The sequence below is a fragment of the Buchnera aphidicola (Rhopalosiphum padi) genome, from assembly GCF_005080845.1.
In the GTDB taxonomy this organism is placed as follows: domain Bacteria; phylum Pseudomonadota; class Gammaproteobacteria; order Enterobacterales; family Enterobacteriaceae; genus Buchnera; species Buchnera aphidicola_AO.
The window spans coordinates 1-115343 of record NZ_CP034858.1 but is presented as its reverse complement, the minus strand read 5'-3'; the positions used below and the strand labels follow the sequence as shown (position 1 = coordinate 115343).

General features: G+C 25.9%; 104 protein-coding genes, 8 tRNA genes and 1 other RNA gene (1 of these 113 running past the window's edge). 48 read left to right on the top strand and 65 right to left on the bottom strand.

The genetic code is table 11. From position 1 onward, the window contains the following. The 12 genes from metG to smrB all read right to left on the bottom strand — a co-directional run. Positions 1 to 617, bottom strand: the 5' end (the start) of a protein-coding gene (metG, locus tag D9V76_RS00570; protein WP_158336909.1) for a methionine--tRNA ligase. It extends 1021 nt beyond the left edge of the window; only the first 617 of its 1638 coding nucleotides appear in the window; its start codon is at positions 615 to 617; its stop codon lies off the left edge, out of view. A 94-nt stretch (positions 618 to 711) separates the two neighbouring features. Continuing rightward, complete coding sequence (gene dcd / locus D9V76_RS00565) at positions 712 to 1293, bottom strand: dCTP deaminase (RefSeq protein WP_158336908.1); 582 nt, start codon at positions 1291 to 1293, stop codon at positions 712 to 714. 161 nt (positions 1294 to 1454) lie between these two features. After that, a complete protein-coding gene (gndA, locus tag D9V76_RS00560; RefSeq protein WP_158336907.1) occupies positions 1455 to 2876 on the bottom strand; it encodes an NADP-dependent phosphogluconate dehydrogenase in 1422 nt (473 codons plus the stop codon). A 392-nt stretch (positions 2877 to 3268) separates the two neighbouring features. Beyond that, positions 3269 to 3895, bottom strand: coding sequence for a bifunctional phosphoribosyl-AMP cyclohydrolase/phosphoribosyl-ATP diphosphatase HisIE (gene hisIE, locus D9V76_RS00555; RefSeq protein WP_158336906.1), 627 nt, complete (start codon positions 3893 to 3895; stop codon positions 3269 to 3271). Then, positions 3889 to 4665, bottom strand: coding sequence for an imidazole glycerol phosphate synthase subunit HisF (gene hisF, locus D9V76_RS00550; RefSeq protein ID WP_158336905.1), 777 nt, complete (start codon positions 4663 to 4665; stop codon positions 3889 to 3891). Before hisF ends, hisIE begins: the two co-directional genes overlap by 7 nt. Continuing rightward, entirely contained in the window at positions 4647 to 5381 is a 735-nt protein-coding gene (gene hisA / locus D9V76_RS00545; protein ID WP_158336904.1) for a 1-(5-phosphoribosyl)-5-[(5-phosphoribosylamino)methylideneamino]imidazole-4-carboxamide isomerase, read from the bottom strand. The genes hisF and hisA overlap by 19 nt, the downstream gene beginning before the upstream one ends. Positions 5382 to 5387: 6 nt before the next feature. Next, positions 5388 to 5981, bottom strand: a complete 594-nt coding sequence (hisH, locus tag D9V76_RS00540; protein WP_158336903.1) for an imidazole glycerol phosphate synthase subunit HisH — start codon at positions 5979 to 5981, stop codon at positions 5388 to 5390. Next, complete coding sequence (hisB, locus tag D9V76_RS00535) at positions 5982 to 7049, bottom strand: bifunctional histidinol-phosphatase/imidazoleglycerol-phosphate dehydratase HisB (protein WP_158336902.1); 1068 nt, start codon at positions 7047 to 7049, stop codon at positions 5982 to 5984. Between the two features lie 19 nt (positions 7050 to 7068). Further along, on the bottom strand, positions 7069 to 8142 hold the full coding sequence (hisC, locus tag D9V76_RS00530; protein ID WP_158336901.1) for a histidinol-phosphate transaminase: 1074 nt from the start codon (positions 8140 to 8142) through the stop codon (positions 7069 to 7071). Beyond that, on the bottom strand, positions 8139 to 9446 hold the full coding sequence (hisD, locus tag D9V76_RS00525) for a histidinol dehydrogenase (protein WP_158336900.1): 1308 nt from the start codon (positions 9444 to 9446) through the stop codon (positions 8139 to 8141). Before hisD ends, hisC begins: the two co-directional genes overlap by 4 nt. Before the next feature lie 7 nt (positions 9447 to 9453). After that, complete coding sequence (gene hisG / locus D9V76_RS00520; RefSeq protein WP_158336899.1) at positions 9454 to 10353, bottom strand: ATP phosphoribosyltransferase; 900 nt, start codon at positions 10351 to 10353, stop codon at positions 9454 to 9456. A 323-nt stretch (positions 10354 to 10676) separates the two neighbouring features. Then, on the bottom strand, positions 10677 to 11207 hold the full coding sequence (gene smrB, locus D9V76_RS00515) for an endonuclease SmrB (RefSeq protein WP_158336898.1): 531 nt from the start codon (positions 11205 to 11207) through the stop codon (positions 10677 to 10679). 201 nt (positions 11208 to 11408) lie between these two features. On the opposite strand from smrB, the gene aroC reads away from it, so the two are divergent. Beyond that, positions 11409 to 12479: a chorismate synthase gene (gene aroC / locus D9V76_RS00510; RefSeq protein ID WP_158336897.1), complete on the top strand. Its 1071-nt coding sequence runs from the start codon at positions 11409 to 11411 to the stop codon at positions 12477 to 12479. A 111-nt stretch (positions 12480 to 12590) separates the two neighbouring features. On the opposite strand, the gene bcp is transcribed toward aroC, so the two are convergent. Next, the gene (gene bcp / locus D9V76_RS00505) at positions 12591 to 13058 is read right to left on the bottom strand and encodes a thioredoxin-dependent thiol peroxidase (protein ID WP_158336896.1); all 468 of its coding nucleotides are present in this window, start codon (positions 13056 to 13058) and stop codon (positions 12591 to 12593) included. A 339-nt stretch (positions 13059 to 13397) separates the two neighbouring features. On the opposite strand from bcp, the gene dapA reads away from it, so the two are divergent. Together dapA and D9V76_RS00495 are read left to right on the top strand one after the other, a co-directional pair. Beyond that, complete coding sequence (gene dapA, locus D9V76_RS00500) at positions 13398 to 14282, top strand: 4-hydroxy-tetrahydrodipicolinate synthase (RefSeq protein WP_158336895.1); 885 nt, start codon at positions 13398 to 13400, stop codon at positions 14280 to 14282. Continuing rightward, positions 14260 to 14517 carry a hypothetical protein gene (locus D9V76_RS00495; protein WP_158336894.1) on the top strand — a complete coding sequence of 86 codons (258 nt, stop codon included), beginning with the start codon at positions 14260 to 14262 and terminating at the stop codon, positions 14515 to 14517. The genes dapA and D9V76_RS00495 overlap by 23 nt, the downstream gene beginning before the upstream one ends. 138 nt (positions 14518 to 14655) lie before the next feature. Here D9V76_RS00495 and dapE read toward each other — a convergent pair whose 3' ends face one another. The 4 genes from dapE to D9V76_RS00475 form a co-directional block, all read right to left on the bottom strand. Then, positions 14656 to 15783 carry a succinyl-diaminopimelate desuccinylase gene (gene dapE / locus D9V76_RS00490; protein WP_158336893.1) on the bottom strand — a complete coding sequence of 376 codons (1128 nt, stop codon included), beginning with the start codon at positions 15781 to 15783 and terminating at the stop codon, positions 14656 to 14658. An 89-nt stretch (positions 15784 to 15872) separates the two neighbouring features. Further along, complete coding sequence (gene tkt, locus D9V76_RS00485; RefSeq protein WP_158336892.1) at positions 15873 to 17870, bottom strand: transketolase; 1998 nt, start codon at positions 17868 to 17870, stop codon at positions 15873 to 15875. 52 nt (positions 17871 to 17922) lie between these two features. After that, positions 17923 to 18873: a transaldolase gene (gene tal / locus D9V76_RS00480; protein WP_158336891.1), complete on the bottom strand. Its 951-nt coding sequence runs from the start codon at positions 18871 to 18873 to the stop codon at positions 17923 to 17925. Positions 18874 to 19016: 143 nt separating this feature from the next. Further along, entirely contained in the window at positions 19017 to 20240 is a 1224-nt protein-coding gene (locus D9V76_RS00475) for a beta-ketoacyl synthase N-terminal-like domain-containing protein (RefSeq protein WP_158336890.1), read from the bottom strand. 122 nt (positions 20241 to 20362) lie between these two features. Between D9V76_RS00475 and rsmI the strand changes: the two genes are divergently transcribed. After that, positions 20363 to 21220 (top strand): 16S rRNA (cytidine(1402)-2'-O)-methyltransferase, encoded by an 858-nt coding sequence (rsmI, locus tag D9V76_RS00470; RefSeq protein ID WP_158336889.1) that lies wholly within the window; start codon positions 20363 to 20365, stop codon positions 21218 to 21220. Positions 21221 to 21255: 35 nt separating this feature from the next. Next, positions 21256 to 21620: RNase P RNA component class A (gene rnpB, locus D9V76_RS00465), an RNA gene on the top strand. 68 nt (positions 21621 to 21688) lie between these two features. Here the strand turns inward: rnpB and pmbA are convergent. Then, on the bottom strand, positions 21689 to 23032 hold the full coding sequence (gene pmbA, locus D9V76_RS00460) for a metalloprotease PmbA (RefSeq protein ID WP_158336888.1): 1344 nt from the start codon (positions 23030 to 23032) through the stop codon (positions 21689 to 21691). A gap of 176 nt (positions 23033 to 23208) precedes the next feature. Here pmbA and ppa point away from each other — a divergent pair, with 176 nt between their 5' ends. Further along, positions 23209 to 23748, top strand: a complete 540-nt coding sequence (gene ppa, locus D9V76_RS00455) for an inorganic diphosphatase (protein ID WP_158336887.1) — start codon at positions 23209 to 23211, stop codon at positions 23746 to 23748. Between the two features lie 46 nt (positions 23749 to 23794). On the opposite strand, the gene D9V76_RS00450 is transcribed toward ppa, so the two are convergent. Next, positions 23795 to 26698, bottom strand: a complete 2904-nt coding sequence (locus D9V76_RS00450) for a translocation/assembly module TamB (RefSeq protein ID WP_158336886.1) — start codon at positions 26696 to 26698, stop codon at positions 23795 to 23797. A 209-nt stretch (positions 26699 to 26907) separates the two neighbouring features. Between D9V76_RS00450 and rpmB the strand changes: the two genes are divergently transcribed. Then, positions 26908 to 27138, top strand: coding sequence for a 50S ribosomal protein L28 (gene rpmB / locus D9V76_RS00445; RefSeq protein WP_158336885.1), 231 nt, complete (start codon positions 26908 to 26910; stop codon positions 27136 to 27138). Positions 27139 to 27150: 12 nt separating this feature from the next. Continuing rightward, the gene (rpmG, locus tag D9V76_RS00440) at positions 27151 to 27318 is read left to right on the top strand and encodes a 50S ribosomal protein L33 (RefSeq protein WP_158336884.1); all 168 of its coding nucleotides are present in this window, start codon (positions 27151 to 27153) and stop codon (positions 27316 to 27318) included. 128 nt (positions 27319 to 27446) lie between these two features. Here rpmG and fliR read toward each other — a convergent pair whose 3' ends face one another. From fliR to fliF, 12 genes are all read right to left on the bottom strand, one after another. Continuing rightward, positions 27447 to 28223, bottom strand: coding sequence for a flagellar biosynthetic protein FliR (fliR, locus tag D9V76_RS00435; protein ID WP_158336883.1), 777 nt, complete (start codon positions 28221 to 28223; stop codon positions 27447 to 27449). Further along, positions 28223 to 28495, bottom strand: coding sequence for a flagellar biosynthesis protein FliQ (fliQ, locus tag D9V76_RS00430; RefSeq protein WP_158336882.1), 273 nt, complete (start codon positions 28493 to 28495; stop codon positions 28223 to 28225). Before fliQ ends, fliR begins: the two co-directional genes overlap by 1 nt. 40 nt (positions 28496 to 28535) lie before the next feature. After that, positions 28536 to 29270 (bottom strand): flagellar type III secretion system pore protein FliP, encoded by a 735-nt coding sequence (gene fliP / locus D9V76_RS00425; protein ID WP_158336881.1) that lies wholly within the window; start codon positions 29268 to 29270, stop codon positions 28536 to 28538. Continuing rightward, positions 29209 to 29676, bottom strand: coding sequence for a flagellar biosynthetic protein FliO (fliO, locus tag D9V76_RS00420; protein ID WP_158336880.1), 468 nt, complete (start codon positions 29674 to 29676; stop codon positions 29209 to 29211). The genes fliP and fliO overlap by 62 nt, the downstream gene beginning before the upstream one ends. A gap of 6 nt (positions 29677 to 29682) precedes the next feature. Then, on the bottom strand, positions 29683 to 30081 hold the full coding sequence (locus D9V76_RS00415) for a FliM/FliN family flagellar motor switch protein (RefSeq protein WP_158336879.1): 399 nt from the start codon (positions 30079 to 30081) through the stop codon (positions 29683 to 29685). Positions 30082 to 30115: 34 nt separating this feature from the next. After that, positions 30116 to 31021 carry a FliM/FliN family flagellar motor switch protein gene (locus D9V76_RS00410; RefSeq protein ID WP_158336878.1) on the bottom strand — a complete coding sequence of 302 codons (906 nt, stop codon included), beginning with the start codon at positions 31019 to 31021 and terminating at the stop codon, positions 30116 to 30118. A gap of 114 nt (positions 31022 to 31135) precedes the next feature. After that, positions 31136 to 32257 carry a flagellar hook-length control protein FliK gene (locus D9V76_RS00405; protein WP_158336877.1) on the bottom strand — a complete coding sequence of 374 codons (1122 nt, stop codon included), beginning with the start codon at positions 32255 to 32257 and terminating at the stop codon, positions 31136 to 31138. Continuing rightward, positions 32250 to 32708, bottom strand: a complete 459-nt coding sequence (locus D9V76_RS00400) for a flagellar export protein FliJ (RefSeq protein WP_158336876.1) — start codon at positions 32706 to 32708, stop codon at positions 32250 to 32252. Before D9V76_RS00400 ends, D9V76_RS00405 begins: the two co-directional genes overlap by 8 nt. A 35-nt stretch (positions 32709 to 32743) precedes the next feature. Further along, positions 32744 to 34144, bottom strand: coding sequence for a FliI/YscN family ATPase (locus D9V76_RS00395; RefSeq protein ID WP_158336875.1), 1401 nt, complete (start codon positions 34142 to 34144; stop codon positions 32744 to 32746). Further along, the gene (locus D9V76_RS00390; protein WP_158336874.1) at positions 34105 to 34752 is read right to left on the bottom strand and encodes a flagellar assembly protein FliH; all 648 of its coding nucleotides are present in this window, start codon (positions 34750 to 34752) and stop codon (positions 34105 to 34107) included. The genes D9V76_RS00395 and D9V76_RS00390 overlap by 40 nt, the downstream gene beginning before the upstream one ends. Beyond that, positions 34745 to 35740 (bottom strand): flagellar motor switch protein FliG, encoded by a 996-nt coding sequence (locus tag D9V76_RS00385; RefSeq protein ID WP_158336873.1) that lies wholly within the window; start codon positions 35738 to 35740, stop codon positions 34745 to 34747. The genes D9V76_RS00390 and D9V76_RS00385 overlap by 8 nt, the downstream gene beginning before the upstream one ends. After that, positions 35737 to 37434 carry a flagellar basal-body MS-ring/collar protein FliF gene (gene fliF / locus D9V76_RS00380; protein ID WP_158336872.1) on the bottom strand — a complete coding sequence of 566 codons (1698 nt, stop codon included), beginning with the start codon at positions 37432 to 37434 and terminating at the stop codon, positions 35737 to 35739. The genes D9V76_RS00385 and fliF overlap by 4 nt, the downstream gene beginning before the upstream one ends. A 178-nt stretch (positions 37435 to 37612) precedes the next feature. Between fliF and fliE the strand changes: the two genes are divergently transcribed. Then, on the top strand, positions 37613 to 37918 hold the full coding sequence (gene fliE, locus D9V76_RS00375) for a flagellar hook-basal body complex protein FliE (protein ID WP_158336871.1): 306 nt from the start codon (positions 37613 to 37615) through the stop codon (positions 37916 to 37918). Positions 37919 to 38120: 202 nt separating this feature from the next. Here fliE and D9V76_RS00370 read toward each other — a convergent pair. Further along, positions 38121 to 38192 (bottom strand) — tRNA-Ala (locus tag D9V76_RS00370). Between the two features lie 194 nt (positions 38193 to 38386). Beyond that, positions 38387 to 39820, bottom strand: a complete 1434-nt coding sequence (gltX, locus tag D9V76_RS00365; RefSeq protein ID WP_158336870.1) for a glutamate--tRNA ligase — start codon at positions 39818 to 39820, stop codon at positions 38387 to 38389. Positions 39821 to 40029: 209 nt separating this feature from the next. Between gltX and D9V76_RS00360 the strand changes: the two genes are divergently transcribed. Both D9V76_RS00360 and D9V76_RS00355 read left to right on the top strand, forming a co-directional pair. Beyond that, a tRNA-Val gene (locus tag D9V76_RS00360) sits at positions 40030 to 40105 on the top strand. A gap of 11 nt (positions 40106 to 40116) precedes the next feature. Then, positions 40117 to 40189 (top strand) — tRNA-Lys (locus tag D9V76_RS00355). Between the two features lie 16 nt (positions 40190 to 40205). On the opposite strand, the gene ligA is transcribed toward D9V76_RS00355, so the two are convergent. Continuing rightward, positions 40206 to 42212 (bottom strand): NAD-dependent DNA ligase LigA, encoded by a 2007-nt coding sequence (gene ligA, locus D9V76_RS00350; RefSeq protein WP_158336869.1) that lies wholly within the window; start codon positions 42210 to 42212, stop codon positions 40206 to 40208. Between the two features lie 309 nt (positions 42213 to 42521). Here ligA and cysK point away from each other — a divergent pair, with 309 nt between their 5' ends. From cysK to D9V76_RS00325, 5 genes are all read left to right on the top strand, one after another. Further along, positions 42522 to 43472 (top strand): cysteine synthase A, encoded by a 951-nt coding sequence (gene cysK / locus D9V76_RS00345; protein WP_158336868.1) that lies wholly within the window; start codon positions 42522 to 42524, stop codon positions 43470 to 43472. Positions 43473 to 43625: 153 nt separating this feature from the next. After that, entirely contained in the window at positions 43626 to 43883 is a 258-nt protein-coding gene (locus D9V76_RS00340; RefSeq protein WP_158336867.1) for an HPr family phosphocarrier protein, read from the top strand. A 149-nt stretch (positions 43884 to 44032) separates the two neighbouring features. Then, the gene (gene ptsI / locus D9V76_RS00335; protein WP_158336866.1) at positions 44033 to 45745 is read left to right on the top strand and encodes a phosphoenolpyruvate-protein phosphotransferase PtsI; all 1713 of its coding nucleotides are present in this window, start codon (positions 44033 to 44035) and stop codon (positions 45743 to 45745) included. A gap of 44 nt (positions 45746 to 45789) precedes the next feature. After that, positions 45790 to 46293, top strand: a complete 504-nt coding sequence (gene crr / locus D9V76_RS00330) for a PTS glucose transporter subunit IIA (RefSeq protein ID WP_158336865.1) — start codon at positions 45790 to 45792, stop codon at positions 46291 to 46293. Positions 46294 to 46354: 61 nt separating this feature from the next. After that, complete coding sequence (locus tag D9V76_RS00325; protein WP_158336864.1) at positions 46355 to 47152, top strand: undecaprenyl-diphosphate phosphatase; 798 nt, start codon at positions 46355 to 46357, stop codon at positions 47150 to 47152. Between the two features lie 11 nt (positions 47153 to 47163). Here the strand turns inward: D9V76_RS00325 and D9V76_RS00320 are convergent, their stop codons facing one another. Then, positions 47164 to 48402: a tRNA CCA-pyrophosphorylase gene (locus D9V76_RS00320; protein WP_158336863.1), complete on the bottom strand. Its 1239-nt coding sequence runs from the start codon at positions 48400 to 48402 to the stop codon at positions 47164 to 47166. Positions 48403 to 48638: 236 nt separating this feature from the next. Here D9V76_RS00320 and rfaE1 point away from each other — a divergent pair, with 236 nt between their 5' ends. Together rfaE1 and ribB are read left to right on the top strand one after the other, a co-directional pair. Then, complete coding sequence (rfaE1, locus tag D9V76_RS00315; RefSeq protein ID WP_158336862.1) at positions 48639 to 49583, top strand: D-glycero-beta-D-manno-heptose-7-phosphate kinase; 945 nt, start codon at positions 48639 to 48641, stop codon at positions 49581 to 49583. A 239-nt stretch (positions 49584 to 49822) separates the two neighbouring features. After that, on the top strand, positions 49823 to 50464 hold the full coding sequence (gene ribB / locus D9V76_RS00310) for a 3,4-dihydroxy-2-butanone-4-phosphate synthase (protein ID WP_158336861.1): 642 nt from the start codon (positions 49823 to 49825) through the stop codon (positions 50462 to 50464). 46 nt (positions 50465 to 50510) lie between these two features. Here the strand turns inward: ribB and tsaD are convergent, their stop codons facing one another. Continuing rightward, positions 50511 to 51527, bottom strand: coding sequence for a tRNA (adenosine(37)-N6)-threonylcarbamoyltransferase complex transferase subunit TsaD (gene tsaD / locus D9V76_RS00305; protein WP_158336860.1), 1017 nt, complete (start codon positions 51525 to 51527; stop codon positions 50511 to 50513). Positions 51528 to 51772: 245 nt separating this feature from the next. Between tsaD and rpsU the strand changes: the two genes are divergently transcribed. The 3 genes from rpsU to rpoD all read left to right on the top strand — a co-directional run bounded on the left by rpsU (position 51773) and on the right by rpoD (position 55790). Further along, positions 51773 to 51988 carry a 30S ribosomal protein S21 gene (gene rpsU, locus D9V76_RS00300; protein ID WP_009874014.1) on the top strand — a complete coding sequence of 72 codons (216 nt, stop codon included), beginning with the start codon at positions 51773 to 51775 and terminating at the stop codon, positions 51986 to 51988. Positions 51989 to 52058: 70 nt separating this feature from the next. After that, complete coding sequence (gene dnaG / locus D9V76_RS00295) at positions 52059 to 53816, top strand: DNA primase (RefSeq protein WP_158336859.1); 1758 nt, start codon at positions 52059 to 52061, stop codon at positions 53814 to 53816. Positions 53817 to 53894: 78 nt separating this feature from the next. After that, positions 53895 to 55790 carry an RNA polymerase sigma factor RpoD gene (gene rpoD / locus D9V76_RS00290; protein WP_158336858.1) on the top strand — a complete coding sequence of 632 codons (1896 nt, stop codon included), beginning with the start codon at positions 53895 to 53897 and terminating at the stop codon, positions 55788 to 55790. Between the two features lie 120 nt (positions 55791 to 55910). Here rpoD and cysE read toward each other — a convergent pair whose 3' ends face one another. The 7 genes from cysE to argC all read right to left on the bottom strand — a co-directional run bounded on the left by cysE (position 55911) and on the right by argC (position 62391). Further along, positions 55911 to 56741 carry a serine O-acetyltransferase gene (cysE, locus tag D9V76_RS00285; protein ID WP_158336857.1) on the bottom strand — a complete coding sequence of 277 codons (831 nt, stop codon included), beginning with the start codon at positions 56739 to 56741 and terminating at the stop codon, positions 55911 to 55913. Between the two features lie 60 nt (positions 56742 to 56801). Beyond that, entirely contained in the window at positions 56802 to 57266 is a 465-nt protein-coding gene (gene secB, locus D9V76_RS00280) for a protein-export chaperone SecB (RefSeq protein ID WP_158336856.1), read from the bottom strand. Between the two features lie 77 nt (positions 57267 to 57343). Continuing rightward, positions 57344 to 57793 (bottom strand): rhodanese-like domain-containing protein, encoded by a 450-nt coding sequence (locus D9V76_RS00275; protein ID WP_158336855.1) that lies wholly within the window; start codon positions 57791 to 57793, stop codon positions 57344 to 57346. Positions 57794 to 57930: 137 nt separating this feature from the next. Beyond that, the gene (gene argH / locus D9V76_RS00270) at positions 57931 to 59310 is read right to left on the bottom strand and encodes an argininosuccinate lyase (protein ID WP_158336854.1); all 1380 of its coding nucleotides are present in this window, start codon (positions 59308 to 59310) and stop codon (positions 57931 to 57933) included. 49 nt (positions 59311 to 59359) lie between these two features. Beyond that, on the bottom strand, positions 59360 to 60565 hold the full coding sequence (locus D9V76_RS00265; RefSeq protein ID WP_158336853.1) for an argininosuccinate synthase: 1206 nt from the start codon (positions 60563 to 60565) through the stop codon (positions 59360 to 59362). A gap of 29 nt (positions 60566 to 60594) precedes the next feature. Continuing rightward, on the bottom strand, positions 60595 to 61368 hold the full coding sequence (gene argB / locus D9V76_RS00260; RefSeq protein WP_158336852.1) for an acetylglutamate kinase: 774 nt from the start codon (positions 61366 to 61368) through the stop codon (positions 60595 to 60597). Between the two features lie 18 nt (positions 61369 to 61386). Next, positions 61387 to 62391, bottom strand: a complete 1005-nt coding sequence (gene argC / locus D9V76_RS00255; protein ID WP_158336851.1) for an N-acetyl-gamma-glutamyl-phosphate reductase — start codon at positions 62389 to 62391, stop codon at positions 61387 to 61389. A 175-nt stretch (positions 62392 to 62566) separates the two neighbouring features. Here argC and argE point away from each other — a divergent pair, with 175 nt between their 5' ends. Then, positions 62567 to 63712 (top strand): acetylornithine deacetylase, encoded by a 1146-nt coding sequence (gene argE, locus D9V76_RS00250; RefSeq protein ID WP_158336850.1) that lies wholly within the window; start codon positions 62567 to 62569, stop codon positions 63710 to 63712. A 13-nt stretch (positions 63713 to 63725) separates the two neighbouring features. Here argE and metF read toward each other — a convergent pair whose 3' ends face one another. Beyond that, positions 63726 to 64610: a methylenetetrahydrofolate reductase gene (gene metF / locus D9V76_RS00245; protein WP_158336849.1), complete on the bottom strand. Its 885-nt coding sequence runs from the start codon at positions 64608 to 64610 to the stop codon at positions 63726 to 63728. A 199-nt stretch (positions 64611 to 64809) separates the two neighbouring features. Between metF and murB the strand changes: the two genes are divergently transcribed. From murB to purH, 15 genes are all read left to right on the top strand, one after another. Next, a complete protein-coding gene (murB, locus tag D9V76_RS00240; RefSeq protein ID WP_158336848.1) occupies positions 64810 to 65790 on the top strand; it encodes a UDP-N-acetylmuramate dehydrogenase in 981 nt (326 codons plus the stop codon). 112 nt (positions 65791 to 65902) lie between these two features. Then, positions 65903 to 65975, top strand: a tRNA-Thr gene (locus tag D9V76_RS00235). 17 nt (positions 65976 to 65992) lie between these two features. After that, positions 65993 to 66074, top strand: a tRNA-Tyr gene (locus D9V76_RS00230). 8 nt (positions 66075 to 66082) lie between these two features. Further along, a tRNA-Gly gene (locus D9V76_RS00225) sits at positions 66083 to 66154 on the top strand. 34 nt (positions 66155 to 66188) lie between these two features. Further along, a tRNA-Thr gene (locus D9V76_RS00220) sits at positions 66189 to 66261 on the top strand. A gap of 382 nt (positions 66262 to 66643) precedes the next feature. Further along, positions 66644 to 67027, top strand: coding sequence for a preprotein translocase subunit SecE (gene secE, locus D9V76_RS00215; protein ID WP_158336847.1), 384 nt, complete (start codon positions 66644 to 66646; stop codon positions 67025 to 67027). Positions 67028 to 67031: 4 nt separating this feature from the next. Further along, positions 67032 to 67577, top strand: coding sequence for a transcription termination/antitermination protein NusG (gene nusG, locus D9V76_RS00210; RefSeq protein ID WP_158336846.1), 546 nt, complete (start codon positions 67032 to 67034; stop codon positions 67575 to 67577). A gap of 29 nt (positions 67578 to 67606) precedes the next feature. Beyond that, on the top strand, positions 67607 to 68035 hold the full coding sequence (gene rplK / locus D9V76_RS00205) for a 50S ribosomal protein L11 (protein ID WP_158336845.1): 429 nt from the start codon (positions 67607 to 67609) through the stop codon (positions 68033 to 68035). A gap of 1 nt (position 68036) precedes the next feature. After that, a complete protein-coding gene (gene rplA / locus D9V76_RS00200; RefSeq protein WP_158336844.1) occupies positions 68037 to 68732 on the top strand; it encodes a 50S ribosomal protein L1 in 696 nt (231 codons plus the stop codon). Positions 68733 to 68980: 248 nt separating this feature from the next. Continuing rightward, entirely contained in the window at positions 68981 to 69478 is a 498-nt protein-coding gene (gene rplJ / locus D9V76_RS00195; protein ID WP_158336843.1) for a 50S ribosomal protein L10, read from the top strand. A gap of 70 nt (positions 69479 to 69548) precedes the next feature. Further along, positions 69549 to 69917, top strand: coding sequence for a 50S ribosomal protein L7/L12 (rplL, locus tag D9V76_RS00190; protein ID WP_158336842.1), 369 nt, complete (start codon positions 69549 to 69551; stop codon positions 69915 to 69917). Positions 69918 to 70139: 222 nt separating this feature from the next. After that, positions 70140 to 74168, top strand: coding sequence for a DNA-directed RNA polymerase subunit beta (rpoB, locus tag D9V76_RS00185; protein WP_158336841.1), 4029 nt, complete (start codon positions 70140 to 70142; stop codon positions 74166 to 74168). A 73-nt stretch (positions 74169 to 74241) separates the two neighbouring features. After that, positions 74242 to 78492, top strand: a complete 4251-nt coding sequence (rpoC, locus tag D9V76_RS00180) for a DNA-directed RNA polymerase subunit beta' (RefSeq protein WP_158336840.1) — start codon at positions 74242 to 74244, stop codon at positions 78490 to 78492. A gap of 477 nt (positions 78493 to 78969) precedes the next feature. Next, a complete protein-coding gene (locus tag D9V76_RS00175) occupies positions 78970 to 79242 on the top strand; it encodes an HU family DNA-binding protein (RefSeq protein ID WP_158336839.1) in 273 nt (90 codons plus the stop codon). 142 nt (positions 79243 to 79384) lie between these two features. Then, positions 79385 to 80965, top strand: coding sequence for a bifunctional phosphoribosylaminoimidazolecarboxamide formyltransferase/IMP cyclohydrolase (gene purH, locus D9V76_RS00170; RefSeq protein WP_158336838.1), 1581 nt, complete (start codon positions 79385 to 79387; stop codon positions 80963 to 80965). A 186-nt stretch (positions 80966 to 81151) separates the two neighbouring features. On the opposite strand, the gene metE is transcribed toward purH, so the two are convergent. After that, positions 81152 to 83437 carry a 5-methyltetrahydropteroyltriglutamate--homocysteine S-methyltransferase gene (metE, locus tag D9V76_RS00165; protein ID WP_158336837.1) on the bottom strand — a complete coding sequence of 762 codons (2286 nt, stop codon included), beginning with the start codon at positions 83435 to 83437 and terminating at the stop codon, positions 81152 to 81154. 141 nt (positions 83438 to 83578) lie between these two features. On the opposite strand from metE, the gene metR reads away from it, so the two are divergent. Further along, positions 83579 to 84517: an HTH-type transcriptional regulator MetR gene (metR, locus tag D9V76_RS00160; protein ID WP_158336836.1), complete on the top strand. Its 939-nt coding sequence runs from the start codon at positions 83579 to 83581 to the stop codon at positions 84515 to 84517. A gap of 5 nt (positions 84518 to 84522) precedes the next feature. Here the strand turns inward: metR and D9V76_RS00155 are convergent, their stop codons facing one another. Next, on the bottom strand, positions 84523 to 85326 hold the full coding sequence (locus D9V76_RS00155) for a Cof-type HAD-IIB family hydrolase (RefSeq protein ID WP_158336834.1): 804 nt from the start codon (positions 85324 to 85326) through the stop codon (positions 84523 to 84525). 141 nt (positions 85327 to 85467) lie between these two features. On the opposite strand from D9V76_RS00155, the gene glmU reads away from it, so the two are divergent. Then, on the top strand, positions 85468 to 86850 hold the full coding sequence (gene glmU / locus D9V76_RS00150) for a bifunctional UDP-N-acetylglucosamine diphosphorylase/glucosamine-1-phosphate N-acetyltransferase GlmU (protein WP_158336832.1): 1383 nt from the start codon (positions 85468 to 85470) through the stop codon (positions 86848 to 86850). 65 nt (positions 86851 to 86915) lie between these two features. Then, entirely contained in the window at positions 86916 to 88742 is a 1827-nt protein-coding gene (gene glmS / locus D9V76_RS00145) for a glutamine--fructose-6-phosphate transaminase (isomerizing) (RefSeq protein ID WP_158336830.1), read from the top strand. A gap of 159 nt (positions 88743 to 88901) precedes the next feature. Here glmS and rpoH read toward each other — a convergent pair whose 3' ends face one another. Beyond that, positions 88902 to 89759: an RNA polymerase sigma factor RpoH gene (gene rpoH / locus D9V76_RS00140; RefSeq protein ID WP_158336828.1), complete on the bottom strand. Its 858-nt coding sequence runs from the start codon at positions 89757 to 89759 to the stop codon at positions 88902 to 88904. Between the two features lie 138 nt (positions 89760 to 89897). After that, positions 89898 to 90953 carry a signal recognition particle-docking protein FtsY gene (gene ftsY, locus D9V76_RS00135; RefSeq protein ID WP_158336826.1) on the bottom strand — a complete coding sequence of 352 codons (1056 nt, stop codon included), beginning with the start codon at positions 90951 to 90953 and terminating at the stop codon, positions 89898 to 89900. A gap of 131 nt (positions 90954 to 91084) precedes the next feature. On the opposite strand from ftsY, the gene rsmD reads away from it, so the two are divergent. From rsmD to dnaC, 3 genes are read left to right on the top strand one after another with little or no spacing between them, the layout of a single operon-like run. After that, the gene (rsmD, locus tag D9V76_RS00130; protein ID WP_158336824.1) at positions 91085 to 91657 is read left to right on the top strand and encodes a 16S rRNA (guanine(966)-N(2))-methyltransferase RsmD; all 573 of its coding nucleotides are present in this window, start codon (positions 91085 to 91087) and stop codon (positions 91655 to 91657) included. A gap of 44 nt (positions 91658 to 91701) precedes the next feature. After that, the gene (dnaT, locus tag D9V76_RS00125) at positions 91702 to 92199 is read left to right on the top strand and encodes a primosomal protein DnaT (RefSeq protein WP_158336822.1); all 498 of its coding nucleotides are present in this window, start codon (positions 91702 to 91704) and stop codon (positions 92197 to 92199) included. Then, positions 92199 to 92939: a DNA replication protein DnaC gene (dnaC, locus tag D9V76_RS00120; protein WP_158336820.1), complete on the top strand. Its 741-nt coding sequence runs from the start codon at positions 92199 to 92201 to the stop codon at positions 92937 to 92939. The genes dnaT and dnaC overlap by 1 nt, the downstream gene beginning before the upstream one ends. 23 nt (positions 92940 to 92962) lie before the next feature. Here the strand turns inward: dnaC and efp are convergent, their stop codons facing one another. Further along, positions 92963 to 93529, bottom strand: coding sequence for an elongation factor P (efp, locus tag D9V76_RS00115; RefSeq protein WP_158336818.1), 567 nt, complete (start codon positions 93527 to 93529; stop codon positions 92963 to 92965). A 25-nt stretch (positions 93530 to 93554) separates the two neighbouring features. Between efp and epmB the strand changes: the two genes are divergently transcribed. Further along, a complete protein-coding gene (gene epmB / locus D9V76_RS00110) occupies positions 93555 to 94568 on the top strand; it encodes an EF-P beta-lysylation protein EpmB (RefSeq protein WP_158336816.1) in 1014 nt (337 codons plus the stop codon). Between the two features lie 115 nt (positions 94569 to 94683). Here epmB and groL read toward each other — a convergent pair whose 3' ends face one another. Continuing rightward, positions 94684 to 96330 carry a chaperonin GroEL gene (gene groL / locus D9V76_RS00105; RefSeq protein WP_158337704.1) on the bottom strand — a complete coding sequence of 549 codons (1647 nt, stop codon included), beginning with the start codon at positions 96328 to 96330 and terminating at the stop codon, positions 94684 to 94686. A 69-nt stretch (positions 96331 to 96399) separates the two neighbouring features. After that, positions 96400 to 96690, bottom strand: a complete 291-nt coding sequence (locus tag D9V76_RS00100) for a co-chaperone GroES (RefSeq protein WP_158336814.1) — start codon at positions 96688 to 96690, stop codon at positions 96400 to 96402. Positions 96691 to 96936: 246 nt separating this feature from the next. On the opposite strand from D9V76_RS00100, the gene D9V76_RS00095 reads away from it, so the two are divergent. Continuing rightward, a tRNA-Phe gene (locus tag D9V76_RS00095) sits at positions 96937 to 97009 on the top strand. A gap of 6 nt (positions 97010 to 97015) precedes the next feature. Here the strand turns inward: D9V76_RS00095 and mnmE are convergent. From mnmE to rpmH, 5 genes are read right to left on the bottom strand one after another with little or no spacing between them, the layout of a single operon-like run. Continuing rightward, positions 97016 to 98386, bottom strand: a complete 1371-nt coding sequence (gene mnmE, locus D9V76_RS00090; protein ID WP_158336812.1) for a tRNA uridine-5-carboxymethylaminomethyl(34) synthesis GTPase MnmE — start codon at positions 98384 to 98386, stop codon at positions 97016 to 97018. 48 nt (positions 98387 to 98434) lie between these two features. After that, the gene (gene yidC, locus D9V76_RS00085) at positions 98435 to 100030 is read right to left on the bottom strand and encodes a membrane protein insertase YidC (protein WP_158336810.1); all 1596 of its coding nucleotides are present in this window, start codon (positions 100028 to 100030) and stop codon (positions 98435 to 98437) included. A gap of 2 nt (positions 100031 to 100032) precedes the next feature. After that, complete coding sequence (gene yidD / locus D9V76_RS00080; protein ID WP_158336809.1) at positions 100033 to 100290, bottom strand: membrane protein insertion efficiency factor YidD; 258 nt, start codon at positions 100288 to 100290, stop codon at positions 100033 to 100035. Next, positions 100269 to 100613 carry a ribonuclease P protein component gene (gene rnpA, locus D9V76_RS00075; protein WP_158336808.1) on the bottom strand — a complete coding sequence of 115 codons (345 nt, stop codon included), beginning with the start codon at positions 100611 to 100613 and terminating at the stop codon, positions 100269 to 100271. Before rnpA ends, yidD begins: the two co-directional genes overlap by 22 nt. Before the next feature lie 13 nt (positions 100614 to 100626). Further along, positions 100627 to 100770 (bottom strand): 50S ribosomal protein L34, encoded by a 144-nt coding sequence (gene rpmH / locus D9V76_RS00070; protein ID WP_009873975.1) that lies wholly within the window; start codon positions 100768 to 100770, stop codon positions 100627 to 100629. A 436-nt stretch (positions 100771 to 101206) separates the two neighbouring features. Between rpmH and dnaA the strand changes: the two genes are divergently transcribed. The 3 genes from dnaA to gyrB all read left to right on the top strand — a co-directional run bounded on the left by dnaA (position 101207) and on the right by gyrB (position 106205). After that, a complete protein-coding gene (gene dnaA / locus D9V76_RS00065; RefSeq protein WP_158336807.1) occupies positions 101207 to 102571 on the top strand; it encodes a chromosomal replication initiator protein DnaA in 1365 nt (454 codons plus the stop codon). A 4-nt stretch (positions 102572 to 102575) separates the two neighbouring features. After that, a complete protein-coding gene (gene dnaN, locus D9V76_RS00060; protein ID WP_158336806.1) occupies positions 102576 to 103676 on the top strand; it encodes a DNA polymerase III subunit beta in 1101 nt (366 codons plus the stop codon). Between the two features lie 117 nt (positions 103677 to 103793). Further along, positions 103794 to 106205, top strand: a complete 2412-nt coding sequence (gene gyrB, locus D9V76_RS00055; RefSeq protein ID WP_158336805.1) for a DNA topoisomerase (ATP-hydrolyzing) subunit B — start codon at positions 103794 to 103796, stop codon at positions 106203 to 106205. 106 nt (positions 106206 to 106311) lie between these two features. Here gyrB and D9V76_RS00050 read toward each other — a convergent pair whose 3' ends face one another. The 9 genes from D9V76_RS00050 to mnmG form a co-directional block, all read right to left on the bottom strand. Next, positions 106312 to 106728 carry a F0F1 ATP synthase subunit epsilon gene (locus tag D9V76_RS00050; protein WP_158336804.1) on the bottom strand — a complete coding sequence of 139 codons (417 nt, stop codon included), beginning with the start codon at positions 106726 to 106728 and terminating at the stop codon, positions 106312 to 106314. Between the two features lie 21 nt (positions 106729 to 106749). Continuing rightward, positions 106750 to 108147, bottom strand: coding sequence for a F0F1 ATP synthase subunit beta (gene atpD, locus D9V76_RS00045; protein ID WP_158337702.1), 1398 nt, complete (start codon positions 108145 to 108147; stop codon positions 106750 to 106752). A gap of 24 nt (positions 108148 to 108171) precedes the next feature. Further along, complete coding sequence (gene atpG / locus D9V76_RS00040) at positions 108172 to 109047, bottom strand: F0F1 ATP synthase subunit gamma (RefSeq protein WP_158336803.1); 876 nt, start codon at positions 109045 to 109047, stop codon at positions 108172 to 108174. A 52-nt stretch (positions 109048 to 109099) separates the two neighbouring features. Then, positions 109100 to 110632 carry a F0F1 ATP synthase subunit alpha gene (gene atpA, locus D9V76_RS00035; RefSeq protein ID WP_158336802.1) on the bottom strand — a complete coding sequence of 511 codons (1533 nt, stop codon included), beginning with the start codon at positions 110630 to 110632 and terminating at the stop codon, positions 109100 to 109102. Between the two features lie 13 nt (positions 110633 to 110645). Further along, positions 110646 to 111179, bottom strand: a complete 534-nt coding sequence (gene atpH / locus D9V76_RS00030) for an ATP synthase F1 subunit delta (RefSeq protein ID WP_158336801.1) — start codon at positions 111177 to 111179, stop codon at positions 110646 to 110648. Between the two features lie 16 nt (positions 111180 to 111195). After that, positions 111196 to 111681 carry a F0F1 ATP synthase subunit B gene (locus D9V76_RS00025; protein WP_158336800.1) on the bottom strand — a complete coding sequence of 162 codons (486 nt, stop codon included), beginning with the start codon at positions 111679 to 111681 and terminating at the stop codon, positions 111196 to 111198. Positions 111682 to 111791: 110 nt separating this feature from the next. After that, entirely contained in the window at positions 111792 to 112031 is a 240-nt protein-coding gene (gene atpE / locus D9V76_RS00020; RefSeq protein WP_158336799.1) for a F0F1 ATP synthase subunit C, read from the bottom strand. A gap of 42 nt (positions 112032 to 112073) precedes the next feature. Then, on the bottom strand, positions 112074 to 112892 hold the full coding sequence (gene atpB, locus D9V76_RS00015; protein WP_158336798.1) for a F0F1 ATP synthase subunit A: 819 nt from the start codon (positions 112890 to 112892) through the stop codon (positions 112074 to 112076). A gap of 291 nt (positions 112893 to 113183) precedes the next feature. Next, a complete protein-coding gene (gene mnmG / locus D9V76_RS00010; RefSeq protein ID WP_158336797.1) occupies positions 113184 to 115082 on the bottom strand; it encodes a tRNA uridine-5-carboxymethylaminomethyl(34) synthesis enzyme MnmG in 1899 nt (632 codons plus the stop codon). Between the last annotated feature and the right edge of the window lie 261 nt (positions 115083 to 115343).

Sequence of the window (115343 nt, the reverse complement as noted above, 5' to 3'; positions counted from 1 at the left end):
ATCCATTTATTTAACATATTAGTAAACACTGGTAAATTAAAATATAAATGTGTTGTATTTTTTAAAACAGGAACACTATTTGAAATAGCGGAAATAGGATTAACTAAATCTGTAGGTTCGTAAATTGAACCACATATTTCACAGTTATCTCCACTTTGATTTTCTGAAAAACAAAAAGGACATGTACCTTTTATAAATCTGTCTGGAAGAAATATCTTTTTTATCTTATCATAAAATTGAAAAATTTCTTTTTCATTGATAAGTCCTTGGCTGATTAAAGATAAAAATATTTTTCTTAATAAGAACAAATTTTCCACACAATGCGTTGTATGATAGTGATCATGAGAAATATTAAAATTTGAAAAATCTATTATATGCTCTTCTTTAATTTTTTTAATTAATTTTGTGGGTTTGATTCCTAATTTTTTAGATTTTAACATAACAGCTGTACCATGTGCATCATCAGCAGAAATAAACCAAACTTCATTGTTTCTCATTCTTTGATAACGAACCCAAATATCTGCTTGAATGTGCTCAAGCATATGACCGATATGAATAGGGCCATTAGCATACGGTAGTGCACAAGTAACTAAAATTTTTCTAGATTTATTAGGCATAATTTTATATTATTTAAATAAGTAATATGATATACAAAATATAATTAGTCGTAAACTATTCATTTTTAAAAACCATTATTTATATTAAAATCATTTATTCTTCATAAATTCGACTAGGAACAACTCCATTTTGACTTTTATATTTAGATTCATAACGAGAATTATAAGGTCGTACAACTGATTTTGAAAGTAATTCAAAACTTAGTGCTGCAATTTTTATTCCAGGAGTTAATACCAAAGTTAACTTTCCTGCATTAAAAAATTCTAAAACAATGTTACCATTCCAACCGGGATCAATGCGATGAGATGTAACATGAATCATAAGACCAATTCGAGCTAAAGAAGAACGTCCATCTAACCAACCAACTAAATTATTTGGTAAAATAATATTTTCTAAAGTCGAAAACAAAGCTAAAGATCCAGGCTTTAAAAAAAACGGCTTTTCTTTAGAAAAAACAGTTTCACAACTCATGATTTTAGCTAGATCTAAAATTTTTTTTTCTTGTGAACTACTTAGATCAATACAAGAAGTGGTGTGATCATAAAAAACACGAAATTTATTACCAAGATGTATATCAACAGTAATCCCATTAATTAATTCTTTTTTAGGATAAGGTGTAATAATTAATTTTTTTTTACTTAACCATTCTTCAATATCTGTATCACATAAACGCATTTTTTTTCCTGTAATTAATTTATATATGTTATAAAAATATTATTTTTATCAAAAATTAAAAATAAATTTTATTAATAGCAGAAAGATGTATTTTATTATCTTCTGCTATTTCAGAATAAAAAAACTAAAAAATAATTCTATAATTAATTTTAATTTAATAATTAAAACTCTTTTTTAGTTAACCAATTTGTATGAAAATATCCTTTTTTATCGATTCTTTTATAAGTATGTGCTCCAAAATAATCTCTTTGAGCTTGAATTAAATTTGCAGAAGAAGACACGGTACGGTAATTATCATAATATGTTATAGCTGACGAAAAAGTAGGAACAGGAATACCATATTTTATTGCATATGAAGTAATATGACGTAAGGATGTTTCATATTTATTTGATATTTCTGAAAAATAAGGCGTTAATAACAAATTATTTACATTATTATTTTTAAATGCATCACTTATTCTTTCTAAGAAACTAGCTCGAATAATACATCCAGATCTAAAAATCTTGGCGATTTTATTATATTGTAAATTCCAAGAATATTTTTCTGAAGCTTTTTTTAACTGAGAAAAGCCCTGTGCATAGGAAATTATTTTACCTAAATATAACGCTCTTCGAACTTCTTCAACAAAATGTTCTTTATTCTTTGAAGATATACAATTTATAATTGGACCTTTTAATATTTTTGATGCAACAAGACGTTGATCTTTAAGAGAAGATAAATATCTCGCAAAAACAGATTCTGTAATGAGCGAAAGAGGTTCACGAAGCTCTAATGCATCTTTACTAATCCATTTACCTGTACCTTTGTCTTCTGCTTCATCTAATATGGAATCTATTAAATAATGAATATTGTCTTCTTCTTTTTTAAGAAAAATATTTTTTGTTATTTCAATTAAATAACTATTTAACTCACCTTTATTCCATTCAGAGAATGTATTAGATAATTCATTATTGCTCATATTTAATACATTTTTTAATATAAAATATGCTTCTGCTATTAATTGCATATCACCATATTCAATACCATTGTGAATCATTTTAACATAGTGACCAGCACCATTTGGACCAATATAACTAACACATGGTTCATCTTTAAATTTTGCAGATATTTTTTTTAACATAGAAGAAACAAGAATATATGCTTCTTTTGATCCACCTGGCATAATAGATGGACCATTTAATGCTCCTGATTCGCCTCCAGAAACACCCATCCCAATAAAATGAATACCACATTTAAGTAAATCATTATTTCTTCTAATGGTATCTTTATAAAAAGTATTTCCGGCATCAATTAATATATCTCCTTTATCTAAATAAGGAAGAATAGATTGAATAGTTTCATCTGTAGGTTTTCCTGATTTTACCATCAGTAAAATACATCTAGGTTTTTTTAATGAATTCACAAAATCTTTAATAGAAAAATATGGAAAAATTTTTTTTTCTTTGTTATTATTGATAACATCTTCCGTTACAGATCTTGTTCTATTAAAAATAGACACTGTATACTTTTTACTTTCAATATTTAACGCTAAATTTTTCCCCATTACTGCCATTCCTACAACACCAATTTCTTGCTTTAACATTCTTTTCTCCAATTTTACATTATATAATTTATAAAAAAAATATTTTTAAATTCTATATTCTTACACAATAAATGATATTACAACTATTTTCAATTTATCATTCTTTCAATAAAAATAATGTTTTTATAAAAAAAATTTATTTAAAATTATTAATAATAAAATTATGTCTTTTCTATCAAAGATATTGACTGGATAATTTTTTTGATTTTTAAAAAAGAAGAATTCATCGATATATAAGTAGTATATACGTTTAATTTTATTGAAATTTTTTGAAATTGAAATATTATGTATGTAAGTTGAATGTTATTTTAATAATACTTTTAAAAAAGTAATAACTAATGATTTATAGAAATATTTTTTTTAATTTAGAATTAAAATTTTGTATTATAAATTTATAATTTTTCTATTCTTCTTTTTTTTAAATTTTCAACGATTAAATTGAAATTTAAATTCTGGTCATGCAATAAAACAATTAAATGATAAATTAAATCTGAAGATTCATTTATAAGTTCATCTGAATCTTTTTTCATTGCTGCTAATATTGTTTCTACAGCCTCTTCACCAACTTTTTGTGCTATACGTTTTGTACCGGATTTATATAAACTAGCGGTATATGAATTATCATCTGCATTAAAATTTTTTTTATCTTCTATAATCTCCTCTAATTTAGAAAGAAAATTTGACGCATTTTCTTTTAAAAAAAAGCAGCTTTTTCTATTTAAATGACATGTTTTTCCAATAGGTTCAACTAAAATTAATAAAGTATCATAATCACAATCTGTAACTATATCTATAACTTTTAATAAGTTACCTGATTCTTCTCCTTTAGTCCATAAGCGCTTTTTAGTTCGAGAATAAAAAGTAACAAAACCTTCTTTTTGAGTTTTTAAAAAAGCTTCTTTATTCATATATCCATGCATTAAAACTGAATGAGATGAAAAATCTTGTATTATAGTTGGCATCATACCATTTGTTTTTATCCAATTAAGATGCAATAAATTTTCTTTTTTATTTAACATATTCTAATCTCTAAACCTTTTTTAATTAAAAAACACTTCAAATCTTTTATATTAACTATTTTTTTATGAAAAACTGAAGCAGCTAAAACACCGTCTACATTAGCATGATAGAGTGCTTCATAAAAATGCTCTGCACATCCAGCCCCTCCTGATGCAATTAAAGGTACTTTACACTTTTTTCTTATTTCACTTAACTGTAATAAATCATATCCATTTTGCAATCCATCTTGATTCATCATATTTAAAACAATTTCTCCAGCACCTTTTTTTTGAACTTGTTCGACCCAATCTATTGTTTTCCAATTAGTTTGATAAGTACGATTAACATCTCCTGTATATTGTTGAACCATATATTTTTTTTTCTCTATATCAAACCAAGAATCTATACCTACTACCATACATTGTACACCAAAACGATTAGCAATTTTACTTATTAAACAGGGGTCCGTTAATGCTGAAGAATTAATTGATATTTTATCTGCACCAAAAGATAGAATATTTTTTGCATCTTCTACACTTTTAATACCTCCAGCTACGCAAAATGGAATATTAATTACCTCTGCCACCTTTTCTATCCAACTTCTATCAACTAATTTATTATTAGTAGAAGCTGTTATATCATAAAACACTAATTCATCTATGCCTTCTCTTGTATAACGTTTAGATAAAGATATAATATCACCTACAATTTCATGATTTTTAAATTGAACACCTTTTACTACAACTCCATTGTTAACATCTAAACATGCAATTATTCGTTTTGCCAGCATTTTAATGCCTCTTGTATTGTAAACTTATTTTCTAATAAACTACGACCAATAATAACACTAGAAACACCTGTTTCTTTTAAAGAAACAATATCTTTTAATGTTGCGACTCCTCCTGATGCTTGAAATTCTATATGTTTAAATTTTTTGACAATCTCTTTATATAACACATTATTAGGGCCAGACAATGTTCCATCTTTAGATATATCAGTACATAATACATGTTTTAAACCCATTGGTGAAAAATACTCAATAATTTCTTCTAAAGTGGTATTTGTTTGTTCTTGCCAACCATTTATTGCTATTTCTTTTTTGTTATTTTTAATAATAACGTCTAATGCCAAAATAATAGTATTTGAACCATATATTTTTATCCATTTTTTTACTTCTACTCTATTTTTTATTGCAGAAGAACCAATTACAATTTTTTTAACCCCTAAATTAAGAAACATATTAATATCTTCTTCATTTCTTATTCCACCACCTATTTGTATAGGAATATCTGTATAAGAAATAATATCCTTAAAAATCCTTATTTGTCTTTTTTTAATATTTTTTGCACCATCTAAATCCACTAAATGAATATTTTTGACTCCTTTAATTTCATAATCTTTTAAACGTTTATACAAGTTTATATCATATTTTTTTTGATTAGAATAATTTCCTTGATATAAGCGAACTGTTGTTCCATTAATTAAATCAAAAGCTGGAATAATCATAGAATTTTACATCTCTAAAAAGTTTTTTAATAATTGAGATCCTGCATCACCAGATTTTTCTGGATGAAATTGAACTCCAAAAAAATTATTTTTTTGCATTACAGAACTAAAAGATATGTCGTATGTAGTTGTTGCTAAAGTATATTTATTCAGTGGTATAAAATAACTATGAACAAAATAAAATCTTTGCTTTTTTTCAATATTTTTAAATAATGGATGTACATGATTAAAAACAATATGATTCCAACCCATGTGAGGTAACGGCAAATTACTACTCTTTAAAAGATAGGTAAAACAGTTTTTAAAAATTCCAATAGTTTTTACCCCTTGACATTCTTCACTAAATTGAGAAAAAATTTGCATTCCAAGACAGATTCCGAGAATAGGTTGTGTCAATTGTTTCAAAGTAGTAATCAAATTTTTTTTATTCAACTTCTTCATAGCAGTTGAAGCTGTTCCTACACCTGGTAAAATAACTTTTTTAGACTTTAATACTACAGAAGAATCAGAAGTGACTGTAGAAGTATAACCTAATTTTTTAATCGCGACTTGAATTGAAGTTAAATTAGCACAACCAGTGTTTAATATTGCAATATTCACTTATAAAGTCCCTTTAGATGTTGGTAATGTATTTCCTTCTATTTTTACCGCTTTACGAAGTGCACGTCCAAATGCTTTAAATAAACTTTCAATACAATGATGATCGTTTTTTCCTTTAACATCTAAATGTAAGGTAATTTTCATAGAATAACAAAGAGAATAAAAAAAATGTTCAACCATATCAGTATTAAAATCACCTACCATTTTATGTTTAAAATTAGCATTAAAAGACAAATATGGACGATTTGATAAGTCTATAATACATTTTGCTTGACTTTCATCCATAGGCAAAACAAAACCATATCTAGATATGCCGTTTTTATTTGTCAATGTCTTATATAATGCTTCTCCTAAAACAATTCCTATATCTTCTACAGTATGATGATCATCAATTTTTAGATCTCCTTTTGCTAAAACGTGCATAGAAATTCCGCTATGAATTGATAATTGTTCTAACATATGATCAAAAAAATTAATACCAGTTTTAATACTGCTATTATGTTCCAAATCTAACCATACCTTTATATGTACGTAAGTTTCTTTTGTTTCTCGAATTACCTCTCCATATCTATTTCTCTTCAAAATTTCTTTTGTAATATCTATCCAATTAAAGCTTTTTTCTTTGTACTGTATGCCTGTTAACTTTATATTTTTTGCTAATTCCATATCTGTTTCTCGATCACCAATTACATAACTACGTGTTTTATCTATCTTATTCTCTTTTAACCAAGGTTTTAATAATTTAGTTTGAGGTTTACGACAATCACAATTATCATCTGAAAAATGTGGACAAATTAAAATATCTTCAAATATTATTCCTTCTGAACGAAAAACATTTAACATAAAAAAATGAGGAATATTAAAATTTTCCCAAGGAAATGATTTACTACCAAGACCATCTTGATTCGTAACCATAACAAATTTATAACCAAAATTCATTAATTGACTTAATGAAGAAATAACGTAATTTTTAAATGCAAGCTTTTTAATTGCATCTACTTGAAAATCGTTAGATGGTTCATGAATTAAAGTACCATCTCGATCAATAAACAATATTTTTTGTTTCATTAACACCTCATTAAAAACATTATATTTTAGATAAATTTTTTAATTCTTTAACCAAATGAATACATTCAGCATTCGATCCTATTGATATTCTTAAACAATTTTTTAAATTATTTTTATGATCCTGATTTCTTAAAATTATACCTTTTTCCCATAAACTCTGAAATATCTTTTCAAACATATAAAATTTTACTAAAATATAATTAGCATGACTATCAAAAACTTTTTTTACATAAGAAATTTTCTTTAATTCATCCACCAACCAAATACGATTCATATTTAATGTTAAAACTCTATTCCTCATATCTTCAATGGCTTTTTTTTCTAAAGATTGCACTGCTATGTCAGTAACGATTGTAGATATTGGATAAGGACTAATAACTGTATTTAAAATATTAATTACTTCTTCTGTAGCTAATGTAAAACCACATCTTATTCCTGCCAATGCAAATGCTTTCGATAAAGTTCTCAAAATAATTAAATTAGGAAATTCTTTTAAAGAATTTACCATGCTGTTTTTTGGAGAAAATTCAATATAAGCTTCATCTATTACTACAAGAGATCGACCTAACGTTATTTTTAATAAACTTTTTAAATCTCTTTTAGAAATAATATTTCCAGTAGGATTGTTAGGATTACAAATATATATTAATTTAACTTTCTCAAGATTTAAGTTAATATTAAATAAATCTATTTGCCAAGTATTTTTAAAAGTAGGAATTTCTTTTATTGCTACATCTGCAATTTTTGCATTTATAGCATACATATCATAAGTTGGAGGACAGTAGATTATTGCATCTTCTCCAGGTTTACAAAAAGCTTTAATCAAAAGTTCGATACCTTCATCTGCTCCTCTAGTAACTAAAATTTGACTATTTGACAAACCAACATAATTGGCATAAGAAGAGACTAAATCATTAGGTTGACACTCTGGATAACGATTAAAACACTCAATTCTTGCTTTAAACGAGACAGATATAGGAGATTCATTTGCATTTAACCATGTATCACCTTGACCTCCGATTCGTCTGGCTGATTGATAAGGATTTAATGTCTGTATATTTTTTCGAGCTAACTTATTTATATTAGCTGTCATATATTTTCCTTTAAAAAGTCTACTCTTATTTTTACAGCATTTTTATGTGCTTCAAGTTTTTCGGCTTCAGATAAAATTTCAAGAGTATTAGACAAATCCATAAACCCTTGAGATGTCAATTCTTGAATCAATACACGTTTTTTAAAATCACATAGTCCTAAAGCAGAACTTGAAACAGATTGTCCATAAGTCGGTAAAACATGATTTGTTCCAGATGCATAATCGCCTGCTGATTCAGGAGACCATGGTCCTAAAAAAATTGAGCTGGCATTTGATATTTCTTTTAGTATTAATCTTGGCTCTTTTGTTTGAATAATTAAATGCTCAGGGGCATATATATTTGATATTTTAATACATTCAGATAAATCTTTTGTTAAAATAATAACACTATTGTTTAGTGCAGTTAATATATCATCTGATTTAGAAAGATTTTTTAACTGATTATTAATAGATATAACAACTTTTTTAGCTAGTTCGATTGATGGAGTCAATAGTATAACTTGAGAAGATACACTATGTTCAGCTTGTGACAATAAATCGGAAGCGATAAAATCTGCATTAGATGTTTCATCAGAAATAATCAGCAATTCTGAAGGTCCAGCTAACATATCTATTTTAGGTCCATTAAAAAAAGAACTAACTTGTAATTTTGCTTCTGTAACATAAGCATTTCCTGGGCCAAAAATTTTATCTACTTTAGGAATATTTTTAGTACCAAAAGCTAGTGCTGCTATAGCTTGAGCACCCCCAATTTGAAATATTTTATCAACGCCGCAAATATTTGCTGCATAAAGTATTGTATTACTAATAGGAGGAGGAGAACAAAGAATTATTTCTTTACAACCAGCGATTTTAGCAGGTATAGCAAGCATTAAAACAGTTGAGAATAAGGGTGCTATCCCGCTTGGGATATAAATTCCAATAGAATTTAATGGCAAATAAATCTGTTGACAACGTACTCCAACTTGAGTTTCAATGTCTATTGGAGACAAAACTTGTGCTTTATGAAAAGATGTAATGTTTTTTTTAGCAGTTGAAATTGCATCTTTTAACGATTGATTAACGTATAAAGAAGAAGATAAAATTTTTTCTTTAGAAATTTCAAATTCATTAATATGACATTTTTCAAATAAAATTGTATATTCTTTTAATGCTTTTTCTCCTGAAATTTGAATATTTTCTATTATTTCTTTAACTTTTTTTTTAATAGAACTGTTGTTTTTTATAATAGGTCTTAACAGAATATTTTTTTGCTCATTAGAATTTAACATATTCCAATCAACAATCGTATTAAAATATTTCATTAAATCTTTACTCCATCATCTTTTCAATTGGTAAGACTAAAATTGAACTAGCACCTAAAGATTTCAATTTTTCCATTGTTTCCCAAAATAATGTTTCACTACTTACCATATGCATTGCTACGCGATTATCATCGCCTGCTAATTTTAAAATAGTTGGTCTTTCTGCTCCATGTAGTAAAGATATTACTTCTTCAAGTTTGTCAACAGGAGCATGTAACATAATATATTTAGATTCACGTGCTTTAATTACACCTTTTATACGAGTCATTAATTTATTGATTACTTCTTTCTTTTCAAAATTAATGTTTCCCGTTTTACAAATGAGACAAGCATGAGAACGAAAAACTACTTTTACTTCACGTAAACCGTTGGCTTCTAATGTTGCACCAGTTGAAACTAAATCACAAATAGCATCTGCCAAACCAGCTCTGGGTGCAACTTCTACAGAACCATTTAACATACAAGATTTGAAGGCAATATTTTTTTTGTCCAAATATTTTTTTAATAGATGAGGATAAGAAGTAGCAATCCTAAAATCTTTCAAAGATTTTATGTCAACATATGAAGTATTAATAGGAATAGCTAAAGAGAGTCGACAAATTCCAAAATCAAGGCGTCTTAACGTAATGTAAGAATTTTCTAAATTTTGTGATGTTCGGTGTAATAATTCTTCTTCAAGAACATTTTCTCCAACTATACCTAAATCTACTACGCCATCCATAACTAATCCAGGAATATCATCATCACGTACTAACATAACATCAATAGGCATATTTTCAGCAAAAGCTATTAATTTTTGTTGCTTTAAATTAATTTTAATTCCACAATATGTAAGTAATTTTATAGATTCACTACTTAAGCGACCAGTTTTCTGCATCGCTATACGCACACGATTAGTATTAAACATCTTGAAAATCCTTTAAAAATTTTTATGCTTAACTTTTTATATTTAAAAAAAAAATTATAATTTCATATCTTTTAAAATAAAAAAACCCAAAAAATAAGGGTTTTTTGAAAATTATATTTACTATAAATAATACAATAAATATTGTATACGTATAACTTTTTTTTAAAATAAAAAAATATGTATTTTTTTAAAATGTTTTATTAAAAAATGCAAATTTAAATAAAATTTATTTAAAATATTTAAAACTTAAAAAGCTAATAATTTAATATTAATAATTATTATTTTTTATATAGATTATATTTAAACACATTCATTATCTTAATTTAAGAATGAATTTCAATTATAACTATAATTGCCGCGTCATTTCCAAACATTTTAGGCGCTTGATGAAACGCTACTATGTCAGGATGTTGAGACAACCAAAAAGGTATTTGCTGTTTTAAAATGTTTTTACCATATCCATGCATAATATGAGCACAAAAAATTTTTTCTTTTTGACAGATTGCAATCAGCTGACCTAATTTTTTTCTTGCTTGATATTGATTTAAACCATGTAAGTCAAGAAAAATATCTGGAGAATATTTTCCTTTTTTTAATTTTTTTAAAACATTAATTAAATCTTTGTTTCGAACATAAGAAACAGGATTTTCTTTAAAATAATCTTTTTTTTTATAAAAAGAAAAATAATTACTATGAACATCTTGTTCGAAAAAAATTCGTTTAGAACAGATATTTTGATTTACTTTATGTAATCGAGAATGAAAGATAGTATCTTGTACCATTTCACGGGTACCATTCAACCACTTACGAAATAAAATATTACTATTAACAGTAAATTGTCGATTTTTATTCATAATTATGTATTACCAAAAAATTAATAAATTTACATATTTTATTTAATATTTTTTTATATATTTTTTTAATTATATAATTTAGTTTTTCTAAAAACAACAAATAAAGATTCATCATGAAATATTTTTTTTAATAAAAAATTATTTTTTTATTTTTTTTCTGTATAGTTGTATTATTTAAATAAAAATTGAATAGAAGAAAAAATGTCTGGAAATACAATTGGGAAAATTTTTCGTGTAACTACTTTCGGTGAATCACATGGAACAGCATTGGGATGTATAATTGACGGAATGCCTCCAGGTTTAGAATTATCTTCAGATGATTTACAACATGATTTAGATCGCAGAAGACCTGGAGCTTCACGTTATACCACTCAACGATCTGAATTGGATAAAGTCCAAATACTTTCAGGAGTGTTTAACGGAATAACTACAGGAACAAGTATTGGTCTAATTATTCAAAATACAGACCAACGCTCGCAAGATTATAGTGAAATAAAAGACTTATTTAGACCAGGACATGCTGATTATACTTATGAAAAAAAATATGGAATAAGAGACTATCGCGGTGGTGGAAGATCTTCAGCTCGCGAAACTGCAATGCGAGTTGCAGCAGGGAGCGTTGCAAAAAAATATCTTAAAATTCAACATGGAATAATTGTTCGTGGATATTTATCAGCTATGGGAGATATAAATTGTCCGTTTGAATCATGGGAAGAAGTGGAAAAAAACCCTTTTTTTTGTTCAAATAAAAATAAAATTATACAATTAGAAAAATTAATTAAAAATTTAAAAAAAACAGGTGATTCAACAGGTGCGGAAATAACAATTATAGCAGAAAATGTACCAGTAGGTTTTGGAGAACCAGTTTTCGATAGACTAGATGCAGATTTGGCTCATGCTTTAATGAGTATTAATGCTGCAAAAGGAGTAGAAGTTGGAGATGGTTTTTTAGTGGTTAATCAAAAAGGAAGTGAAAATCGAGACGAAATTACTCCTAATGGATTTAAAAGTAATCATTGCGGCGGTATTTTAGGAGGAATTAGCAATGGTGAAAATATTTTTTTAAAAGTTGCATTCAAACCTACTTCAAGTATTCGAAAATTAGGAAATACAGTAAATAAAAATAATGAAAAAGTCAAAATAACTGTGAAAGGTCGACATGATCCGTGTGTAGGAATACGTGCTGTACCAATAGCAGAAGCAATGGTGGCAATAATATTAATGGATCATCTATTAAGATTTAGAGCACAATGTAAAAAAAATAACCTTTAAAATAAAAAAATTTTGAATGTCATTGCTACTAAATTATCTATATTTAGTAGCGTATTTGATAACCTATAAAAAATTTAATAACGTTATATAATTATCTAAAAATCAATTACTTTATTTTGAATTTAAATATGTTAATATGATTTTATGATGGTCATTACACTTAAATTTAAAAAATATTTTATCAATAATACCAGATGGATTAATTAAAAAACTGGTACGATAAATTCCAAAATATTTTTTTCCCATGAAATTTTTTTCACCCCATACACCGAATTTTTTGCTAACAATGTTTTGTTTATCAGATAATAAAGTAAAATTTAACATTTTTTTTTCAATAAAAGTTAATAATTTATCGGTCTTATCAGGACTAATACCTACAACTTCTACCTTCTTATTTTTAAATAATTCTAAATTATCTCTAATGTGGCATGCTTGTACTATACAACCGGGAGTCATAGCTTTTGGATAAAAATAAAGTAATATTTTTTTTCCTAAAAAATCAGATAAATTTATTAATTTATTATTATGATTAGGAAGAGTAAACTTTGGAGCAATATCTCCAGATTTAAGTGTAATCATTATATGATATATTCCTTAATTACATAAAACATTATTTTTTAATAAAAAAAACTTTATGAATTAAATTAATTTTTAAAATAAAAATAAATTAAACATCTAAAATATACATTTTAGAATGTATAATTATTCCTGTTATTTAAGATAAAAAATAATATAGTAATAATTGTATAAAAATTTAGACTTTATTAAAATAAAGAAAATTACATCTTATTACTTTACATTTTTGTATTCAAAAAAAATAATTTTTTATAAGTGCTAAATTTATAATTTTTATTTATTTAATTTTAGATTTGTATGAAAGATACCATAAAGTATTTTTTATGGAGGAGAACAAAATCAATGTTCACAGGAAGTATTGTTGCATTAATTACACCGATGAATAAAGAAGGTGAAATTTGTCATTCTAGCTTAAAAAAGCTAATTGATTATCATGTATTAAATAAAACAAAAGCCATTGTTTCCATTGGAACTACTGGAGAATCTGCAACTCTTAGTCAAGAAGAACACATTGAAGTAGTTATGCTAACTGTAAAACTTGCAAATAAACGTATTCCTATTATTGCAGGTACAGGTGCAAATGCTACAACAGAAGCAATATCTTTAACAAAAAGATTTGAAAAATCAGGCATTGCAGCATGTCTTACTGTTACACCATATTATAACAAACCAACTCAAGAAGGATTATATCAGCATTTTAAAGCAATTTCAGAAAGTACAAAATTACCACAAATTTTATATAATGTCCCCAGCCGAACAGGTTGTGATTTACTTCCCTCAACTGTAGCAAGATTATCGGAATTTAAAAATATTATTGGAATTAAAGAAGCAACAGGTGATTTATCAAGAATACATAAAATTAAAAAATTGGTTAAAAATGATTTTTTATTAATTAGTGGTGATGATGCTACAGCTTTAGATTTTATGCAATTAGGTGGTCAAGGAGTAATATCAGTAACAGCAAACGTTGCTGCAAAAGAAATGACGCAGATATGTTCATATGCACTTGAAGGTAAGTTTAAAAATGCGAGATTTATCAATGAACGTTTGACATTATTACATGAAGCTTTGTTTATAGAACCTAATCCGATTCCAATAAAATGGTTGGCTAAAAAAATGGGTTTAATAAAGAATGATACACTACGATTACCAATGACACCAATTTTAAATTCTACACGTATACAAATTGAAAAAGCACTGCAATATGCTAACCTTCAAGAAATATAAATTTTTTTTTAAAATAATAACAACTATTTTTCAAATTTCGATTTTTTCTTTAATAACATCTTGTACCTTAAAAAAAAATGATATTCTTTTTAATAATGAGACTAATAATAGTCAATTAAAAAAGTTAATTATACCGAAAGGAATTAATATTCCCTCTGAAAATCAAGAATATCACATTCCTTATACACAAGAAGATTTAAATAAAAAAAATCATGATATTTTTCCTCCTATATAAAAAAAGTACTCTTCATAAAATAATGAGGCCAAAATGATATAAAAAAAATCTTTGTTGTTACGAATTTAAAAAAGATTGGTGCAGATTATCTAAAATGATATTCTGCATCATTATTTTAATAAAAAAAATAATATACAATTAAGTTAACAACCTATGCATAATATCTTCATAAATAATAGCTAATTTTTGAAGATCAGATATTCTTGCATATTCATTTGATTTATGAATAGTAGTATTCATTAAACCTATCTCTATTATTTCAGAATTCATTAAAGCAATAAAACGACCATCTGAAGTGCCCCCATCAGTTGATAAAATAGGTTTGATTTTATTAAAATTCTCAATAGATTTAATTACGTTATCGATTAATAAACCTTTTTTTGTAATGAAAGGCTTTCCTGAAAGGAACCAATTTAAAGAATAATTAATATTATTATCGTCTAGTATTTGTATAAATTTTGATTTAATCTCTTCTTCAGAAGTTTCTGTATTAAAACGAAAGTTAAATTGAACAAACAAAGAACCTGGAATAATATTATTACTTCCATCTCCTGCATGAATGTTGGCAATATTTACACTAGTAGGAGAAAAAAATTCATTTCCATTATCTAATTCAATAGATAATATTTTTAAAATAATAGGTAATCCTTTATGTATTGGATTATCTGCTAAATGAGGATATGCAATATGACCTTGAATTCCATGAATTTTTAAATCAGCTGTGATCGACCCTCTTCGTCCATTTTTTATAAAATCACCAATTTTAGAACTACTAGAAGGTTCTCCAATAACACAATAATCAATCATATCTTTTTGAGAAATTAAATAATCTATAACTTTTTTAGTACCGTCAATTGCAAGTGATTCTTCATCAGAAGTAATTAAAAAAGATAAACGTCCTTCATAATTAGGGGTTTTTTTTATAAATCTTTCAGATGCAATCATCATACATGCTAAAGCACCTTTCATATCTGATGAACCTCGACCAAATAATAAACCATTTTTAATTACTGGATTAAACGGATCATCATTCCAATCTTTATAATCACCTGGTGATACTACATCTGTATGACCAGCAAAAGTTAAAGTTTTACCAGATCCTCTAGTAGCCCAAAAATTTTTTGTATCATTTATATTAATTTCTTTTATTTTAAATCCAAGATTATCTAAAAAATTAATCATAATCTCTTGACAACCCAAATCTTTTGGACTAATAGATGGAATAGAAATTAACTTTTGTGCTAATTTAGTAATTGAACAAACCATTTTTTCCTCATTTATGTTTTCTTTAGTATTTATTAAAATAAATGGGGCTAAGAAAAAAGCCCCTATAAATATTAGTAAAACCTTTAAAATTAATATTTTAATAGAATTTTAGATTTGTTTACTATGTTTTCTACAGTAAAACCAAACTTTTTAAATAAAACTTTTTCTGAAGCAGATTCTCCAAATGTTTCCATTCCAATAATCAATCCTTCTGTTCCTACGTATTTATACCAAAAATCTTTTATACTTGCCTCTACTACAATTCTTTTAGTAACATAAGATGGTAATACTAATTCCTTATAATCAGTATTTTGCCTATCAAAAACGTTATTAGAAGGCATAGAAACAACACGTACAGAATAACCTAAAGAAGCAATTATTTTAGCAGCAGTTAAAGTTATTTCTAATTCAGAACCTGTTGATATGAAAATGATATCAATTTCTTTTTTAGAGTCATATAATATATATGCTCCATAAAAAATATTTTTTATTTGTTCATCATTTCTAGAAAATTGAGATAAATTTTGACGTGATAAAATCAGTGCTGTTGGGCCATTTTTTTCTTCAATTGCATATTTCCATGCAGCAGCTGTTTCTACTTGATCGCTAGGCCTCCAAACATCTATATTTGGTGTCATTCTTAGATTTGCTAATTGTTCTACTGGTTGATGTGTAGGTCCGTCTTCACCTAATCCAATAGAATCATGTGTGTACACAAAAATATGTTTCGTATTCATCAAGGCTGCCATACGAACTGCATTTCTCGCATATTCGACAAACATTAAAAATGTTGAAGTATATGGAATAAATCCTCCGTGATGAGAAATTCCATTAGCAATAGCTGTCATTCCAAATTCACGAACGCCATAATGAATATAATTTCCAGATAAATTTTCTGCTAGTGAACTAGAATTAGACCACATAGTTAAGTTACTTGGCGATAAATCTGCAGATCCACCTATTAATTCTGGTAATAATGCTGCAAATTCTTCTATAGCATTTTGAGAAGCTTTACGACTTGCAATATTTTGAGGGTTTTTTTGTAAATTAAAAATATAATCTTTAGTTTTTTTATACCATTGTATAGGTAATTTTTTTTTAATACGTCTTAAATATTCTAGTGCAAGTTCAGGATATTCAGATTTATATAAATGAAATGTTTTATTCCAATCTTTCTCTAATTTTAAACCTTGTTTTACAAAGTTCCATTTATCATAAATATGATCAGGTATTTCAAAAGGCAAATATTTCCAATTTAGATTTTTTCGTGTTAAGGAAATTTCAGATTCCCCAAGAGGAGCACCATGAGAATCAGCTGTACCTGATTTATTGGGAGAACCAAAACCAATAATAGTATTACAAATAATAATCGAAGGTTGATCTTTTACTGATTTTGCTTCTTCAATGCCATTTTTAATAGAATTGGAATCATGACCATCTACTTTATCTACAACATGCCAATTATACGATTTAAATCGCATCACCGTGTCATCTGTAAACCAATTAGAAATTTTACCATCTATTGAAATACCATTTTTATCATAAAAAACAATTAATTTTCCTAATTTTAATGTTCCAGCTAAAGAACAAACTTCATGAGAAATACCTTCCATTAAACAACCATCTCCTACAAAAACCCAAGTGTAGTGATCTACTATGTTGTAACTTGGTCGATTAAAGTAAGAGCTCAATGTTCTTTCTGCAATTGCCATTCCGACTGCATTAGCTAAACCTTGTCCTAGAGGACCAGTAGTTGTTTCAACACCTGGTGTTGCACCTGTTTCAGGATGTCCTGGTGTTTTTGAATGAAGTTGTCTAAAGTTTTTGAGTTCATCTATTGATAAATCATATCCAGTAAGATGCAGTAAACTATATAACAACATAGAACCATGTCCATTAGAAAGAATGAAACGATCACGATTATCCCAGTTAGGATTCATTGGACTATGTTTTAGAAATTTTCTCCATAAAACTTCTGCAATATCCGCCATCCCCATAGGCATTCCAGGATGACCTGATTTTGCATTTTGAACAGCGTCTATACTTAACATACGAATTGCATTTGCTAATTCTCTTTGTAAACACATAAATATTTCTCCAAATTCAAAATCAAAAAAAATATAATATTTTATTAAAAATTTATATTAATTTAGAAAAAATTTTTTCTAAACATAATTGATCTTTTCCAAAATTTCGTATACCTTCTGATAATTTTTGAACAGCCATTTCATCTTGATTATGTTCCCACCTAAATTCTGCTTCAGTAAGAGGAATAGGAGGATTTAAAAATGCAGTAGGAGGAGATAGTTTTCTATTTAATTTTTTATTACTGGATTGCAGCTCTTTTAACAAAATAGGTGAAATAGTCAATCGATCACATCCTGAAAGGGATAAGATTTGTTCAATATTTCGAAAACTTGCACCCATAATTATAGTTTTATAATCATATTTTTTATAAAAATCGTAAATTTTACAAACAGATAAAACACCTGGATCCTGATCAGAAGAATCTTTTGATATCAAGTTTTGAGATACATACCAATCATAAATTCGACCAACAAAAGGAGATATTAAAAATACATTTGATTCTGCACAAGCGCGAGCTTGAGCAAAAGAAAACAAAAGAGTTAAATTACAAGAAATATTGTTTTTTTTAAGTTCTTCTGCTGCTTTTATACATTCCCATGTAGCTGCTAATTTAATTAATACTCTATTTCGAGAAATACCTTTTTCTTCATACATATTAATGATTTTGTTTGCTTTTAAAATACATTGTTCTTTATTAAAAGATAAACGAGCATCAACTTCACTAGAAATGTAACCTGGTATATACTTTAAAATTTCCACTCCAAGATCAACTAAAATTTTATCGCTAGCATTTACTATTTTATCATCGTGAGAACCACCTTTTTTTCTAGCATATTCTGTTGCTTGATCAATAAATTTTTTATTATTAATTGAACTAACAGCTTTAAGTATCAAAGATGGATTAGTAGTTGCATCTTCTGGTTTATATTTACAAATAGATTCTATATCACTTGTATCAGCAACAATAGTTGTAAATTTTTTTAATGCATTTAATTGATTCATTTGCTATCCTTTATATTTAAAAATTTAAACATTACTGTTATAAATTAGAAATTAAAATTATATGTAAAACACATATTTTACTTAAAAAGTATTAAACATATTCTGAATTAAAAACATCAAAAAATATTTTTTTATGAAAACAACTAATACCTTTTTAATATTAAAGAAACATTAGTGCCACCAAATCCAAAACTATTAGACATCGCTGTTTTAATTCTTTTATGAAAAGTTTTTTGTACAATATTCATGTTCTCAGCATAAGATTCTAGTTTTTCAATATTAATTGAAGGAGCTATAAAATTATACTTCATCATTAACAATGTATAAATAATTTCATGTACACCAGATGCGCCTAAAGCATGACCGGTCATTGATTTTGTTGCTGAAATTATAGGTTTTTTTTCATGAAAAAAAGATTTATTAATTGCTTCTAACTCAATTAAATCACCAACTTTAGTAGAAGTCCCATGAACATTCAAATAATCAATAAATGATACTTTATTTTCTTTTTTTGCTAAATTCATACAGCGTGTAGCTCCTTCTCCTGAAGGTACAATCATGTCTTTACCATCAGACGTTGCGGCATATCCAATAATTTCAGCATAAATATGAGCAGATCTAGATAAAGCATAATTTAATTCTTCAATAATTAATATACCTCCACCACCAGATATGACAAAACCATCACGATTTATATCATAAACACGTGATGATTTAACAGGAGTATTATTAAAATTACTAGAAAGTGCTTTCATTGCATCAAATTCGCATGCTAATTCCCAACTTACCTCTTCACCACCACCTGCAAAAATAAGATCTTGTTTACCAAATTTAATTAATTCAAATGCATTACCAATACAATGTCCGGAAGTAGCACAAGCTGAACTTATAGAATAATTTACTCCATATATTTTAAATAAAGTTGACAAACAAGCAGATATCCCAGAATTCATAGCTTTAATTGCAATATAAGGACTAACAGATTTCAAACCTCTATTACTTCTCATTGCATCTATACCCCTTACGTGGTGTTTTGGAAAACCTCCTCCAGAACCTGCAATAAGTCCAATACGCGGATTTTTTTGATATTGTTTAGTTTTTAAATTAGCGTCTTTAATTGCTTGCTCCATTGATAAAAAAGCATAAATAGATCCATCATTCATAAAACGAAAGATTTTATTTTTTTTTAAATAATTTTTATCTTCTAATTTTATATTCCCCCAAACTTGACTGCGCATACCTGATTCTTTCATTTCTTCTGAAAATGTAATTCCAGAAATACCATTATATAAAGAATTTAAAACTTCTTTTTTATTATTTCCAATACTTGAAATGATACCAAATCCTGTAATCACGACTCGTTTCACTTAAAATACCTTATAATTATTATTTAATATCAAATTTACATATAAAAAAAAATTTAAATCTTATATTGTTTATATAATAAATTACTAATTTTTTTATTGTAAAAATATATCTGGGAAAAAAAGTGAATTCATTTAATACTACTGGTATTCTTTATATTATTCCGACACCTATTGGCAATCTATCTGATATTACTTATCGTGCTGTGGAAACATTAAAAAACGTCAATTTAATAGCTGCTGAAAATATTTATCATACTAATATTTTACTACAACATTACAATGTTAAAAATATTTTAATATCTTTAAATAAAAACAATGAAAAAAAACAAAGTCATTATGTAATTAAAAAATTAAAAGAAGGAAAAAAAATTGGATTGGTATCTGATGCAGGAACACCAGTTATTAATGATCCAGGATATTTTTTAGTAAAACAATGCCGTTCTTTAAACATTAAAATTATCCCTCTTCCAGGACCTTGTGCTGCTATTACAGCACTAAGTGCTTCTGGAATATCTACTAATCGTTTTTGCTATGAAGGATTTCTTCCTTCTAAAAAAAAAGTAAGATGTGATTTATTAAAATCTTTAAAAAAAGAAACAAGAACAATAATTTTTTATGAATCGAAACATAGAATACTTCAAAGTATAAAAGACATTATAGAAAAAATTGATGAAAATAGATATTTAGTAATTGCAAGAGAAATTACAAAAAAATGGGAGTATATTTATGGGGCAAAAGCTAATGAAATGCTATTTTGGCTCAAAGAAGATAAGAATCACTGTAATAAAGGAGAAATAGTAATTATTATAGATGGTTTTAAAGAATTAAAAAATAAAGATGTTTCAGAAAAAGCAATAAGTACATTAAAAATTTTAAGAAATGTTCTTTCATTAAAACAATCTGTATTAATTACCTCTAAAATACATGAAATAAAAAAAAATAATTTATATCAATATGCAATAAAAAAAGAAGATAAGTGACATTTTTATTAAAATGATATATAATTTCTTTTTTTGAAGTTGACTAAACAGTCGCTGTTTAGTTTTTAAACTAAAGAGAGGAAAGTCCGGGCTCCATAGAGCAAGGTGCCAGGTAACACCTGGAAAGCGTGAGCTTATGACAAGTGCAACAGAAAAAAAACCACCTTGTTTTCTTTTTTTAAGTAATAAGGAAAGGGTGAAAAGGTGTGGTAAGAGCACACCGCATAATTGGCAACAATTTATGGCAAGGTAAACTCCACCTGGAGCAAAGTCAAATATAGGTTATTTGTATTGCTCGTACTTAAAAAAAACCTGGGTAGGCTGCTTGAATTAGTAAGTGATTACTAATCTAGATGAATGACTGTTAAAACAGAACCCGGCTTATAGGTCAACTTCTTAAAAATAAAAAACATAAAAGGTAATAAGTTTATTACCTTTTTACTCGAAATTTTATCTAAAAATAAAACATTAATTTCCTGAAATTTGAATTTCAGACAGTAATACTGAACCACATTGAATATTGCTATACATATTAATGTCATTACTAATACTAAGAATATTAGTCCACATATTTTTTAAATTACCAGATATAGTAATTTCATTTACTGGATGTTTAATTATCCCATTTTCAATCCAAAAACCTACTGCTCCACGTGAATAATTACCACTAACAATATCAACTCCTTGTCCCATTAATTCGGTTACCAGTAAACCCGTTTTCATTGTCTTTAATAATTCTTTAAAAGATATGTTTTTATTTGAAACTAACCAGTTGGAAATGCCTCCAGAATTGCCAGTACTTGTTAAATTCAATTTACGAGCATTATAAGTATTCAATAACCAAGTTTGTAGAATTCCATTTTTAATAATACTCTTAATACTTGTTGATACACCTTCGCTATCAAAAGGTTTACTTCCCAATCCTTTTCTAATATGAGGGTTTTCTTCAATATGCAACCATTCAGGGAAAATTCTTTTTTTTAAATCATGAAGTAAAAAAGTCGATTTTCGATAAACATTATCACCACTAATGGCTGAAATAAGATGAGAAAAAAAAATAGAAGACATTTCTTTTGAAAAAATGATTGGACATTTTATAGTATTGATTTTTTTAGAACCTAATCGAGATATAGCATTTTTAGCAGTTTTTCGACCTAATAAATCTGGTTTTTCTAAATCATCTAATTTTCTTGAAGTAGAATAACTAAAATCTCTTTGCATAATATTATTATCTTTTGCAATCATACAATTGTAGTTAGAATAACGAGTCGATTTATATTTTTCTAACATACCCAAACTATTACCGAAAACGTTTATTGTAATATGATTACTAAAAAAACTACCTTCACTATTAATGATTCTTTTATCGAATTTAAAAGCTTCTTTTTCTGATATAGAAGCAAAACTAATTGCATTTTTAATATTCAATTCAGAAGGATGAAACAAGTCAAGATCTGGAGCTTTACAACATAGTAATTCTATATCTGGTAATCCTGAAAAAAAATCAGAAGAAGAATATTTAGAAATATCAATTGCGATTTCTAACATTTTTTTTATACCATTTATACTAAAATCTTTAGATGATGCAATACCTTTAGAAAACTTATTATAAACTGTAATAAAAAGTGCACCATCGCTGTTAAATTCTACATTTTCAACAATACTATTTCTTATGTTAACACTTATACCTATAGTCTTTTTTACAAAAACTTCAATAGAAAAATTGACTTTTTCTTGAGCTAGAAGAAGAGTATTTTTTACTGTATTTATAAGTAAATTTTCTTCTTTTTCTATTTGATTTACTAATTGCATTTATAACTCCTTAAATATATATTCACTAATAAAACTATTTTTAGTAAAGATAATTATATAAAAAAAATACTAATTATCCAAAACAAATTACTTTTTTAATAAAATTTAATTATTTTTCTTCTTTAATTTCGTATAGAATTTAATCTTACTTAAAAAATATTAGGAATGTATTCATAATGAATTTCAACTCGATTAAAGCTGGTAATAATATACCAAATGATATATATGTTATAATTGAAATACCATCAAATTCTTCTCCTATTAAATATGAAGTAGATAAAAAGTCAGGTATTCTTTTCGTGGATCGTTTTATATCTACACCAATGTTCTATCCATGTAATTATGGATATATTAATGAAACTTTGTCACTTGACGGTGATCCATTAGATGTTTTAGTACCTTCTCCATATCCGATTCAGTCTAATGTTGTTATCAATTGTAAACCAGTTGGAATATTAAAAATGCACGATGAATCAGGAGACGACGCAAAAATTATAGCAGTACCAAATAGCAAGGTTTCTAAAGAATATGAGAATATAAATGATATATCAGATATATCAGAACTATTAAAAAAACAAATTTCACATTTTTTTCAATATTATAAAAAATTAGAAAAAGAAAAATGGGTAAAAATTATAGGATGGGGTGATCATAAAGAAGCAAAGTTAGAAATTCATAATTCATACAATCGTGCTAAGAAAAATAAATCTCTATAAAAAAGATATATTCTTTCTTCTTTAAAAAAAGAGATATTTTTTTATTTCAAAATAAAAAGTTCTTTTCGTTAATTTTAAATGAAAAAAAAGAAAATTTTAAATATCCAATTAAATCATATTTCGATAAAAAGTAATATAAACTTAATTTAGAAGAAAAATTTAACTTTATTTTAGGAACAAGCACAATTTCTATTTTATTACTATTAAAGAAAATATTCCATTTGAAGTTAGAGATACTGTTTTTAATAACAGAATTTAATCTAAATAATATATTTCCTTTTTTCATTATTATTTCTTGATTAATTTTAATATTTTCTATGTTTTTTGGAAAAGAATAAAAAAACAAAAGTATATATTTAAATATATTATCACTTTTAATATACACATCTTGAAAATTAATATCAGCCGATATTTGAGGCTGATATACAGTTCCTAAAAAATTTATATTTCCTGAAAATTTTCCTTGAATATTTGTAAAAAAATTTGTAAAAAAATTTAAAAAAGAACAAGAAAAATCAGATAAGAAAAATTTTCCTTCTATTTTTTTTTTATGAAAAAAATCATATATGTTTAAAAAACCAGATATTTCATTGATTTTTAATGGATTTCGTGATTTTTTTATCATCCATTTTGTTATAAAATTATTTTTTTTAAAATTAACATATAAATTTAAAGAGTTTATTTTTTCAATCAGTATTCTTTCTTTTATTTTTTTTTCTATTTTTATATTATTACCTTTTAAAGAAAGCTTCAAACTAGAAATATTTTCTCCAAACTTCCATTTAAATTTTGTATTAAAAAACAAATCAGTTTGAAGTTTTATAGATGATTGCTGCATTAATTTAAATAATGAGTTTTGAATATTATGAATAACAGAATAAAAAACATTTTTTGTTTTTGTTATATTATGAAAATTAATGCTATTTTTAGTATAATAAGACATTAAAGGACAATTTTTTATAATCCATTGACCCCAAGGAGTTTTAATATCTATTTTTTTTAAAAAACCTTTCCAAATTCCTATTTTTTTATCAAAATAGCCATTTAAAATTAATTTTATAGATAATTTTTTATTTTTTAACGATAAAGAAAATTTTTGATTTATATTATTCCAATTAGCTTGAATATTCAAAGAATTAATATAAAATTTTGAAAAACGTATTTTTTTAATATCAGCATAAAAATTTTTTGAAAAAGTTTTTTTGAAATTTACATTAGTCAATATTTTAATACTATTTAAATTTAAAATGTTCTTCCAATTTATTCTTTCACCTAAAATAACACTAGAAATAGAAGGAACAGAACATAAACCATATAAATTTAAAGTAGCTTTTATTACACCCTTTAAATTTGGTAGAAAGTAGTTTAAACTATGAGCATGAATCGATGAATGAATATTAATTTTTTTTGATATTGAACCAGATATATATCCTTTATTTTTTCCTAATAAAAAATTTATTCTAGGAATTTTTATACCATTTAATTTTTGATAATATAAAGAACCTAATACAGATATTTTCTTTTTCATTACATCTCCTTGAAAATGAAAATTAGGAAAAAAAATGTTGTTAGATTGTTTATCTAAATCACATAATATACTTATTTTCCCTACTAATTCAGAGATGTACTGATTGTAATCTGTTTCTTTTTTTAATTTTATAAATCTTTTGCTTTTAATTTTTTGAAAAAAAGGAAAAAAATTAATTTTTTTTAAAACAATGTGTTTTAAATTACCAACCGCAGAAATATTAATAAAAAAAGATGGTATACCTGAAATATTAACAATATTTTTTAATGATACAAGATAATTGTTAATTTGTCCTTTTAAAACAAGATTAAAATTTTTTGAACTTAATACTAATTTTTTACTTATAGTAAAAAAAAGATGATCAAAATGTAAATTTATATCAATAGGATAATTTAAATCATCTAATGATATATCTCCATTGATTTTAAACTTAAACAAGTTAGTTGATTTTAAATTAAATGTAAATTTATTACTAATAGTACCTTTAAATAAAATATTCATAACTTTATTATTATAAATATTTGTTGATATTTTATTTTTTACTATAAAAAAAATAGGAAAATTATTTCTAAAAAAAATTTTACCCTGAGATTTTATTTTAAAAAATTTTGAATATATTTGGATATTTTTTATTTTTAAAATATTTTTTTTTAATTGAGCATTTACTTTTATTCTATAAATATCTAAAATTTTTTTATTAAAATATTTTAATTGATTACAATTTAAATTTATTATATTTATATCTATAGGAATAAAAAAATTTTTATAATTTGAAAAAAAAGACAAAAAACTATCTATTTTTTTTCTACAAAAAATATCTTTTCTAATAAAAAAATTACTTTTTTTATCAGAAATATTTTTTATATTATGAATTGATGAATCAATGTGAATTGAATTAATTTTAGTAGGAAATAAAGTTAAAGTATTATTACTTAATTTTAGTCCACTAAATATACCAAACAAAAATATATTTTTTTTTTGTATTTTTAATAAAATTTTATCAGAATATATTTTTCTTAAAATCAAGGAATGTTTAAAAAAAAGAGTATTTTTTATTTTTTTTTCTTTTAGAAAATTATTTTTTAAAACTATTTTTTCAGTGTTATTTAAAGAAATAATTAAGTTCTTTGTTTCTATTTTTTTTAAAACAGTAGAAAATTTAAACAAAGATATTGGATCTATTATAATAGTAATACTACTAGCTTTAATAGATGTTTCTAAAATATTAAAACTAATTTTTTTTAACGTAAAATTACGCCAATTTCCTGATATTTCTTCTGTTTTCAATCCTATAAAAAAATAATTAGTAAAATTAAAAAACCATTTAAACCCTATACTACTTTCTAAAAAGAATAATATTAAAAAAAATAAACTAAAAATAAAAATCAAAGATTTAGATAAATATCTCTGATACAAATTCATATAAATAATCCTAATTTAATATTAATCCTAATATTTTTATAAAACATCTTTTAGACATTAAAAATATATTTACTTGTTTTTTCAAAAAATCAAATGCATAGCAAACAACTATTATAGTAATTTATACTATGTTAGTATATTATTTAATAAAAAAATCAAATTTTAAAAAATAAATTAATTTTAAATTTTTAAAATTAGGAAAACATAAAATGTCTCGTATATGTCAAGTTACAAGAAAAAAAAGAATGATTGGTAACAATCGATCACATGCTATGAATGCAAAAAAAAGACAATTTTTACCAAATATTCAATATCATCGATTCTGGATTCCTGAAGAAAAAAGATTTATTAGACTACGAATATCAGCTCATGGTATGCGTTGTATTGATAAAAAAGGAATAGAATTAATAATAAAAGAAATAAATACTATAAAAAAATAAAGGTCAAATATTATGGCTAAAAAAAATCGTGAAAAAATAAAAATGATTTCTTCTGCAGGAACTGGTCACTATTATACTACTACAAAAAACAAAAGAAATACTCCAGAAAAATTAAAATTAAAAAAATATGATCCTGTTATTCGAAAACATATTTTATATAATGAAGGAAAAATTAAATAATAAAAATCAATTTTTTTAAATTAAAGTATAATTTTATAAAAAATTATACTTTATTTTATAAATAAAAATTTTTTTAAAATTTAACTTTATTTTAGTAAAATTAAATATATTTCTTAATTTAATAAAAACTACATTTTTAAAAATGTATAGGATGTAAATGAAATTAATTGATTAAGTAAACTTTTAAAGAAAGGAAAAGAAATAGACATTAAATAATATAACATTAACATTCCTATCAATAAATTTAATGGAAATCCAATGGAAAAAATAGATATTTGAGGGGATAAACGATTTAAAATACTCATGATTAGAGTAGACAACAATAAAAAAATCATAATTGGTAAAATAAATATAAGAGCATTTAAAAAAATACTACCAGAAAACTTTAATAAAACAAAAAAAATGTTAGAATTGAAAAAATTAACGTCAATTGGTATACTATAAAAACTATCTATTAACATAAAAATTAAGTAAAGATGAGTATTAAGTATTAAAAAGAAAAACAAAGTTAAAACATTTAACCAACGCGATATTATAGAAGTACCTATATTTCGATTTACATTAAAAAAATTAGCGAAAGATAAACCCATCTGTAAACCTATTATTTCTCCGGATAAATTAAATGCAGCAAATAAAAATTGACAGGTTAATCCCAAAACTATACCAATTAAAATTTGCTGGAACAATAAAAATAAACCTATAACAGAAAATAATTCTATATGTATTTTAGGTAAAAAGGGTTTTATTAAAAAAACAATCAAAATAGATAAAATTATTTTAATTTTTTTATTTACATTTTGATCATTAAAAATAGGTGCCGTTGAAAAAAACGCTAAAATTCGAACTAAAGGCCAAAAAAAATCACTGATAAAAATTGCTAATTCTAAATTATTAAACGTTAACATTATTTTATAATAATCAATGGTATATTGTAAAATAAGTTATGCATGTAATCTAACATAACACCTAACATCCAAGGACCAAGTATAGTTATTACAAGTAAAATAGAAATTATTTTAGGAATAAAAGAAAGAGTTTGTTCATTTACTTGAGTAGCTGCTTGTAATATACTAATAATCAATCCACTAACCAAAGAAGATAATAATAAGGGAGATGCAAGCATTAACGTAACTTTCATAGCACTATGAAATAATCCCATTACATATTCTGGTGTCATAAAAAATCCTTTATTATATAAAAAATTCTTTTATACAAAATTAAATTTTAAAACTCTGTGATAAAGAAGTTACTAATAATTGCCATCCATCTACTAAAACAAATAGCATTAGTTTAAAAGGTAAAGATATTGTTGATGGAGGAACCATCATCATACCTAAAGCCATTAAAACACTAGCAATAACTAAATCAATAATTAAAAAAGGTATAAAAATAGTAAAGCCGATTTGAAAAGCTGTTTTCAATTCGCTAGTAATAAATGAAGGTAATAAAATACGCATTGGTATTTCTTCTTTATTTTTATAAGAAGAAATATGTGCTAATTTAGAAAATAATTCTAAATCAGAAGTTTTTGTTTGATTTAACATAAATTTTTTTAACGGAATTGAACCTTTAATAATAGCTTCATCCATATCAATTTTTTCTTGACTAAAAGGAAGATATGCTTCTTTGTAAATCTTATCAAAAGTAGGAGACATAATAAAAAAAGTTAAAAAAAGTGCTAAACCAAGTAATATTTGATTTGGTGGTGCATATGGAGTTCCCAAAGCATTTCGTAACAAACCAAAAACAATAATAATCCTCGTAAAACTTGTCATCATTAAAAGAAATGCAGGAAGAAAAGTTAATGAAGTTAAAAAAACTAAAGTTTGTACTGGCAAAGACCATGTTTGACTTCCATCACTTAAAATATGACTCGTTGGACCAGGAATATCAGCATAAACTAATGGACAAAATAAAAATAAGAAAACGAATGGAATAATTCGATAAAACATTGTTTTTTTTCCAAAATATTTTAGCAAAAATTTTTAAAGAATCGTCAAAATGTTTCGTTGGTAAAATGATTTCTTTTTTTTTATCAACTAAATCATCTTTTAAATTAGATGATAACGTATATAGATGAGTAATATGATTTTTTGTTATTCCTAATACTAATTTTATTTCTTCAATTTTGATAATAACAATAGACTCATTAGGTCCGAGAGATATTCTATCAATAGTTTTTATATAAGCATTTCTTTTATTTATTTTTAATAAAGAAATTTTCTTTAAAATCCAACTTAAAATCAATATTAATAGTAATATTTCAAATAATGAGCTCATTATATGAAAAATATTTGTAGTATTAAAAATTATTTCAAATATATTTGGTGCTATTTGTGAATACACATTATTTTTCATAAAAATTCAAACTGGTGTATTAACATAATTGAAAGAATCATTCATACTAATAATACGAATACCATATTTATTGTCTAAAAATACAATTTCTCCTAAAGCAATTAATTTATTATTCGCAAAAATTTTTAGAGGATCTTCTTTTTTTCTTGTTAAGAATAACATACTTCCTTTTGAAAAATTTAGTAAATCTTTTAATTTTACTTTTGATTTTCCTAATTCTATAGTCATATTAATTGCTATATCGAAAAGTATTTTTTTTTCGTCTGATAATTCGTTATTAGAACTATTTAATTTTTTTCTTTTGTCTTCATCAATTAAGTCTTTATTAAAATTTTTATCATTATTTTTTTTTATATTATCATTGTCAAATTTGTTAAAATTATCTTTTTTTTGTACTTTATTCATTAAAATTTTCCTTATATTAATTTTTTTTAAAGTTCTAATTAAAAAAATTTTCTAAAAAAATAATAGATTTTCCATCAAAAATCTTATGTTTTCCTGAAAAAATTGGCTTTTTTTCTATGTATGCTGTAACTTTTTCAGGGTTTTCAATTAAAAGCACATCTCCTTCGCGTAAATTATCAAATTTATTTTTGGGAACAGAAGATATGATAAGTTCTACAATAACATCTAGTTCAATTTCACATACATGTTCAATAAAAATATTTTCTTTTAAAATTGTATTTTTTGAAGATATATTTGTATCTAACGAAGTGATTATTTTTTTATTTTTTTGTTTTATTATTGAAAGGGGGATTAAAATACTGAAAAATACTTTTATACCATTTAAATTGAAATCAAAATAATTAGTTATAAAAGGATTATTTGTAGAAAAAAAATTCTTTTTTAAGTCAATGATATTAAAATTAAGAAATTTTATATCTATATAAAAAAAATCTTTACAAGATTTACAGTAAGTATCTATGATAAACTCTACTATTTTTTTGTTAACAAAATCTTCTGAATAAGTAATTTCTTTTTTTATATCTATTTTATTTATAGTATTACCATTACCTCCAAATAAAAAATCTATAAAAACAGATAGTAAATTAGGTGAAAAAAATATAAAAGATTTTTTTTCTAAAGGTTTTATTTTTAGAGAATTAGAATATAAATAGTGAAAATTTTTATCGTCATTTGTATAACTATTTATCTTTACTGTATGAAAATTTAATTCGATATCACTTTTAATAAAAGTAGAAAAAATCATTATTATTTTTTTTATAAATTTTTGATTAATTTTTTCTAATTTTTTTATTTCACTTTGAGTTAAAAACTCATCTAAGTTTTTTTCTCTTTTATAAATTATTTTATGTTTATTATCTAAATTAGTACTTTTGCCCATTTATAAAGCACCTCATAGGTAAAAGTTATTAAAAAATTATCTTAAATGCTAATTTCTTAAGCATTAAAAATGTAATTAAAATTTTCACTTTAAAATATATTATATATTTATTTTTTAAACGTACATATCAATTAATTTATACTGAATTAATTTTATGTAATATTCTTGAAAATCAGATGTTTTTTTTAATTTATGTTTATCAAAAAGACAATTTTTTGTTATGTTTTTATTTTTTTTAGAAATGTTTGTCTTTGAAAAAGAAGAGTTATAAATATTAATTTTTTCTAATTGAATGCCATTTTTAATTAGCGCATTTCTCAAAAATGGAATGCAATTTTTTAAAAAAACTTTAATTTCATTATGACTGGAAATAAAATTTAATGTTGCTTGATCATTTTTCATTTTAATTTTTATATTTACAGAACCAAAATATTCTGGTTTAAAAAATATCTCTGCTTTATTTTCTTTATTTGATATAGAAAGCAATATTTGATGATTAATTGCTTTTTTCCACTTATCGTTTTTTTTTGAATTAAGAAATTCTAATGCATTAGTGTCAAATTTAAAATATTTTTTATTCTTACTATCCTTGATAGTATTCGTTTCATAAGTTGTTATATTACTGATTTTATTTACATTTTTTAAAAAAAACAAATTAGGTTTATTATTTTTATAATTTTTAAAAGATGTTAAAATTTTATTATCTGGAACAATATTTTGATTGGATTTCATATCCAAATATCTATCTTTTCTGAAGAAATATTTATTTTTAAAATTATTAAATATATTAATTTGTTTAAATTCATTTAATTGATTTTTAACTTTTATCGATTTTTTAAATATTGGATGTACTATAAATTTTTCATTTTTTTTTGTATTATTTTCTTTTTCTAGACTTATTTTTTTATATTTTTTTAATTTAAAATTTTTATCTATATTTTTTTTTTGTATAGTTTTATATTTATAATTTTTCTTAATACTACAATTAAATATTGTATCTTTTTTATTTAAAATATTTATTAAATTAGTGATAACAAAATTAATAGATACTATATTTTCATTATTTTCTTTTTTTTCTTTTGTAGAAACATTATCAAACTCAATTTCTTTATTAATAAAAATTTTTTTTAATTCATTAAAATTAGATTTAGACGAAAAGTTTAAAGAAGTCAAATTATAATGTTGATTATCTGATAGTTTTCCTTCTAAAACTATATTATCAGGATATTTAAACATTATAACGGCTTCCTTTTTCAAAAATTTTTAATTGAGAAAATTCATCAGCGAGCATCTGTTCTACTAACAAATTTTTTTTTATTACTTTTTTACTATGTTTTTTTTGTAGATAATTCCAAGTTTTTAATTTGATTTGATTTTTAGACCATTTTTTTAAATTTTCTTCCAAAATACTTTGATATTTTTTAATTTTTTTTTCATTATCTTTAATAAGAAAATACAACATAAAAATAAAATTATTATAATTTCTCCATTGATACAAACATATTCCTAATTCTATTTTACTTTTTAATTTTTTTAAATATTCATTTTTATAATCTGTTAGCAAAACTAATTGTTTAACGTATTTTTCTTTTTGAAGATATAAATTTTTAATATTTATTGTATGTTTTTCTATATTTTTTTTTTCTATATTCTCTAAAATAGAGAATAAATTTTTTTTATATTTCATAAAAAAATATCCTATTAAGTTCTCAAATAAAAAAATTAAATAAATATTTGATTTAATTCTTCACAGGAAGATAAATAATTACTTTTTTCTGATTGTTTTTGTTGTAAAAATTTTTCTAATATAGGCCATATTTTAATAGCATGATCTAAAATTGGATCAGTTCCTTTTAAATACGCACCAATTTTTATTAAATCTCTATTTCTTTGATAAGAAGCAATTAATTTTTTAAAATAACAAGCTTGAGAATATTGTTTATTGCTAATAATATTAGGCATTACACGACTAATAGAAGTCTCAATATCAATTGCTGGATAATGTCCTAATTCAGCATAATATCGAGATAATATAATATGTCCATCTAGTATAGAACGACAAAGATGAGAAATAGGATCTTGAGGATCTTCTTCACTTTCAGTTAATACTGTATAAAATGAAGTAATAGAACCATAATTATTTGCATTTCCTGTACGTTCTATTAAAATAGGAATTTTTGAAAAAACAGAAGATGGATATCCCTTAGATATAGGTAATTCTCCTAAAGATAATGAAACTTCTCTTTGTGCCATTGCATAACGAGTTAAAGAATCCATAATCAATAAAACATGTTTATTTTTTTTACGAAAATATTCAGCTATGCTAGTAGCATATGACGCAGCTTCTATCTGTAATAAAGGAGATACATCGGCAGGAGCAGCGATTACTACAGATCGAGATAATCCATTTGAACCAAGTATATTTTCTATAAAATCCTTTACTTCTCGTCCTCGTTCTCCAATTAAACTAATAACAACTACATCGGCCTTTGTATATTTTGCTATCATGCCTAATAAAATACTTTTTCCAATACCTGAACTGGAAAAAATTCCTATTCTTTGACCTCTTCCTATAGTTATAAGGGCATTTATAGCACGTATTCCAGTATCTAAAACTTTAGTAATTGGTTTTCTGTTTAGTGGATTAGTGATATTATTTTCTATAAAAGAAAAACATTTTGGATTTAATTTGGCAAGTCCATCTAAAGGTGTACCTTTACTATCAAGTACTCTGCCTAACAACTCTATTCCTAATGGAATTTTTTTTACAATACAATTCGTATTTTTAGAAAATTTTAAAAATACTCGTGTACCAGGAAAAATGCCATGTGTTTCTTCAAAAGAAAATAATAATGTTTTTTCTTTTTTAAAACCGACTACTTCAGCATGAATATTTAAAATTTTGCCATCTATTATTCTTTCAACAAAACATTGAGATCCAATTGGCGCTTTTAGTCCAACTACTTCTAAAAGTAAACCATTAACACCAACAAGACGACCATAAGAAAAAAAATCAGAAAGTTTATTAATTTTCTTTTCAAAAAAAGAAAAATTGTTTAATAATTCAGAAAATCTTAATTTCATCAACATTCCTCTGAAACAAGACGACATAATTCTTTCCATCTAGCATCAATAGTATTATCTATATCACCATTTTCTGATCGAATTTTACAACCATTAATATCTACATTATTATCATAACATAGCTCCCATTTATCTTTATGAATAGAATTATTTATTATTTTTTCTAAAATTTCTTTATTATTAGGATGAACAATTAACTGTTTTTTTTTCAAAAAAAAACTATCATTATTCATTATTTTTTTTATATTTTTTAATAAAATTGCTTCATCAATTTCGATGTTTTTTCCAATTATATAAGAAGAAATTATTAATACTGTTTTTAGTAAACGTGTAAATAACATTTTATCAAATAAAGAAATAGAAACATTAAAATTAGATAATAATTGATTCAAATTATGGGTGAATAAAACATATTTTTTTTCTTTTTCTTTAATACCGTTCTGAAAACCTAAATTATATGATTCTTTATTGAAAGAAGAGTTTTTTAATTTATTGATATTTTTTTTATTTTCAATATTAGTAAAAAAATCTTTTTCTGTTAATTTATATAGATTCCAAAAATAAGTTTTATTGTTTTTCGACTTTTTCAAAAATATTTCTTCTGGATACCATGGTTTCCAATTTTTTTTTATATCTACATTAGACATAATATTTTCCTAAGTTTTTTAATGAAAAAACACCATTATCTAAAATATTTTTAAACATCATTAAAATCAATTTTTGTTCATTTTTTATTGCTACATCAGAAATATAAGATTTTTTTTCTAAATAAAAAGATAATTTTTTTGCTTTTTCCATATCCATATTTTTAAAAAATTTATTTCTTACAGACATACTAGTATCCTGAAGTGCAATAAACAATTTTTCTTTTTCTAAGTTTTCGATAAGACATTGAACATATTTATCTTCTATATTAACTACATTATCAAATAAAAATATTTCTTTAATAATTTTACGAGTTAACTTTTTATTAAATAAATTAATTTTTTTTAAAACATCTTGTTCATATTCTATTTTCATAGAATTTAAAATTTCAGCAACAGTTTTTATGCCATCTTTTTCTGAAAAAATTAATTTTTTTCTTTTTGATAAATTATCAATTATTTTTTTTAAATTAATTAAATTAGACTCTTCAATACCATTAAATTCTGCAATCCTTAAAACAATTTCAGTACGTTTTTCTTCACTTAAACTCGAAAGAATCTTAGCCGCTTGATTTTTATCTAGATATATAAGTATTGTCGTCAAAATTTGAGGATGTTCTTTTTCTAACAAAGAAACTACTTTTTCTGGTTCCATATAATTAAATGCTTGAATACACATTTTAATATTACGAATTTCTAATGCTTCATTTAATAAGATATGACCTTGTTTTTCTCCTAATGTTTTAGTCAACATATCACTAATATAGTTTTCATCATTATTACAAATTAAATTATTTTTTTTTAGAAAAAGATCATAGCACTCACATAATACTGTATTTAATATCGTATTAGAAAATTGATTAATATTAACCATAGAAGTAACTAATTCTTGAACTTCAAAAGGAGTTAAATGTTTTAATATTTCTGATGCTTGATCAGCTCCTATTGACATCAATAAAAGTGCACTTTTTTCAGTACCATTTAAAGTCATTTTTTATCACTCATCCATTGACGAATAATCGACGCTATAATACGTGGATTTTGATTAGATATATTGCAAATTTGATGAATTAATTTATCTGTATTTAAATCTTTTGAAACCTTTAATTGAGAAATAATTTTTTCTTTTTTATCTTTTTCTAAATCTTCTTCATTTTTATTTTTATATGATTTATGATTTTTAATATTATTTTTTGAAGTATTAGTTGTTGAAGAAGAAAAAAAACATTTTTTTAAAAGAAAAAAAAGAAAAAAAACAGAAATAAACCACGGTGTTAAATTTAAAAAAGTATTCGAAAAATTAGATTGCTTAGAATCTTTTAATAATTTAACAGGAGGATTTTTGTTTTTTTGAACAAAAGATTCATTGACAATATATACACTATCTCCTCTAATTTTAGAAAAACCTATTGATTCACATACTAAATTTTTAATTTTTTTTATCTGTTCTATACTTAGAGGAACTGACTTTCCATTTTTATCTTTAACAAAATTAACTATAACTGCAGCTGATAATCTTTTTACTTCTCCTATATTCATTTTAGTATGAGATACACTATGATTTAATTCGTAATTTATTGTATCATCATGACTAATATCAGAATTGGAATTTAAAATGTTATTATTATTTAAAGATTGAGTGTTTTTTATAATATCAGATTTTTTAATTTTATTATCAAGATATCTTTTATTGTTTAAATTATTGTTTGAAAAAAAACTATTTTGAGAAAAAACTTTTTCTGGTTTATTTTCTTCTGTTCTATTTTTGATCTTATCGTTAACAGTACTTTGACGAGATCGTATTGCTTGATTTTTGTAATTTGTATTAGGTGTATATTGTTCTTGTGTTTTTTCTTGAGAATTGAAATCTATTTGTGCGGTTACTTGAGCATGAACATTATTTAATCCTAATAAAGGTTCTAAAATATTTTTAATCCTATTTCTATAACGAGATTCAATTTCTTCAGAATATCTTAATTTTACATCATCAATTTGATTTACACCTAATGACGAATTATTTAACAGTTTTCCAAACTGATCTATTATTGTTATGTTTTCTACAGACAAATCAGATATACTACTAGAAATTAAATGCAGTATAGCATTGACTTGACTGTGATCTAATCCTCGATTAGATTTTAGACTTAAAATAACAGAAACTGATGGTTTTTTTTTATCTTCTAAAAATAAAGAATTTTTTGGGAATGCTATATGGATTTTTGCATTTTTTACAATGTTAATTTTTTCTATAGTACGAGCTAATTCTCCTTCTAAAGCACGTTGATAATTAATTTGTTCACCAAATTGACTAACTCCAAATCTTTCTTTATCTAAGATTTCATAACCTATGTCTCTATGAAGAGGATTACTTTCAGAAAATTGTAAACGAAGTTCATAAATTTTATTTTTTGGAACTAATAATTGACCAGAATTTTCAGAAAATTTATAGGGTATTTTCATTTGATTTAATTGATCAATGATAATCTCTCCATCTTCGTTAGATAAATTGTTATATAAAACTTGATAATCAGGAGATTTACGCCATATAGAAATTGAAACAGTAGTAATTACAGCTAATACGAATAAAATAATTAAAACGCGCGAATTTTTAAAAAAATAAGATAAAAAATTATTAAATTTTTTTTTCTCTTCTGAAACTGATTCTTCTATAGTACTGAAATTCATAACATCTTCCTAATCTGATAGTTAATCCTAACTATATAATTGAATCAAAAATAATAAATTTCACTTGAAATAAAAACATTTCCTGCTAAATTAAAAATATATAAAAACATTTATATTCATTAAAGATACAATAATGTTTTAAAATTGTATTGAAAAACAAAAAAATTTAGAGGAAGATATGTTTATTGATAGTATTCACGATAAAAATATTTATACAAAAATTGATTTTTTAGATACAAACAAACAAAAAAGCAAAGAATCTCATGATTTTGTCAATTATTTTCAAACAGCATTAGGAGAAATAAGCAATATTCAAAATAATTCAAAAAAAAATATTGAAAAATTCCAATCAAATCATTCCGATATGTCTTTAAATGATATAATGGTAAATTTACAAAAATCTTCTATTTCTATGGAATTAGCTATTCAAGTAAGAAATAGAATTATTTCAGCTTATAAAGAGATAATGAATCAACAAGTTTAACTTAAAATACTGTGCTAAATTTTGTACTTTATTTAGCACAGAATTTTGAATGTATAATTTTTTGATATTAAAAATACGAAAAATTAATAAATATATTATTTTATTTTTTTATCAAACTTTTTAATGAGCTTAAACTAAGATAAAAAAATACAACAAAGTTGAAAAAAAATACAATTTTTAAAAAATGTATAATCATTTTTTTTGGAGCTAGGCGGAATCGAACCGCCGACATCTTGCATGCCATGCAAACGCTCTGCCTCTGAACTATAGCCCCGAAAATATTACAATATAAAAACACATTAATTCTGTCAATTTATTTTTCTATTAAAATCAATAATGATAAAAATTGAATAAGATATAATTATAAAAAATAAAAATGTTAAAAAATAAAAACTTAAACATAATCTTATTAAAACGAAGATGTGTCAAATTTTTTATAATTAATAGATTTTAAATAAAAATAATTTATTATTTTTTTTCTAAATGATTTATATCATTAATATTATTTTCAATAAAGACCATTGCTCTTTTTAATCTTAATAAAGTTTTTTCTTTCCCAATTAAAAAAATTATAGAACTTATATTGGGTGAATACATATTGCCTGTTAATACAACGCGTAATAGCATGCTTATTTTTCTTAATTGAGTTTTAAGTTTAACAGATTTATTCTTGATCATTGTAGATAATGTTTCATTCTTCCAAATAGATATTTTTTTTATATTTTCATATAACTTTTTTAAAATAACATAATTTTCTGGAATTAAATATTGATCAGCAGCTGATTTTTCAAAATCTTCGAATTCTTCATAAAAATATCTAGAAGATTGAGCAATTTCTTTCAAGGTATGACAACGATTTCTTAATAAGATTAAAACAGATTCTAAATTAGGTCCGTTTTTTAAATTAATATTTTCGCAATTTATATGATATTTCAAAAGATTAGAAATATAATTTAACGGTAAATTATTGATATAGTATTTATTTAACCAAAAAAGTTTTTTCATATTGATAGAACTAGAAGACTTACTAATTTGTTTTAAATTAAATAATTTTTGCATTTCTGAAATACTAAAAATTTCTTGATTACCATAAGACCAACCTAAACGTATTATATAATTAAGTAAAGCTTCTGGTAAAAAACCATCTTTATAATATTCTAAAATATTTAAAGCATCTTTTCTTTTAGAAAATTTGCACCCTTCTTCATTAAGAATCATTGAAACATGAGCATAAATAGGTATTTGAGCATTTAAGGACTTTAAAATATTTATTTGACGAGGGGTATTATTAATATGATCTTCTCCACGAATAACATGAGTAATCTTCATATCTAAATCATCTATTACGACACAAAAATTATACGTGGGAATTCCGTTAGAACGTTGAATTATAAGATCATCTAACTCTTCATTTTGAAAAACAATCTTTCCTCTAATTTTGTCTTCAAACGTTACTTTACCAGAAATTGGATTTTTAAATCGTATTACATAATTCTTATTAAGAACATTTCTCTGATCTAAATTTCTACAGATTCCACTGTATCGTGGTTTTTCTCCTTTAGAAATTTGTTTTGTTCTTTCATCTTCTAATTTCTTTAACGAACAAAAACATTTATAAGCATTGCCTTTTTCTAACATAATTTTAATGACTTCTTTATATCTTTCTAATCTTTTACTCTGAAAATAAGGACCTTCATCCCAATTTAGTCCCAACCATTCTAATCCAGAAAAAATAGATTTAACAGATTTTAAATCAGAACGTTCAAAATCTGTATCTTCTATACGAAGAACAAATTTTCCATTATAATGACGTGCAAACAACCAAGAATACAAAGCAGTACGAATACTACCAATATGTAAATTTCCAGTAGGACTAGGCGCAAAACGAGTTTTTACTTTCATATATTCCTTAAACTAAAAATTTTTACTTAACTTATTCATATACTTTATATATATTTTTTTGAATTTTATAAATTAATTTTATAAATATTAAATTATAGATACTTATTTCATCAGAACGGTTAAATTTACAACAAACAAATACTCTTTTAAAAAAAAAGATTGACTCTAGTTTTCTTACCTTTACAATAAAGCTATAAATATAATTAAAAGGGTGATTAGCTCAGTTGGTAGAGCTCCTCCTTTACACGGAGGAGGTCGGCGGTTCGAGTCCGTCATCACCCACCAAAAAAATATCAGGGTCGTTAGCTCAGTTGGTAGAGCAGTTGACTTTTAATCAATTGGTCGCAGGTTCAAATCCTGCACGACCCATAAAAATAAAATTTAATTATTTAATCAATAAATTAAGTTTAGTCTCACTAAGAGTTTTAATTTTTAATTCAGTCGCTTTAAAAATTTTACTACTACCAGCTTTTTTTCCATAAATCAATAAATCTGTATTTTTAGATACACTATTAGACAATTTAGCTCCTAATTCAATTAATATTTCTGCTAATTCACTACGTGAAAAAGAAATAAATTTACCTGTTAAAACAATTCTTTTATTAAAAAAACTTTTATTTTTTAAATTTATTTCGCTGCTTTCAAAAAAATATATCTTATCAGAAAGACGAGTTACTAACTCTCGATTTGAAAGAATCGAAAAATAATTAAATATATTAGTGGCAATTTCTTTTCCTATACCATTTATCGATTCTAATTCTAGTATTGTTGCATTAATTATTCTATCTAATTTTTTAAAATTTATAACTATTTTTCTTGCTATCACTTCGCCTACAGAAGGAATTCCTAAAGCAAAAATTAAACGTTTCAAACTAATTTTTTTTATTTTTAAAATAGCATTAATAATATTTAAACTTTTTTTTTCTTTAATTTTGTCTAATTTTTGTAATTGAGATTTTGTAAGATAAAAAATATCTATAGGATTTGTAAGAATGTTTTTTTTTATTAATTCATTAATAATTTTTGGTCCTAAACCAGTTACATTTAATGCATTCTTTGAAAAAAAATGATGTAATGCCTTTTTTTTCTGAGCATTACATATCAATCCAGCATGACAACGTATTATTTTATCTTCTTTGTTTTCTATTAAACGTGAATTACAAACTGGACAAAAAACAGGAAAAAGTATTTTTTTTTGATTTTTAAAACAGTTTTTTTTGATCACACTGACAATCTTAGGTATAACATCACCGGAACGACGAATTAAAATAAAATCGTTAATATGTAAATTTAATTTTTCGATTGAATTTTTATTATATAAAGAAGCTTTTCTAATAATTGCTCCTGATATACAAACAGGATCAAAATATGCCACTGGTGTAATTATTCCCGTCCTACCAACTTGAAATTTTACATCACGTAGTTTGGTAATTTCTTCTTTAGAAATAAATTTAAATGCAATAGCCCATCTAGGAAATTTATTATTAGAACCTAATTTTTTTTGTAATTCGACTGAATCTATTTTTATTACAATACCATCTATATTAAAATTGAAAAAATAGCGTCTTTCTTCAATTTTTTTATAAAAATCAAATATTTCCACATGATTTTTACAAATTAACATTTCTTGATTAATTGGCAAACCCCATTTTGAAAATTGTATCAATCTTTCATAATGACTTCTAAAATATTCCATTCCTTTAAATAAACCGTATCCATGACAAATAAAAATTAACTTTCTTTTAGCAGTTATTTTTGGATTAATTTGACGTAAAGATCCTGCTGCTGCATTTCTAGGATTAGAAAAAGATTTTTTTTTACTAACATAAAGTTCTTTATTTAATTCTAAAAAATCAGATTTTAACATAAAAACTTCACCTCGTACTTCTAATCTTTTGGGTATAGAAACTCCTTTTAATTCTAAGGGAACAGATTTTATAGTACGTATATTATCTATTATATTTTCTCCTATATAACCATCTCCACGAGTTGCTGCACGAACTAAAATACCTTTTTCGTAAATTAAACTAACAGCTATACCATCAATTTTTAACTCACAACAAAAGTTTATTAACCGATTTTTATCAAAAAATTTTTTAACTCTATTTTCAAATTCTAAAAACCCGTTTAAATCAAATGTGTTTTCTAAAGATAACATAGGAGAAAAATGTACTATTTTTTTAAATTTTTCAATTAAGTTAGAACCCACTCTTTGAGTAGGAGAATCGGCAGTAATAAATTCTTTATTTTTTAATTCTAAATTATACAATTGACTTAATAAATAATCGTATTCTGCGTCAGAAATAATAGGCTGATCTAAACTATGATAAAAATAGTCATATTTTAAAATTTTTTTGCGTAACTTATCAATTTTTTTTTTAATCAGTTTCATAAGTATATTAGATTTTTATTAAAATAAATTAATATTTAATTATTACAAATTTTTTAAATTAATAATATTAATATTTTTTTATGTAATTTTTTATCATAATATAAAAAAATAACCTAGATAAATAACTATTTAACTTATTAAAAATGTTAAGAATACTTTTTTTAAGTACATATTTAAATTTAAAAAAAATATTTCTTAATATATTAAAAATAATTTTTATAAAAATTATTATTTAAAATAAAATATAATGATAAAAAATATGACTTTTATTAAAAATTAACTAAAAATCAGCATTAAGGCATTGAAAAAATGTATAAAATATATAAAGACAACTCTTTAACTATCGGAAATACACCACTTGTTCGCTTAAATAATATAGGAAATGGAAAGATTTTAGCAAAAATAGAATCTAGAAATCCAAGTTTTAGTGTGAAATGCAGAATTGGTGCTAATATGATATGGAATGCAGAAAAAAAAGGACATCTAAATAAAAATATAGAACTAATTGAAGCAACTAGTGGTAATACAGGAATAGCTTTAGCATATGTTGCAGCAGCAAGAAATTACTCATTAACTCTTATAATGCCTGATTCTATGTCTATAGAAAGAAGAAAATTACTACAATCTTTAGGTGCAAATTTGATACTAACAAATGGAAAATATGGTATGAAAGGTGCTATATCTAAAGCAAATGAAATTGTATCTTTAAATAAAAAAAGATATCTTTTATTAAAACAATTTGAAAATCCAGCTAATCCAGAAATACATCAAAAAACTACTGGCCCGGAAATTTGGAGAGATACCAATGAAAATATAGACGTATTAATTTCAGGTGTAGGTACAGGAGGAACAATTACAGGAATTACAAGATATATAAAAATAGAAAAAGGAAAAAGAGATTTAATTAGCGTTGCCGTTGAACCTTTAGAATCACCTGTAATTACACAATTTCTATCAGGAAAAGAAATAAAACCTGGATTACATAAAATACAAGGAATAGGAGCTGGTTTTATTCCTAAAAATTTAGATTTATCATTAATTGATAGAGTAATTACAGTATCAAGTAAAGAAGCAATACTTAACGCTCAAAAAATAATGAAAAAAGAAGGAATATTATCAGGAATTTCTTCAGGTGCAGCTATAGCAGCAGCTTTAAAAATACAAAAAGAAAAGAATTTTGAAAATAAAACTATAGTCGTTATATTACCTTCTTCTGGAGAACGTTATTTAAGTACAGAACTATTTTCCACATCATTCTAAAATGGAAACCATTATTAAAAATACAACTTCTTTAATAAAAAGAAATAAATTAATTTTTATTATAGAAGTTGTATTTTAATATTTTAAATTAAATATTTATTTTAAAATATATTAAAATTATTTCATAAACTTAATATTACCTAAGGAAAAAAAATGTTTCAAAAAGAAATTAAAATCAACGCTTTACATGGTTTACATACTCGACCTGCAGCTGAATTTGTAAAAGAAGCGAAAAATTTTCTCTCCGATATTCATATTATTTACAACGGAAAATCTATTAATGCAAAAAGTTTATTTAAAATTCAAACGTTAGGTTTAGTTAAAGACAGCGTTATTACATTGTCTGCAGAAGGTAAAGATGAAAAAAAAGCTATTGAACATTTATCTAAAATAATGACAGAACTAGAATAAATTATAATTAAAAATAATTTATAAACTTTTTAAAAATACCGGAGGTTTTATATTACTTCCGGATTTATTTTATAAAAAATAATATATTCGCCTGACATTCTATGTTTTCCCCCTCTAAAATAAACGAACTTTATAGTTAAGGTAATGTTATGATTTCAGGCATTTTAGCATCACCGGGTATAGCTTTTGGCAATGTACTTTTATTAAAAAATGAAGAAATTGTCATTAACCGGAAAATTATTTCTACTGAAAACATCGAAACAGAAATAAATAAATTCTTTGACGGTAGAAAAAAATCAGTAAAACAACTAACAGAAATAAAAATAGCAACAGGCGAAAAATTTGGAAAGAAAAAAGAAGGTATCTTCGAAGGTCATATAATGCTTCTTGAAGATGAAGAACTAGAAAAAGAAATAATTGATTTAATCAAAGAAAAAAAAATATCAGCTGCAGAAGCAACTAAATTTATTATTGAAGGACAAGCTAAAGCATTAGAAGAAATAAAAGATGAATATTTGAAAAACAGAGCAATTGATGTAAGAGATATTGGTGCTCGTTTACTAAAAAATATACTTAACATTAGCATTGTTGATTTAAACAATATAAAAAATCAAGTTATTTTAATCTCAAAAGACCTTACTCCTTCAGAAACAGCACAAATCAATTTAAAATATATTTTAGGATTTATTACAGATTTAGGTGGTCCAACATCACATACATCAATCATGGCTAGATCACTTGAAATACCAGCTATTGTAGGTACTGTAAATATAACTAAAAGAGTAAAAAACAACGATTTTATTATTTTAGATTCTATTAATAATGAAATTATTATTAATCCATCTGATCAAAAAATCAATGAAAAAAAACAAGTAGAAAAAAAATATTTTTTTAAGAAAGAAAATTTAAAAAAATTAAGAAATTTATACGCAACCACTACCGATGGACACAATATTAAAATCGGATCTAATATTGGAAATATTCAAGATATTGATTCAGCAAAAAAAAATGGTGCTGAATGTATAGGTTTATATAGAACAGAATTTTTATTTATGGGAAGAAGTACACTTCCTACTGAAAATGAACAATTTCAAGCATATAAAGAAATTGTAGAATCAATGGAAAATAAGTCAGTTATTATCAGAACCATGGATATTGGTGGTGATAAAGATCTTCCATACATGAATTTACCAAAAGAAGAAAACCCTTTTCTAGGATGGAGAGCTATACGTATTTCAATGGATCGTAAAGAAATTTTACATGCACAATTAAGAGCAATTCTTAGAGCTTCTGCATTTGGTAAAATCTGTATTTTATTTCCTATGATTATATCGGTAGAAGAAATTAGAACATTAAAAATCGAAATTCAAAAACTTCAAATTGAATTAAAAAAAGAACATTTGATATTCGATAAAAATATTAAAATTGGAATTATGATAGAAACCCCTGCATCCGCCATAATAGCAGAACATCTAATAAAAGAAGTTGATTTTTTTAGTATTGGTACTAATGATTTAACACAATACACCTTAGCCGTAGATAGAGGAAATGATTTAATTTCACATCTTTACAATCCTATAAGTCCCTCTGTTCTAAAATTAATTAAAAAAGTTATTGATATATCACATTTACATGGAAAATGGACCGGTATGTGTGGAGAATTAGCAGGAGATGAACGCGTTACTGCACTTTTGTTAGGTATGGGTTTAGATGAATTTAGTATGAGTTCAACAAGCATTCCTAAAATTAAAGAAATTATTCGTAAAACATCTTTTTCAAAATCTCAAGAATTGGCTAAAACAGTATTAAACGCAGCAACTACAAAAGAAATTTTAGATCTATTAAATAAATTTATTGTTTAAGGAAAAACAAAAATTTAATTTATAGAAAGACTTAGGAGAAAAAAATGAGTTTCTTGTCTAATTTTTTTAATAAAAAAAAACCTGAATATTCAAAAAAAATAGATATTTTAGCACCTTTATCAGGTGATATAATAAATATTGAAGATGTACCAGACGTTGTTTTTTCTAAAAAAATTGTCGGTGACGGAATAGCTATTAATCCCTCAGGAAATAAAATGCTTTCACCAATCGATGGTACAATTGGAAAAATACTAAATAGTATGCATGCCTTTTCAATTATTTCAGAAGATGGAGTAGAATTATTCGTACATTTTGGAATTGATACAGTAAAATTAAAGGGAGAAGGTTTTAAAAAAGTAGCAAAAGACAATCAAAAAGTAAAAATAGGAGATACTATTATCTTATTTGATTTAAATTTATTAAAAGAAAAAGCTCATTCTATTTTAACACCAGTTGTAATATCTAATATAGAAAAATTTAAAAAAATAGAAAAATCATCAGGTACAATTATTGCTGGAAAAACAGTTATTATGTCTTTATATAATTGATTTTTAATATAAAAACGGTGCTATTATTTAGTACCGTTTTAAGATAAGGGTAGGAAAAGAGATGTTTTGTCTTCAAAATATAATTATTTCTATTACTGTAGGAATAGTACAAGGGATAGCTGAATTTTTTCCTGTTTCATCTACAGGACATATGATCATTTTTATTCATTGGTTGGATATAGAGAACAAAGATACTAAAATATTAGAAATATTTGTCCAACTTGGCTCTACTTTGGCGGTTTTTTTATTTTTTTATAAAAAAATACTAAAAATATTACGATTGCCAATGAAAAAAAATAACAAAAAAACAAAAAATACACATATTCTTTTTTCTATTTTACCGACAATTTTTTTAGGATTAATTTTTTATAATAAAATTAAATTATTATTTCATCCCATTAATGTTATGTATGCATTAATATTAGGTGGATTTTTTCTGATAATTGCTGAAATTTTTAAACCAAAAAAATTAAAAACTAATTCTATCAACGATATAAATTTAGTACAATCATTAATTATTGGATGTTTTCAAACTTTATGTTTATATCCAGGATTTTCAAGATCTGGAGCCAGTATCGCAATAGCAATATTATTAGGTTTAAAACGTTCAGTTGCAATAAATTTTTCTTTTATTATTTCAATTCCGTTGATAACAGGAGCATCAATTTTAGATTTGATAAAAAATATTCATAATATTAATATGTTATATATTCCATATTTTTTTGGTGGATTTACTGTATCTTTTCTTGTTTCTTTTTTATTCATAAAAAAACTAATTAAGATACTTAACAAAGTATCATTAATTTTTTTTGGAATTTATCGTTTCATAATAGCAGGATTGATTTATTTTTTAAAATAAATAATAAAAATTTATTTTTTAAAAAAAATATTTTTTTTCATACGCCATAATTCAAGTTTTTTAACTCTTAATTTATTTAATTCATTTCTAATTTTATAACCTTTAAAACCTCGATTCAAAATTGTTTTAACAGAAATATCTTTGATAATAAAAAAACATTTTTTTAAAAAACCAGTTTTTAATTTAAAATTGAATGTTTTATTCTGATTATGATGGAATAAATTAAAATCAGATAAAAACGATAGTTTGTAGATTCGATCTGGTTTTCTCCAAGCATCTATTTTTGAAAACATATCAATAATGTTTTTAGAAGACTGATGGTGAATCGAATTTAAAAATACATAAAAACCAGCATTTAAAACTGCTAATTCTCGGATATTTAATGGAACGTTAAAACGATTACATAAACGTTTTACAAGTGCAGCAGCATACTCATCATAATTTTTTTTTGTAGAAGAAAATTCTGTTTTTTGAGGTAAAAATTGACATAAATAAGAAAATTGTATAGAAATATCTTTAGTTAAAATACGTATTTTAGATAAACCCATTGATAAAAAACAGCTATTATATAGATTTTTAAAAAGTGGAGAAGAAAACCTTTTTCTTTCATATAGAAAAAAAATTTCTGGAAAAATAGAATATAACGCTTGACAAGCATGTAAAACTTGAAAATAAACATGAGGATTAGAGGTTTTAAAAGCTTTTTCAGTTTCGTTCCAAATTCTATTTTTAGTCAAATATAAAAGTTCATTTTTTTTTACCATCTTAGACATTAAAATCATTGTTTTATTATCGATATGGAAACCTAAATGAACCAAGCTAGCTGCAAACCTTGCTGTACGTAAAACACGCAATGGATCTTCCATAAAAGAGTCTGAAATATGACGCAACAATCGAAGTTCTAAATCTTTTTTACCTTGAAAAGGATCAATGTAATTACCGTATTTGTCTTTAGCAATAGCATTAATAGTCAAATCACGTCTAATTAAATCTTCTTCTAGCGTAACATCAGAATCAAATTCAGTATGAAAACCAGTATATCCTCTACCAGACTTTCTTTCTTTTCTTGCTAATGCATATTCTTCGTGTGTTTCTGGATGTAAAAAAACAGGAAAATCTTTTCCTACTTGTTGAAATTTTTTTTTTAATAATATTTCCTTTGTACCTCCTACTACTACCCAATCTCTATCTTTAATTGGTAAGTTTAATAAACTATCACGAACAGCCCCTCCTACTAAATATACTTTCATAAAAATTTTCCCATACTAAAAAATAGAATTCTATTCTATAATAGAAAGAATAAAATATATTAAATAATTATCTCAATTTTATAAAAATAAAATCTTGTAATAATTTTTTATATAATATATAAAAAAATTAATTAATTTTTAGGATTAAAAACCTAAAAAATACTTAGTTATTTTTACTGAATTATTTCAATTTAAAAATAGAAATTAATAATTTTATATAATTTAAAGAGATTATCATGAAAAAAAAATTAATTAATTTTAAAAATGCACTTGTTCTTGTCGTTGGAGATCTTATATTAGATTGCTATTGGTATAGTAAAAATTACTATGTATTATCAGAAGAATCACTACCAATTGCTCCAATTAATAAAATAAAAAAACAACCAGGTGGTGCTGCAAACGTTGCTAAAAATATCGCAGAAATTGGTGGTAACTCTAAAATAATTGGTTTTATTGGTACGGATTATGAAGGTTTAACATTAAAAAAACTACTTAATCATATCAGAATTTATCCTGATTTAATTAGTATAAAAAAAAACAAAACAATCACAAAAATCAGAATTTTATCAGAAAATAAACAGTTAATTAGATTAGATTTTCAAGAAAAATATATTTCAAAGAAATTTAATTTATTATATGAAAAAATTATTAATTCATTAACATACTATAAAGTTTTAGTACTTTCAGATTATGCAAAAGGTACATTAGTTAATGTAAAAAAAATTATTAATTTAGCAAAAAAAATGTCTGTTCCTATACTTATAGATCCAAAAGGATTAGATTTTAAAAAATATTCTGGTGCTACTTTATTAACACCAAATCTTTCTGAATTTGAACAAATAGTAGGAAAATGTTATGAAGAAAAACAAATATTACAAAGAGGAATAAAATTAGTATCTGAATTAAATTTGTCAGCATTATTAGTTACTCGTGCAAAAAATGGTATGACTCTGTTTCAACCTGAAAAACAACCTATACATTTTCCAGCTATATCTAAAATAGCATCAGACGTAACAGGTGCAGGAGATACTGTAATTTCAATAATAGCTTCTTCTTTAGCCACAGGATATTCATTAGAAGAAGCCTGTTTTTACGCAAATATTGGAGCTAGTATAGTAGTACAAAAAATAGGCACTGAAACACTAACAATTAATCAATTAAATACAGTTTTAAATATCTAGTATTATATTTTAAAATTAGTAAAATTTTTTTGCGTTTTTTATAAAAAAATAAAATTATTTTAAAAAAAATTTATATCTAAATATTATTAGTAATACTTAGGTATAAAAAAGATACATAAATATAGTGAAAAACTATATATTTCTACATTGCTCTTAAATTTTATTCAATATATAATGAAAATATTTAATTTTTAATCATTCCTGATTTTTTATTTAATAAATATAAGAAGGTTTTCAAAATGAACCAAAAACTGCTTTCTGAATTTGGAAACCCTATAGAACGTGTTGAAAAAGCGATATCTTCTTTACAATCAGGTGAAGGTGTTATCATATTAGATGATGAAAAACGTGAAAATGAAGGAGATCTTGTTTTTTCATCCGAAAAGATGACAGTCGAGCAAATGGCTCTAACAATTAGATATGGTAGTGGCATTGTATGTTTATGTATAACAGAATCTAAACGTAAAAAACTGAATTTACCTATGATGGTTAGAAATAATACCAGTACTTATCGTACTGGATTTACAGTAACAATAGAAGCTTCAAAAGGTGTTTCTACTGGTGTATCAGCAAAAGATCGATTGACTACTATAAAAACAGCTACAGCAGATGATGCCAAGCCTAGTGATTTAAACAGACCAGGACATGTATTTCCTCTTAGAGCAAATAGCGGCGGAATATTAGCAAGAGCAGGACACACAGAGGCAGCTGTTGAAATAATGTCACTTTCCGGTTTTAAACCATATGGAGTAATTTGCGAATTAACCAACAAAGATGGATCTATGTCTCGAACACCTGAAATCATAAAATTTTCAAAATCTAAAAAAATGAAAATATTAACTATTAAAGACTTGATTCTCTATATTAAAAATAAAAAATAAAAATTTGTAGCAAAAAAATTATTGTTACATATAAAACTAATACTTATTAAGTATGAGATAAATTATCTATAGGCCATTTTGGTTTAACAAGTATTTCTAATGGAGAAATTATGCTTGCTTCTTTATAACGCAATGATCCAAGATAAGCAATCATTGCACCATTATCTGTACAGAATTTTAATTGAGGATAAAAAACTTTTCCATTAAAAAATTTTTTCATCATATCTTTTGATTTTTTTCGTAATAAAGAATTTGCACTGACACCACCAGCTATCACTAGACGTTTCCATCCTTTCTTATATAATGCTTTTTTAGTTTTAATTAATAATACATCGATTACTGCATCTTCAAAAGCTCTTGCGATATTAGCTTTTTGTTGAATATTTAAAATATTATTGTTGATAACTTTAGAAGTAAAAGTTTTTAAACCTGAAAAACTAAAATTTAAACTTGAATGATGTATCATAGGTCGAGGAAAATAAAAGTAATTTTTTATTCCCTTAGCTGCTAAATTAGATAATTCACGTCCATTTGGATATTTTAATCCAAGCATTTTTGATGTTTTGTCAAAAGCCTCACCTGCAGCATCATCTAAAGAATTTCCTAATATTTCATATTTTCCTAATTTATAAGCAGCAATTATTTGTGTATGCTTTCCAGAAACTAATAATGCAATAAATGGAAATTCAATTGACTTATACTCTAACATTGGTGATAATAAATGCGCTTCCATATGATTAACAGGTAAAACAGGAATATTTAAAGAAAAACCTAAAGAACATGCAAATGTAGCGCCGACTAATAAAGAACCAACTAAACCAGGTCCCGCAGTATATGCAATAAGATCAATTTCCTTCATAATATTTTTTTTTTTAAAAATTTTATCTAACAAAAAAATTATTTTCCTTGTATGTTCACGCGATGCTAATTCTGGAATAATACCACCGTAATTAGCATGTATTTTTTTCTGACTATGCAATTCATTAATTAATAAACCTTTAGAAACATCATAAATAGCTATACCAGTATCATCGCAAGATGTTTCAATACCTAAAACTTTCATTCTTCATACACCTATAAAATTAATTTAAAATAAAATAATTAATATTGCTAAAATTAATATTCTTAAATTGATAAAGAACTTACTTAATAAGTTTTCTAAAAAAAGTTAAAAATCAAAATAAATAAAAGATAATGCTACTTTACAAAATAATCTTAATTGATATAGGATCTATTCTATAATTTAAAAAAATATTAATTGTTAATTTTTTATACTTATCAAGTATAAATAATAGAGGTAAAATTTGAATGCCAATAATAAAAGTACGTGAAAATGAACCTTTTGATGTAGCACTTCGCCGTTTTAAAAGATCTTGTGAAAAAGCTGGTATTTTAGCTGAAATTCGAAGAAGAGAATTTTACGAAAAACCCACTACTGAACGAAAACGTGCTAAAGCTTCTGCTGTCAAACGTCTCGCAAAAAAGCTGACAAGAGAAAATGCAAGACGTATTCGTATGTATTAACATATTTCTTAAAAAATAAAAAGCCGTTCTTTTTTAAGAACGGAATTTTATTCTACCATATAAAAAATATATGTCTGGAACAATACCTAAATATTTTATTAACGAACTATTATTTCGTACTAATATTGTTGAACTTATAGAAACACGAATAAAATTAAAAAAAAATGGTAAAAATTATCAAACTCATTGTCCTTTCCATAATGATAAAACCCCATCTTTTACTGTAAGCTATGAAAAACAATTTTATTATTGTTTTGGATGTAATGCACATGGAAACGCAATTGATTTTTTAATTAACTACGATAATTTAAATTTTGTAGAAAGTATTGAAGAACTCGCTACGATTCATAGTATTGAAATTCCATTTGATAAAAAAAGTATAATTGAAAAAAACTATTATCTAAAAAAACAAAAATTATATTTATTAATGGATGAAATATCTAAATTATATCAAAAAAACGTTATTTTTACTGATTCAGCACAAAAATACTTAATTGAAAGAGGAATCAACAAAAATATGATTGATTTTTTTTGTATTGGATTTTCAAGTAACAAATGGAATTTATTTTCTAAAAAATTCAATATAAAAAAAGATTTTGAAAAAGATTTATTATATTACAAAATAATTTCTACTAATAAAAATGGATATGTGTATGATCCCTTTCAGGGACGTATAATTTTTCCTATACATGATCAACATGGAAGAATTACAAGTTTTGGAGGACGTTCAATAACAAATAACATTTTACCAAAATATCTTAATTCACATGAAACTGATATTTTTCATAAAGGAAAACAAATCTATGGATTATATCAAGTGAAAAAAAAACACTCCAAACCAAAACATCTATTAGTTGTAGAAGGATATATAGATGTTATTATGTTAACACAATATAATATTGAATATGTAGTTTCATCATTAGGTACATCTATAACAAAAGAACATATACAGATGCTTTTTCGTCATACTAATACAGTTATATACTGTTACGATGGTGATGATGCAGGTAGAAATGCTTCTTGGAGAACTTTAAAAATTGCATTACCATATATATCTGATGAAAAAAGTATAAAATTTATAATGTTACCTAAAAATGAAGATCCAGATACAATTATAAAAAAAGAAGGTAAAAAAAAATTTCAATTACGCATTGACAATGCTCTTACAATGTCAAAATTTTTTTTTAAAAATATTTTAAAAAACGTCGATTTATCATCTAATGATGATAAGTTTCATTTGAGCGTACGTGCTTTACCTTTAATAAACTGTATATCTAGTGATACAATAAGAATTTATTTACGACAAATATTAGCTAGGATAATAGGAATTTTAGATGATCATCAATTTGAAAAATTTTTATATGAAAAAGAAAGAAAAAATAAAAATTTACAATTTCAAATTAAACATACTCCTATGCGAACACTTATAAGTTTACTTATTCAAAATCCTAATTTATCAAAATTGGTACCTTCAACAAAAAAATTTGAAAATGAAAAAATAAAAGGACTTCCTATTTTTTTAGAAATTTTAAAAACATGTTCTAATAATCCAAATTTTAACACAGGTCAATTATTAGAGTTTTACAGAAATAGTAAAATAATTAATATTTTAAAAATTTTATCTAAATGGGATCATATGATAATTAAAGAAAAAACTCGAAATATGTTTTTAGATTTATTAAAAAACACATACAGCAAAATTCTAGAAAAAAGACAAGAAAAATTAATTGCAAAAGAAAGAGTTAAGGGACTAACAATAGACGAAAAAAAAGAGATTTGGTCTATTAATAAAAAATTATCAAAAAAAAATTATTTTAATTTACATTAAAAACATCAATTATTATTCATTATTGACTAAAACAGTCAATTAATATTCATTATATCAATAAAATTTGGATATTTTCCTATGGAGCAAAACCCACAGTCACAACTTAAGCTGCTTGTTACACATGGTAAGGAGCAAGGGTATTTAACCTATGCCGAAGTTAATGATCATCTACCAGAAGAAATTATTGATTCTGAACAAATCGATGACATTATTCAGATGATTAATGATATGGGAATTCAAGTTGTCGAAGAAGCACCTGATGCAGACGATTTGATTTTAAATGAAATAAATACAGATACAGACGAAGATGCAGTTGAAGCTGCTACGCAAGTTTTATCAAGTGTTGAATCAGAATTAGGAAGAACTACTGATCCTGTTCGTATGTACATGCGAGAAATGGGCACTGTTGAATTACTCACAAGAGAAGGCGAAATTGATATAGCTAAAAGAATTGAAGAAGGAATTAATCAAGTACAATCTTCTGTATCAGAATATCCAGAAGCTATTACTTATCTTCTAGAACAATATGATCGAATTAAAACTGGTCAAATACGATTATCTGATATAATAACAGGCTTTGTAGATCCAAATGCAGAAGAAATATTTTCTCATCCTACAGCGACAATACATATTGGTTCTGAAATTTTAGATGATATGACTCATGAAAATGATAATAACGAAGATGACAACGAAAATGACAACGAAGATGACAACGAAAATGACAACGAAGATGACAACGAAGATGACAACGAAGATGAAAACAGCATTGATCCAGAGCTAGCTAATGAAAAATTTAAAGAATTAAGAAAGCAATATACTAATACAAGCAATACAATTAAAAATAAAAATAGAAATCACAAAGATTCATTGTTAGAAATTTATAATCTTTCAGAAATTTTTAAACAATTTAGATTAGTTCCAAAACAATTTGATCATTTAGTTAATAATATGCGGAATATGATGAATAGAGTAAGAATACAAGAAAGAATGATTATGAAATTATGTATTGAAGAATGTAAAATTCCTAAAAAAATTTTTTTAAAAATTTTTTCAGGAAAAGAAACTGATGAAAACTGGTTTAAAAAAGAACAAAATTCAAATCAACCGTGGTCTGAAAAGTTAGAAGGAGTTAAAGAAAAAGTTTTTTCTAGCATAAAAAAACTAAGTCAAATAGAAAAAGAAACAGGTTTAACAATCGAGCAAGTTAAAGATATTAACAAAAGAATGTCTATTGGAGAAGCCAAAGCCAAAAGAGCAAAAAAAGAAATGGTAGAAGCTAATTTAAGATTAGTTATTTCTATTGCAAAAAAATATACTAATAGAGGACTACAATTTTTAGACTTAATTCAAGAAGGTAATATTGGACTTATGAAAGCAGTAGATAAATTTGAATATCGTCGAGGCTATAAATTTTCAACTTATGCAACTTGGTGGATCAGACAAGCCATTACTCGTTCTATCGCTGATCAAGCACGAACTATTCGAATCCCTGTACATATGATAGAAACTATTAATAAACTTAACCGAATTTCTAGACAAATGCTTCAAGAAATAGGACGAGAACCAACTCCAGAAGAACTTTCTGAAAAAATGTTAATTCCTGAAGATAAAATTAGAAAAGTTTTAAAAATAGCTAAAGAACCAATATCTATGGAAACACCTATTGGTGATGATGATGATTCACATTTAGGTGATTTTATAGAAGATACTACATTAGAATTGCCACTTGATTCAGCTACATCTGAAAGCTTAAGATCAGCAACACATGATGTTTTATCAGGTCTTACAGCTCGTGAAGCAAAGGTACTTCGTATGCGTTTTGGAATTGATATGAATACTGATCATACTTTAGAAGAAGTTGGAAAACAATTTGATGTCACTCGAGAAAGAATAAGACAAATAGAAGCAAAAGCATTAAGAAAACTTCGTCATCCAAGTAGATCAGAAGTACTGCGTAGTTTTTTGGACGATTAGTATAAAAGAGATATATGTAATATTATCGAAAATAAAACTTCTGTACCAAAAAATAGTAATATATAAATTATATTCTTAAGAAAGAAACAGGAGTTTTAATTTCAAAAAAATATATATAAATTAGATACCTTCTCCATATTGAAAAAATTCTAAATTACGCATTAAATTATTTTTTTCCTCTTGAAAAAAATTTTTTTCACTAGTTTGATTTTTTTTTATAATTTTAGCGGGAACACCGGCAACAGTAACAAATGGGGGGATGTTTTTTAAAACTACAGATCCAGCTCCTACTTTGACTCCTTTACCAACTTCAATATTACCCAATATTTTTGCTCCAGCACCTATGGTAACTTTTTTTCTAATTGTAGGATGTCTATTTTTACCGCTGTTTTTACCTGTTCCACCTAAAGTTACTGAATGAAAAATTGAAACATCATTCTCTATAATTACACCTTCTCCAATAACAATACCAGTTGCATGATCAAACATGATACCAGAACCAATGAAAGCACCAGGATGAATGTCTACTGAAAAAACAGTAGATATTCTACTTTGCAAGTATGTAGATAACTCATATTTTTTCATATTCCAAAGATAATTACTTAATCTATATGCTTCTAAAGCCTGGAAGCCTTTTAAATATAAAAGAGGGGTTAAATAATTTTTTACGACTGGATCACGTTGTAATACTGCTTTTATATCTTTAACTACAGAATTAATTATGAATACGTTGTTTAAATATATATCATTAAAAATATTATATAATTTTTTTTCGGATATCATCGATGTTGATAATTTATTAGATAATATATAACTTAAAGAACCACTTATTTTTTTATGATTTAATATACTTTCTTGATAAAACTTTGATAAAACTGGCTCTTTTTTTAATACATTTTGAGCTTCATGTTTTATGATATTCCATAGTTCTAACACTTCTAAAGAACACATAATTTCCTCCTTACAACAGCATCTAAAATAAATTAGTTTAATTTATAAAACTAATGAAAATTAAAAATTATCTTTTTGATTAAAATTATTTTTTTCGAATTCTAAATTTTTATAAAAAATATCATCAAAATTAATAGGTGCAAGATTCAATTGCGGAAAACTACCATAAGATACTAAACTAGATATACATGTTCTGGCATAAGGAAACAAAATATTTGGACAATAAGATCCCAGACAATGTTTTAATTCTTTTTCATTTAAATAAGCAATAAAAAAAATACCTACTTGATGGACATCACATAAAAAAACTAAGTTTTTCTCACTTTTTACTATTACTCTTACTTGTAAAGTGGTCTCAAAAATATTTTGTTTTAATTTTTTAGAAACTGTATTTAAATTAAATTTTATTGTGGGATTCCATTTTTTATGAAAAATATTTGGAGTATTCGGAGCTTCAAAAGAAGCATCTTTTATATAAATTCGCTGAATTTCAAAAGATTTCTTTTTCAATTGTTTTTCTGACATATATTATCCATTAAAATTAGTAAAATTTATATTTTAAATATTAAAAAAATTGGATTTTAAATCTTAATTTTAACAGTCTATTTTAGAAAATTATTTTTTTTGTTAATAGTAGTAGGTAAGTTTTCTATGTTCCAAGAATCCATTCCATTCTTTAAAAAATAAATTTCATCTAATCCATATTTAATGAATTTTTTAATATATTTATTATAATCATCGAATGAATCTATAATAAGAATAATAGGAATAGATTTAGATAAATCTAAATCTTTTATTGTTTTTGAAAAAACATTTTTGAAAGGAATATTAATAGCATTTACAATATGACCTGAATTATACAATTCGACAGACCGTGTATCAATTACAATAGCATTGTTTTCATTTATCAGTTTTATTGCATGAAAGTTATTAATAATTTTAGATTTTAAATACATATTTTTAGTACTTAAAAAAACTATTGAAATAAGAAAAAAAAACCATATAAAACTAAGTACTAAATTATTAGAAATAAAAAATAATATATCTTTCATACAATAAAAATCCTATATTTTATGGTTCAAAAAAACATTCTTTTATAAAAATAAACTTTAATTTTAGAATTTAAAAAAAATTAAAATGCGTTATAAAATTCAAAAATAAAAAAATTTTTTAATTAAAAATTAGTTTTTTATAAAATATTTAATCTTTCTTTTTCTTTTATAATCTGTTTACGTATCTCATTTGGCGCCACTCCACCTTTAGAAGATCGCTTTTCAAGACATGCTTCTAATGTAATATTTTCATATATATCATCAGTAATAAGAGTGCTGTACTTTTGAAATATAGATAAATCTAAATCATTTAAGGATTTTTTTTCATTAATAGCACGCAGTACTAATTGACCAGATATATTATGTGCTTCACGAAAAGTCATACCTTTTTTTACTAAATAATCCGCAATTTCTGTCGCATTAGAATAACCTTTTTCTGCCGCTTGACGACATGAAGAACGATTTAGTTTTATATTTTTTAGAACTAAACTAGCCATTGATAAAGAATCATGCCAAGTTTTAAGCGAATCAAAAAGACCTTCTTTATCTTCCTGAAGATCTTTATTGTAGGACAAAGGAAGAGATTTTAAAATCACCAAGATAGAAACTAGAGCACCATGAACACGACCACATTTAGAACGTATAAGTTCTAATGCATCTGGATTTTTTTTTTGAGGCATTAAGGACGAGCCAGATGTAATAGAATCAGATAATTCAATAAAATTAGCTTCACTAGAGTTAAAAAAAATTAAATCTTCAGAAAATCGAGATAAATGAGTCATACTAATTGAAGAGGCAGATAACAATTCTATAACATAATCTCTATCAGAAACACTATCAAGTGCATTGTTAGTCTCTGAATTAAAACCCATTAATATAGCAAGTTTTTTTCTATTAATATTCCATGCTGTTCCAGATAAAGCCCCAGAACCTAATGGACTAACATCTAATCTCTTTAAAATATCTTTTAAACGACTAGCATCACGTTTTAACATTTGTATATAAGCTAAACACCAATAAGAAAAAGTAATTGGTTGAGCACGTTGTAAATGAGTATAGCCTGGCATTATAATATCATAATTTAATTCAGCAACAAAAATAAAATTTTTTTGTAAATTAATAATACTATCTAATAAAACAAAAATTTTTCTTTTGCACCATAATTTTAAATCAGTTGTAATTTGATCATTTCTACTACGACCAGTATGCAATTTTTTACCTAGTTCACCTATTTTTTTGATAAGATTAGCTTCTATCCAACTATGAATGTCTTCATAGTCACTCTCAAGAATTTTTTTTGGATTATTATGAATTTCTTCTTTTAAAAAAATTAACGCAGACTCTATTTTTTTTTGCTCTTCTTGAGTAAGAACACCAACTTCCAAAAGAGATTTAGACCAAGCAATAGATGCAAATATATCCTCTTTAGCTAAAACATAATCAAAAGGTAAAGAGGCATTAAATTTTTTAAATATTTCGTTAGATTCATCAAGGAATCTTCCACCCCAAAGCGACATATATTTTCTCTATAAAAAATGATTTAAAAGTACAAAACATTTATATATTTTATTTTATCTTGTTTTGAGCACGTATTCTAGAAGAAAGAGAAAAAAGACGAATAAAACCTTCGGCATCAGAGTGTTTATAAACTTCATCTGCACCAAAAGTTGCATATTCTTCAGAATACAAAGAATTTGAAGATTTTTTTTGTACGGGAATCACACTTCCTTTATACAATTTTAATACCACTTCACCATTTACTTCAGAAGATAAAGAATCTGCAGCAGCTTGCAATGATTCACGAATTGGAGTAAACCAACGTCCATCATAAACAACTGAAGACATTTCTAAACCAATTTTTTCTCTCCATTTAAAACTCTCTCGATCAAAAACCAACTGTTCAATTGCTCTAAGTGCTGTAGTCATAATAGTACCACCTGGAGTTTCATAACAACCTCTAGACTTAATGCCAATAAGTCTATTTTCAACAATATCTATTCTTCCTATAGCATGTTTAGAACCAATTTTATTCAATTTTTGTATGCATTTTAAAGGAGTTAAATGTTCATTGTTAACAGATATAACAGAACCTTTTTTTACTATCAGTGAAATATATTCTGGTTTTTCTGGAGCATTTTCTAATTCTACCGTCCAATTCCAACAATCTGGATTTGGTCTATTCCAAAGATCTTCAAGCAAACCTCCTTCTGTAGAAATATGCCAAGAATTTTCATCTTTACTATAAATTTTTTCTAAAGTTGCTGATGTTGAAATGTTTCTTTTACGTAAATATTCTAATAATGATTCTCTTGAATTAAGATTCCACTCACGCCAAGGAGCAATTACTTTCATATGAGGTGCTAATGCGGCATAAGCGATCTCAAAGCGAACTTGATCATTGCCCTTGCCAGTAGCGCCATGACACAAAAATTTTGCTCCAATATTTGAAGCAAATTCTACTTGCTTTTTCGCAATAATGGGTCTAGCCATTGCTGTACCTAATAAATAATTCCCTTCATATAAAGCACCTGTTTTTAAGACTGGATATACATAATCCTTTATAAATTCTTCTTTTAAATCAAAAACGTGGCAATCAATAGCACCAGATTGCAGTGCTTTTTTTTCAATACCGTTTAAATCTTCTTTTGATTGACCTATATCTGCCACAAAAGCCACAACATCAACGTGATAATTTTCTTTTAACCAGGGAATAATTGCTGAAGTATCCAAACCACCTGAATACGCTAAAACAACTTTTTTAAGATTATTCATAATGTTTTTTAAAACCTATTATAATTAGACTATACTACAACTCGAGTACCAATGTTTATGCCATCAAATAACAATTTAAGTTCATCTGTATTTTGCCAACTAGCAATATCTATAGGACGTTGTAAAACATGAGCAGCTTCTAAAGCAGCATTAACCTTAACAATCATACCATTAGTAATAATACCCTGAGAGATTAATCTTTTAGCCTGAGAAGAATTTATTTCTGGAATTCTTTGACCTTTTCCATCTAATATTGAACTGATATCAGATAATAAAATTAAATTTGCCTCTAAGGTAGTAGCCAAAGCCATAGCAGCTAAATCTGCATTAACATTCATTAGCAAACCATCATCTGTAATACCTATAGAACTAATAATTGGCAAAATACCTTGTTCGCATAATTTTGTCAAAAAAAGAGGAGAACCTGGTTTAGCTTTTCCTACATGCCCTAAATTCTGATCTAATTTTTCTACATTTACACTTTTTCCATCTGCTAAACATAAACCAACAGCATTTATTTTATATTTTAATGCCCACGAAAGTAGAATTTTATTAGCGGTTCCCGCCAACGCACCTGTAATAATATTAATATGTTCAGATTCAGTGATTCGTAAGCCATTTTTTTTCTCAACAGGCAATGATAATTTATTCATTAAATCGTCTATTAATCTTCCTCCTCCATGAATTATTAAAATATGTCGTTTGTTAGATATTTGATAATCAACAAGTGCTTTAAATAAACGCATCATTGCATCATCACTTTCTAAAAGAACTCCACCTAATTTAATAACTAAGGGATTCATCATCAAAAAACACCTCATTTAAATAATTGATTCAATTTCGGAAAATCCAAAACGAATATTAAAACATTGTACAGCTTGTGCAGCTGCACCTTTCAATAAATTGTCTTCAGCAGCTATAATAACAATATATTTATCTTTAACTATAAATCCAATATCACAAAAAGGTAACTTTACCACAGCTTTAATACTAGGAAAGTTTTTTTGATATATTCTAATCAATGGTTTTTCTTTATAAACTGAATTATATAAATTATAAATATCCTGTAATCTAAAATTAGATTTTAACTGACATGTAATAGTAGCAATAATTCCACGTGAGAAAGAACCTAAATTTGGAATAAAAATTACTGGAATTCCCAAATGCTCTATAATTTCAGGAGTATGACGATGAGTGAAAATATTATATGGATGCAAACTAACTTCACAAAAACTATTAGTAATATTAGCTTTTCTACCGGCTCCGCTGACACCACTTACAGCATTAATAATAGGAATAAATTTTTTATCTAAAAAATTTGATTTTACAAGAGGTTTTAAAGCTAATTGTATACACGTTGCATAACAACCTGGTACAGCAATTAATTGAGCTTTCTTGATTTCTTTCTGATTCCATTCAGCTAATCCATAGACAGATTTTTTTAAAATATCTTCATGTTTATGAGAAAATTTATAATACTTTATATAAGTATCAATATTTTTAACTCTATAAGCACCAGATAAATCAAAAACAACACAATTAAGAGATAAAAAAAAAGGCACGAGAGAATGACTAACATAATGATCTGTAGCTAAAAAAACAGCATCAATATCTTTATCAATTAAAGTAGAACGGTTAATTGCTTCAAATGGTAAATCTATAATATTTGTAAATTGTTGATGCAATTCTGAAAACAACTTACCTATACTTGAACTATTTTCTGAAACAAAAATTTTTTTAATTTTAGCAAACATATGACGGTTAATATAATTAACTAATTCTGCACCAGCATATCCACTAGCACCAACAATTAACACATTCAACATAAATGAATAAACCTTAAAAATAAAAAAGTATCAAAAAAAAATGAATTCATTAAATTTTTAAAAAAATACATTTTATTAATTACTAAATTTTATTGATATTTTTTGTTTTATAAATAATTAAAATAAATTATAATTATAAAAAATATTAATAAATTACCTAAAAAAAATCACTTAAATGATAAGAAAAATACCTTCTTTTATTGAAATATATGAATCATTAATTAAAATACCTACTATTAGTAGTCAAAAAAAAACACTTGATCAAAGTAATAAAATTTTAATTGATCTATTATCTAATTATTTTTCTGAATTAAAATTTTCAATAAAAATACAAAACATTCCGAATACAAATAAATTTAATATGTTAGCCTCCATTGGTAATGGAACAGGAGGTCTTTTACTTTCTGGACATACAGATACTGTTGACTTTGATGAACATTCATGGACAAAAGATCCTTTTAAACTAACTAAGCAAAAAAACAAATTATATGGATTAGGCACAGTAGATATGAAAGGTTTTTTTGCTTTTATACTTGATGTTTTATGCTCGATAAATATAAAAAAAATTAAAAAACCAATTTACATTCTTGCAACTGCAAACGAAGAAACTGATATGTCAGGAGCTAGATATTTTATTAAATCTACCAGTATAAAACCAGATTGCGTTATAATTGGAGAACCGACATCTTTACAGTTAGTAAAAGCACATAAGGGACATATCTCTTATTCTATTAATGTTATTGGTAATACTGGTCATTCTAGCAATCCTTCTAATGGTGTTAACAGTATTGAAATCATGCATTTCATTATAAAAAAACTACTTCAATTAAAAACATATTTAAGAAAAAAATATTGTCATAAAGAATTTTCTATTGCGTATCCTACTATGAATTTTTCTTCTATAAATGGAGGTAATGCAATTAATCGAATTTGTGCATTATGTAATTTAAAATTTGAAATACGACCTATACCGGGATTGACTTTAACACAAATTGAAATTTTAGTTCAAGAAATGTTACAAGTAACTTTTAAAAAATGGCCGAATCGTATTTTTTTAAAAAACCTTTTTTTTTCTGTACCTCCATATGAATTTCCTAAAGAAAGCAAAATCGTCAAAAAAATAGAAAGTTCGTGTAACTTAATTCCAATAACAGCTAATTATTGTACTGAAGCACCTTTTCTTAAAAAAATTGCACCAACTTTAATATTAGGACCAGGCTCTATTGAACAAGCACATCATGCAGATGAATATTTAGACTGTTCTTTTATCGAACCTACTAAAAAAATTATAAAAAAATTAATAATAAAATTCTGTTATTAAAAAAATGATTTTTTTAGTTTTGAAAACCAAACATATGACATATAGAATATATTACGTCTGCTTGATTTAAAGTATAAAAATGAAAATTCTTCACTCCTTCATAAGATAAATTTTTTACCATATCTATAACTATGTTTGCACCTATAATTTTCTGAGTCACTAAATCTTTATCTAATCCGTTAAACATTTCAAACATCCATTTAGGAATACTTACATTAGTCATACTAGAAAATTTTTTGAGTTGTGCAAAATTATAAATTGGTAATATACCAGGTATAATTTCAATATTTATATTATTTTTTATACAATTATCGCGAAAACGTAAATAGCTTTCAATATTAAAAAAGAACTGAGTAATAGCTCTATTTGCACCAGCATCAACTTTCTTTTTTAAATTTAAAATATCAGATTGAGCGTTTTTTGCTTCTGGATGTATTTCTGGATAAGCAGCGACAGAAATATCAAAATCAGCAATTTTCTTTAACAATAAAACTAAATCTAAAGCATATATTTTATGTTGATATGATTTTTTTAGTGCATCTCCCCTTAGAGCAACTATACTTCTGATACCATTTTTCCAATAAAATTTTGCTATTTCTTTTAGTTCACTTAACGTAGCGTCGACACAAGTAAGATGAGGAGCTGTCGTAATACCGGTTTGTTCATGTATTGTTTTTACAATATTATAAGTTTTTTCTCGTTCTCCACTATTCGCCCCATAAGTGACAGAAAAAAAAATTGGTTTCAATTGACTTAATTTTAAAACTGAAGAGAATAACTTTTTTTCTGCATCTAAACTTTTAGGAGGAAAAAATTCAAAAGAACATTGAATGGTATCATTTAAATTTTCTAATTTTTTCTTAATTATATCTCGATGATATTGGTTTAAAAAATTCATTATTGAAAGTTCCATTAAAATTTGATATGTAAAACTGAATGTTTTTGATATATTATACATCAAATTTATATTAACTTTTTTAGATTTTAAAAAATTAAACTTTATTTAAAAATTAAAAAAACAACTACGTTAGTATTTAAAATTTTATGTATAAAAAAAAAAACTTTCTCGATCTTTAAAAGATTTAAACACATTTTCAATAGATGTTACAGCAAAAAAAATTGTTTTTGTTAAGACAATTCAATCATTAATTAACATATGGAAAATATGTAAATTATCTAATCTTCCTTATATAATTTTAGGTGAAGGTAGCAATGTACTTTTTTTAGAAAACTATGAAGGAATAGTTATTGTTAACCGAATAAAAGGAATAAAAATCCAAGAAAGACAAAATATTTGGTTATTACACGTTTTTTCAGGAGAAAAATGGCATGATTTAGTTAAATATACATTACGAATGGGTCTCTTCGGATTAGAAAATTTAGCTTTAGTTCCTGGTTCAGTAGGATCGGCAGCTATTCAAAATATTGGTGCTTATGGTTTAGAATTAAAAAATATATGTGAATACGTAGATATTATTTCTCTAGACAATGGTAAAATAATTAGATTTAAAAAAAACTTATGTAATTTTTCTTATCGAAGTAGTATTTTTAAAAAGAAATATAATTATGGATACGCAATTATTGCAGTCGGTATAAAAATACAGAAAAATTGGAAACCTATTATTTTCCCATCACTTTTAAAAAGTAAAAAATTATTGAAAATAAGTGCTTATAAAATATTTAATATAGTATGTCAAATAAGAAAAAAAAAATTACCTAATCCTAAAAAATTAGGCAATGCAGGAAGTTTTTTTAAAAATCCTATTATTACATTTAAAAAAGCAGAAAAAATTTTATCTTCATACATTAATGTACCACATTATATTCAATACAACGGTTTCATAAAAATTTCTGCTGCTTGGTTAATTGAAAAATATAATTTTAAAAACATTCAAATTGGCAATGCAGCAATTTATAAAAAACAAAAACTTATATTAATTAATCTAAAAAACGCAAATTCAAAAGAAATTTTGAAATTAGCGAAAACAATACAAAAATGTATTTTAAAAAAATTCGAGATATACCTAGAACCTGAAGTAGATTTTATTAATTCTTCAGGAAAAATAAAATTATTATAAAATATTTACTTAGAAAATTATTTTTTAAAAAAACTTGCAATAAAAATGAAAAATTATATAATATAAAAAGTAAAATTTATTTAAATATTTTACTTCAATAAAATAACAAAAAGCCGGCTTAGCTCAGCAGGTAGAGCAACTGACTTGTAATCAGTAGGTCACCAGTTCGATTCCGGTAGCCGGCATAATTAAATTTAAACAAGGTGGGATTCCCGAGCGGCCAAAGGGAGCAGACTGTAAATCTGCCGTCTAAGACTTCGAAGGTTCGAATCCTTCTCCCACCAAAAAAAATGCGGACATCGTATAATGGCTATTACCTCAGCCTTCCAAGCTGATGATGCGGGTTCAATTCCCGCTGCCCGCTTAAAAAAGTATTAAAAAAAAGTATTATAAAACTTGCTGATATGGCTCAGTAGGTAGAGCACACCCTTGGTAAGGGTGAGGTCCCCAGTTCAAATCTGGGTATCAGCATAGAATTTTTTATTTTTTTCAAAAATATAATATCATCTAGTAAATTTTATTCATTTTTTTAAAAATTTTCAAAAAAAATGATTATTTTTAAATCATTAAACCAAAAAAAATCTCACCTATAATATTTTAAGATTTTCTATATTTCTAAATTCACTTATACTAAAAAATCTCTATTACTAGATAGCTGATAGTTTTTTTTTAAATTAAATATATAATAATAAAATTAAATATATAATAATATGTAAAATATAAAATAATACATACTAAATACTATCTATATGATACAAATAAAATAAATATTTTTTAAAACATATTAAAAATCTAAAAAAAGTTAACATATTTTTTCTATATTATTTTATTTTTATAATTTTTAAGAGAAACTATGAAAATTCGCATTCCTAATCAAAAAAAAACCAAAAATTTAGAAAAAATAAAGTGGTTTTTTATAATTTTAATTCTTATTACATCGTTTTTTATCCATATTTTTTTTGATAAAATAGGATTTTTTACTCGTACATCTATAATTACTTTATTAGTTGGTTTTGCAATTGGCATAGCAATATATACAAAAAGAGTAAAAGATATTTTTTTATATATTAATGCATCAAAAAATGAAATGAAAAAAATAATTTGGCCTCAATACAAAGAAACTTTATATACCACATTTATTATTATTTCTGTAACAATAGTCATATCTCTGTTTCTATGGGGCCTGGATAGTATTATATTTCGTTTAATAGCATTTATTATTAGTTTAAGGTTTTAAAAAAATGCACCAGAATTTAAAAAAAAAATGGTATGTATTACAAGCTTTTTCTGGTTTTGAAGGTAGAGTGGCACAATCAATAAAAGAGCATGTTAAATTAAATAAAATGGATGATTTCTTCGGAGAAGTTATGATTCCTTCAGAAGAAGTAATTGAAATCCGAGGTGGACAACGTAGAAAAAGCGAATACAAATTTTTTCCAGGATATGTTTTAATTCACATGATTATGACAGATTCCACTTGGCATTTGATAAGAAATGTTCCTAGAGTATTAGGATTTATAGGAGGAAAATCAGATAAACCATCACCAATTAGTGATAAGGAAGTGGAAATTATTGTTAATAGATTACGTCAAATTGGAGATAAACCAAGACCAAAAACTTTATTTGAACCAGGGGAAATGATTCGTGTTAATGATGGTCCATTTGCAGATTTTAATGGCGTTGTAGAAGAAGTAGATTATGAAAAAAGCAGATTAAAAGTATCTGTTTCTATTTTTGGTAGAGCAACTCCTGTAGAGTTAGATTTTAGACAAGTTGAAAAAAATTAATATTTTTTATTTTAAAGAGAAATTTAAAAATGGCAAAAAAAATACAATCTTATATAAAACTTCAAATTGCTGCAGGAATGGCTAATCCTAGTCCACCAATAGGACCTGCATTAGGACAAAAAGGAGTAAATATTATGGAATTTTGTAAATTATTTAATACAAAAACAGAAAATATAGAAAAAGGTTTACCGATACCAGTAATTATCACTGTATATTCTGATCGTTCATTTACGTTTGTTACAAAAACACCTCCAGCTTCTGTTTTGTTAAAAAAAGCAGCTGGAATAAAATCAGGTTCCAGCAAACCAAAAATAGAAAAAACAGGAAAAATAACAAAATTACAAATTAAAGAAATAGCAAAAACAAAAAAAAATGATATGACTGGTTCAAATATTCAAAGTATGATGCGATCTATTGAAGGAACAGCTAAATCTATGGGTTTAATTATTGAGGACTAAAATGAAGAAAATTAATAAACGCATGAAGAAAATTAAAAATGATATAAACTTTGAAAAACTATATTGTATTGATGAATTGATACAATTACTAAAAAAATCATCAAATGTAAATTTTACTGAAAGTATTGACGTTGCTATTAATTTAGGAATTAATCCAAAAAAATCAGATCAAAACATTCGGGGTTCAACAATATTACCACATGGAATAGGACGTTGCGTTAAAGTGGCTGTGTTCACTCAAGGCGATAATATTAAAATAGCAAAAAAAGCAGGTGCAGAATTTGTAGGAATGGAAGATTTAGCTGAAAAAATAAAAAAAGAAGGTATTAAATTCCATACAGCTATTGCCTCTCCAGATGCTATGAAAATTGTTACTCAATTAGGACATATATTAGGGCCTCGAGGTTTAATGCCTAATCCAAAATTAGGTACTGTAACAACAAATATTGAAGAAGCCATTAAAAATGCTAAAACAGGACAAGTTTGTTACCGAAATGATAAAAATGGAATTATTCATGCTACTATTGGACGAATAAACTTTGAAAAAAACAAAATAAAAGAAAATTTTAATATTTTTTTAGAATCTATAAAAAAAGCAAAACCACCTCAATCAAAGGGAATATACATAAAAAAAATAGTTTTATCAAACACTATGGGTATAGGATTAATTCTTGATCAATCTAGTTTATCTATTTAATTAAATCTTTTTTACTTTACGATAGAAAAAAATTTATCTATAATAATAGCCCCATTTTTTAAAAATTCCACAATTAATTTTAATTGAGCATTTTAAAACATCTAAATTTCAATATTATTATTTAATAAATTTTTAAAATCGTATTATACGATAATACTAAAAATTTTATTATTATTTAATAATAATTAACAAAAAGTTTAATAACTAAAAATCTTTTCTCTCCATCAAATTATAGGAGAATACGATAAATGGCTTTAAATCTTAGTAAAAAAAAAACAATCGTTTCCAAAATAAATCAAATTTCTAATTTAGCACTATCAGCAATAATCGCTAATTCTCAAGGTATATCTGTCAATAAAATCAATCAACTTCGAAAATCTGGCCGTGAAGTTGGCGTTGAAATGAGTATTGTTCGAAATACTCTTTTATCTTTAGCTATTGAAAATACTGCTTTTGAATGTTTAAAAAAAAAATTAAAAGGTTCTACTTTTATTGCTTATTCTACAAAACATCCAGGAAGCGGTGCAAGATTATTTAAAGAATTTGAAAAAAAAAATAAACAATTTAAAATTACAGGAGCTGTTTTTGAAGGTAAATTATTATCTGAATTAGAAATTAATCAACTTGCAGATATGCCTACTTATGAAGAAGCAATAAGAAAACTTTTACTAGTACTAAAAATATCAATTGCTGGTAAACTTATCTATACATTATCTGCTATAAAAGAGAAAAAAGAAACCTCTTAAAAAAGATTATTATTTTTGATGTATTATTAAACATCAAAAATAATTCTATTTGTCATTGGGAATGATTGCTATGTCTATTACTAAAGAACAAATTTTAGAAGCCGTGTCAGAAATGTCTGTTATGAACGTTGTAGAGCTTATTTCCGCGATGGAAAAAAAATTTGGAGTCTCTGCAAACATGTCTATAAATGCTAACAACAATAATGAAAAAAGCACCGTCGAAGAAAAAACGGAATTTGATGTTTTTCTAAAAGCTATTGGTCCCAATAAGGTGTCAGTAATAAAAAGTGTCCGTAGTGCAACTGGTTTAGGATTAAAAGAAGCTAAAGATTTAGTAGAATCTGCACCAACAGCATTAAAAGAAAACATGAGTAAAAATGACGCAGAATCTCTTAAAAAAATTTTAGAAGATGCTGGAGCTGAAATCGAAATTAAATAAATATATTATATATTTTTTTAGTTAACCTTCATATATGGCTGGTGTTTTTAATTCACCAGCCGTTTTGATATGAATAGTGTTTTGATAATTTTAAGTAAAATTTTTAATTTTAAAAAACAAAAAAAATTGTAAAAATAATCTATTAAAAATAAAAACTGTCTCTCCTTCAGACAGAAAGACAATTTTAGTCTTAATTTATCTGTCAGCGAGCTTAGGAACCCCATGGTTTACTCTTATACCGAAAAAAAACGCATTCGTAAAGATTTTGGAAAACGTCCGCAAGTTTTGGATATACCATATCTTCTTTCGATTCAACTCGACTCCTTTAAAAAATTTATAAAAATAGATCCAGAAGGTCAGCATGGATTAGAAGCGGCTTTCCGTTCTGTATTTCCTATATGTGGTTATAATGGAAATTCTGAACTTCAATATGTGAATTATCGTTTAGGTGATGCAATATTTGATGTTAAAGAATGTCAGATACGAGGTGCTACTTATTCAGCACCTTTAAGAGTAAGATTACGTCTTGTTATCTATGAACGTGATGTTCTAGAACCGACTGTTAAAGATATTAAAGAACAAGAAGTATATATGGGTGAAATACCATTAATGACTAATAATGGAACTTTTATAATCAATGGTACAGAAAGAGTCGTTGTATCTCAATTACATCGCAGTCCTGGAGTATTTTTTGATAGCGATAAGGGAAAAACACACTCTTCAGGAAAAGTTTTATATAACGCACGTATTATTCCTTATCGAGGATCTTGGTTGGATTTTGAATTTGATCCAAAAGATAATTTATTCGTAAGAATTGATAGACGAAGAAAACTACCAGTAACTATTATTCTACGAGCACTTAACTATAATACAGAAGAAATATTAAATTTATTTTTTGAAAAAAATATTTTTAATATAAATAATAATAAAATTCAACTAGAACTAGTTTCTGAAAGACTTCGTGGTGAAACAGCATCTTTTGATATTAAAAAAAATGGAAAAATATACGTAAAAAAAGGTCGTCGTATTACCGCAAGACATATTCAAGAATTAAAAAAAAATAAAATAAGTTCTATTACTGTGCCAGTAGAATATATTTTAGGAAGAATAGTATCTAAAAATTATTCAGATCCTAAAACAGGTGAAATAATTATTTCAGCTAATACAGAATTATCTCTAGAGACATTAACAAAATTAAAAAAATCTCATTTTTTTTCTATTGAAACACTTTTCACTAACGATTTAGATCATGGTCCCTATATTTCTGAAACATTACGTATTGATTCTTCTAACGATCGAATGAGTGCATTAATGGAAATTTATCGAGTTATGAGACCTGGAGAACCTCTGACCAAAGAAGCAACAGAAAATTTATTTGAAAATTTATTTTTTTCGGAAGATAGATACGATCTTTCTTCAGTAGGTCGAATGAAATTTAATCGTTCTCTACTACGTAGAGAAATTGAAGGGGAAGGTACCTTAAATAAAGAAGATATTATAGATGTAATAAAAAAATTAATTGATATTAGAAATGGAAAAGGAGAAGTAGACGATATCGATCACTTAGGGAACAGACGAATTAGATCAGTAGGGGAAATGGCAGAGAATCAATTTAGAATTGGGTTAGTAAGAGTAGAAAGAGCAGTTAAAGAACGATTATCTGTAGGTGATTTAGATACTCTAATGCCACAAGATATGATTAATGCAAAACCAATATCTGCTGCTGTTAAAGAATTTTTTGGTTCTAGCCAATTATCTCAATTTATGGATCAAAATAATCCATTATCAGAAATTACACATAAAAGAAGAATTTCAGCATTAGGACTTGGTGGTTTAACTAGAGAAAGAGCAGGATTTGAAGTTAGAGACGTTCATCCCACTCATTACGGACGAGTATGTCCTATAGAAACACCAGAAGGACCAAACATTGGATTAATAAATTCTTTATCAGTATATGCTCGAACAAACTCATATGGATTTTTAGAAACACCTTATCGGAAAGTGCAAAATCGTTTAATTACTAATGAAATTCACTATTTGTCTGCAATAGAAGAAGGAAATTATATTATTGCACAAGCTAATACTAATATAGATAAAAATAGTTATTTTATTGATGATTTAGTCACCTGTAGACATAAAGGTGAATCTAGTTTATTTAATTCTAATCAAGTTGACTATATGGATGTTTCTACTCAACAAATTGTATCTGTCGGAGCCTCTTTAATTCCCTTTCTTGAACATGATGATGCAAATAGAGCATTGATGGGTGCAAATATGCAACGTCAAGCCGTTCCTACTCTAAAAACTGATAAGCCTTTAGTAGGAACTGGAATGGAAAGAGCAGTGGCTGTTGATTCAGGGGTGACAGTAGTAGCAAAAAGAGGAGGTACTATTCAGTATGTAGATGCTTCTCGTATAATTATCAAAGTAAATGAAAAAGAAACATACATAGGAGAAGCTGGAATAGATATTTACAACTTAACTAAATATACTCGCTCTAATCAAAATACTTGTATCAATCAAAAACCATGTGTGAAATTAAGAGAAAAAATTAATAAAGGTGATGTTTTAGCAGATGGACCGTCAACTGATTTAGGTGAATTAGCATTAGGACAAAATATGAGAGTCGCTTTTATGCCATGGAATGGATATAATTTTGAAGATTCTATATTAGTCTCAGAAAAAGTTGTACAAGAAGATCGATTTACAACAATTCATATCCAAGAATTATCCTGTATATCTAGAGACACTAAATTAGGACCAGAAGAAATTAGTTCCGATATACCAAATGTAGGAGAAGCAGCACTATCTAAATTAGATGAATCAGGAATAGTTTATATCGGAGCTGAAGTTACTGGAGGGGATATATTAGTAGGAAAAGTAACTCCTAAGGGAGAAACACAACTGACACCAGAAGAAAAACTATTGCGTGCAATTTTTGGTGAAAAAGCTTCAGATGTAAAAGATTCTTCATTAAGGGTTCCTAATGGAGTATCTGGAACAGTAATTGATGTACAGGTTTTTACTAGAGATGGTGTAAAAAAAGATAAAAGAGCTCTCGAAATCGAAAATATGCAACTTAAAAAAGCAAAAAAAGATCTGACAGAAGAATTTAAAATATTTGAACTAAGTTTGTTTTCAAGAATTAAAAAAACTCTTATTGCTTTTAATATTGGAGAAGATTATTTAAACAAATTACCTTACGAAAAATGGTTCAAAATAGATATTAAAGATCAAAACAAAAAAAAAGAAATAGAAAAACTTTTACACCAACATAACGAATTAAAAAAAGAATTTGAAAAAAAAATAGAAATAAAACGCCGTAAAATCACACAAGGAGATGATCTTGCACCAGGAGTGTTAAAAATAGTTAAAGTATATTTGGCTGTAAAGCGCCAAATACAACCTGGTGATAAAATGGCAGGACGACATGGAAACAAAGGGGTAATTTCAAAAATTAATCCTGTTGAAGATATGCCGTATGACGAAAACGGCATGCCAGTAGATATTGTTTTAAACCCTTTAGGAGTTCCATCTCGTATGAATATTGGACAAATATTAGAAACACATTTAGGCATGGCAGCAAAGGGTATTGGTGATAAAATCAATAATATGCTCAAACAACAAGAAAAAGTTGCTAATTTAAGAAAATTTATTCAAAAAGCTTTTGATTTAGGAGACAATCTAAGACAAAAAGTTAATTTAGATGATTTTTCAAACGAAGAAATATTAGATTTGGCAAAAAATTTAAAAAAAGGAATGCCTATTTCAACTCCGGTATTTGATGGAGCGCAAGAAAATGAAATTAAACAAATGTTAAAGTTTTCTAATTTACCTACTTCTGGTCAAATCGCGCTTTTTGACGGAAGAACTGGAGAAAAATTTGAAAGACCCGTCACTGTTGGTTACATGTACATGCTAAAACTAAATCACTTAGTAGATGATAAAATGCACGCGCGTTCTACTGGTTCTTATAGTTTAGTTACTCAACAGCCATTGGGAGGAAAAGCTCAATTCGGTGGACAACGTTTTGGTGAAATGGAAGTTTGGGCATTAGAAGCATATGGTGCTTCTTATACGTTACAAGAAATGCTAACTGTAAAATCTGACGACGTTAACGGAAGAACTAAAATGTATAAAAATATTGTAGATGGTAATCATCAAATGGAACCAGGAATGCCAGAATCATTTAATGTATTACTAAAAGAAATTCGTTCATTAGGCATTAACATTGAATTAGAAAATGAATAAAATTTAAAATAATCTAAAATAAAAATTATAGATTTACCACCTTCAAAAGTTTCACTCCAACGAGAGCTCATGCGTGAAAGATTTACTAAAATTTTTAAAAGCCCAAACTAAAACTGAGGATTTTGATGCTATTAAAATTTCACTAGCATCACCTGATATGATTAGATCCTGGTCATTTGGTGAAGTTAAAAAACCAGAAACTATTAACTATCGTACATTTAAACCTGAACGAGATGGACTATTTTGTGCACGTATTTTCGGTCCAGTGAAAGATTATGAATGTTTATGCGGAAAATACAAAAGATTAAAACATCGAGGTGTAATTTGTGAAAAATGTGGTGTTGAAGTTACACAAAGTAAAGTTAGACGTGAACGAATGGGTCATATAGAACTTTCTTCTCCTACAGCTCATATTTGGTTTTTAAAATCATTACCATCACGTATCGGCTTATTATTAGATATGCCTTTAAGAGATATTGAAAGAGTACTCTATTTTGAATCTTATGTTGTTGTTGAAACAGGTATGACAAATCTTGAAAAACGTCAAATTTTAACTGAAGAACAATATCTAGACGCATTAGAAGAATTTGGAGATGAATTTCATGCAACTATGGGAGCAGAAGCAATTCAATTTTTACTAAAAGATATAAATTTAGTAAAAGAATGTGAAAACTTAAGAACAGAACTAAATGATACTAACTCTGAAACAAAGCGAAAAAAATTAACTAAAAGAATTAAATTATTAGAATCTTTTGTACAATCTCACAACAAACCAGAATGGATGATTCTAACTGTTTTACCAGTATTACCACCAGATCTAAGACCATTAGTACCATTAGATGGAGGAAGATTTGCAACATCTGATTTAAACGATTTATATCGTCGAGTTATTAACAGAAATAATAGACTAAAAAGATTATTAGATTTAGCAGCACCTGATATCATTGTTCGAAATGAAAAAAGAATGTTGCAAGAAGCAATAGATGCATTGCTAGACAATGGAAGAAGAGGAAGAGCTATTACTGGTTCAAATAAAAGACCTCTAAAATCATTAGCAGATATGATTAAAGGAAAACAAGGTAGATTTCGACAAAATCTTCTAGGAAAACGTGTTGATTATTCAGGAAGATCGGTTATTACTGTAGGACCCTATCTTCGTTTACATCAATGTGGTTTACCTAAAAAAATGGCGTTAGAACTTTTTAAACCATTTATATATGGAAAGTTAGAAGTACGTGGACTAGCAACTACTATCAAAGCCGCAAAAAAAATGGTTGAGAGAGAAGAATCAATAGTATGGGATATACTAGACGAAGTTATTCGAGAGCATCCTGTTCTTTTGAACCGCGCTCCTACGTTACATAGATTAGGAATACAAGCATTCGAACCAGTTTTGATAGAGGGAAAAGCTATTCAATTACATCCATTAGTTTGTGCTGCTTATAACGCTGATTTTGATGGAGATCAGATGGCTGTTCACGTTCCATTAACTCTAGAAGCTCAATTAGAAGCTAGAGCTTTAATGATGTCTACAAACAATATACTTTCTCCAGCTAATGGAGAACCAATTATCGTACCATCTCAAGATGTAGTCTTAGGACTTTATTATATGACTCGTGAAAAAATAAACGGGAAAGGAGAAGGAATGTTTTTAAACGGTTCTAATGAAGCAGAAAAAGTATATCGTTTGGGAATTGCAGAACTACATTCTCTAGTTAAGGTACGTATAATAGAACATAAAAAAAACAAAGATCAAAGTTTTACTCCCATAAAAAAAATAATCAATACTACCATAGGACGAGCTATTTTATGGATGATTGTTCCAAAAGGACTTCCATTTAGTATTGTTAATCAGATTTTAGGGAAAAAAGATATTTCTAAAATGTTGAACACTTGTTATCGTATTTTAGGTTTAAAACCTACTGTCGCTTTTGCTGATCAAATTATGTACACAGGTTTTGCTTATGCAGCAAGATCTGGAGCTTCAGTTGGTATTGATGACATGGTTATACCTGAAAAAAAATCAAATATTATTCATGAAGCGGAAATTGAAGTGGCTGAAATACAAGAACAATTTCAATCTGGACTAGTTACAGCAGGTGAAAGATATAATAAAGTTATTGATATTTGGGCAGCAGCTAATGAAAGAGTAGCTAAAGCAATGATGGAAAACTTATCTACAGAATCTGTTTTGAATAAAAAAGGAGAGAAACAAAGACAGATCTCTTTTAATAGTATATTTATGATGGCTGATTCAGGAGCTAGAGGTTCTGCGGCACAAATTCGTCAATTAGCAGGAATGCGAGGTTTAATGGCAAAACCAGATGGATCAATCATTGAAACACCTATAACAGCTAATTTTAGAGAAGGTTTAAATGTATTACAATACTTTATTTCAACTCATGGAGCGCGAAAAGGTTTAGCTGATACAGCATTAAAAACAGCTAATTCTGGTTATTTAACCCGTCGTTTAGTAGATGTTGCACAAGATTTAGTTGTAACACAAAATGATTGTGGAACTCATAAAGGAATTTTAATGACTCCTTTAATAGAAGGAGGAGATGTAAAAGAACCATTACGTGAACGTGTTTTAGGACGTGTTACAGCAGAAAAAATACTAATTCCTAATACAGAAAATATATTAATTGAAAGAAATACTTTATTAAACGAGCAATGGTGTAATCTTTTAGAAAAAAATTCTATAGATACTGTAAAAGTAAGATCAGTGGTAAATTGTGAAACTGATTTTGGTGTTTGCGCTTACTGTTATGGTCGTGATTTAGCACGAGGTAATTTAGTTAATAAGGGAGAAGCAATAGGAGTGATTGCTGCACAATCTATAGGAGAACCAGGTACACAATTAACTATGCGAACTTTCCATATTGGTGGTGCCGCATCAAGGGCAGCTACTGAATCTAGTATTCAAATAAAAAATAAAGGTATCATTAATCTTAACAATGCAAAATCTGTTACTAATTCTTCAGGTAAAATAGTTATAACTTCAAGAAATGTAGAACTTAATATAATTGACAATTTTAGAAGAACAAAAGAAAGTTATAAAGTTCCTTATGGAGCAATTATGGCCAAAGGACACGGTGAACAAGTGAATTCCGGAGAAACAGTGGCAAAATGGGATCCACATACTATACCTGTTATTACCGAAGTTAATGGCTTTGTTCGATTTGTAGATATGATAGACGGTCAAAGTATTACAAGACAAGCTGATGAACTAACAGGATTATCTTCTATAGTTGTACTAGATACAGCAGAAAGAATGACAATTGGAAAAGACTTAAGACCTTCATTAAAAATTGTTGATTATCATGGAAACGATGTACTTATTTCAGGAACAGAAATGCCAGCACAGTATTTTTTACCCGGAAAAGCCATTGTTCAGCTTAATGACGGAGTACAAATTAGCTCTGGTGATACTTTAGCAAGAGTACCACAAGAATCAGGAGGTACTAAAGATATAACTGGTGGATTGCCAAGAGTTGCAGATTTATTTGAAGCTAGACGACCAAAAGAATTAGCAATTTTAGCCGAAATAAGTGGAATTATATCTTTTGGAAAAGAAACAAAGGGTAAAAGAAGATTGATTATTACTCCTGTAGACGGAAACGACGCGTATGAAGAAATGATTCCAAAATGGAGACAACTAAATGTTTTTGAAGGAGAAAGAGTAGAACGAGGTGATGTTATATCAGATGGACCAGAATCACCACACGATATTCTTCGCTTAAGAGGAGTACAAGCTGTAACTAAATATATCGTAAATGAAGTACAAGAAGTATATCGTTTACAAGGTGTCAAAATTAATGATAAACACATTGAAGTAATAATCAGACAAATGCTTCGAAAAGCCACTATAATTAAATCAGGAAGTTCAGAATTTTTAGATGGAGAACAAGTAGAATTCTCTCGAATAAAAATTTCAAATCGCATTTTAAATAAACAAAATAAAACATTAGCAACTTTTTCAAGAGATTTATTAGGAATTACTAAAGCATCTCTTGCTACTGAATCTTTCATATCTGCCGCTTCTTTTCAAGAAACAACTAGAGTTTTAACAGAATCTGCAGTTGCAGGAAAAAAAGATGAATTACGAGGATTAAAAGAAAACGTTATTGTTGGACGTTTAATACCTGCAGGTACTGGATATGCATATCATAAAGAACGTTTAAATCGTCGTCATACAATAAATACCAATCAAATAACACCTAATAATAACAATAGTTCTTCTTCTCAAGTTAGTGCAGAGGAAGCATCTGCAAGTTTATCAGAATTGTTAAATTCCACTCTTATACAAAATGATCATACATAAATAATTTTAAAATAATTATACTATGGCTGCTCTTAAAAGCAGCCAAAATATAAAAAAATAGCGTTCATTATGCTAAAAAAAATTTAAAAATTATAAATTTGATTTAATAAATAATTAAAAAAAGAAATTAAATGAGTCATTTATATTAAAAATAAACAACTTAATAAGTTTTATTAAAAATATTTCGATAAATAGACGATGTTAAAAACATATGTATACACTTTATTTATACTATCTTTTTACCTATTTTAGGATATATTATATATTTTAATTTTAAAAGTTAAATCTTTTTTTCAATCAATTTTTACAAATTTAATATTAATTAACTATTATTAAAAAAAAATAGAATTACGCATATTTATTATCTCATCTATAAAATATACAAAAATTTGTATTAAAAAACAATTTATTTTAAGTGTAAAAATAAATTATTTTTATTTAAATTAATTAATACTTTTTAAGTAAAAAGGGAAAATAATGAATAAAACTCAGTTAATTGACATTATTTCTAAGCAATCTAATTTATCTAAAATACAGGTTAAATCTACTTTAGAAACAATACTATCAGCTATCATTGAATCCTTAAAAAAAGGTGAATCAGTACAAATAGTAGGTTTTGGTACTTTCAAAGTAAATTTAAGAACATCTCGAACAGGAAGAAATCCTCAAACAGGAAAAGAAATAATTATTCCTGCAACAAAAGTTCCCAGTTTTATATCTGGAAAAACATTAAAAAACGCAATTAAGTAATGTATAGAATTACAGCATAAAAAAGGGGCATTATGCCCCTAATATTAAACTATCTTAAAAAAATAAAAATTTTTACATATAAAAAAACATTTAAATTTATACTAATTCACAGTTATCATTTTTATAAAAAAGAAAACAAATTATGTTATTAAATAATACTATAAAAAATGCCTTGATTAGTTTATCAGATAAAACAAATCTTTTAGAAATATCAAAAATACTTTCAGAAAAAAAAATAAATTTACTTTCTACAGGAGGAACGGCTGATATTTTAAAAAAAAACAACATACCTGTCATGGAAATATCAAATTACACAAATTTTCCTGAAATAATGGATGGACGAGTTAAAACATTACATCCTAAAATAATAGGTGGTATTTTAGGTAGAAGAAAAAAAGACCAAAAAATTATGAAATTACATAATCTAATACCTATAGATATGGTAATTGTGAATTTTTATCCATTTGAAAAAATACAAAATCGAGAAGAATGTAATGCAGAAGAAATAATTGATAATATTGATATTGGTGGTCCGACACTTGTCCGTGCTGCTGCTAAAAATTACAAAGATGTTGTAGTTATAGTAGATTTATCAGATTTTAAATCAGTTATTAAATTAATTAATAACAATACTATAAGTTTAGAAAAAAGATTTGATTTAGCAACTAAAGCTTTTGAGTATACTTCGTCATATGAAGAAATAATTTTTAAATATTTTTTAAAAAACAATTCTTATAAAGAAAAAAACCAAAATGATATTTTTCCAAATGAAATTAAATTAAATTTTATAAAAAAGCAAGACTTAAGATATGGAGAAAATCAACATCAAAAATCTTCATTTTATGTAGAAAAAGAAATATTAAAGTCTGGAACGATTAGTTCGTCACGTCAAGTACAAGGTAAAAATCTATCTTATAACAATATATGCGATGCTGATATAGCATTAGAATGCGTAAAAGAATTTTCTGAACCAACATGTGTTATTGTCAAACACGGGAATCCTTGCGGAGTCTCAGAAAGTAATTCTCTTATAAAATCATATTTATCTGCTTATAATTCAGATCCTATTTCGGCTTTTGGAGGAATAATTGCTTTTAATTCTACATTAGATTTAAAAACAGCTCAAGAAATTGTTAAAAAACAGTTTGTCGAAGTTATTATTGCTCCTGAAATAGATGAAAGAGCTTTAAAAATACTACAAAAAAAACAAAATATACGTTTAATTGTTTGTGGAAAAATTGAAAAAAATAAAAAAGGTTTAGATTTTAAGAGAATAACTAACGGATTGCTTATACAAGAATATGATTTTAATAAAGTAAATATAAAAAATTTTAATTTTGTTACAAATCGATTACCTACTCAAAAAGAACTAGAAGATGCCATCTTTTCTTGGAAAGTGGCTAAATTTGTTAAATCGAATGCTATCGTATATAGTGTCAATAAAACTACTATTGGAATAGGTGCAGGACAAACAAGCAGAGTTGATGCAACTAAATTAGCGAACTTAAAAGTGAAAGATCGAAATCATCATAATACTATTGGAGCAATTATGGCTTCTGATGCTTTTTTCCCTTTTCGAGATGGGATAGATAATGCTGCTTTAGTTGGTATTAGTTGTATTATTCAACCAGGTGGTTCTATTCGAGATAAAGAAGTAATCCAATCCGCCAATGAACATAATATAAGCATGATTTTTACTAATAAACGTCATTTTAAACATTAATTAAAAGTTAAAATTTATATAATTTTTTATTTTTAAATTATTAATATAAGAAAAGTTTTAAATAGAAATAGCATAAAGAAATCTAAAAAAATAAATTGATTAAATCATCATTTAGATTTTTATTTTTAATAAAAACAATCTAAAAGATGATTTAATGAAATTTTAAATTTAAAAAAAGAGTTTATTTTATTTATTTAAGTTATTTTTTTGAATTTTATTTCTCATTTCTTTTGCTGCACAAACCATATTTTTTAATGCTGATATTGTTTCATTCCAATTTCGAGTTTTTAAACCACAATCTGGATTTACCCAAATACGTTCTACTGGAATATAGGCCATAGCTTTGCTTAATAAAAAATTAATTGATTCAATGTTAGGTATATTTGAGGAATGAATGTCATAAACTCCAGGACCAACTTCGTTTGGATAATTAAATGTTTTAAATGCTTCCAATAATTCCATATCTGAGCGAGCAGTTTCAATCGTAATAACGTCAGCATCTAATAAAGCAATGGCATCCATAATATCATTAAATTCACAATAACACATATGTGTATGAATTTGTGTAGTATTTTTTACCCCTGAAGAGCTTAAACGAAATGCATCCACTGCCCAAGACAAATACTCTTTCCATAAACTTTTACGCAAGGGCAAACCTTCTCGTAATGCAGGCTCATCAATTTGAATGATTTCTATTTTTTCTTTTTCTAAATCTAATACTTCATCTTGCAATGCCAATGCAATTTGTTTAGCAATTTTTTCTAATGAAATATCTTCTCTAGGAAAAGACCAAAATAAAATTGTTACCGGTCCTGTCAGCATTCCCTTTACTGGTTTATCGGTTAAAGATTGAGCATATTTAGACCATTTTACAGTTATTGAATTTGAACGACTGATATCACCGACAATAATAGGAGGTTTAACATAACGTGAACCATAACTTTGAACCCATCCGTTATCTGTAAAAACAAATCCATCTAAGTTTTCACCAAAATACTCAACCATATCATTTCTTTCAGACTCTCCGTGTACTAAAACATCTATACCTAGTTGTTCTTGTACTTTTATTACTTCTTTAATATGTTTTCTAATTCCTATTTCATAATCAGTATTATTTATTAATCCTGCTTTATAATCACGTCGCAATTTTCTTATTTCAACTGTTTGTGGAAAAGATCCAATAGTAGTTGTTGGTAAAATAGGTAAATTAAATTTTTTTTTCTGTTCTTGAGAACGAATTTCATAAGAATGAGAACGTTCAAAACTCGTATTAAAAATTTTAGACAACCGTTTTTGAACTTCAATGTTTTGCACCCTTTTAGAAAAATCACGCTCATAAATAGGTGAACACCATTTTTTAATAGCATTAATATCGTTTTTATTTAATGCTTCAGATAATAAAGATAGTTCAGTGCACTTTTGTATAGCGAAAGAAAACCATTTTTTAGACTCTTTGTCTAAATTTTTTTCTTCTTTTAAATCAATAGGAGAATGCAATAAAGAACAAGATGAACCAATTAATAATTTTTCACGAAATTTTAAAATAGTAGAGATATTTTTAAACCATTTTAAAAGATCAGCACGCCATACATTTCGACCATTAATTACTCCTAGAGATAAAATCCATTCTTTAGGTAGTTTAGAATTAAAATCAAATAAGTTATATTTTCCAAAAACTAAATCAATATGAATACCATAAATAGGTAAATTTCGAATATACTCTATATTATGTTCAATACTATCAAAATATGTTGTTAATAGTATTTTAGTTTTTCCATGTAAATATTCATAAACGTAAGAATAAGCTTTTTTCCATTTTTCTGGAAGATCTAAAACTAAGGCAGGTTCATCCATTTGAACAAAATCAATATTACGTTGCGATAGCTCATTTAAAACTTGTTTATATATTGGTAATATATTTTTAAGAAGATCTAAACGATCAAAATATTCTCCTTTTATTTTTCCTAACCAAAGATATGTAATCGGACCTAAAATTACAGGTTTTACTTTATATCCTAATGATAAAGCTTCATCTGTTTCTTCTAAGATTTGTTTCCACGAAAATTTTAGTATTCTATTTTTATTGAATTCTGGTACTATATAATGATAATTTGTATTAAACCATTTAGTCATTTCTGAAGCAGGAATATCTGGAGAAAAACCGCGTGCAATTCGAAATAAACAATCTAAATCAATTGTACTATTACTATTAACGTTAAGATGTCTTTCAGGAATATTTCCTAACATCATACTAGTACTTAATACATGGTCATACCAAGCAAAATCTCCAACTGGTATATAATCAACTCCAGCTTCTTTTTGTTTTCTCCAATTTTCTCTTCTCAATTGAGATCCTATGGATAATAATTCTTCAGATTGAAGATTACCAGACCAATAATCTTCCTGAGCTTTTTTTAATTCGCGATTTAAACCTATTCTTGGAAATCCAAGAGTATGATTAAAAATAGTCATCTTTTTCCCTTACTATTTATAATTAAATTATTAATTAATAAAGTTTTATATATTGATTTATTTAAAACAGATATCTTATAATTCTAGTATTAAGTAAAATTCGCAAGCGCAAATAGTTAATTCTCGATATGAAGGAATCTCATGATCGAAATAAAACATCTTCGGACACTACAAGCTTTAAAAAATAGTGGTTCATTAAGTGCAGCTGCAATTCAATTGCATCAAACACAATCAGCCATCTCTCATCAATTTAATGAATTAGAAAAAAAATTAGGTTTTAAATTATTTATTAGGAAAAGTCATCCTATAAAATTTACAATACAAGGTGCAATTTTACTTCAATTATCAAAAGAAATATTACCAAAAATTCATAAAGCAATACAAAATTGCAAGAAAAATCATCAGATGACTATTAGACTTGCCATTGAATGTCATAGTTGTATTCAATGGTTAACGCCTGCATTAAAAATATTTCAAAAAAGATGGCCAAGGGTAGAAATAGATTTTTATTCAGATATGATTTTTAGTCCTCAACCATCTCTTCAACAAGGAAAACTGGATATTGTATTAACTTCAGAAGTATTACCAAGAAGTCATTTATTTTATGTTCCTATGTTTGATTTTGAAGTACGTTTAGTATTATCACCTCACCATCCTTTAGCTCAAAAAAAACAAAATATTCTTCCAGAAGATTTAACATCTGAAATACTTATGATATATCCTGTTCAACGTGATAGATTAGATATATGGAAATTTTTTTTACAACCAGCTGGAATTATACCAATATTTAAGAATGTAAATAATACTTTACTTTTAATTCAAATGGTTTCAGCACAAATGGGCATTACTGCATTACCACATTGGGTAGTAGATACTTTTGAAAAACAAGGTTTAATAGTAACAAAAAAATTAGGAAATGGAATGTGGAAACGTTTATACGCTGCTATACGTGATGGTGATCAAAAGGAATTAATAATACAAAATTTTATTCATTCTATACGTTTACATGCCTGTACTCATTTAAAATTTATTCGTGATGCATTAAAACCTCATTTTTTTAAAAAGATTAAAAATATTTAATATATTCATTTTTTTATAAAAATTTTATCTAAAAAAACTGCAACACCATCATTTTTATTACTTCCAATCACTTCAGCATATGGTAGTTTTTTTTTCAAACGCGAATCTGCATTCTGCATAATACATGCTTTTCCAGAAATACTAAGCATATCTTGATCATTCATTCCATCTCCAAAAGTAATAAATTCTTTCAAAGAAACTCCTGAAATTTTAGATATCAACTTTAATCCATATCCTTTGGAAACTTTTCCAGATACAACTTCCAAACAACCTGGTACAGAAAAATGCACATTAACTTGATCACCGAAAGAAGAAGTAATTTCTTTTTCAAGATTATGTAATTTTTTTAAATTATAACTTGTAAAAAAAACTTTACTTACTTTATTAAAATTAAATATATCTGGACGAAAGTATTTATATCTTAGTAATGATAAAGTGGGACAAAAATTATTATCTATTTTATTATTATTTATATACCATTGATCATTACGATACACTTGAGTAATAATATCTGAATCTAAATATTTTATTTTACATAATTTTAAAGCAATCTCTTCATCTAAGTTATTTTCAAAAATTAACACATCATTTAAATCGTAAACTCGAGCTCCATTAGAAGTAATCATAAAAACTTTTATATTCAGAGCGTCTCTAATTTCCATGATATCAATGTAATGACGACCGGAAGCGAAAACAAAATAAAAACCTTTTTCTATTAACAATTTTATGATTTTTTCAGTATATTTTGTTATTTTGTTTTCTGGTGAAAGTAAAGTGCCATCTAAATCTACTGTAATAATTCGATACATAAAAGAACCTTTATAAAAAAATATACATTTAATATGTGAAAAACATATTATAACAAATATAAAAAATAATTTAGAATTTTATAAAAATTAACGATTTAAATAAAAATTGTAATCTTATAAAAATGAAAAAAGGATATATAAATGTTAAAAAAAGAAATAAATGTAGTAATACTAGCAGCTGGAAAAGGAACAAGAATGAAATCTAGCTATCCTAAAGTATTACATAAATTAGGTGGGAAAACAATTCTAGAACATGTTATAAAAATAGCAAAATCTATAAAACCTAAAAAAATTATATTAGTTTATAATAATAAAGAAAAAACAATAGAATCTACAATTAATGATGCGTCTATAGAGTGGATCGTGCAAAAAGAACAAAAAGGAACAGGGGATGCTATACTAATAGCATCTAAGAATTTTTCAGACGATAATGACGTAGTAGTTCTTTATGGAGATATGCCATGCATTTCAATTGAATCAATAAAAAAACTATTTAATTCTAAAAAAAAATCTAAAATCAGTCTATTAACTGCTCGTACTAAAAACCCTGATGGATATGGACGAGTTTTAAAAAAAAATGGGAAAGTTATTAAAATAATAGAAGAACAAGATGCAAATTTTCATGAAAAAAAAATCAAAGAAGTATATTCTGGAATATTTATAGCAAATGGAAAAGATTTAAAAAGATGGCTAAATAAAATTAATAATAAAAATATAAAAAAAGAATTTTATGCGACTGATATTATCTATTTTGCTCATTTAGAAAAAAGTACTATTAAAACAGTACAGGTTTTAAACTATGAAGAAATATTAGGTGTAAATAATAAGCTACAATTATCTATTTTAGAAAAAATATTTCAAAAAAAACAAATCAATGATTTACTACTTTCAGGTGTAACATTAAAAGATCCAGATCATTTTATTTTAAGAGGAATATTAAAACATGGAAAAAATGTAGAAATAGATACTGGTGTTATATTAGAAGGAAATATTATTTTAGGAAATAATGTCAAAATTGGAGCTGGATCTGTGATTAAAAATAGTTTTATTGATAATCAAACTGAAATCAAAGAATATACAATTATAGAAAGCGTCAAAATAGGAAAAAAATGCATTATAGGTCCTTTTGCACATTTACGACCTAAAACTATATTAGACAATCAAATTCATATAGGTAACTTCGTTGAAATTAAAGAAAGTACCATCAAAAAAGAATCTAAAATTAAACATCTAAGTTATTTTGGAAATTCTGAAATTGGTTCTCAAGTTAATATTGGAGCAGGTAGTATTACATGCAATTATGATGGTGTAAATAAATTCAAAACTATTATTGGTGACAATGTCCTAATAGGTGCTAATACACAATTAATTGCACCTATTAAAATTATAAAAAATGCAACTATTGCAGCAGGAACTACTCTGACTAAAGATGTTGATACACCATGCTTAGTTTATAATAATAAAGAACAAAAACAAAAAAAAAATTGGATACGTCCTCAAAAAAACATCAAAAAAATTGATTAATAGTATTGAATAATTGATATTTTTAATAAAAAATAATTTTTTAAAAATTTAAAAGGTATATTTCTATGTGTGGTATTGTTGCTGCAGTAACACAACGCAATATAATTGATTTTCTTCTCGAAGGTATTCAAAAATTAGAATACCGAGGATACGATTCTTCAGGATTAGCAGTAATAAATCAAAACAACAATATCATTCGTATCCGATGTGTAGGAAAGGTAAATAAACTTTTAAAAAAAGTAAAGAAAAAAAAACTATTTGGTAAAATTGGTATTGCTCATACTAGATGGGCTACTCATGGAAAAGTTTCTGAAAAAAATACACATCCGCATATATCTTCACATATTGCCGTAGTTCATAATGGAGTTATCGAAAACAATTTAAAGTTACGAACTTTTTTAGAAAAAAAAGGTTATATATTTTGTTCTGACACAGATACAGAGGTAATCGCACACTTATTACATTGGGAACAAACTAAAACAGGACAATCACTTCCAGAAGTTGTACAACGCAGTAAAATAAAATTAAATGGAAATTATAGTATGGTTATTATGGATGCATATAATTCATCAAGATTAATAGCAGTACGTTCTGGAAGTCCATTGGTTATTGGATTAGGTGTAGAAGAAAACTTTATAGCTTCAGATCAAATTGCACTATTAAATATTACAAAACGTTTTATATATTTAGAAGAAGGAGATGTTGCTATTGTTAAAAGCAAAAAAATAAATATTTTTGAAAAAAATGGTTCTATAATCAAAAGAAGGGAAATTATATCTAACGTAAAATACAAACCAGTAAATAAAGGTAAATATAAACATTATATGGAAAAAGAGATATATGAACAACCTATTTCAATTCGTAATGCACTAAATAATCGTTTAAAAAAAGATACAATTAGTTTTTCAGAATTAGGAGATAGAGAACAAAGTTTTTTTTTAAATGCAGAACATATTCAAATAGTAGCATGTGGTACATCTTACCATGCTGCCATGGTTTCTAGATATTGGTTTGAATCGCTAGCTAATATTCCATGTGATGTTGAAATAGCATCTGAATTTTCTTCACGAAAATTAGCAGTTAGAAAAAAAAGTGTTTTTATTACCTTATCACAATCTGGTGAAACAGCAGATACACTGGCAGCACTAAGAATTTCAAAAAAATTAGGTTATTTAGGAAGCTTAACTATATGCAATATGAAAGGTTCATCTTTAGTTCAAGAATCTGATTGTTGTTTATTAACTGAGGCAGGAATAGAAATAGGAGTAGCTTCGACAAAATCTTTTACTACACAGTTAACTGTATTATTAATGTTGGTAGCAAAAATTACAAAATTTAAAAAACAAAAAAATGATATTGAAAAAAAAATTGCAAAAACATTAAATATTTTACCATTTAGAATAGAAGAAATTTTAAAAAAAGATACTTTAATTAAAACTATAGCAAATCAATTACATAATAAAAAAAATATATTATATCTTGGACGAGGAGAACAATATCCTATTGCTATGGAAGGGGCGTTAAAATTAAAAGAAATTTCTTATATTCATGCTGAAGCTTATCCCTCTGGAGAACTTAAGCATGGTCCTCTTGCATTAATCGATAAAAATATACCAGTTATTATTACAGCTCCAAAAAATTTATTACTTGAAAAAACAAAAAAAAATATTAAAGAAATATGCGCAAGAGGTGGTGTGATTTATGTTTTTTCAGATCAAGAAATTGATTTAGAAAAAAATATGACTATTATAAAAATTCCTTATGTAGAAGAAATAATAGCACCTATTTTATATATAATTCCATTGCAGTTACTTGCTTATTATATTGCCTTAAGTAAGGGAAAAAATATTGATCAACCAAGAAATCTTGCAAAATCAGTTACAGTAGAATAAAAATTTTTTAATTTTTATTTTTAACAAAATAAAGTTAATTTTTTTTGTTAAAAAAGAGTATGAGCTATCAATTTTAAGAAACTTAATCTCATACTCTATGTAGATAATTATCTAAAATTAAAAATCTTTAATTCTTCACATTATTAAATATATATATATTTAATTTTCTATATCTATTTTTAATTTTTTCATGGCATTTTTTTCTAATTGTCGAACACGTTCAGCAGAAATTCCATAATTTTTTGCGATTGTTTGCAAAGTATTTTTTTTCTTCTTATCTAACCAACGTGCACGAATAATATTTCGACTGCGCTCATCTAATCTTAATAACGCACTGCTTAATTTATTGGTAGTATGTTTATCCCAATTATCTTGTTCTAATCCATTGGCAAAATTAGATGTTTTATCTTGTAAATACAACATATTTTTATTAATTTTTCCATCTTTTAAATCTTCGTCTGGAAATGGATTAAAGGTTACATCTTGCGCTGACATTCTAGATTCCATCTCTCTAACATCTTCGCTACTTACACCTAATTCTTGAGCAACTATTTCAATTTCTTCTTCGTTAAACCAACCTAATCTTTTTTTATTTTTTCTTAAATTAAAAAATAATTTTCTTTGAGACTTAGTTGTTGCTACTTTTACAATTCTCCAATTACGCAATACATATTCATGTATTTCTGATTTAATCCAATGTACAGCAAAGGAAACAAGACGTACTCCTATTTCTGGATTAAATCTACGCACAGCTTTCATCAAGCCTATATTACCTTCTTGTATTAAATCAGCTTGGAGTAAACCGTATCCTGAATAATTACGTGAAATATGAATAACAAAACGAAGATGAGAAAGAATCAAAGTTTTTGCTGCATCTAAATCACCGTTATAGCGTAAACGTTTAGTTAATGATTTTTCTTCTTCAATAGACAACATTGGCCATAGATTAGCTATTCTAATATAAGCATCTAAATTACCTAGTGCTGTTACAGATAAAATCTGTACTTTATTAGTCATTTTAATTCCCGCATTGATAAAATATATTTAATTAATCATGAATATGTGGGATTACTTCATCATACTTTAATTAAAAATTAAAATCAAAATTTTATAAAGATACTAATTATAAATTAAGTATAAAAAATTTTAAGTTTATTATTTAATAAAAATAGATTCAATAAAATCATTACTGTTAAAAACAACTAAATCCTTTGTTTTTTCACCAATTCCAACATAACGAATAGGAATTAAAAATTGATTAGCTAAAGAAAAAATCACCCCTCCTTTTGCTGTTCCATCGAGTTTAGTAATAACTAATCCTGTTAAGTTTATTGCTTTATGAAACATTTCTGTTTGCTTAATCGTATTTTGGCCATTACAAGCATCAATAACCAACATAATTTCATGTGGGGCAGATAAGTTTAATTTTTTAATAACTCTAATTATCTTTTTTAATTCTTCTAATAAATATAATTTGTTGTGTAATCTTCCAGCTGTATCAATAATTAAAACATCTATTTTTTTTGATATAGCAGATTTTAGTGCATCAAAAGCTACTGCAGCTGGATCTGACCCAGAAGATTGAGCTATAACAGGAATATTGTTTAATTTTCCTAATGTTTGTAGTTGTTCTATACCAGCAGCACGAAATGTATCTGCTGCTGCCAGCATTACAGATTTTCCTTCTAGTTTATATTTTTTTGCTAATTTAGAAACTGTTGTAGTTTTTCCTGTTCCATTTATCCCTACTACTAAAATAACAAACGGAACATGATTAGATATTTCTAAAGGTCTTTCTACTTTTTTTAAAATAGAACACATGTTTTCTTTTAAAAGAAAATAAATTTTTTCAGGATTTTTTAATTCTTTATGTGTTGCATCATCAATTAATTTGTTGATAATCTGATCTGTAGTATGAACACCAATATCGGAAAGAAGCATAGTTTCTTCTAATTCTTCAAAAAGAGTATCATCTATTTTTTTTGAAAAAAAAATACGATTGATTCCATCACCAAAAAATTTTTTAGTTTTGTTTAAACTTTTTTTTAATTTAAAAAGAAAATTTATTTTTTTATTGGTAATATTTTCTATATTATCGATACTATCTTTTTCTTTCTTTAAAGATATATTTTCTTTTGTTTTTTCTTTATTTTTTTTCTTTATTTTAGAATTTATCCAAGAAAAAAAACTATTTTTTTTATCACCATTCATTTTATTACTCCTAATTTAAACAAATAATAATTATTTTATTTATAACTTAAAAAACTAAAAATTAAATATTTATTTAAATTATATTTAATAATAAAATAAATTATATTAATAATATAAAAAAATATAAAAAAATGCACAATGCTTTTTTAAAAAAAAATGGAAAAGTTCATATTATTGCTGGAAAATTAAAGGGAAAAAAAATATTTATTAAAAACAATTTAAATATAAGACCAACAACTAATAGAATACGAGAAACACTTTTTAATTGGTTATCTGTATACATTAAAAATGCTCGTTGTTTAGATTGTTTTGCAGGTAGTGGTTCATTAGGAATAGAAGCTGTATCTAGAGATGCAAAATTTGTAACTCTATTGGAAATAGAAAAAAAAACAGTACTTTCACTAAAAGATAATATAAAAAGATTAAATATATCTAACTTAGAAATTATACATACCAATACTCTCGATTGGCTTAAAAAAAATAAACAACCGTATGATATAATATTTATAGATCCACCATATAATCAAAAATTAGTTGACCAAACTCTTTTTTTGTTAGAAAAAAAGAAATGGATGAAAAAAAAATCATTAATTTATATAGAAAAAGAAAAAAATCACTCTTTTGTTATATCTAAAAATTGGACTTTGTATAAGAAAAAAACTACAAATCGCATATCATGCTATCTTTATTTTTTTAACATGTAAAAAACAAAAATAACTTTTATAAAAATAAATAGGACTAAATATTCATGAAAATTTTAGTTTCAAAAAATATAACTCTTGACTTATTTTGCAAAAATCCCGTTCAAATTATAGAAAAAGAAAAAAATGGCACTATAGCCATATCGAAAAATAAAAAAACTTTATTTTATGTAATAACACCAAAAGTTTTAAAAAATTTATTTGATGTTGAAAAATACGGTTTAAAAAATGAAACAACAAAAAAAGAGAAAAAAGTGATAGAAAAATTCCCAATGCATTCTAATTGGATTCCTGACAAAGATTTTATTCAAAAAGCAGCATTATGGGGAATATCGTTAAACGAAGAAGTTTCAAAATACGAGCTTGCTTCCTTTATTTCTTATTGGAAGGCAGAAGGTTTCTTTTTTCATCATATACAGTGGCAACAAAAATTAGCTCGAAGTTTAGAACGAAGTCGATCTATGAATTTAATTAAACAAAAAAGAGATATTACTTATATACCAGTACCTGATCAAAAAACACCTGATGGATTTAGAGGCAAATAATGACATTTTATACTGAATTTTTTAAACGCCTTCAACGTCTTATGCCTAATAATATTAAACCAAAGTTTGAAAGTGATCAAGATTTATTAGCTTGGAATCAAGAACAAGGCAGACTATCTTCTGAATCCATACTACGTGAAAATAAAGCTATGAAAATGCAACGTGTTTTAGGAAGATCAGGAATACGTGAATTATATATGAATTGTTCTTTTGAAAACTATAGAATTGAACATGATGGACAAAGAAAAGTACTTAAAGCAGCAAAACGTTATGCTGAAGAATTTAATGAAAATATTGCAAGTTTTATTTTCTCAGGAAGACCGGGAACCGGAAAAAATCACCTGGCATCTGCTATAGGTAATTATTTAATTTTACATGGAAAAAGTATCTTAATTGTCACAGTAGCAGATTTAATGTCCAATATGAAAGGGACATTTAGTGGTACTAGTAATATTACCGAAGAAAATTTATTACATAATCTTAGTAGCGTTGATTTATTAATGATTGACGAAATTGGTATGCAGACTGAATCACGTTATGAAAAAGTAATCATCAATCAAATAGTTGATAGACGATCATCTTCTAAACGTTCTACTGGAATGCTGTCTAATTTAGATCATAAGGGTATGAAAAGTTTATTAGGAGAAAGAGTCATTGACAGAATGCGTTTAGGTAATAGTTTATGGTTAACTTTTGAATGGGATAGCTATAGACAATATGTAAAAGGTAATGAATATTAATAATAATTAGAAATAAATAATTTTTATTTAATTCTAGATACATATTCACCAGATCGAGTGTCTACTTTAATAAGTGATCCATTTTGTATAAATAAAGGAACTTTAAGAATAGCACCTGTACTTAATTTAGCCAATTTAGTGGTAGTATTTACTGTATCACTCTTTAAGGTTATCTCCGTATCTATAACTTTAAGTTCTACAAAAATATTAGGTGTAATAGAAATTGGTTGATTATTCCAAAAAGTAACAACACATGTGTCTTGTTCTAATAACCATTTTTTATTAACACCAACAATTTTTTTATCTACTGATAATTCTTCAAAATTATTATTATTAATAAAATACCAAAAATGACCATCATTATATAAATAAGATAGTGTACATTCCAAAACATCAGCAATTTCCAAAGAATCTGTAGATTTAAATGTCTTTTCTATTAGTTGATTTGTTAATAATTTTCTTAACTTTACACGAACAAAAGCTTGACCTTTTCCTGGTTTAACAAATTCACTTGATTCTATCAAACAGGGTTCTTTTTCAAAAATAATTTTACGACCTGAACGAAAATTATTACTATGATATACTCTCATAAAAACCTCTATTTTAAATAAATTAATGAAACTTCAAACAACGAAAAAAACAAACAGAAAAAAAGATTCTTGGTTATATGAAATTGCAAATTCTATTATTGAACCAAAAAAATTATTAAAATTTCTTCACTTAGAACAGCATTCAAAATATTACAACGCTGAATCAAGAAAACTTTTCCCATTTCGTGTTCCTTATTCTTTTGCATTAAGAATGAGAAAAAGAGATCCTAAAGATCCATTATTATTACAAGTAATTACAAATAATCAAGAATTATTAAACAGTTCAGAATTTAATGAAGATCCTATAAAAGAACGAAAAAATATTGTTTTACCAGGACTATTACATAAATATAAAGATCGTGTACTATGGCTATTAAAAACAAATTGTGCCATTAATTGTAGATATTGTTTTAGAAAACATTTTCCATATGAAACAAATAAGGGAAATAAAAAAAACTGGATGAAAATACTTCATTATATTAGTCAAAATATACAGTTAAATGAAGTAATTCTTTCAGGAGGAGATCCATTAATGGCAAAAGATCATGAATTACTATGGCTTATTACATCCTTATCTAGAATAAAACATATAAAAAGGTTAAGAATTCATACTAGATTGCCTATTGTAATACCAAATCGAATAACTTCTGATCTCTGTCAAATTTTTTTTAATTCAACTTTAAAAATTATTATTGTAACTCACATTAATCATCCTCAAGAAATTAATAAACAATTAAGTGATAGTCTATTAAAATTAAAAAAATCTAATGTTATTTTACTCAATCAAAGTGTTTTACTAAAAAATATTAACGACAATGCTATTGTTTTAGCGGAACTTAGCAATATTTTATGTGAAAATAATATTATTCCATATTATTTACATATTTTAGATAAAGTCAAAGGAACATCACATTTTTTAGTTTCAAATAAAAAAGCCAAATCTATTATATCAGACTTAATGAAAATGGTATCAGGTTTTTTAGTACCAAGATTAGTTTTTGACAATGGATCAAAAGATAACAAATTAATTATCATTTAATATAAATAGTTAATTTTATGCTTTTTATTAGTAAAAAAATAAAATCTTTCCTCAGAAAGATACATCTGAGGAAAGATATCTTTAAATTAATTTAAAAAGTATTAACTAAAAATTTTTACATCATTCCGCCCATACCGCCCATTCCACCAGCAGGAGATGAACTAGCATCAGAAGTTTTGTCTTCTTTTGGCAAATCAGTTACCATACATTCTGTTGTAATCATTAAACCAGCAACAGAAGCGGCATATTGTAAAGCAGATCTAGTAACTTTAGTTGGATCTAATATACCAAAATCAATCATGTCACCATATTCATCGGTAGCCGCATTATAACCGTAATTACCTTTTCCATCTTTCACATTGTTAGTAACTACGGAAGGTTCTTCACCAGAATTTGAAACAATTTGACGTAATGGAGCTTCCATTGCACGAAGAGCAACTCTAATACCAACATTTTGATCTTCATTATGACCACGTAAATTAGATATTTTTCCAGCTACACGAACTAAAGCAACACCTCCACCAGCAACAACACCTTCTTCTACAGCAGCACGAGTAGCATGTAAGGCATCTTCTACTCGAGCTTTTTTCTCTTTCATCTCTACTTCTGTAGCAGCACCTACTTTAAGTACCGCAACACCTCCAGATAGTTTAGCTAAACGTTCATTTAACTTTTCTTTATCGTAATCAGAAGTAGCTTCTTGAATTTCTTGACGAATTTGACTAATACGACTTTGAATAGCTTGTTTTTCTCCAACACCACCGATTATAGTCGTAGTATCTTTGTTAATTACAACTCTTTTGGCTTGTCCTAAATCTTCTAAAGTAGATTTTTCTAGATCCATAGCTAATTCTTCAGATATTACAGAACCGCCAGTTAAAACAGAAATATCTTGTAACATTGCCTTACGTCTATCACCGAATCCAGGAGCTTTTACAGCAGCAACTTTAACAATGCCTCTCATCGAGTTTACTACTAGAGTAGCTAATGCTTCTCCTTCTAAATCTTCTGAAATTATTAATAATGGTTTTCCAGATTTTGCAACAGACTCTAATATTGGTAACATTTCGCGAACATTAGAAATTTTTTTATCAGCCATTAAAATATATGGATTTTCTAATTCAACAACACCGGTTTCTGGCTTATTAATAAAATAAGGAGATAGATAACCTCTATCAAACTGCATACCTTTGACGACTTCAAGTTCGTTTTGAAGACCCGTTCCTTCTTCTACTGTAATAACTCCATCGTTACCAACTTTTTCCATTGCTTCTGCAATCAAAGCACCAACTTTTTCATCTGCGTTTGCAGAAATAGTACCAACTTGCGTAATAGCTTTAGAATCTGAGCACGGTACAGATAAATTTTTTAATTCTTCAACAGCACTAATAACAGCTTTATCAATTCCACGTTTTAGATCCATAGGATTCATTCCAGCTGCTACAGCTTTTAAACCTTCATTTACTATAGATTGTGCTAATAACGTAGCTGTTGTTGTACCATCACCTGCTGCATCATTTGCTTTTGATGCAACTTCTTTTACCATTTGAGCTCCCATGTTTTCAAACTTATCTTCTAGTTCAATTTCACGGGCTACTGATACTCCGTCTTTAGTAATACTAGGTGCTCCAAAAGATTTATCTAAAACTACGTTTCTACCTTTTGGTCCTAAAGTTACTTTAACTGCATCTGCTAATACATTTACTCCGCGAAGCATTTTAATTCGTGCTTCATTACCAAATTTTACATCTTTAGCGGCCATTTTTGACATTTCCTTAAATATATTGTTTTTATGGATATAGCATATGATTTAGTTTACTAACTTAGTTTACTATTCAACAATTGCTAAAATGTCACTTTCAGTTAAAATTAATAGTTCTTCATTATCAATTTTTTCTGTTTTTGCACCATAACCTTCATTAAAAATTACAACATCACCAACTTTAACATCTAATGGCTTAATTTGACCATTATCTAGTACACGGCCATTACCAACTGCTGTAATCGTTCCGCGAGTAGACTTTCCTGCAGCAGAACCTGTAAGAACAATACCACCTGCAGACTTTAATTCTGCTTCGTTACGTTTTACAAGTACACGATCATGCAAAGGACGAATTTTCATATAATAATACTCCTGTGAGTAATCCTTCTTAATTATATTAAAAAATTATTTTTTTTAACACTTTTTCTATATATTTAAATATAGGGATGCTTACTAAAACTTTCAAGGGTAAAAATTATTTTTTTATTTTTAATTTTTATTTTATACTTAAAAGTAGATAATAAATGGATTAAATTAAAATTCAAAACCAACTTCTATAAAAAAAGATTGACAAAGTTTTATCTTTGATGATTTAATATCAAAATTGCCCGGATAGCTCAGTTGGTAGAGCAGGGGACTGAAAATCCCCGTGTCGGTGGTTCAATTCCGCCTCCGGGCAAAAATTTTATTTTCCTATACAAAAAGTAGAAAAAATACGTTTTAATAAATCACTAGAAGTAAATTCACCTGTTATTTCTCCCAATAATTTATTAATAATATTAAGTGATTCAGCCAGTAATTCAATATTTTTATACCTTAACCAATCTTTTTGAGCTTTTAAAAATTCACAATACGATAAATCAATTTGATGAATGTGACGTCTTCGAGCAATAAAAAGACTCTCTTTACTTTTATTTATTTCTCTATTTGAGAGATGTTGTTTTAAAATATCAATTCCTTGACCTGTAAGAGCAGAAATACTAATAAATAATAAATTTCCAATTTTTTTAATTCCAAAAAAATCTTCTACTAAATCATTTTTATTTAAAATAAAAGTTACTTCTTTTATCTTATAAGAAGAAATCTTTTTCATAAACTGCATAGACAATTTTTTTTGATCTTCTAAACTGATTGTTTTATCCATTACGTAAAGAATGTGATCAGAATTTTTAATAACCTGCCAAGAACGTTGAATTCCAATTTTTTCAATTTCATCTTGTGTATTACGTAAACCTGCAGTATCAATTATTTCACATGAAATACCATGAATATTTATATGTTCATAAAGAAGATCACGGGTTGTACCAGGAAAATTAGTAACTATCGCTCTATCACGACATGATAAAATATTTAATAAACTAGATTTTCCTGCATTCGGTGGTCCAACAATTGCTATTTTTTTTGCTTCTCTTATCAAGCTACCTTCTGAAACTATACTCTTTATTTTTAAAAATTCACTGTTTAGTTGTTTAAAATTTGATGTAACAAGAATATTAAAATCAAAATCAATATTTTCTTCTGAAAAATCTATACTTGTTTCTATATTAGTACGAAATTCAATTAGTTTTTTTGTTAATTCTTGAATATAAAGCGAAAAAGATCCATGTAAAGAATTTAAAGATGCTCGAACAACTGATTCTGTTTCAGAATTAATTAAATCGTCTATTGCTTCTGCTTGAATTAAATCTATTTTTCCATTTAAAAATGCGCGTTGACAAAATTCACCTGGTTGAGCTATTCTTATTTTAATATTTTTTATACATAAAATTCTTTTCATTAATAAGTCCATAATAAATGGACTACCATGACATTGAAGTTCTAGTACATCTTCACCTGTGAAAGAAAAAGGTGCAGGAAACCATAAAGATATACCTTCATCTAATACCTTTTTATTTTTATCAAAAAATTTTGAATAAGTAGCAAATCTTGGTTTAGGAACTTTACCTAATACTTTCATAGCAACCTGATTTGCGTAAATCCCTGAAACTCTCAATATTCCAACAGAACTTTTTCCAGGACAAGTAACTTGAGCAATAATAGTTTCATTTTGAATCATAAAATATTTTCTTAGTCTTTAAATAAAAAAACAAGTAATTTTTATCTTTTATTTCTTTTTGAAATTAGATAAAATAAATTTTTGCTGTATAATAGTAACTAAATTACTTATTATATAATATAGAACTAATCCTGATGGAAACCATAAAAAAAACAGCGTAAAAACAACAGGCATAAAACTCATTATTTTTTGTTGGAATGGATCTGAAATACTATTAGATGATGTTTTTTGGATAAAAAACATAGTTAAACCCATAACTATGGGTAAAACATAATATGGATCCTGATCAGATAAATCTTTTATCCAAAATAAAAAAGGAGCATGACGTAATTCAACAGAACCAATTAACATATAATAAAGAGATAAAAAAATAGGCATTTGAATAAAAATTGGTAAACAACCACCTAATGGATTTATTTTTTCCTTTTTATATAAAGCCATCATTTCTCTACTCATTCTTTGTTTATCATGTCCAAAATTTTTCTTTAACTCATTAATTTTTGGTTGTAATTCGCGCATTTTTGCCATAGAAGTATATTGCGCTTTTGTTAAAGGATAAGTAATACCTTTCATCATAAAAGTAATTAAAACAATAGAAAAACCCCAATTTCCTATAAAATTATGTATAATACTTAACAATTTAAACAAAGGCTGAGATAAAAACCAAAGCCAACCATAATCTACTGTTAAATCTAAATTGGGTGCCACTAACGCCATCTCTTGCTGTTTTTCAGGCCCTATCCATAATTTAGATTTTATGACATATCTAGAATCAGACGGAATGTTAATTAAAGAAGATTTATATCCAATTACAGCAATACTGTTGTCTAGGTAGGATGTATACATTATATTAGAACTAATACTAGTTTCAGGTATCCAAGAAACAACAAAATACTGTTGCAGCATGGCAATCCAACCATCGTAAGTCATAATATGTAAATGTTTATTATTAGCAATATTATCAAATTTATATTTTTCATATTTCGTATCTGAACTTGAATAAGCAGCACCACGAAAAGTCTGAAGGGCGAAATTACCGCTATAAATATCACGGTTTTTAGGTAATTTAATAGTTTGTTTGAGTTGTCCAAAAATACTTAATTCTAAGTTTTTCTTAGTGGAATTGTGAATATCGTATTCTACTTGTACATCATATCTTCCTGATTTAAGGATAAAGTTTTTTATATAAGTTACCCCATTTTTTCCAATAAAAGTTATTGGAACACGTAACTCATTTTTATTATTGCGTAATTCAAAAAAATTTTTTTTTGCAGAATACAGTGGTCTAATACCATTTATTGAATTATCTGGACCATCTCTTCCAATAAGTCCACTTTGTGCCTGATAGACAAAATCAGATGTTGTTTCTAATAATTTTAAACACTTAGGAGAATTTAATTTTTCTTTATAATTAAGTAAACTTGCTTCTTCTACATCACCTCCATACATATTTATAACTAAACGCATTACGTCATTTTGAATAATTATTTGATTCTTATCTTCTTTTTTATAATTTGAATTAAAAAGAGAATTAGTCGTTTCATTTGTTTTATTTTTTGTTAATGATTGACTCTGCCATGCTTGCCATAACAAAAAAGAAGCAAACAAAAAGGCAAAAATAAAAAAATTACGCTGTAATTCCATCATTAATATTCACTTTTATCTTTAATTTTAGAAGGCAATAAATCATCCCCTCCTGCATGAAATGGATGACATTTACATAAACGTAAAATTGTTAAAATAATACCTTTAATAACTCCAAATTCACGTAAAGATAAAATCATATATGTTGAACAAGTAGGATAAAAACGACAATTTGGCTGCATAAAAAAACTAATAAAATTTTGATAAATTAAAATAAAAAAAGTTAGAAAAAATACAACTATCGATGATAATTTGACCATATATTCTCCAATATATTTGTTATTTTTTTATTGTTTAAATAAACAATGTTTTTTTTCGCTATAACAATAAAATCCATTGAAATTAATTTATGTTGTAATAAACGAAAAGTTTCTCGAATTAATCGTTTAATTGTATTACGCTTGTGTGCATGTTTGATATTTTTGCGAGATATACTAAGACCTAATCTAGGATGTCCTAATAAATTAGAACGTCCTAATATGTTTATTTGAAAAGTGCTTTTAGTACAAGGATTGCTAAAAACATATTGAAAATTTACGGATCTTAACAACCTTGATTTTTTTTTAAAAAAATAATTTAACACTATATTTAACCTATTATTTACTAGAAACAGTTAAACGTGTTCTCAATTTTGCACGTCTACGTGATAAAATATAACGACCATTTTTAGTTGCCATTCGAATTCTAAATCCATGTGAACGATTACGTTTTAATATTGATGGTTGAAAAGTTCGTTTCATTTTAGTATTTACCTGAATATACTTTATTAAATATAATTAATAAGATTCTCTAAAAAAAGAAGAGAAGAAGATTTTTTTTAAATGATAAAACTAAATTTAGTTTAGATATTAAATCAATATTCAATTTTTCTTTGTAAAAAAACAAAATCAAAAATAAAATTATTTAAAAAAACACTTTTTTAATATTTTATTTTGACATGATAAATGTATTTTTATCTATAAAAACAAAATTACATCTCAACATTACTTCTTTAGATAAAAAAATGTCTAAAAAATATATTACATCCTTTTCGTTATACTCACTAATCTTAAATTGTATAACTTTTAATATAAAAAAATATAATTTTTTTTATATGAAATATATGTGTCAAAATAGAAAAAGAAAAAATAGTAACTTTTTCAAATTTTATTTAATTTTGTTCGCTTGGAGACTACCGTGTCACTTTGTCTTTGGAAACAGTGTCTTGACCGGTTGCAGGACGAGTTACCATCTACAGAATTTAGTATGTGGATACGCTCTCTGAAAGCCAAACTAAACAATAATATTTTAGAAATATATACTCCAAATCAATTTATTTTAGATTGGGTAAAAGACAAATATTTAATTCATTTTAAAAAAATATTACGAGATTTTTGTGGTTCTAATTCACCTTCAATCAAGTTTAAAGTATACCAAACTTCTAAAGAAAAAAAATTTAAAAAAAATATTTTACAAAAAATACAAAATAAAAATGAAAAATTAATTTGGAATAAAATACCAATTTTCGAAAAATCGTCTTGTCGTTCTAACATTAATAAAAAACATAATTTTGAAAATTTTATAGAGGGAAAATCAAATCAATTAGCACGAGCAGCTGCATCTCAAGTAGCTAATAACCCTGGAAATTCCTATAATCCACTTTTTTTGTATGGAGGTACGGGATTAGGAAAAACACATTTGTTACACGCTATCGGGAACGGAATATTAGCATATAAATATAATGTTAAAATCATCTACATGCATTCTGAACGTTTTGTACAAGATATGGTAAAAGCTTTACAAAACAATGCTATTGAAAAATTTAAATTATACTATCGTTCTGTTGATGCATTATTAATTGATGATATTCAATTTTTTGCACATAAAGAACGTTCTCAAGAAGAATTCTTTCATACATTTAACGCTCTTTTAGAAGGAAATCAACAAATTATTTTAACTTCAGATCGTTATCCTAAGGAAATTAATGGTGTTGAAGATCGTTTGAAATCAAGGTTCGGTTGGGGTCTTACAGTTGCTATTGATCCACCAGAATTAGAAACTAGAGTTGCTATATTAATAAAAAAAGCAGATGAAAACAATGTTATATTGCCTGACGAAGTTGCATTTTTTATAGCTAAACATTTACGTTCTAATGTTCGTGAACTAGAAGGAGCTTTAAATAGAGTAATCGTTAATGCTAATTTTACTCATCGTTCGATTACTGTAGAATTTGTTCGTGAAGCACTTCGAGATATATTAGCTTTACAGGAAAAACTTGTTACTATTGATAACATTCAAAAAACAGTTGCAGAATATTACAAAATAAAAGTAGCAGATTTATTATCTAGGCGACGTTCTCGTTCAGTAGCTCGTCCGAGACAAATGGCAATGGCTATGGCAAAAGAATTAACTAATCATAGTTTACCTGAAATTGGAGATGCTTTCAGCGGAAGAGATCATACTACAGTACTACATGCTTGTCGCAAAATTGAACAATTACGTGAAGAAAGTAACGATATTAAAGAAGATTTTTCAAATTTAATCAGAACTCTATCAGTGTGATATTATGAAATTTACTATTCAGAATGATATTTTAGTTGAAAATTTAAAAAAAATAACTCGATTGCTCATCAAAAATGTTTCATTTCCTATTTTAGAAAATATATTAATACAAATTGAAAATGGAATTTTATCTTTAACAACAACGAATTTAGAAATAGAACTCGTTTCAAAAATTAAAATTATAACAAAATATACCCCAGGAAAAATAACTATTTCAGGTAGAAAAATTCTAAATATTTGTCGAAATTTATCAGAAAAATCAGAAGTAAAAATGCAATTGAAAGAAAAAAAAATGTATGTTTCTTGTGAAAATAGTAATTATATATTAAGTACTTTATCGGCTGATGATTTTCCAAACCATCAAAATTTTAATCATATTTCTAATTTTCATATATCTTCAAATATTTTAAAAGAAATGATAGAAAAGACTGAATTTTCAATGGGTAAACAAGATGTAAGATATTACTTAAATGGTATGTTATTAGAAAAAAAAGATAACTTTCTGCGTAGTGTTGCAACAGATGGATATAGATTAGCAATATCATATTCTAAATTAGAAAAAGACATCAATTTTTTTTCAATTATTATTCCAAGCAAAGCAGTAATGGAATTATCAAGATTATTAAATACTCAAGTACAATTATTAAATATTTTAATTGGTACTAATAGTATTAGAATATATATAAAAGATTTAATTTTTACCACTCAATTAATTGAGGGTGAATATCCTGATTATGAAAGTGTCTTATTTAAAGAAAAAAAGAATCCTATTATTGCTAACTGTACTTTATTAAAAAAATCACTATTGCGCGCAGCTATTCTAGCTCATGAAAAATTTTGCGGAATTGAAATAAAAATTGAAAAAAATAAATTTAAAGTACTATCTGACAATCAGGAAGAAGAAACTGCTGAAGATTTATTCGATATTAATTATCTTGGAGATACAATAGAAATATCAATAAATGTTTATTATTTATTAGATGTAATCAATAATATAAAAAGTGAAAATATTATATTATTTTTAAATAAGTCTAAATCTTCTATACAAATTGAAGCAGAAAATAATTCTTTAAATGCATATATTATAATGCTTTTAAAAAGATGAAAATAATTAATTTAAAAATGTTAAAAAATTTTTAGAACATAAATCTTTGAAGATTTAAAATATATAATTATTAATTATAAAAACCATATCATTAATAAAAAAATAATAAGGGAAAACATGATAGACACGTATAATTCCTCTAAAATTAAAATATTAAGAGGATTAGATGCTGTTCGTAAAAGACCAGGAATGTATATTGGAGATACTGATGATGGAAGTGGACTACATCATATGGTTTTCGAAATTGTAGATAATTCTATTGATGAAGCACTAGCAGGATTTTGTAAAGAAATTAAAGTAGTCATTCATTCTGATAATTCGGTATCAATAAGAGATGATGGAAGAGGCATTCCGACTGACATACATCCTGAAGAAAAAATTTCAGCTGCAGAAGTTATTATGACAGTACTGCACTCAGGTGGAAAATTTGACAATGATTCTTATAAAATATCAGGTGGATTACATGGTGTAGGAATATCAGTGGTAAATGCTTTATCAGAAAAATTAGAGCTAGTAATTTATAAAAATAAGAAAAAATATCAACAAATGTATAAAAATGGAAATCCAGAGTCCCCTTTATGCATTATAGGTACAACTAATACAACAGGTACATATATAAGATTTTGGCCTAGTTATAAAATTTTTACTAACAAAATAAAATTTAAATATGAAATTTTATCTAAACGTTTACGAGAATTATCTTTCCTTAATTCTAACATATCTATTTACTTAAAAGACAATCGAATAAATTTAGAAGATAACTATCACTACAAAGGAGGTATTAAAGCATTTATTAAATTTTTAAATAAAAACAAATTTCCAATTAATCCGCATATATTTCATTTTCGATGTATTAAAAATCACATAGAATTAGAAATTGCAATACAATGGAATAATTCTCATCAAGAAAATATACTTTGTTTTACTAACAATATACCTCAAAAAGATGGTGGAACACATTTAGCTGGTTTTCGAGCAGGAATAACACGTACTTTAAATTTACATATAGAACGTGAAGGATATAACAAAAAAAATAAAACAATTATTACAGGAGAAGATACAAGAGAAGGATTAACAGCAATTATATCTATAAAAATACCTGATCCTAAGTTTTCTTCTCAAACAAAAGATAAACTAGTTTCTTCTGAAGTAAAATCGGTTATAGAATCATTGATTAACGAAAATCTTATTGAATATCTTTTAGAAAATCCTATTGATGCAAAATCTATAATTCAAAAAATTATAAATTCAGCTAAAATAAGAGAAGCTGCAAGACGGGCTAGAGAAATAAATAAAAAGAAAGGAACGTTAGATTTAGGTACATTACCTGGAAAACTATCTGATTGTCAAGAAAATGATCCTAAATTATCAGAAATTTATTTAGTTGAAGGCGACTCGGCGGGTGGATCAGCTAAACAAGGTAGAAACCGAAAAAATCAAGCAATTCTTCCTTTAAAAGGAAAAATATTAAATGTACAAAAAACAAAATTTGATAAAATGATCTTATCTCAAGAAGTCGCATCACTTATAACAGCATTAGGATGCAGCGTTGCTAACAATGAATATAGTTTAGATAAACTAAGATATAACCATATTATTATAATGACTGATGCAGATGTAGATGGAGCGCATATTCGCACACTATTATTAACATTCTTTTACCGTCAATTACCGGAATTGATTGAAAAAGGATATGTTTATATCGCTCAACCACCTTTATACAAAGTTAAAAAAGGAAAACAAGAGAAATACATTAAAAATGACGAAGAGATGAACAAATATCAAATTAAAATAGCTTTAAAAGAAATTGTTGTAAAAAATAAAAAAAATAAAGATTTTAGTTTAATTAATAAAGAATTTCAAAAAATAGTATCTGATTTCAATCAAATTCAAATTAAAATAAAAAATAATAAAAATTACTTTCCTGAACTAATATTAAATGAATTAATCTATCATCCTCGTTTATATAGTTTAAAAAATGAAAACACAGTTCAAAATTGGATAGAAAAATTAGTAAAAAAACTAAACACAAAAGACAAAAACAATACAGTGTATAAATCAGTAATAAAAAGAAACGAAAATAAGAATATCTTTGAACCTAGTATACAATCATCAAGATATGCAAATCATATGCAATATGATTTTAAAAACGATTTTTTAGAAAGTGAAGAATATCTCTTAATTACTAATTTAGGTGAAAAATTTAAAAAATTTCAAAAATATGAAAATTTTATAGAAAAAGGAGAAAAAATTCATAAAATAACTGATATAAAAAATACATTAGAATGGTTGATAAAAGAATCAAAACGCGGTTTGTTGATACAACGTTATAAAGGACTGGGAGAAATGAATCCAGATCAATTATGGAATACCACAATGAATCCTGAAACGCGAAATATGTTGCAAGTAACTATCAAAGATGCTATTTCTGCTGATAATTTGTTTAATACACTTATGGGAGATTTAGTTGAACCTAGAAGGAAATTTATACAAAAAAACGCTTTAAAGGCAGAAAACATAGATATTTAAAACACATAATTAAAAAAACTATGAAACATCTTCATATTTTTTTTATAATTCTAAAAACTGTTTAACTAATAATTGCGGCAGGAAAAAAACCAGCCGCGAACACTCTTTATTTTTTAAATTTATCCATAATTTCAAGAACACGTAATTTTGCAATAGCTTTAGAAAGTTCAAATAAAACATCATCTTTTTTTACAGTTATTGTTTCTTTTTTAAAATGCTCTTCAGCTTGTTTCTTTGCTTCTAAAATACGTTTTCGATCTAAATCAATACCGCGAATAGCAACATCTGCTAAAATAGAAACAAAAGAAGGTTGTACTTCTAAAATACCTCCAGATATATAAAGACATTCTTCTGTTTTATTTTTATGGAATATATATATTATACCTGGTTTAATTATACTCAACAATTGAGTGTGTCCTGGATAAATTCCCATTTCCCCTTCACTTCCAGATACTTGTACTTTATCTACTAATCCAGAAAATATACGTTTTTTAACACTAACAATATCTAAATAAAAATCCATGGATGTATCCGAAATATTTAATTATAATAGTTTTGCTTTTTCTATCACTTCTTCGATAGTACCTACCATGTAAAAAGATTGCTCTGGTAAGTGATCAAATTCGCCTCCAATAATTCCTTTAAAAGCACGAATATTATCTTTTAAGGATACATATTTTCCTGGAAAGCCAGTAAATACTTCTGCTACAAAAAATGGTTGAGATAAAAATCTCTGTATCTTACGTGCTCTTGAGACTAAAATTTTATCTTCTTGAGATAATTCGTCCATACCTAAAATTGCGATGATATCTTTTAATTCTTGATATCTTTGTAAGATTGACTGTACCCCTCGTGCTGTTTCATAATGTTCATCTCCTACAATATAAGGATCTAATTGACGACTAGTTGAATTTAAAGGATCAATAGCTGGATAAATACCTAATGCTGCTATTTGACGGCTTAATGTTACTGTGGAATCCAAGTGTGCAAATGTAGTAGCTGGAGAGGGATCAGTTAAATCATCTGCTGGGACATATACTGCTTGAACAGATGTAATTGAACCTTCTTTAGTCGAAGTAATCCTTTCTTGAAGCAAACCCATTTCTTCAGCTAAAGTTGGTTGATAACCGACAGCAGAAGGCATTCTACCAAGAAGTGCAGAAACTTCTGTTCCAGCTAAGGTATAACGATATATATTATCAATAAATAACAAAACATCTCTCCCTTCATCACGAAACTTTTCAGCAATAGTTAAACCTGTAAAAGCCACGCGTAATCGATTACCAGGAGGTTCATTCATTTGACCATAGACAAGGGCAACTTTATCTAATACTTTAGAATCTTTCATTTCATGATAAAAATCATTACCTTCACGAGTTCTTTCACCAACTCCAGTAAATACTGAATAACCAGAATGTTCTATGGCAATATTTCTAATCAACTCCATCATGTTAACTGTTTTACCTACACCTGCTCCACCAAACAAACCAACTTTTCCACCTTTTGAAAAAGGACAAATTAAATCAATAACTTTTATACCTGTTTCTAATATTTCTTGAGAAGCTGCTTGTTCTTGATAACTTGGAGGAGAACGATGAATTTCCCAATATTCTAACTTAGAATTATCTAAATTTTTTAATGGTCCTTTATCATCTATTGTTTTACCTAATACATTAATTATTCGACCTAAAGTAGCTTGTCCTACCGGAACTTTAATATAGTGTCCAAGATCAACAACAGTCAAACCCCTTCTCAAACCATTAGTTGAACCCATAGCTATTGTTCGTACGACACCAGCACCTAATTGTTGCTGTACTTCTAAAATAAGTTGTATTTGTTTGTTTTTTACTTCTAGAGCGTTATATATCTTTGGCACTGAATTTTGATTAAATTCTACATCTACTACGGCACCAATAATTTGGATAATTTTTCCAGTAGCTATCATCTTAAAACCTCTAACTAATTTTTAATCCACTGATACTGCTGATGCTCCTGCAACAATTTCAGTCAATTCTTGAGTAATGTTAGCTTGACGAACTTTATTATAAATCAACTGTAATTCTTTGATACGATTACCACTATTATCTGTGGCAGTTTTCATGGCAACCATACGAGCTGCTTGTTCACTTGCAATATTTTCTAAAATACTTTGATAAATCTGAGATTCAATATATCGATCAAACAATGTATCTAAAATTAATTTAGATTCTGGTTCATATAAATAATCCCATTTTATTTTCTTGTTATATAGAATATTATTTTCACTATAAAGTGGTAAAAGCTGACTGATTTTTGGATACTGTGATAATTTGTTATGAAATTTATTATAAGCAATAAAAAGTTTATCAATTTGATTATTTTGATATTTTTCTAAAATAATTTTAATTGATCCAATTAGTTTTGATAAATCAGGATTTTCACCTAAATTAGTTACACTTGAAACAACAGAACTACCACATAATTTAAAAACAGATAAACTTTTTAAACCAAATAATATTAAATCACAAGGAATATTTATTTTAGCAAAATCTTGAATTTTAAATAGTACTTGTTTAAAAAGATTAGTATTTAAACTTCCACATAATCCTCGATCAGTAGAAACTATGATTATGCCAACTCTTTTATTATTTCTTTTTTGCAAATAACTATGTTTATACTCTAAACTACCTTGTAAAACATGATGAATCACTTTTGTAATTATTTCAGAATACGGTCGACCTAAACGCATCCTTTCTTCTGTTTTTCTCATTTTAGAAACAGCAACCATTTCCATAGCTTTAGTAATTTTTTTAGTATTTGTAACACTTATTATTTGATCTTTTATTTCTTTTTTACTTGCCACTATCTTCTCTCAATGAATTTTTATTATGTTATTAAAAATAAAATTTTAAAAATCAAGAATTCTTAAAATTATTAATTAATTCTATAAATTTTTTCTTTATTATATCATTGAAATTTCCATCTTTGTTTATTTCTTGCATTAAATCTAAATGATAACTATAAGCATACATCAAGATTTCTTTTTCAAATTGAACAATTTTTTCTACAGAAATGTCATCAAAAAAATTATTTTCAGCAATAAAAAACATCAATCCTTGTTCTGCTATGGACATAGGACTATATTGTTTTTGTTTTAATAACTCAGTAATTTTTTGACCATGCATTAATTGTTTTCGAGTTGTTTGATCTAAATCAGATGCAAACTGAGAAAATGCAGCAAGTTCATGATATTGAGCTAATGCGGTACGAATTCCAGAAGATAATTTTTTAATAATTTTAGTTTGAGCTGCACTGCCAACTCGAGATACAGATATACCTGCATTAACAGCGGGTCGAATACCTGAATTAAACAAATTAGATTCTAAAAATATTTGCCCATCAGTAATAGAAATCACATTTGTAGGAACAAATGCAGAAACATCACCAGATTGTGTTTCAATAATAGGTAAGGCTGTAAGAGATCCAGTTTTTCCAATTGTTTTACCTTTAGTAATATTCTTTACATGTTCTTTAGAAACACGAGCCGCTCTTTCTAACAAACGTGAATGAAGATAAAAAACATCCCCCGGAAATGCTTCTCTTCCAGGAGGTCTACGTAATAATAAAGAAATTTGACGATACGCTACTGCATGCTTTGAAAGATCATCATAAACAATTAAAGCATCTTCTCCTCGATCACGAAAATATTCCCCCATTGCACAACCTGAATAAGGTGCTAAATATTGTAAAGAAGCTGCTTCTGCAGCTGAAGCGACAACAATAATAGTATTTAATAAAGCATCGTGTTCATCTAGTTTTTTTACAACATTAATAATAGTCGAAAGTTTTTGCCCTATAGCGACATAAATACATGGAATGTTAAATGTTTTTTGATTAATAATGGTATCGATTGCAAGTGCCGTTTTTCCTGTTTGTCTATCTCCAATAATTAGTTCACGTTGTCCACGACCAATAGGAACCATGGCATCAATCGCTTTATAACCAGTTTGTATTGGCTGATTAATTGATTGACGTTCGATAACACCAGGTGCATCTGCTTCTACTGGCAAGTAGACATCATGTTTTATAGAACCTTTTCCATCAATAGGAAAACCCAATGCATTAACTGTCCTACCTAAAAGTGCAATACCTGCTGGAACTTCTAAAATTCTCCCTGTACATCGGACCTTAGTGCCTTCGGTAATATGAACATAAGGTCCCATAACTACAGCGCCAATTGTGTCTCTTTCTATATTTAATGCAATTGCATATTCATTTTCAGGTAATAAAATCATTTCTCCTAACATAACATTAGAAAGACCATAAATTTTTATGATACCATCATTAACAGAAATAATAGTACCTTCATTATAAGATTGATCAAACACTTCAAATTGAGCAATTCTTTCTTTAATTAATTGACTAATTTCTGTAGAATTTAATTGCATATATAATGCTCTCTTAAAAATTTAAAAATTCAGATAATTGTTTAAGACGACCACGAACAGAAAAATCAAAAACTGTATCATTTGTTTTTATAATAATACCATCAAGTATTTGATGATCAATTTTATATATAAACTTGATTTTATATAAAAATATTTTCTGCAATATACAACGTATATCAATAATCTCATTTTCTTTCAAGGAATATGCTGAAGTCAATTCAACCATCATATTACCGCGATAAGATGTTTCTAATTTTAAAAACTTTTGTAATATATTATTGAATATTTTAAAACGTTGATTTTTAGCTAATAATTTTATTAAATTTCTTGCTTTTTCATCAATTTGATCACCAGCAACAAAAATAAAAAACGATGATAAATAACCAGGCGATAAAGATCCAGATAAAAATTTCTCAATTTTTTTTGAAGAAACAATTTCATCAATAAAAATTAACATTTTTTTCCATTTTTCTATTGATTTATTTTCAATGGCTAATGCGAAAATTGCTTTAGCATATGGTCTGGCAATAGTATCAAACACTGACATTAATATTTCACCTATATTAATTTTTTATCTGTGATAAAGAAACAATTAATTTTTTTATTAAGTCTTTATTTTGATCTTTTTGAATATTTTCTTTAATAATTTTTTCAGCCATAGAAATTGATAAATCTACGATTTCTTTATGTAAATTTTTACGTGCTTGCATCACTTTTATATCAATTTCTAATTTATTTTTTAAAAAAATTTTTTTACTTTCCTCCACAGCAATATTCTTCGCATTCTCTAAAATCATTGATTTTTGTTTATTTGCTTCATTTATAATGAATGATGCTTTTTCTTTAGAATCTTGAATTATCTGATTCATTTTTTTTTGAATAACTAAAAATTCTTCTTCAGCTTTTTTTAAAGAAATCAAAGATTTTTTAATTTTTTTTTGTCTTGTCTCAATGGCAAAAATAATAGGAGGCCATATATATTTCATACAAAACCAAACAAATAAAATAAACGAAACTGCTTGTCCAAGAATTGTTGCATTAAGATTCACGATAATGGACCTTATGTATTAAAATAAAAATTAATCTTTACGCTATCTAAAAACGTAAAGATTTTACTTATAATTTAAAACAATAATTTTTTTTATAAAGAAATAAAAAATCAAGAAACAGCAAAAAGCATATATAAACCTAAACCAACTGCAATCATTGGAATTGCATCTACTAATCCCATTACAACAAAAAACTGTGTTCTTAATAAAGGAACTAAATCAGGTTGTCTTGCTGCCCCTTCTAAAAATTTACTACCTAAAATACCAATCCCAATTGCTGCTCCAATTGCTGCCAATCCAATCATAATAGATACTGCTATGTACAACATGTCAACATTTAAATTTTCCATTACAAACCCCAGTTTTCAATACAATTATGGTCAATTTTCATCTTAATGAGATTGAGAAGCCATTGACAAATAAACAATCGTCAATACCATAAAAATAAAAGCCTGTAGAGAAATTATTAAAATATGAAAAATAGCCCATGGAACATTTAAAGAAAATTGCGACCACCATGGGAGTAAACCGGCAATTAAAATAAAAATCATTTCACCAGAATACATATTTCCAAAAAGCCTTAATCCCAAAGAAATTGGTTTGGATAATAAAGAAACTAATTCTAATAAAAAATTAAAAATAAAAAATACAGGATGATTAAAAGGTTGTAAAGTAAGTTCTTTACAAAAACCAATTAATCCCTTGACCTTTATACTATAAAACAGAATCAAAACAAAAACACCTAACGACATTGACAATGTAATATTAATATCAGCAGATGGTACAACACGCATTGCTGGAAAACGAAAAAATTTTTCAGAAATAAATGGAAGAAAATCAATTGGAATTAAATCCATAAGATTCATTAAAAAAACCCAAACAAAAACCGTCAAAGATAAAGGTGCAATAAGAGGATTTTGACCTTGATACATACTCTTTACATTAGAACTAATAAAATCAAAAATTAATTCAATACAAGCTTGCAATTTATTCGGAATACCAGTCGTAATTTTTTTCGCTACTGTATAAAAGATACTTAAAAAAAAACATCCCAATACAAGAGAAAATATTATTGAATCAATATTTAAAACCCAAAAATGAGGAGCAATATTTCCTGGTTCAACAATTTTAAAATTACATAAATCTATTTGCAAATGATTTAAATGATGACTGATATATTTTTGAGGATTAGATATTTTCTCTAAAAACATAAATTTTTCTCATTTATTTTATATAATTTAAATAAAAAAAACAGAATAAAGTAACTAATTTTAAAAATACTAAATTAATAAATAAAATCAAAAAAAATATTTTTAATAATTAACTATTTTTTAAAACTTATTGAAAAAAATTATTTACTCTTTTTTTACCATCAAAAATTGTTATTTTTATTCATTTATTCAAAAACTAATTACTTAAAATTAATTTTAATTTTTAATAAACAAGCAGTATCAAAAAAAATTATTACACATTTTAAAGTAAAAAAGTGAAAAAACAATTCGTTATGATACAACATGATTTTTATAATATTCTTTTTTCAAATGTATTAACAAAATAGATATAGTGGCTGGTGTTATACCAGAAATACGCGATGCTTGACCAACAGAAACTGGTTTATAATCATTTAACTTAGCAGCTGCTTCATGAGATAAACCTTTGATTTTATTATAATCATAAGTAGGTAACAAGGGAGTATTTTCATTTTTTAAATGTCTATTAATTTCTTCTAATTGTCTTTTAATATAACCTTCATATTTAATTTCATTTTCTATTTGATCTGCTGCTTCTAAATCAGAAATACCTGTTTCAAATATTTTTAAAAACTTCAAATTTTTATATGTAATTTCAGGACGTTTTAATAAATTTAAAATATTTATTTCTTTAGTTAAAACAATATCAAACAACTGACTCAAGGTATTAGCATCAGAAGATTTAGGATATATCTTTATTTTTTTTAAACGATTTATTTCATTACTAATATTTAATACTTTTTCATTATAACGAATCCATCTTGGATTATCTACTAATCCCAATTTATAAGCAATTTCAGTTAAACGTAAATCAGCATTATCTTCTCTTAAAGTTAATCGATATTCAGCCCTTGAAGTAAACATTCGATAAGGTTCGTTCGCACCTTGAGTAGTTAAATCATCAATAAGAACGCCTAAATAAGCTTGATCACGTCTAGGAAACCATTGTTCACAATCTTTTGCACTTAAAGCTGCATTTAAACCTGCTAGGAGTCCTTGAGCAGCAGCTTCTTCATAACCAGTGGTACCATTAATTTGACCAGCTAAAAAAAGACTTTTAATCCATTTACTTTCCAAAGTAAGATTCAAATCCTTAGGATCAAAAAAATCATATTCTACAGCATAACCAGGAGTAATAATTCTAGATTTTTCTAATCCTTTTATAGATCTTACTATTTCCTTTTGAATATCTAAAGGTAAACTAGTTGAAATACCATTCGGATATATTTCAATACTAGTTAACCCTTCTGGTTCTAAAAAAATTTGATGCGATTTTCTATCAGGAAAACGAATAATTTTGTCTTCAATAGAAGGACAATATCGAGGTCCTAAACCTTTAATTATACCTGTATATAGAGGACTCTTATCTAAATTATTGCGTATTATTTCATGCGTTTTTTCATTAGTATGTGTAAGAAAACATGGTATTTGAAGAGGATGATTAGAAATATTTCCCATAAAGGAAAAAACAGGAGTAGGAATATCACCATACTGGACAAATAAATTTTTAAAATTAATTGTATTAATATCAATACGAGGTGGTGTTCCAGTTTTTAATCTATTCACACGAAGAGGCAATTCTCTTAAACGCATAGCTAAATCTATAGATGCTTTTTCTCCTTTTCTTCCAGAAGAATAACTTTTCAAGCCTACATGTATTTTCCCACCTAAAAAAGTACCTGTAGATAATACAACTGATTTAGAATGATAACTTACATTACTTTGTGTTAAAACACCTACAACTTGATAGTTTTTAACAATTAAATCTTTTACTTCTTCTTCTAGAATTAACAAATTAATTTCTTTGTTCAATAAATTTTTTATATTTTGACAATAAAGTATTCTATCAGCTTGGGCTCTAGTAGACCGTACAGCAGGACCTTTTTTCGAATTCAAAATTCGAAACTGAATTCCCGAATAATCAATAGCTCTAGCCATTAAACCACCCAAAGCATCTATTTCTTTTACCAAATGACTTTTTCCTATCCCTCCAATTGCTGGATTACAAGATAATACACCTATATCAGTAATTTTTTGAGTTAATAATAATGTCTTACAACCTACTCTTGCAGAGGCTGCTGCAGCTTCAGTACCAGCATGTCCTCCACCAATAACAATAACATCAAAATTTTTTAAATACGACTTCGACATACAAAAGACCCTTTAAAATATTCAAATTATTCTATACAGTATTAATATTTTAATCAAGATAACACATAATAAATATTCAAAATAAAATAATCAAAAATAAAAATAATAAAAACAAAAATAATAAAAACAAAAATAATAAAAACAAAAATAATAAAGATTATTTTTCTTTTCTTAAAAATTAAAAAAAAAAATAACAATACTTATTATTAGTAAACACAAAATCTGTGGATAAGTAACGTGTAACATTGATAATAAAAGAAA

Bases quoted from the DNA above. Each gene is read 5' to 3' on its own strand.
- mnmG (WP_158336797.1), bottom strand. From the start codon at position 115,082: ATGTCGAAGTCGTATTTAAAAAATTTTGATGTTATTGTTATTGGTGGA.
- D9V76_RS00100 (WP_158336814.1), bottom strand. From the start codon at position 96,690: ATGAAAATTCGTCCTTTGCATGATCGTGTACTTGTAAAACGTAACGAA.
- crr (WP_158336865.1), top strand. From the start codon at position 45,790: ATGAGTTTCTTGTCTAATTTTTTTAATAAAAAAAAACCTGAATATTCA.
- argC (WP_158336851.1), bottom strand. From the start codon at position 62,391: ATGTTGAATGTGTTAATTGTTGGTGCTAGTGGATATGCTGGTGCAGAA.
- hisF (WP_158336905.1), bottom strand. From the start codon at position 4,665: ATGCTGGCAAAACGAATAATTGCATGTTTAGATGTTAACAATGGAGTT.
- rplJ (WP_158336843.1), top strand. From the start codon at position 68,981: ATGGCTTTAAATCTTAGTAAAAAAAAAACAATCGTTTCCAAAATAAAT.
- groL (WP_158337704.1), bottom strand. From the start codon at position 96,330: ATGGCCGCTAAAGATGTAAAATTTGGTAATGAAGCACGAATTAAAATG.
- D9V76_RS00175 (WP_158336839.1), top strand. From the start codon at position 78,970: ATGAATAAAACTCAGTTAATTGACATTATTTCTAAGCAATCTAATTTA.
- rpoH (WP_158336828.1), bottom strand. From the start codon at position 89,759: ATGACTAATAAAGTACAGATTTTATCTGTAACAGCACTAGGTAATTTA.
- rpmH (WP_009873975.1), bottom strand. From the start codon at position 100,770: ATGAAACGAACTTTTCAACCATCAATATTAAAACGTAATCGTTCACAT.
- D9V76_RS00265 (WP_158336853.1), bottom strand. From the start codon at position 60,565: ATGAATAATCTTAAAAAAGTTGTTTTAGCGTATTCAGGTGGTTTGGAT.
- gltX (WP_158336870.1), bottom strand. From the start codon at position 39,820: ATGAAAGTAAAAACTCGTTTTGCGCCTAGTCCTACTGGAAATTTACAT.
- rplK (WP_158336845.1), top strand. From the start codon at position 67,607: ATGGCAAAAAAAATACAATCTTATATAAAACTTCAAATTGCTGCAGGA.
- atpH (WP_158336801.1), bottom strand. From the start codon at position 111,179: ATGTCAGTGTTTGATACTATTGCCAGACCATATGCTAAAGCAATTTTC.
- D9V76_RS00155 (WP_158336834.1), bottom strand. From the start codon at position 85,326: ATGTATCGAATTATTACAGTAGATTTAGATGGCACTTTACTTTCACCA.
- hisA (WP_158336904.1), bottom strand. From the start codon at position 5,381: ATGATTATTCCAGCTTTTGATTTAATTAATGGAACAACAGTTCGCTTA.
- argE (WP_158336850.1), top strand. From the start codon at position 62,567: ATGATAAGAAAAATACCTTCTTTTATTGAAATATATGAATCATTAATT.
- D9V76_RS00275 (WP_158336855.1), bottom strand. From the start codon at position 57,793: ATGAAAGATATATTATTTTTTATTTCTAATAATTTAGTACTTAGTTTT.
- metR (WP_158336836.1), top strand. From the start codon at position 83,579: ATGATCGAAATAAAACATCTTCGGACACTACAAGCTTTAAAAAATAGT.
- ftsY (WP_158336826.1), bottom strand. From the start codon at position 90,953: ATGAATGGTGATAAAAAAAATAGTTTTTTTTCTTGGATAAATTCTAAA.
- yidC (WP_158336810.1), bottom strand. From the start codon at position 100,030: ATGGAATTACAGCGTAATTTTTTTATTTTTGCCTTTTTGTTTGCTTCT.
- rfaE1 (WP_158336862.1), top strand. From the start codon at position 48,639: ATGAAAAAAAAATTAATTAATTTTAAAAATGCACTTGTTCTTGTCGTT.
- ribB (WP_158336861.1), top strand. From the start codon at position 49,823: ATGAACCAAAAACTGCTTTCTGAATTTGGAAACCCTATAGAACGTGTT.
- gndA (WP_158336907.1), bottom strand. From the start codon at position 2,876: ATGTTAAAGCAAGAAATTGGTGTTGTAGGAATGGCAGTAATGGGGAAA.
- nusG (WP_158336846.1), top strand. From the start codon at position 67,032: ATGCACCAGAATTTAAAAAAAAAATGGTATGTATTACAAGCTTTTTCT.
- fliF (WP_158336872.1), bottom strand. From the start codon at position 37,434: ATGAATTTCAGTACTATAGAAGAATCAGTTTCAGAAGAGAAAAAAAAA.
- atpE (WP_158336799.1), bottom strand. From the start codon at position 112,031: ATGGAAAATTTAAATGTTGACATGTTGTACATAGCAGTATCTATTATG.
- tkt (WP_158336892.1), bottom strand. From the start codon at position 17,870: ATGTGTTTACAAAGAGAATTAGCAAATGCAATTCGTATGTTAAGTATA.
- secE (WP_158336847.1), top strand. From the start codon at position 66,644: ATGAAAATTCGCATTCCTAATCAAAAAAAAACCAAAAATTTAGAAAAA.
- D9V76_RS00340 (WP_158336867.1), top strand. From the start codon at position 43,626: ATGTTTCAAAAAGAAATTAAAATCAACGCTTTACATGGTTTACATACT.
- rpmB (WP_158336885.1), top strand. From the start codon at position 26,908: ATGTCTCGTATATGTCAAGTTACAAGAAAAAAAAGAATGATTGGTAAC.
- D9V76_RS00395 (WP_158336875.1), bottom strand. From the start codon at position 34,144: ATGGAAAGAATTATGTCGTCTTGTTTCAGAGGAATGTTGATGAAATTA.
- smrB (WP_158336898.1), bottom strand. From the start codon at position 11,207: ATGAATAAAAATCGACAATTTACTGTTAATAGTAATATTTTATTTCGT.
- metF (WP_158336849.1), bottom strand. From the start codon at position 64,610: ATGAATTTTTTAAACCAATATCATCGAGATATAATTAAGAAAAAATTA.
- D9V76_RS00050 (WP_158336804.1), bottom strand. From the start codon at position 106,728: ATGGATTTTTATTTAGATATTGTTAGTGTTAAAAAACGTATATTTTCT.
- ppa (WP_158336887.1), top strand. From the start codon at position 23,209: ATGAATTTCAACTCGATTAAAGCTGGTAATAATATACCAAATGATATA.
- D9V76_RS00385 (WP_158336873.1), bottom strand. From the start codon at position 35,740: ATGACTTTAAATGGTACTGAAAAAAGTGCACTTTTATTGATGTCAATA.
- ptsI (WP_158336866.1), top strand. From the start codon at position 44,033: ATGATTTCAGGCATTTTAGCATCACCGGGTATAGCTTTTGGCAATGTA.
- D9V76_RS00415 (WP_158336879.1), bottom strand. From the start codon at position 30,081: ATGAATAAAGTACAAAAAAAAGATAATTTTAACAAATTTGACAATGAT.
- glmS (WP_158336830.1), top strand. From the start codon at position 86,916: ATGTGTGGTATTGTTGCTGCAGTAACACAACGCAATATAATTGATTTT.
- D9V76_RS00450 (WP_158336886.1), bottom strand. From the start codon at position 26,698: ATGAATTTGTATCAGAGATATTTATCTAAATCTTTGATTTTTATTTTT.
- efp (WP_158336818.1), bottom strand. From the start codon at position 93,529: ATGAGAGTATATCATAGTAATAATTTTCGTTCAGGTCGTAAAATTATT.
- D9V76_RS00390 (WP_158336874.1), bottom strand. From the start codon at position 34,752: ATGTCTAATGTAGATATAAAAAAAAATTGGAAACCATGGTATCCAGAA.
- purH (WP_158336838.1), top strand. From the start codon at position 79,385: ATGTTATTAAATAATACTATAAAAAATGCCTTGATTAGTTTATCAGAT.
- dnaC (WP_158336820.1), top strand. From the start codon at position 92,199: ATGACATTTTATACTGAATTTTTTAAACGCCTTCAACGTCTTATGCCT.
- fliE (WP_158336871.1), top strand. From the start codon at position 37,613: ATGTTTATTGATAGTATTCACGATAAAAATATTTATACAAAAATTGAT.
- fliP (WP_158336881.1), bottom strand. From the start codon at position 29,270: ATGTTTTATCGAATTATTCCATTCGTTTTCTTATTTTTATTTTGTCCA.
- dapE (WP_158336893.1), bottom strand. From the start codon at position 15,783: ATGGTTTGTTCAATTACTAAATTAGCACAAAAGTTAATTTCTATTCCA.
- argB (WP_158336852.1), bottom strand. From the start codon at position 61,368: ATGAATCCCTTAGTTATTAAATTAGGTGGAGTTCTTTTAGAAAGTGAT.
- fliQ (WP_158336882.1), bottom strand. From the start codon at position 28,495: ATGACACCAGAATATGTAATGGGATTATTTCATAGTGCTATGAAAGTT.
- fliO (WP_158336880.1), bottom strand. From the start codon at position 29,676: ATGAAAAATAATGTGTATTCACAAATAGCACCAAATATATTTGAAATA.
- mnmE (WP_158336812.1), bottom strand. From the start codon at position 98,386: ATGATTCAAAATGAAACTATTATTGCTCAAGTTACTTGTCCTGGAAAA.
- dcd (WP_158336908.1), bottom strand. From the start codon at position 1,293: ATGCGTTTATGTGATACAGATATTGAAGAATGGTTAAGTAAAAAAAAA.
- pmbA (WP_158336888.1), bottom strand. From the start codon at position 23,032: ATGCAATTAGTAAATCAAATAGAAAAAGAAGAAAATTTACTTATAAAT.
- metE (WP_158336837.1), bottom strand. From the start codon at position 83,437: ATGACTATTTTTAATCATACTCTTGGATTTCCAAGAATAGGTTTAAAT.
- dnaT (WP_158336822.1), top strand. From the start codon at position 91,702: ATGAAAATTTTAGTTTCAAAAAATATAACTCTTGACTTATTTTGCAAA.
- atpA (WP_158336802.1), bottom strand. From the start codon at position 110,632: ATGCAATTAAATTCTACAGAAATTAGTCAATTAATTAAAGAAAGAATT.
- tsaD (WP_158336860.1), bottom strand. From the start codon at position 51,527: ATGAAAGTTTTAGGTATTGAAACATCTTGCGATGATACTGGTATAGCT.
- D9V76_RS00320 (WP_158336863.1), bottom strand. From the start codon at position 48,402: ATGAAAGTATATTTAGTAGGAGGGGCTGTTCGTGATAGTTTATTAAAC.
- gyrB (WP_158336805.1), top strand. From the start codon at position 103,794: ATGATAGACACGTATAATTCCTCTAAAATTAAAATATTAAGAGGATTA.
- argH (WP_158336854.1), bottom strand. From the start codon at position 59,310: ATGTCGCTTTGGGGTGGAAGATTCCTTGATGAATCTAACGAAATATTT.
- D9V76_RS00405 (WP_158336877.1), bottom strand. From the start codon at position 32,257: ATGTTTAAATATCCTGATAATATAGTTTTAGAAGGAAAACTATCAGAT.
- glmU (WP_158336832.1), top strand. From the start codon at position 85,468: ATGTTAAAAAAAGAAATAAATGTAGTAATACTAGCAGCTGGAAAAGGA.
- D9V76_RS00400 (WP_158336876.1), bottom strand. From the start codon at position 32,708: ATGAAATATAAAAAAAATTTATTCTCTATTTTAGAGAATATAGAAAAA.
- cysE (WP_158336857.1), bottom strand. From the start codon at position 56,741: ATGTGTTCTTTAGAAGTGTTAGAACTATGGAATATCATAAAACATGAA.
- hisC (WP_158336901.1), bottom strand. From the start codon at position 8,142: ATGACAGCTAATATAAATAAGTTAGCTCGAAAAAATATACAGACATTA.
- hisG (WP_158336899.1), bottom strand. From the start codon at position 10,353: ATGTTTAATACTAATCGTGTGCGTATAGCGATGCAGAAAACTGGTCGC.
- atpB (WP_158336798.1), bottom strand. From the start codon at position 112,892: ATGTTTTTAGAGAAAATATCTAATCCTCAAAAATATATCAGTCATCAT.
- rpsU (WP_009874014.1), top strand. From the start codon at position 51,773: ATGCCAATAATAAAAGTACGTGAAAATGAACCTTTTGATGTAGCACTT.
- hisB (WP_158336902.1), bottom strand. From the start codon at position 7,049: ATGAAACAAAAAATATTGTTTATTGATCGAGATGGTACTTTAATTCAT.
- rpoD (WP_158336858.1), top strand. From the start codon at position 53,895: ATGGAGCAAAACCCACAGTCACAACTTAAGCTGCTTGTTACACATGGT.
- D9V76_RS00410 (WP_158336878.1), bottom strand. From the start codon at position 31,021: ATGGGCAAAAGTACTAATTTAGATAATAAACATAAAATAATTTATAAA.
- yidD (WP_158336809.1), bottom strand. From the start codon at position 100,290: ATGGTCAAATTATCATCGATAGTTGTATTTTTTCTAACTTTTTTTATT.
- D9V76_RS00495 (WP_158336894.1), top strand. From the start codon at position 14,260: ATGCTAACCTTCAAGAAATATAAATTTTTTTTTAAAATAATAACAACT.
- epmB (WP_158336816.1), top strand. From the start codon at position 93,555: ATGAAACTTCAAACAACGAAAAAAACAAACAGAAAAAAAGATTCTTGG.
- secB (WP_158336856.1), bottom strand. From the start codon at position 57,266: ATGTCAGAAAAACAATTGAAAAAGAAATCTTTTGAAATTCAGCGAATT.
- dnaN (WP_158336806.1), top strand. From the start codon at position 102,576: ATGAAATTTACTATTCAGAATGATATTTTAGTTGAAAATTTAAAAAAA.
- dnaG (WP_158336859.1), top strand. From the start codon at position 52,059: ATGTCTGGAACAATACCTAAATATTTTATTAACGAACTATTATTTCGT.
- ligA (WP_158336869.1), bottom strand. From the start codon at position 42,212: ATGAAACTGATTAAAAAAAAAATTGATAAGTTACGCAAAAAAATTTTA.
- bcp (WP_158336896.1), bottom strand. From the start codon at position 13,058: ATGATTACACTTAAATCTGGAGATATTGCTCCAAAGTTTACTCTTCCT.
- D9V76_RS00325 (WP_158336864.1), top strand. From the start codon at position 46,355: ATGTTTTGTCTTCAAAATATAATTATTTCTATTACTGTAGGAATAGTA.
- fliR (WP_158336883.1), bottom strand. From the start codon at position 28,223: ATGTTAACGTTTAATAATTTAGAATTAGCAATTTTTATCAGTGATTTT.
- rplL (WP_158336842.1), top strand. From the start codon at position 69,549: ATGTCTATTACTAAAGAACAAATTTTAGAAGCCGTGTCAGAAATGTCT.
- tal (WP_158336891.1), bottom strand. From the start codon at position 18,873: ATGAATCAATTAAATGCATTAAAAAAATTTACAACTATTGTTGCTGAT.
- cysK (WP_158336868.1), top strand. From the start codon at position 42,522: ATGTATAAAATATATAAAGACAACTCTTTAACTATCGGAAATACACCA.
- hisD (WP_158336900.1), bottom strand. From the start codon at position 9,446: ATGAAATATTTTAATACGATTGTTGATTGGAATATGTTAAATTCTAAT.
- rplA (WP_158336844.1), top strand. From the start codon at position 68,037: ATGAAGAAAATTAATAAACGCATGAAGAAAATTAAAAATGATATAAAC.
- rpmG (WP_158336884.1), top strand. From the start codon at position 27,151: ATGGCTAAAAAAAATCGTGAAAAAATAAAAATGATTTCTTCTGCAGGA.
- rsmD (WP_158336824.1), top strand. From the start codon at position 91,085: ATGCACAATGCTTTTTTAAAAAAAAATGGAAAAGTTCATATTATTGCT.
- hisIE (WP_158336906.1), bottom strand. From the start codon at position 3,895: ATGTTAAATAAAAAAGAAAATTTATTGCATCTTAATTGGATAAAAACA.
- rpoB (WP_158336841.1), top strand. From the start codon at position 70,140: ATGGTTTACTCTTATACCGAAAAAAAACGCATTCGTAAAGATTTTGGA.
- aroC (WP_158336897.1), top strand. From the start codon at position 11,409: ATGTCTGGAAATACAATTGGGAAAATTTTTCGTGTAACTACTTTCGGT.
- dapA (WP_158336895.1), top strand. From the start codon at position 13,398: ATGTTCACAGGAAGTATTGTTGCATTAATTACACCGATGAATAAAGAA.